The 113,404-nt window shown below is 68.6% G+C and carries 113 protein-coding genes, 1 tRNA gene, 1 other RNA gene and 1 pseudogene (2 of these 116 cut by a window edge); 67 read left to right on the top strand and 49 right to left on the bottom strand.

From position 1 onward, the window contains the following. Together AU196_RS21385 and ssrA are read left to right on the top strand one after the other, a co-directional pair. Positions 1-548: the 3' end of a putative bifunctional diguanylate cyclase/phosphodiesterase gene (locus tag AU196_RS21385; protein WP_197415862.1), read on the top strand. It extends 1,747 nt beyond the left edge of the window; the window shows 548 of its 2,295 coding nt (coding positions 1,748-2,295); the start codon falls outside the window, past its left edge; the stop codon is at positions 546-548. Positions 549-631: 83 nt separating this feature from the next. Further along, positions 632-999, top strand: a transfer-messenger RNA (tmRNA) gene (gene ssrA, locus AU196_RS25330). A gap of 327 nt (positions 1,000-1,326) precedes the next feature. Here ssrA and AU196_RS25680 read toward each other — a convergent pair. Further along, the gene (locus AU196_RS25680) at positions 1,327-2,073 is read right to left on the bottom strand and encodes a hypothetical protein (protein ID WP_157546576.1); all 747 of its coding nucleotides are present in this window, start codon (positions 2,071-2,073) and stop codon (positions 1,327-1,329) included. A gap of 429 nt (positions 2,074-2,502) precedes the next feature. Between AU196_RS25680 and AU196_RS25325 the strand changes: the two genes are divergently transcribed. The 3 genes from AU196_RS25325 (at position 2,503) to AU196_RS25675 (ending at position 3,751) form a co-directional block, all read left to right on the top strand. Then, complete coding sequence (locus AU196_RS25325; RefSeq protein ID WP_197415861.1) at positions 2,503-2,868, top strand: LppP/LprE family lipoprotein; 366 nt, start codon at positions 2,503-2,505, stop codon at positions 2,866-2,868. Positions 2,869-2,882: 14 nt separating this feature from the next. Continuing rightward, entirely contained in the window at positions 2,883-3,236 is a 354-nt protein-coding gene (locus AU196_RS21375) for a hypothetical protein (protein ID WP_059097071.1), read from the top strand. Positions 3,237-3,307: 71 nt separating this feature from the next. Then, on the top strand, positions 3,308-3,751 hold the full coding sequence (locus AU196_RS25675; RefSeq protein WP_157546574.1) for a hypothetical protein: 444 nt from the start codon (positions 3,308-3,310) through the stop codon (positions 3,749-3,751). 119 nt (positions 3,752-3,870) lie between these two features. On the opposite strand, the gene AU196_RS21365 is transcribed toward AU196_RS25675, so the two are convergent. The 5 genes from AU196_RS21365 to AU196_RS21345 all read right to left on the bottom strand — a co-directional run bounded on the left by AU196_RS21365 (position 3,871) and on the right by AU196_RS21345 (position 7,549). After that, entirely contained in the window at positions 3,871-4,437 is a 567-nt protein-coding gene (locus tag AU196_RS21365) for a dihydrofolate reductase family protein (RefSeq protein ID WP_059097167.1), read from the bottom strand. A gap of 84 nt (positions 4,438-4,521) precedes the next feature. After that, positions 4,522-5,103 carry a hypothetical protein gene (locus tag AU196_RS21360; protein ID WP_059097069.1) on the bottom strand — a complete coding sequence of 194 codons (582 nt, stop codon included), beginning with the start codon at positions 5,101-5,103 and terminating at the stop codon, positions 4,522-4,524. Between the two features lie 113 nt (positions 5,104-5,216). After that, positions 5,217-5,972: an acyl-[acyl-carrier-protein] thioesterase gene (locus tag AU196_RS21355; RefSeq protein ID WP_059097068.1), complete on the bottom strand. Its 756-nt coding sequence runs from the start codon at positions 5,970-5,972 to the stop codon at positions 5,217-5,219. Between the two features lie 4 nt (positions 5,973-5,976). Further along, entirely contained in the window at positions 5,977-7,020 is a 1,044-nt protein-coding gene (locus AU196_RS21350; protein WP_059097067.1) for a zinc-binding dehydrogenase, read from the bottom strand. Positions 7,021-7,045: 25 nt separating this feature from the next. Continuing rightward, on the bottom strand, positions 7,046-7,549 hold the full coding sequence (locus AU196_RS21345; RefSeq protein WP_231737671.1) for a hypothetical protein: 504 nt from the start codon (positions 7,547-7,549) through the stop codon (positions 7,046-7,048). 90 nt (positions 7,550-7,639) lie between these two features. Between AU196_RS21345 and lnt the strand changes: the two genes are divergently transcribed. The 4 genes and pseudogenes from lnt (at position 7,640) to AU196_RS21330 (ending at position 12,485) form a co-directional block, all read left to right on the top strand. Then, the gene (lnt, locus tag AU196_RS21340) at positions 7,640-9,130 is read left to right on the top strand and encodes an apolipoprotein N-acyltransferase (protein WP_059097166.1); all 1,491 of its coding nucleotides are present in this window, start codon (positions 7,640-7,642) and stop codon (positions 9,128-9,130) included. Between the two features lie 38 nt (positions 9,131-9,168). Beyond that, a pseudogene (locus tag AU196_RS26405) lies at positions 9,169-9,504 on the top strand (transposase); the annotation flags it as partial. Positions 9,505-9,702: 198 nt separating this feature from the next. Next, on the top strand, positions 9,703-10,803 hold the full coding sequence (locus AU196_RS21335; RefSeq protein WP_059097165.1) for a resuscitation-promoting factor: 1,101 nt from the start codon (positions 9,703-9,705) through the stop codon (positions 10,801-10,803). Positions 10,804-10,961: 158 nt separating this feature from the next. Continuing rightward, a complete protein-coding gene (locus tag AU196_RS21330; RefSeq protein WP_502687278.1) occupies positions 10,962-12,485 on the top strand; it encodes a serine hydrolase domain-containing protein in 1,524 nt (507 codons plus the stop codon). A 6-nt stretch (positions 12,486-12,491) separates the two neighbouring features. Here AU196_RS21330 and AU196_RS21325 read toward each other — a convergent pair whose 3' ends face one another. Continuing rightward, positions 12,492-13,304, bottom strand: a complete 813-nt coding sequence (locus tag AU196_RS21325) for a DUF1906 domain-containing protein (RefSeq protein ID WP_059097065.1) — start codon at positions 13,302-13,304, stop codon at positions 12,492-12,494. A gap of 102 nt (positions 13,305-13,406) precedes the next feature. Between AU196_RS21325 and AU196_RS21320 the strand changes: the two genes are divergently transcribed. From AU196_RS21320 to AU196_RS21295, 7 genes are all read left to right on the top strand, one after another. Then, on the top strand, positions 13,407-14,456 hold the full coding sequence (locus tag AU196_RS21320) for an ABC transporter permease (RefSeq protein ID WP_059097064.1): 1,050 nt from the start codon (positions 13,407-13,409) through the stop codon (positions 14,454-14,456). Positions 14,457-14,459: 3 nt separating this feature from the next. Continuing rightward, the gene (locus AU196_RS21315) at positions 14,460-15,458 is read left to right on the top strand and encodes an ABC transporter ATP-binding protein (protein ID WP_059097063.1); all 999 of its coding nucleotides are present in this window, start codon (positions 14,460-14,462) and stop codon (positions 15,456-15,458) included. A gap of 192 nt (positions 15,459-15,650) precedes the next feature. Continuing rightward, on the top strand, positions 15,651-15,977 hold the full coding sequence (locus AU196_RS21310) for a heme-binding protein (protein WP_231737669.1): 327 nt from the start codon (positions 15,651-15,653) through the stop codon (positions 15,975-15,977). 48 nt (positions 15,978-16,025) lie between these two features. Further along, positions 16,026-16,316: a hypothetical protein gene (locus AU196_RS25320; RefSeq protein WP_082695821.1), complete on the top strand. Its 291-nt coding sequence runs from the start codon at positions 16,026-16,028 to the stop codon at positions 16,314-16,316. A gap of 35 nt (positions 16,317-16,351) precedes the next feature. Beyond that, on the top strand, positions 16,352-17,110 hold the full coding sequence (locus AU196_RS21305) for a YwaF family protein (protein ID WP_502687277.1): 759 nt from the start codon (positions 16,352-16,354) through the stop codon (positions 17,108-17,110). A gap of 109 nt (positions 17,111-17,219) precedes the next feature. Continuing rightward, positions 17,220-18,581: a cytochrome P450 gene (locus AU196_RS21300; protein WP_059097061.1), complete on the top strand. Its 1,362-nt coding sequence runs from the start codon at positions 17,220-17,222 to the stop codon at positions 18,579-18,581. A gap of 12 nt (positions 18,582-18,593) precedes the next feature. Further along, a complete protein-coding gene (locus AU196_RS21295) occupies positions 18,594-19,292 on the top strand; it encodes an Ntn hydrolase family protein (RefSeq protein WP_059097060.1) in 699 nt (232 codons plus the stop codon). Here the strand turns inward: AU196_RS21295 and AU196_RS21290 are convergent. Together AU196_RS21290 and AU196_RS21285 are read right to left on the bottom strand one after the other, a co-directional pair. Then, entirely contained in the window at positions 19,289-19,804 is a 516-nt protein-coding gene (locus AU196_RS21290) for a YbaK/EbsC family protein (RefSeq protein ID WP_231737668.1), read from the bottom strand. The genes AU196_RS21295 and AU196_RS21290 overlap by 4 nt on opposite strands. A gap of 14 nt (positions 19,805-19,818) precedes the next feature. Further along, positions 19,819-20,028 carry a hypothetical protein gene (locus tag AU196_RS21285; RefSeq protein WP_059097058.1) on the bottom strand — a complete coding sequence of 70 codons (210 nt, stop codon included), beginning with the start codon at positions 20,026-20,028 and terminating at the stop codon, positions 19,819-19,821. Between the two features lie 92 nt (positions 20,029-20,120). Here AU196_RS21285 and AU196_RS21280 point away from each other — a divergent pair, with 92 nt between their 5' ends. Both AU196_RS21280 and AU196_RS21275 read left to right on the top strand, forming a co-directional pair. Then, entirely contained in the window at positions 20,121-20,495 is a 375-nt protein-coding gene (locus AU196_RS21280) for a hypothetical protein (RefSeq protein WP_502687281.1), read from the top strand. 46 nt (positions 20,496-20,541) lie between these two features. Next, a complete protein-coding gene (locus AU196_RS21275) occupies positions 20,542-21,177 on the top strand; it encodes a GNAT family N-acetyltransferase (RefSeq protein ID WP_059097056.1) in 636 nt (211 codons plus the stop codon). A 13-nt stretch (positions 21,178-21,190) separates the two neighbouring features. Here AU196_RS21275 and AU196_RS21270 read toward each other — a convergent pair whose 3' ends face one another. Genes AU196_RS21270 through crcB (AU196_RS21260) form a run of 3 tightly spaced genes read right to left on the bottom strand, consistent with a single transcriptional unit; the run spans position 21,191 to position 22,964 of the window. Beyond that, positions 21,191-22,213, bottom strand: a complete 1,023-nt coding sequence (locus tag AU196_RS21270) for a DUF190 domain-containing protein (RefSeq protein ID WP_059097055.1) — start codon at positions 22,211-22,213, stop codon at positions 21,191-21,193. Then, positions 22,210-22,569: a fluoride efflux transporter CrcB gene (gene crcB, locus AU196_RS21265; RefSeq protein ID WP_059097054.1), complete on the bottom strand. Its 360-nt coding sequence runs from the start codon at positions 22,567-22,569 to the stop codon at positions 22,210-22,212. The genes AU196_RS21270 and crcB (AU196_RS21265) overlap by 4 nt, the downstream gene beginning before the upstream one ends. Continuing rightward, the gene (gene crcB / locus AU196_RS21260) at positions 22,566-22,964 is read right to left on the bottom strand and encodes a fluoride efflux transporter CrcB (RefSeq protein WP_059097053.1); all 399 of its coding nucleotides are present in this window, start codon (positions 22,962-22,964) and stop codon (positions 22,566-22,568) included. The genes crcB (AU196_RS21265) and crcB (AU196_RS21260) overlap by 4 nt, the downstream gene beginning before the upstream one ends. Positions 22,965-23,035: 71 nt before the next feature. Between crcB (AU196_RS21260) and pgm the strand changes: the two genes are divergently transcribed. The 3 genes from pgm (at position 23,036) to AU196_RS21245 (ending at position 26,064) form a co-directional block, all read left to right on the top strand. Further along, positions 23,036-24,670 (top strand): phosphoglucomutase (alpha-D-glucose-1,6-bisphosphate-dependent), encoded by a 1,635-nt coding sequence (pgm, locus tag AU196_RS21255; protein WP_059097052.1) that lies wholly within the window; start codon positions 23,036-23,038, stop codon positions 24,668-24,670. Continuing rightward, positions 24,667-25,935, top strand: coding sequence for an MFS transporter (locus AU196_RS21250; RefSeq protein WP_059097051.1), 1,269 nt, complete (start codon positions 24,667-24,669; stop codon positions 25,933-25,935). Before pgm ends, AU196_RS21250 begins: the two co-directional genes overlap by 4 nt. 56 nt (positions 25,936-25,991) lie before the next feature. After that, positions 25,992-26,064, top strand: a tRNA-Ala gene (locus tag AU196_RS21245). 36 nt (positions 26,065-26,100) lie between these two features. Here the strand turns inward: AU196_RS21245 and AU196_RS21240 are convergent. Further along, complete coding sequence (locus AU196_RS21240; RefSeq protein ID WP_059097050.1) at positions 26,101-26,682, bottom strand: TetR/AcrR family transcriptional regulator; 582 nt, start codon at positions 26,680-26,682, stop codon at positions 26,101-26,103. 122 nt (positions 26,683-26,804) lie between these two features. Between AU196_RS21240 and AU196_RS21235 the strand changes: the two genes are divergently transcribed. The 5 genes from AU196_RS21235 (at position 26,805) to AU196_RS21215 (ending at position 30,802) form a co-directional block, all read left to right on the top strand. Next, positions 26,805-27,734: a metal-dependent hydrolase gene (locus tag AU196_RS21235; protein WP_059097049.1), complete on the top strand. Its 930-nt coding sequence runs from the start codon at positions 26,805-26,807 to the stop codon at positions 27,732-27,734. Between the two features lie 24 nt (positions 27,735-27,758). Next, complete coding sequence (locus tag AU196_RS21230) at positions 27,759-27,947, top strand: ferredoxin (protein ID WP_059097162.1); 189 nt, start codon at positions 27,759-27,761, stop codon at positions 27,945-27,947. Positions 27,948-27,950: 3 nt separating this feature from the next. Further along, on the top strand, positions 27,951-29,168 hold the full coding sequence (locus tag AU196_RS21225; RefSeq protein ID WP_059097048.1) for an NAD(P)/FAD-dependent oxidoreductase: 1,218 nt from the start codon (positions 27,951-27,953) through the stop codon (positions 29,166-29,168). 731 nt (positions 29,169-29,899) lie between these two features. Continuing rightward, entirely contained in the window at positions 29,900-30,268 is a 369-nt protein-coding gene (locus AU196_RS21220; RefSeq protein WP_059097047.1) for a heme-binding protein, read from the top strand. Between the two features lie 60 nt (positions 30,269-30,328). After that, complete coding sequence (locus tag AU196_RS21215; protein ID WP_059097161.1) at positions 30,329-30,802, top strand: hypothetical protein; 474 nt, start codon at positions 30,329-30,331, stop codon at positions 30,800-30,802. 22 nt (positions 30,803-30,824) lie between these two features. On the opposite strand, the gene AU196_RS21210 is transcribed toward AU196_RS21215, so the two are convergent. The 4 genes from AU196_RS21210 to AU196_RS25670 form a co-directional block, all read right to left on the bottom strand. After that, positions 30,825-31,838, bottom strand: a complete 1,014-nt coding sequence (locus AU196_RS21210; RefSeq protein WP_059097046.1) for a hypothetical protein — start codon at positions 31,836-31,838, stop codon at positions 30,825-30,827. 9 nt (positions 31,839-31,847) lie between these two features. Next, positions 31,848-33,167, bottom strand: coding sequence for a Dyp-type peroxidase (locus tag AU196_RS21205; protein ID WP_059097045.1), 1,320 nt, complete (start codon positions 33,165-33,167; stop codon positions 31,848-31,850). A 19-nt stretch (positions 33,168-33,186) separates the two neighbouring features. Further along, the gene (locus AU196_RS21200) at positions 33,187-33,747 is read right to left on the bottom strand and encodes a hypothetical protein (RefSeq protein ID WP_059097160.1); all 561 of its coding nucleotides are present in this window, start codon (positions 33,745-33,747) and stop codon (positions 33,187-33,189) included. A 230-nt stretch (positions 33,748-33,977) separates the two neighbouring features. Next, positions 33,978-34,136: a hypothetical protein gene (locus AU196_RS25670; protein WP_157546570.1), complete on the bottom strand. Its 159-nt coding sequence runs from the start codon at positions 34,134-34,136 to the stop codon at positions 33,978-33,980. 320 nt (positions 34,137-34,456) lie between these two features. On the opposite strand from AU196_RS25670, the gene AU196_RS21195 reads away from it, so the two are divergent. Next, the gene (locus tag AU196_RS21195; RefSeq protein WP_059097044.1) at positions 34,457-34,672 is read left to right on the top strand and encodes a hypothetical protein; all 216 of its coding nucleotides are present in this window, start codon (positions 34,457-34,459) and stop codon (positions 34,670-34,672) included. 1 nt (position 34,673) lies between these two features. On the opposite strand, the gene AU196_RS21190 is transcribed toward AU196_RS21195, so the two are convergent. Then, complete coding sequence (locus tag AU196_RS21190) at positions 34,674-34,847, bottom strand: helix-turn-helix transcriptional regulator (RefSeq protein WP_231737667.1); 174 nt, start codon at positions 34,845-34,847, stop codon at positions 34,674-34,676. Between the two features lie 145 nt (positions 34,848-34,992). Here AU196_RS21190 and AU196_RS21185 point away from each other — a divergent pair, with 145 nt between their 5' ends. Genes AU196_RS21185 through AU196_RS21170 form a run of 4 tightly spaced genes read left to right on the top strand, consistent with a single transcriptional unit; the run spans position 34,993 to position 39,191 of the window. Further along, entirely contained in the window at positions 34,993-35,961 is a 969-nt protein-coding gene (locus tag AU196_RS21185; RefSeq protein ID WP_082695818.1) for a PE-PPE domain-containing protein, read from the top strand. 49 nt (positions 35,962-36,010) lie between these two features. After that, on the top strand, positions 36,011-36,391 hold the full coding sequence (locus tag AU196_RS21180) for a helix-turn-helix transcriptional regulator (RefSeq protein WP_231737676.1): 381 nt from the start codon (positions 36,011-36,013) through the stop codon (positions 36,389-36,391). 4 nt (positions 36,392-36,395) lie between these two features. Beyond that, the gene (locus AU196_RS21175; RefSeq protein WP_059097042.1) at positions 36,396-36,806 is read left to right on the top strand and encodes a VOC family protein; all 411 of its coding nucleotides are present in this window, start codon (positions 36,396-36,398) and stop codon (positions 36,804-36,806) included. 3 nt (positions 36,807-36,809) lie between these two features. Continuing rightward, on the top strand, positions 36,810-39,191 hold the full coding sequence (locus tag AU196_RS21170) for an excinuclease ABC subunit UvrA (RefSeq protein WP_059097041.1): 2,382 nt from the start codon (positions 36,810-36,812) through the stop codon (positions 39,189-39,191). Between the two features lies 1 nt (position 39,192). On the opposite strand, the gene AU196_RS21165 is transcribed toward AU196_RS21170, so the two are convergent. Continuing rightward, positions 39,193-39,741 (bottom strand): hypothetical protein, encoded by a 549-nt coding sequence (locus AU196_RS21165; RefSeq protein WP_231737666.1) that lies wholly within the window; start codon positions 39,739-39,741, stop codon positions 39,193-39,195. A gap of 260 nt (positions 39,742-40,001) precedes the next feature. On the opposite strand from AU196_RS21165, the gene AU196_RS21160 reads away from it, so the two are divergent. Continuing rightward, positions 40,002-40,991, top strand: a complete 990-nt coding sequence (locus tag AU196_RS21160) for a mechanosensitive ion channel family protein (RefSeq protein ID WP_059097039.1) — start codon at positions 40,002-40,004, stop codon at positions 40,989-40,991. Positions 40,992-41,025: 34 nt separating this feature from the next. Next, a complete protein-coding gene (locus AU196_RS21155; RefSeq protein ID WP_059097038.1) occupies positions 41,026-41,724 on the top strand; it encodes a nucleoside/nucleotide kinase family protein in 699 nt (232 codons plus the stop codon). A 35-nt stretch (positions 41,725-41,759) separates the two neighbouring features. Here AU196_RS21155 and AU196_RS21150 read toward each other — a convergent pair whose 3' ends face one another. Together AU196_RS21150 and AU196_RS21145 are read right to left on the bottom strand one after the other, a co-directional pair. Next, positions 41,760-42,902 carry an acyl-CoA dehydrogenase family protein gene (locus AU196_RS21150; RefSeq protein ID WP_059097037.1) on the bottom strand — a complete coding sequence of 381 codons (1,143 nt, stop codon included), beginning with the start codon at positions 42,900-42,902 and terminating at the stop codon, positions 41,760-41,762. After that, on the bottom strand, positions 42,903-44,135 hold the full coding sequence (locus AU196_RS21145; protein WP_059097036.1) for an acyl-CoA dehydrogenase family protein: 1,233 nt from the start codon (positions 44,133-44,135) through the stop codon (positions 42,903-42,905). Positions 44,136-44,285: 150 nt separating this feature from the next. Between AU196_RS21145 and AU196_RS21140 the strand changes: the two genes are divergently transcribed. Beyond that, positions 44,286-44,648: a PAS domain S-box protein gene (locus tag AU196_RS21140; RefSeq protein WP_197415867.1), complete on the top strand. Its 363-nt coding sequence runs from the start codon at positions 44,286-44,288 to the stop codon at positions 44,646-44,648. Between the two features lie 6 nt (positions 44,649-44,654). Here the strand turns inward: AU196_RS21140 and AU196_RS21135 are convergent, their stop codons facing one another. Together AU196_RS21135 and AU196_RS21130 are read right to left on the bottom strand one after the other, a co-directional pair. Next, positions 44,655-45,305, bottom strand: coding sequence for a ScbR family autoregulator-binding transcription factor (locus AU196_RS21135; protein ID WP_059097034.1), 651 nt, complete (start codon positions 45,303-45,305; stop codon positions 44,655-44,657). Between the two features lie 54 nt (positions 45,306-45,359). Next, positions 45,360-46,037: a TetR family transcriptional regulator gene (locus AU196_RS21130; RefSeq protein ID WP_059097033.1), complete on the bottom strand. Its 678-nt coding sequence runs from the start codon at positions 46,035-46,037 to the stop codon at positions 45,360-45,362. A gap of 395 nt (positions 46,038-46,432) precedes the next feature. Between AU196_RS21130 and AU196_RS21125 the strand changes: the two genes are divergently transcribed. Next, entirely contained in the window at positions 46,433-47,302 is an 870-nt protein-coding gene (locus AU196_RS21125; RefSeq protein WP_059097032.1) for an FAD-dependent oxidoreductase, read from the top strand. Here AU196_RS21125 and AU196_RS21120 read toward each other — a convergent pair. Genes AU196_RS21120 through AU196_RS21110 form a run of 3 tightly spaced genes read right to left on the bottom strand, consistent with a single transcriptional unit; the run spans position 47,264 to position 51,965 of the window. Next, the gene (locus AU196_RS21120; RefSeq protein ID WP_059097031.1) at positions 47,264-49,093 is read right to left on the bottom strand and encodes a putative bifunctional diguanylate cyclase/phosphodiesterase; all 1,830 of its coding nucleotides are present in this window, start codon (positions 49,091-49,093) and stop codon (positions 47,264-47,266) included. The two genes, AU196_RS21125 and AU196_RS21120, sit on opposite strands and share 39 nt — an antisense overlap. After that, a complete protein-coding gene (locus tag AU196_RS21115; RefSeq protein ID WP_059097030.1) occupies positions 49,090-51,216 on the bottom strand; it encodes an Rv1355c family protein in 2,127 nt (708 codons plus the stop codon). The genes AU196_RS21120 and AU196_RS21115 overlap by 4 nt, the downstream gene beginning before the upstream one ends. Further along, complete coding sequence (locus AU196_RS21110; protein WP_059097029.1) at positions 51,216-51,965, bottom strand: hypothetical protein; 750 nt, start codon at positions 51,963-51,965, stop codon at positions 51,216-51,218. The genes AU196_RS21115 and AU196_RS21110 overlap by 1 nt, the downstream gene beginning before the upstream one ends. A 1,180-nt stretch (positions 51,966-53,145) precedes the next feature. Here AU196_RS21110 and AU196_RS21105 point away from each other — a divergent pair. The 4 genes from AU196_RS21105 to AU196_RS21090 all read left to right on the top strand — a co-directional run bounded on the left by AU196_RS21105 (position 53,146) and on the right by AU196_RS21090 (position 56,605). After that, a complete protein-coding gene (locus AU196_RS21105) occupies positions 53,146-53,598 on the top strand; it encodes a MaoC family dehydratase (protein WP_059097028.1) in 453 nt (150 codons plus the stop codon). A gap of 84 nt (positions 53,599-53,682) precedes the next feature. Next, a complete protein-coding gene (locus tag AU196_RS21100) occupies positions 53,683-55,035 on the top strand; it encodes a flavin-containing monooxygenase (protein WP_059097027.1) in 1,353 nt (450 codons plus the stop codon). A gap of 2 nt (positions 55,036-55,037) precedes the next feature. Next, the gene (locus tag AU196_RS21095; protein ID WP_059097026.1) at positions 55,038-55,670 is read left to right on the top strand and encodes a TetR/AcrR family transcriptional regulator; all 633 of its coding nucleotides are present in this window, start codon (positions 55,038-55,040) and stop codon (positions 55,668-55,670) included. Next, the gene (locus tag AU196_RS21090) at positions 55,667-56,605 is read left to right on the top strand and encodes an alpha/beta hydrolase (RefSeq protein WP_059097025.1); all 939 of its coding nucleotides are present in this window, start codon (positions 55,667-55,669) and stop codon (positions 56,603-56,605) included. The genes AU196_RS21095 and AU196_RS21090 overlap by 4 nt, the downstream gene beginning before the upstream one ends. Here the strand turns inward: AU196_RS21090 and AU196_RS21085 are convergent. Then, a complete protein-coding gene (locus tag AU196_RS21085; protein ID WP_059097024.1) occupies positions 56,592-57,410 on the bottom strand; it encodes a mycofactocin-coupled SDR family oxidoreductase in 819 nt (272 codons plus the stop codon). The genes AU196_RS21090 and AU196_RS21085 overlap by 14 nt on opposite strands. Beyond that, positions 57,407-58,576: an acyl-CoA dehydrogenase family protein gene (locus tag AU196_RS21080; protein ID WP_059097023.1), complete on the bottom strand. Its 1,170-nt coding sequence runs from the start codon at positions 58,574-58,576 to the stop codon at positions 57,407-57,409. The genes AU196_RS21085 and AU196_RS21080 overlap by 4 nt, the downstream gene beginning before the upstream one ends. A gap of 120 nt (positions 58,577-58,696) precedes the next feature. Between AU196_RS21080 and fabG the strand changes: the two genes are divergently transcribed. The 4 genes from fabG to AU196_RS21060 are packed head-to-tail and all read left to right on the top strand — an operon-like array spanning position 58,697 to position 62,508. After that, positions 58,697-59,437, top strand: coding sequence for a 3-oxoacyl-ACP reductase FabG (gene fabG, locus AU196_RS21075; protein WP_059097022.1), 741 nt, complete (start codon positions 58,697-58,699; stop codon positions 59,435-59,437). Further along, positions 59,437-60,651 carry an acetyl-CoA C-acetyltransferase gene (locus tag AU196_RS21070; protein WP_059097021.1) on the top strand — a complete coding sequence of 405 codons (1,215 nt, stop codon included), beginning with the start codon at positions 59,437-59,439 and terminating at the stop codon, positions 60,649-60,651. Before fabG ends, AU196_RS21070 begins: the two co-directional genes overlap by 1 nt. Continuing rightward, positions 60,648-61,838 carry an acyl-CoA dehydrogenase family protein gene (locus AU196_RS21065; RefSeq protein ID WP_059097020.1) on the top strand — a complete coding sequence of 397 codons (1,191 nt, stop codon included), beginning with the start codon at positions 60,648-60,650 and terminating at the stop codon, positions 61,836-61,838. Before AU196_RS21070 ends, AU196_RS21065 begins: the two co-directional genes overlap by 4 nt. Before the next feature lies 1 nt (position 61,839). Next, positions 61,840-62,508, top strand: a complete 669-nt coding sequence (locus tag AU196_RS21060; protein WP_059097019.1) for a GntR family transcriptional regulator — start codon at positions 61,840-61,842, stop codon at positions 62,506-62,508. Here the strand turns inward: AU196_RS21060 and AU196_RS21055 are convergent. The 6 genes from AU196_RS21055 to AU196_RS21030 are packed head-to-tail and all read right to left on the bottom strand — an operon-like array spanning position 62,483 to position 69,530. Continuing rightward, on the bottom strand, positions 62,483-64,060 hold the full coding sequence (locus tag AU196_RS21055) for a class I adenylate-forming enzyme family protein (RefSeq protein ID WP_059097018.1): 1,578 nt from the start codon (positions 64,058-64,060) through the stop codon (positions 62,483-62,485). The two genes, AU196_RS21060 and AU196_RS21055, sit on opposite strands and share 26 nt — an antisense overlap. Then, positions 64,047-65,606: a class I adenylate-forming enzyme family protein gene (locus AU196_RS21050; RefSeq protein ID WP_197415866.1), complete on the bottom strand. Its 1,560-nt coding sequence runs from the start codon at positions 65,604-65,606 to the stop codon at positions 64,047-64,049. Before AU196_RS21050 ends, AU196_RS21055 begins: the two co-directional genes overlap by 14 nt. After that, entirely contained in the window at positions 65,596-67,092 is a 1,497-nt protein-coding gene (locus AU196_RS21045) for a class I adenylate-forming enzyme family protein (protein ID WP_059097016.1), read from the bottom strand. Before AU196_RS21045 ends, AU196_RS21050 begins: the two co-directional genes overlap by 11 nt. Next, positions 67,092-67,874 (bottom strand): enoyl-CoA hydratase/isomerase family protein, encoded by a 783-nt coding sequence (locus AU196_RS21040; protein ID WP_059097159.1) that lies wholly within the window; start codon positions 67,872-67,874, stop codon positions 67,092-67,094. The genes AU196_RS21045 and AU196_RS21040 overlap by 1 nt, the downstream gene beginning before the upstream one ends. Then, positions 67,871-68,683, bottom strand: coding sequence for an enoyl-CoA hydratase/isomerase family protein (locus tag AU196_RS21035; protein ID WP_059097015.1), 813 nt, complete (start codon positions 68,681-68,683; stop codon positions 67,871-67,873). Before AU196_RS21035 ends, AU196_RS21040 begins: the two co-directional genes overlap by 4 nt. 28 nt (positions 68,684-68,711) lie before the next feature. Continuing rightward, a complete protein-coding gene (locus AU196_RS21030; RefSeq protein ID WP_059097014.1) occupies positions 68,712-69,530 on the bottom strand; it encodes an enoyl-CoA hydratase/isomerase family protein in 819 nt (272 codons plus the stop codon). A gap of 115 nt (positions 69,531-69,645) precedes the next feature. On the opposite strand from AU196_RS21030, the gene AU196_RS21025 reads away from it, so the two are divergent. The 3 genes from AU196_RS21025 to AU196_RS21015 all read left to right on the top strand — a co-directional run bounded on the left by AU196_RS21025 (position 69,646) and on the right by AU196_RS21015 (position 72,485). Beyond that, the gene (locus AU196_RS21025) at positions 69,646-70,293 is read left to right on the top strand and encodes a hotdog family protein (protein WP_059097013.1); all 648 of its coding nucleotides are present in this window, start codon (positions 69,646-69,648) and stop codon (positions 70,291-70,293) included. A 34-nt stretch (positions 70,294-70,327) separates the two neighbouring features. Next, on the top strand, positions 70,328-71,206 hold the full coding sequence (locus AU196_RS21020) for an enoyl-CoA hydratase/isomerase family protein (RefSeq protein WP_059097012.1): 879 nt from the start codon (positions 70,328-70,330) through the stop codon (positions 71,204-71,206). A 103-nt stretch (positions 71,207-71,309) separates the two neighbouring features. Then, a complete protein-coding gene (locus tag AU196_RS21015; protein WP_059097011.1) occupies positions 71,310-72,485 on the top strand; it encodes a thiolase family protein in 1,176 nt (391 codons plus the stop codon). 12 nt (positions 72,486-72,497) lie between these two features. Here AU196_RS21015 and AU196_RS21010 read toward each other — a convergent pair whose 3' ends face one another. Continuing rightward, a complete protein-coding gene (locus AU196_RS21010) occupies positions 72,498-73,250 on the bottom strand; it encodes a TetR/AcrR family transcriptional regulator (protein ID WP_059097010.1) in 753 nt (250 codons plus the stop codon). A 226-nt stretch (positions 73,251-73,476) separates the two neighbouring features. Here AU196_RS21010 and AU196_RS21005 point away from each other — a divergent pair, with 226 nt between their 5' ends. The 8 genes from AU196_RS21005 to AU196_RS20970 all read left to right on the top strand — a co-directional run bounded on the left by AU196_RS21005 (position 73,477) and on the right by AU196_RS20970 (position 81,882). Further along, positions 73,477-74,238, top strand: coding sequence for a crotonase/enoyl-CoA hydratase family protein (locus AU196_RS21005; protein ID WP_157546566.1), 762 nt, complete (start codon positions 73,477-73,479; stop codon positions 74,236-74,238). A gap of 4 nt (positions 74,239-74,242) precedes the next feature. Further along, positions 74,243-75,040: an SDR family NAD(P)-dependent oxidoreductase gene (locus AU196_RS21000; RefSeq protein ID WP_059097009.1), complete on the top strand. Its 798-nt coding sequence runs from the start codon at positions 74,243-74,245 to the stop codon at positions 75,038-75,040. 119 nt (positions 75,041-75,159) lie between these two features. Then, positions 75,160-75,990 carry an enoyl-CoA hydratase gene (locus AU196_RS20995; protein WP_059097008.1) on the top strand — a complete coding sequence of 277 codons (831 nt, stop codon included), beginning with the start codon at positions 75,160-75,162 and terminating at the stop codon, positions 75,988-75,990. After that, positions 75,987-77,192, top strand: a complete 1,206-nt coding sequence (locus tag AU196_RS20990) for an amidohydrolase family protein (RefSeq protein WP_059097007.1) — start codon at positions 75,987-75,989, stop codon at positions 77,190-77,192. The genes AU196_RS20995 and AU196_RS20990 overlap by 4 nt, the downstream gene beginning before the upstream one ends. A 3-nt stretch (positions 77,193-77,195) precedes the next feature. Further along, positions 77,196-78,821: an acyl-CoA synthetase gene (locus tag AU196_RS20985; RefSeq protein ID WP_059097006.1), complete on the top strand. Its 1,626-nt coding sequence runs from the start codon at positions 77,196-77,198 to the stop codon at positions 78,819-78,821. After that, positions 78,818-79,651 carry an amidohydrolase family protein gene (locus AU196_RS20980; protein ID WP_059097005.1) on the top strand — a complete coding sequence of 278 codons (834 nt, stop codon included), beginning with the start codon at positions 78,818-78,820 and terminating at the stop codon, positions 79,649-79,651. The genes AU196_RS20985 and AU196_RS20980 overlap by 4 nt, the downstream gene beginning before the upstream one ends. Then, positions 79,651-80,703, top strand: a complete 1,053-nt coding sequence (locus AU196_RS20975) for an acyl-CoA dehydrogenase family protein (RefSeq protein WP_059097004.1) — start codon at positions 79,651-79,653, stop codon at positions 80,701-80,703. The genes AU196_RS20980 and AU196_RS20975 overlap by 1 nt, the downstream gene beginning before the upstream one ends. Beyond that, positions 80,704-81,882: an acyl-CoA dehydrogenase family protein gene (locus tag AU196_RS20970; protein ID WP_059097003.1), complete on the top strand. Its 1,179-nt coding sequence runs from the start codon at positions 80,704-80,706 to the stop codon at positions 81,880-81,882. Between the two features lie 12 nt (positions 81,883-81,894). On the opposite strand, the gene AU196_RS20965 is transcribed toward AU196_RS20970, so the two are convergent. From AU196_RS20965 to AU196_RS20955, 3 genes are read right to left on the bottom strand one after another with little or no spacing between them, the layout of a single operon-like run. After that, on the bottom strand, positions 81,895-83,052 hold the full coding sequence (locus AU196_RS20965; protein ID WP_197415865.1) for an amidohydrolase family protein: 1,158 nt from the start codon (positions 83,050-83,052) through the stop codon (positions 81,895-81,897). Between the two features lie 44 nt (positions 83,053-83,096). Continuing rightward, positions 83,097-84,242: a thiolase family protein gene (locus AU196_RS20960; RefSeq protein ID WP_059097001.1), complete on the bottom strand. Its 1,146-nt coding sequence runs from the start codon at positions 84,240-84,242 to the stop codon at positions 83,097-83,099. A gap of 54 nt (positions 84,243-84,296) precedes the next feature. Further along, entirely contained in the window at positions 84,297-85,511 is a 1,215-nt protein-coding gene (locus AU196_RS20955; RefSeq protein ID WP_059097157.1) for a CaiB/BaiF CoA transferase family protein, read from the bottom strand. Positions 85,512-85,626: 115 nt separating this feature from the next. Between AU196_RS20955 and AU196_RS20950 the strand changes: the two genes are divergently transcribed. Continuing rightward, positions 85,627-87,171 (top strand): aldehyde dehydrogenase family protein, encoded by a 1,545-nt coding sequence (locus AU196_RS20950; protein WP_059097000.1) that lies wholly within the window; start codon positions 85,627-85,629, stop codon positions 87,169-87,171. Here AU196_RS20950 and AU196_RS20945 read toward each other — a convergent pair. Then, positions 87,168-88,382: a cytochrome P450 gene (locus AU196_RS20945; protein ID WP_059096999.1), complete on the bottom strand. Its 1,215-nt coding sequence runs from the start codon at positions 88,380-88,382 to the stop codon at positions 87,168-87,170. The genes AU196_RS20950 and AU196_RS20945 overlap by 4 nt on opposite strands. Before the next feature lie 88 nt (positions 88,383-88,470). Between AU196_RS20945 and AU196_RS20940 the strand changes: the two genes are divergently transcribed. Then, positions 88,471-89,961, top strand: coding sequence for an aldehyde dehydrogenase family protein (locus tag AU196_RS20940; protein WP_059096998.1), 1,491 nt, complete (start codon positions 88,471-88,473; stop codon positions 89,959-89,961). A 9-nt stretch (positions 89,962-89,970) separates the two neighbouring features. Further along, entirely contained in the window at positions 89,971-91,179 is a 1,209-nt protein-coding gene (locus AU196_RS20935; RefSeq protein WP_059096997.1) for a cytochrome P450, read from the top strand. Between the two features lie 2 nt (positions 91,180-91,181). On the opposite strand, the gene AU196_RS20930 is transcribed toward AU196_RS20935, so the two are convergent. The 3 genes from AU196_RS20930 to AU196_RS20920 are packed head-to-tail and all read right to left on the bottom strand — an operon-like array spanning position 91,182 to position 94,449. Next, the gene (locus tag AU196_RS20930; protein WP_059096996.1) at positions 91,182-92,831 is read right to left on the bottom strand and encodes an acyl-CoA synthetase; all 1,650 of its coding nucleotides are present in this window, start codon (positions 92,829-92,831) and stop codon (positions 91,182-91,184) included. Beyond that, a complete protein-coding gene (locus AU196_RS20925) occupies positions 92,831-93,454 on the bottom strand; it encodes a cysteine hydrolase family protein (protein WP_059096995.1) in 624 nt (207 codons plus the stop codon). The genes AU196_RS20930 and AU196_RS20925 overlap by 1 nt, the downstream gene beginning before the upstream one ends. After that, positions 93,451-94,449 carry an aromatic ring-hydroxylating oxygenase subunit alpha gene (locus AU196_RS20920; protein ID WP_059096994.1) on the bottom strand — a complete coding sequence of 333 codons (999 nt, stop codon included), beginning with the start codon at positions 94,447-94,449 and terminating at the stop codon, positions 93,451-93,453. Before AU196_RS20920 ends, AU196_RS20925 begins: the two co-directional genes overlap by 4 nt. Before the next feature lie 94 nt (positions 94,450-94,543). On the opposite strand from AU196_RS20920, the gene AU196_RS20915 reads away from it, so the two are divergent. The 5 genes from AU196_RS20915 to AU196_RS20895 are packed head-to-tail and all read left to right on the top strand — an operon-like array spanning position 94,544 to position 99,753. Continuing rightward, positions 94,544-95,584 (top strand): NAD-dependent epimerase/dehydratase family protein, encoded by a 1,041-nt coding sequence (locus tag AU196_RS20915; protein WP_059096993.1) that lies wholly within the window; start codon positions 94,544-94,546, stop codon positions 95,582-95,584. Continuing rightward, complete coding sequence (locus AU196_RS20910) at positions 95,581-97,200, top strand: flavin-containing monooxygenase (RefSeq protein ID WP_059096992.1); 1,620 nt, start codon at positions 95,581-95,583, stop codon at positions 97,198-97,200. Before AU196_RS20915 ends, AU196_RS20910 begins: the two co-directional genes overlap by 4 nt. Next, positions 97,197-98,342 carry an alpha/beta fold hydrolase gene (locus AU196_RS20905; protein ID WP_059096991.1) on the top strand — a complete coding sequence of 382 codons (1,146 nt, stop codon included), beginning with the start codon at positions 97,197-97,199 and terminating at the stop codon, positions 98,340-98,342. Before AU196_RS20910 ends, AU196_RS20905 begins: the two co-directional genes overlap by 4 nt. Further along, a complete protein-coding gene (locus AU196_RS20900) occupies positions 98,339-98,713 on the top strand; it encodes a nuclear transport factor 2 family protein (RefSeq protein ID WP_059096990.1) in 375 nt (124 codons plus the stop codon). Before AU196_RS20905 ends, AU196_RS20900 begins: the two co-directional genes overlap by 4 nt. Then, positions 98,677-99,753 (top strand): TIGR03857 family LLM class F420-dependent oxidoreductase, encoded by a 1,077-nt coding sequence (locus tag AU196_RS20895; RefSeq protein ID WP_059096989.1) that lies wholly within the window; start codon positions 98,677-98,679, stop codon positions 99,751-99,753. Before AU196_RS20900 ends, AU196_RS20895 begins: the two co-directional genes overlap by 37 nt. Before the next feature lie 52 nt (positions 99,754-99,805). Here the strand turns inward: AU196_RS20895 and AU196_RS20890 are convergent, their stop codons facing one another. Continuing rightward, positions 99,806-101,302, bottom strand: a complete 1,497-nt coding sequence (locus tag AU196_RS20890) for an acyl-CoA carboxylase subunit beta (protein WP_059096988.1) — start codon at positions 101,300-101,302, stop codon at positions 99,806-99,808. Positions 101,303-101,363: 61 nt separating this feature from the next. Here AU196_RS20890 and AU196_RS20885 point away from each other — a divergent pair, with 61 nt between their 5' ends. Together AU196_RS20885 and AU196_RS20880 are read left to right on the top strand one after the other, a co-directional pair. Continuing rightward, entirely contained in the window at positions 101,364-102,425 is a 1,062-nt protein-coding gene (locus AU196_RS20885) for an LLM class F420-dependent oxidoreductase (protein WP_059096987.1), read from the top strand. Then, positions 102,422-103,657: a cytochrome P450 gene (locus AU196_RS20880; RefSeq protein ID WP_059096986.1), complete on the top strand. Its 1,236-nt coding sequence runs from the start codon at positions 102,422-102,424 to the stop codon at positions 103,655-103,657. The genes AU196_RS20885 and AU196_RS20880 overlap by 4 nt, the downstream gene beginning before the upstream one ends. A 1-nt stretch (position 103,658) precedes the next feature. Here AU196_RS20880 and AU196_RS25310 read toward each other — a convergent pair whose 3' ends face one another. From AU196_RS25310 to AU196_RS20865, 4 genes are all read right to left on the bottom strand, one after another. Next, positions 103,659-103,796 carry a YbdD/YjiX family protein gene (locus tag AU196_RS25310; RefSeq protein ID WP_502687276.1) on the bottom strand — a complete coding sequence of 46 codons (138 nt, stop codon included), beginning with the start codon at positions 103,794-103,796 and terminating at the stop codon, positions 103,659-103,661. Further along, on the bottom strand, positions 103,796-106,090 hold the full coding sequence (locus tag AU196_RS20875) for a carbon starvation CstA family protein (RefSeq protein WP_059096985.1): 2,295 nt from the start codon (positions 106,088-106,090) through the stop codon (positions 103,796-103,798). Before AU196_RS20875 ends, AU196_RS25310 begins: the two co-directional genes overlap by 1 nt. Positions 106,091-106,177: 87 nt before the next feature. Beyond that, positions 106,178-107,710: an ATP-dependent DNA ligase gene (locus AU196_RS20870; protein WP_059096984.1), complete on the bottom strand. Its 1,533-nt coding sequence runs from the start codon at positions 107,708-107,710 to the stop codon at positions 106,178-106,180. A gap of 56 nt (positions 107,711-107,766) precedes the next feature. Further along, the gene (locus AU196_RS20865) at positions 107,767-109,305 is read right to left on the bottom strand and encodes a molybdopterin-dependent oxidoreductase (RefSeq protein WP_059096983.1); all 1,539 of its coding nucleotides are present in this window, start codon (positions 109,303-109,305) and stop codon (positions 107,767-107,769) included. A gap of 100 nt (positions 109,306-109,405) precedes the next feature. On the opposite strand from AU196_RS20865, the gene AU196_RS20860 reads away from it, so the two are divergent. After that, positions 109,406-110,164, top strand: coding sequence for an SDR family NAD(P)-dependent oxidoreductase (locus tag AU196_RS20860; protein ID WP_059096982.1), 759 nt, complete (start codon positions 109,406-109,408; stop codon positions 110,162-110,164). A 56-nt stretch (positions 110,165-110,220) separates the two neighbouring features. Here AU196_RS20860 and AU196_RS20855 read toward each other — a convergent pair whose 3' ends face one another. Beyond that, positions 110,221-110,892 (bottom strand): winged helix-turn-helix transcriptional regulator, encoded by a 672-nt coding sequence (locus tag AU196_RS20855; RefSeq protein WP_059096981.1) that lies wholly within the window; start codon positions 110,890-110,892, stop codon positions 110,221-110,223. Between the two features lie 126 nt (positions 110,893-111,018). On the opposite strand from AU196_RS20855, the gene AU196_RS20850 reads away from it, so the two are divergent. Both AU196_RS20850 and AU196_RS20845 read left to right on the top strand, forming a co-directional pair. Continuing rightward, complete coding sequence (locus AU196_RS20850) at positions 111,019-111,846, top strand: class I SAM-dependent methyltransferase (protein ID WP_059097156.1); 828 nt, start codon at positions 111,019-111,021, stop codon at positions 111,844-111,846. 12 nt (positions 111,847-111,858) lie between these two features. Beyond that, a complete protein-coding gene (locus AU196_RS20845; RefSeq protein ID WP_059096980.1) occupies positions 111,859-112,923 on the top strand; it encodes a phosphotransferase family protein in 1,065 nt (354 codons plus the stop codon). Positions 112,924-112,928: 5 nt separating this feature from the next. Here AU196_RS20845 and AU196_RS20840 read toward each other — a convergent pair whose 3' ends face one another. Then, positions 112,929-113,404, bottom strand: the 3' portion of a protein-coding gene (locus AU196_RS20840; RefSeq protein ID WP_059096979.1) for a sulfite exporter TauE/SafE family protein. 274 nt of this gene lie beyond the right edge of the window; only the last 476 of its 750 coding nucleotides appear in the window; its start codon lies off the right edge, out of view — the gene reads right to left on this strand; the stop codon is at positions 112,929-112,931.

The following is a 113,404-nucleotide window of genomic DNA, read 5'->3' as shown; positions in this document are numbered from 1 at the left end:
GCCGCGAGGTGGAGGCGGCCGGGCTCGACATCGCCCTTCACGTCAACATCGGCGCAGCACGGTTGGGCAACCGCGATTTCGAGCAGCGGGTGGTGCGGTCACTCGAGCGGTACGGGATCGAGCCGGAGCGACTCGTGCTCGAGATCACCGAAACCGTTCCGATCGTCGACCTGTCGAAGGGGGCGGCTGCCATCAGGCGGATGCGCTCGGTCGGCGTCCAGGTCGCCCTGGATGACTTCGGTGCCGGTTTCAACTCGCTCAACTATCTGCACGCGTTGCCGATCGACGTGGTCAAACTCGACCGCAGCCTCGTCGTCGGCGGAGAACCCGAGCGCGACGTGGCGCTCTACCGCTCGGTGATCGGACTGTGCGATGCGCTGGGTCTCGACGTGATCGCCGAGGGGATCGAGTACCCCGAGCAGGCCGACACGGTGTTCGCCGCGGGATGCCGGATGGCCCAGGGGCATCTGTTCGGGCGGGCGGTGCCGATGAGCGGTCTGAGTGACGTGCTGTCCGCGACACGTCAGGAGGCGATTCTGCGGGGGTGACGCGCCGCGGAACAAAGGGGTGGAGGGCGACGTTGTCGCTCGCGTACCATGGATTTTCCTGCCGAAGGTCGGCGGGGATGCGAGGGGCTGAACGGTTTCGACTTCGCGCATCGAATCAAGGGAAGCGTGCCGGTGCAGGCAAGAGACCACCGTAAGCGTCGTTGCAACCAATTAAGCGCCGATACCAATCAGCGCGACTACGCTCTCGCTGCCTAAGCGAAGCTAGTCCGTCAGACCGGGAGCGCCCTCGGCCCGGACCCTGGCGTCAGCTAGAGGGACCCACCTTCAGGTCCGGTCGCGGGACCTGAAGGGACATCAAACAGCGACTGGGATCGTCATCCTGACTTGTTCGCGTGATCAGGAGATCCGAGTAGAGACATAGCGAACTGCGCACGGAGAAGCCTCGAGGACATGCCGTAGGACCCGGGTTCGATTCCCGGCAGCTCCACAAGACAACCGGCCAGGGTCACAAGCCCTGGCCGGTTTTCTTTTGCGTCAAGATTCCCCGTCAGGATCTTCGGTGTTGTCTCCCGTCGTATGGTGGGCTGCGAGTCGGTCAGCGAAGGACCGGAACTGTCTACGCGTCAGTTCTCTTCGTCGATCAGGGCAAGCAGACAGCCGCACCTCGGTGACCACACCGAGGCGCTGCAGTTCCAGGATGTATGTAATCGGCTGGGGCCGGCGGAAGCCCTCCAGCTTGGCCGTCTCGAGGGTTACAACCTATGCCGCTGGACAGCGCCTGCAGTCGACTGTTCAGTCGCCGCAGCTTCTCGATTTCCTAGCGGTAGCTCCCAGGCGATCGACCTAGTCGCCAGGTATTCGGCTTGTAGGAACGCATTCTTTCTCGCGCAGCGTCATCAGAGGCTTTCTCGGCGGCGCTCTTCGACGATTTTCGCTCGGGCGTACGCAGCTTCTGGAGTGTCTTGGGGTCGGGTTCGAAGCCGAGAAGCGGCTTCGAGCTCTTGGCCTTTTTCTCGGCCTCAAGTTGTGCCCTACTCACCGATGGGATTCCGAGCTGCCTCGCAAAAGGCGACACTAGTTGCCTTGGCGGCTGCCTTTTCTTGTCTTCTCGGGTGGGCTTGTTTCTCGAACTTTTCGCGGGCGCCGACTTCTTCTGACCTGGGCGCTGAATTACATGGGAGTTGGGATCGTGCCCGCCCCGATTCAGGTCTTGCATCTTCTTTTGCAGGACCGAGAGGTGTATCCGCTGGTTGTTCGAATGCTCCTCAAGCTTGTTGTACTTTGCGCGCAACTCTTCGAGCTCCGAGTAGGCGGTCCGGGCTCGCTCGGACCACCACACTGCGTGGTATTGGGGTAAGCGCGCTTGGCAGGCCCTACACACCGCTTTGGGGCGTGGTACCTCGCCGAGCGTGATGGGATCGCAGTACCCGTGACCGCACAGCGCCTCGTCGGCTCGGTCATTGAGGTAGTCCCAGTGATGAGCCGCGGCTGATGCCTTCTCGCGCACGTAGAAGTAAGGCGGCTCCTGCATTGAAACCACCGACGGGATATCTTCGTCGCTCACTTTATGCAACCCAGGGATTTGGCGTTGAACGCACTGTCTTATGGCCGCTGATGATAGGACTCGTACTCCATGATCGCTGCGAGATCAGCACCATCTGACGCCTTAGTAGCGAGTTCAACGTCGGAGGTTGGTGGCCAGCACTCAGACCGCCGCAGTGCTACCAGTACACGCTGTACGCGCCGAGCGTTTATGTGGCGGTTTTGCTGGCAATAGGCCTAGGGACGCCTTGCGGCGCTGCTAACTAGCAGCCCGCCCGAGCTGCAGCGGCGGACATGGGGGTTTAGGGGCATGAGTCGAGTCAGCACATTGCTAGTTGCCGCTGGCGTCGCGGCGTCACTCGCGGCGGGAGGTGTGCCTCGGGCTGAGGCCGCCCCAGCATCAGGATGCGGCCCGGACCGGGCAACGGCCGTGCGATCTGCGCTTTCTCAAATGCCACCTCCCCAGATCGCCTCAAAGACCGATGCTCGTTGGAGTCCCTACGTTTTCGAACCCGCCAGCAACTACGACCCATGCGCTGATCTGTCCACCGTCCTCATCACCATTGAAGGAGCGACAGGAAGCTCGCCAATGCAGGCGCTCATGTTCAATCGCGGGACCTTTCTCGGTACCGGCACATCCCGGGATTACGCCTTTATAAGTCTGAACCGTGCGGCCTCGACGGACGACACCGTGGTGTTGAACTATCGGGTCGGCAAGTCCTGCACGGCATGTGATGACGGCACCACCTTCAGCGTTCGATACCACTGGGACGGGTCTCGGGTGCAGATGCTCGATCCGCCACCACCCATCTCGTAGAGAGCGCAAAACCGATGATAAAGATCATCGCCATCATTGCGGCGCTCGCAGGTCAAGTTCTCCTTGCCAGCCCGGCCCATGCCGACTACTACTCCTATATGGATGCGCTTGAGAACTCTGGGTTACTGGTGTACGAGCGTCCGCCGAGGTGCATCGACAGGACGCAGATGGACCCGTTATGCCCGGTGCGCGACAAGTTCTACAGCGAGGATGAGGCAGCGGACATCGCGATATGGATCTGCGGCCACGTCTATAGGGGTGCTCTCCGACGGAACACCATCGAAAGCATCTCCTTCGGAGAAGGTCCGAAATACACCGTTGCCGCCGCCGAAGCGATCTACGACATCGCAACCACGTATTACTGCTAGCGGCGGCAGAATCCAACCGTCATTAGAAGAGAGGCATTATGGCGCACCGAATACCCGTACTCGTGGGGGCGGTGGCACTTGCCGTCGCCAGCGGAACCGTCGCATTGCCCAGTGCCAATGCAGGGACCTACGTCCAAACCCAATCCGGCAAGATGCGCTGTACTGTCACTGCGAACGGCGAGGGTACTGGGAATGACAGCCCTACAGTAATCTGCGAGGCGTCGGGCCGGCCGCCGTCTCTGGGCGGCGACAATATCGGTTTCCTGCAGGCGCCCATGACCGACTACGGCACTCACTATCACGCGGCGATTGTCGATTCCGCCGGAAATTTTCACTTCGGAGACGGTGGCAATATCGGTGGGGCGGGCACGGGACAAGACCTGGTGATGACTTACGGTCAGACCTACCGTCTGCACGGTTGGACTATTGAGTCGAGCACCGACGGTACACGGTTCACAAACGACCGGACGGGTCACGGAATGTTCGTAAGCATCCAGGACACGTACGGATTCTGAGGACACTCACGGCCAGCGGTTCGTCGAACAGGACAACGGCGTACTGGGGGCCGGGGACGCAGCAGTGCGGCCAGCACCCAACGGTTCACACGACGTGGCCATTATTCGTGCCCGTCCGATCAGTCGCGTTTCGCCTCGTAGCGCAGCAGCACCGTGCCACCCGGGAAGGTGCGGTTCTCCACCAGTCGCAGCGAGATCCACGACGGCAGCGTCGGGAAGAACGGGGTGCCGCCGCCGACAAGGGTGGGCGCGACCACCATCCGGTATTCGTCCACCAGTCCGGCCTGCACGATCGGCGCGGCCAGCGTCGCGCCGGCCACCTCGATCTGGCCGTCGGTTTCGGCTTTCAGCTTTCCCACCACCTCGACCGGGTCGCCGCGTTCCAGACGGGAGTTCCAGTCGACGGACTCCAGCGTGTGCGAGAACACGACTTTGGGCATGTCGCGCCAGACGCGGGCGTAGTCGATGATCAACGGAGTGGCATCCGGGGCCTCGTCGGCGGTCGGCCAGTACGCGGACATCAGTTCGTAGAGCCGCCGCCCGTACAACGACAGGGCGGTCTCCCGTTCGAAGTCGTTCCAGTACTGGTGCAGTTCATCGCTCGGATCGGACCAGTCGATGCTGCCTCGTGCGTCGGCGATGTATCCGTCCACCGACACGTTGAAGCCATAGATGAGTTTGCCCACGAAGAGCAGACTGCAGGAGAGGGCGGAATTCATCGCGGCTATCCGGAGATCAGGCTCCCGGCGCCGCGTCCGCGCAAGACACCCCTACGCCACGCGAATCCTCGGAAACAATTGACGCGCCTCGGATGTCGCGATCCACGACTTGCCTTCGCATGTCGCCAAGCCGAGCTTCTTCAGCTCCTGCAGTCGCTCGCCCGCCGCCTCGGGAATGATCTGCAACCGGTCGGCGATGACATCGCGCTTCATCGGGTCACGGTGCTGGATGAGGATGTTCAGCGCGTTGTACAGCGGGCGCTCGATGACCGGCTTCGCGTGGTCTTTCATTCCCGACGCCCAGGTAGTCGCCTTGGGGGTGACTTTGCGAGGGCTGCGACTGCGCCGGTCGCGACGAGGCGAGGCCGCCTTCGGCGGGGCATCCGGGTCCGGTACGTGCTCCCCGCAGCGCAGGCACACGTCGTTGACGTCCGTCGTGGGATGGATGCAGTCAGCCTCTTCCAGCCTGGCGCCCCGCTTGCCCAGTGGATTCGGACGCGCGCGGCGCCGGCGGCGCGGCTTCGGTTGCTCGGGCTCCGTGTTCGGGTGGGTTTTGAGCGCGGCGACGAACTCGGCCAGCTCCTGGGGCGACAGTTCCACAACCTGTCCGTCGGCCAGCGTGATCTTCGCCATCGTGCACTCCTTTCGCCTCTGCGACCTACCGTGGCCGGTAACCCCACCTGCGGTAGTTCTACTGCAGGTTGGCGGGGAAGTCCGTCTTTCCCAGCGTTCAGGTCGCGCAGGCGTCAGCCGAGTCTGCGCAGCAGCGCTGCGGCGCGGACCTCGTCGCCGACGGTGATGGCGATGTGCACCTCGCCGTCGCGGCGCACCCACCTCAGCGTGACGTCTTCGCCGTATCGGATCGGCCGCCGGTACTCGACGACAGCGCGATAGGGGGCCCGGCACACCTCGGGCGCCTCGGCCATGACCTCGTGGATCGCATGCCAATACGCGGTGTTGGTGACGTGTTCGAACACGTCGATGTCGGTCCGGCGCAGCGCGAAGGGTGCGGCGACGTCGGTGTCCGCCGGGTTGGTCAGCCACGGTCGCCACTTGAGGCGGTGCTCCTCGGTGGTGCTCGCGAACTTCTCGATCAGGCTGTCGGAGACCCGTTGTGGTGTCAGGGTCCGTTCGTTGATCGCGATCCAGAAACCCTCGGTCTCGATCCGGCCGCCCTCGCTGCCGACCAGGTCGACACGCATGGTGCACCACCGGGTCGACAGCGCCGAGCACCACCGGCTGAACGACACCTCGTTGGGCCATTCGACCGGTTCGATCACGTCGATCACCGTGCGTTGGACCAGCCAGTGCGGATGCGCTTCGGCCTCGCCTGCATCGAGGAGGTTCTCGGCGCCGACTTCCTGGATATAGCGGGCCACTCCGTCGAGGCGCAGTTGCAGCTGCTCGCCGATGTCGCCGGTCGGGACGGGCCACGAGGTCTCGTAGATGTAGCCCGCCGACGGCTTGGGGCTCAGGCGACCGGTCACGGCATCGTTGGGCATCTGGTTACTCCCGTCGCGGATCGATGAGGGTGACGCCGACGGGTGCGGCGGTGCCGACCAGCGGCAGAAGGTGCGCACCTTCGGCCAGTCCGACGACGCGCTCGACCATCGCCTGCGGGCGCAACCTGCCCGCCTCGATCAGCTGCAACATGGCGGGGTAGTCCACCGCGGCCATACCGTGGCTGCCCAGCACGTCGAGCTCCCACGCGATCACCCGGTCCATCGGGACCGCCGGGTGTCCTGTCACGTTCGGCAGGAGACCGATCTGCACATGGCGTCCGCGCCGTCGGAGGCTGTGGATTGCGTCGGCCAACGCCGTGGGGGATCCCACCGCGTCGACGGAGACGTGACTGCCCCCGCCCGTGAGGTCGTGCACGCGTGCCGCCGTATCGGATCCGTCGGCGAGCAGTGTGTGTTCCGCGCCCAGGGTGCGCGCCATCTCGAGTGCGCCCGGCTCCCGATCCACCGCGATCACCCGCGCGCCGAACGCGGCGGCGATGTGCACCGCACTGAGCCCGACACCGCCGACCCCGATGACCGTCACCCACTCGCCGGCCCGTACCCGCGCCCGGGCGCTCAGCGCGCGGTAGGCGGTGGCGAACCGGCAGCCCAGCCCCGCGGCTGCGGCGTCGTCGACCGACTCCGGGACGGCGACGAGGTTGGTGTCCGCCGCATGCAGCGCGACGTACTCGGCGAACGACCCCCAGTGTGTGAAGCCCGGTTGTGTCTGGTCCGGGCACACCTGTGCCTGGCCGTCGCGGCACCACGGGCACCGACCGCATCCGCAGACGAACGGTGTGGTGACGCGCTCGCCGACCGTCCATGTCTCGACGCCGTCGGCCACCGCCACGATCACGCCCACCAGCTCGTGACCCGGAACATGAGGCAGCGCAATCCCGTCGTCGTGACCCGCCCACCCGTGCCAGTCGCTGCGGCACAGGCCGGTCGCGTGCACCTCGACGACCACTCCGCCCGGCGGCGGGACCGGATCCGCGACGGCACGCACCGCCACGGCGCCGCCGAACTGTTCGAAGACGACAGCGCGCATCACGCCCGCAACAGGGCATCGGAACTCACCTCGACACGGTCCCACACCGCCTCGGCGCCACGGCGCGGACGGCCCACACCGCCGCGATGGCCGAAAGCACGTGCCACGCGCCGTGGAACTGCCAGAGGCTGTCGGGCCGGCACAGCGGCGATCCCGAGCGTCCCGCGGCGTACGCCGCGAGTCCCAGCGCCAAGATTCCCGCCGCCGGCGCCCATACCAACCGCAATCGCCGACGGCTGCGGGCGAGGATGACGACATACACCAGCCCGACGGCGATGATCGGCAGGTCGTGCACCGGTTTCGACCACGACGGCTGCGGACCGTGGAATGCGACGCTGCCGATCCCGACCGCGACGAGCGCCACTCCGGCGAGCCACGCCAGGGGCGCCCTCCACCGGGCGGCCGAGCACAGGACGACCAGTCCGGCGGCGACAAAAGCCAGGCTGGTGACGGCGAGGACCGGCTGTGCCAGCGCGCCGTCGACAATGCGCTCGCAGTCAGACTGACCGAAGCGTGGGGGAGCGGTCATGAGCCGCATGGTCGATCACCGTAGCGTGCCGGTATCGCAGGAAGGCCGGCGTGATCGGCAACGGCGGGTGACCCTTGGACGGTGGGCGGTGTGAGGACGTGGCCGGGCCTCGCGGGGGCATTCGTCGCCGGCGGACTGCCCGCACTGGCGTTTCCCGCACCGTCGTGGTGGTGGCTGGCGTGGGTCGGCGTCGTCCCGCTGCTTCTCGTGGTGCGGGCGGCGGCGACGGTCCGGGCAGCGGCACTCCGGGCGTGGTGCGGGATGGCCGCGTACGTCCTGGCCACCCAGTACTGGCTGCTGCCCAGCGCCGGGCCGCTGTTGCTCGTGCTGGCCCTCGGGCTCGGCGCGTTGTGGGTGCCGTGGGGGGCGGCCACGTATCTGCTGTTCGGTGAGCAGGTCACGGCGGGACGGACATACGCGGCGCTGGTGGTGCTGCCCAGCGCCTGGATCGTGGCCGAGATGGTGCGGTCGCTGCCCGGTCTGGGTGGTCCGTGGGCCCCGCTGGGCGCCTCGCAGTGGAATCAGCCGGCCACGCTCGCGTCGGCGTCGCTCGGCGGCGTAGGGCTCACCGGTTTTCTCATCGTGGCGGCGAACACCGCGATCGTCGGGACGATCCTTCATCGGCGGTCCGCCGTCCGCATCGTCGCGGCAGCGGTGGCGGTGGTGTGCGTGGCGCTCGGCCCGGCCTGGTTCCGGCTGGGTCCGGCACCGGCGGTCGGGCCGACCGTCCGGGTGGCGCTCGTGCAACCGGGCGACATCGAGGACTCCGCGGCCCGCCAGGCCGCCGGCGAAGCCCTGACCGGACAACTGCGCGGCCGGGAGCTCGACCTGATCGTCTGGGGTGAGAGCAGCGTCGGGGTCGATCTCGCCGGCCGACCGGAGGACATGGGACGCCTGGCCGATCTGTCCCGGCGGGTTGGCGCGGACCTGCTCGTCAACGTCGACGCCCGCGATCGCTCGGGCGCAATCCGCAAGTCGTCGATGCTGATCGGACCGGACGGGCCGCGCGGCTCCTACTCGAAGATGCGTCTCGTACCGTTCGGTGAGTACGTGCCGCTGCGGCCGCTGTTCGGGTGGGCGACACGGCACACCAAGGCCGCGGCGGAGGACCGGCAGCGCGGCAGTGAACCGGTCGTGTTGCACACCGGCCGTGGCCTCGCCGTCGGGCCGCTGATCAGTTTCGAGGCGACGTTCTCCGATCTTCCCCGCCACCTGGTCGAGCGCGGCGCGCAGCTGCTGGTGTATCAGAGTTCCACCTCGACATACCAAGGGAGTTGGGCGCAGCCGCAGTTGGCCAGCAAAGTCGCGGTCCACGCCGTGGAGGTGGGTCACCCGGCGGTGCACGCCGGATTGTCCGGTGTCAGCTCCGCTTTCGACGCGCGGGGTCGTCGACTCGCCTGGTATCCCGACACCATGACCGGCGTGATCGTGGTGGACGTTCCGCTCGCCGCGCAGCCCACAGCATTCCAGCGGTTCGGCAATTGGGTACTGCCGACGGCGGTTTCACTCCTGGCCGGCGCTGCCCTCGTCGCCCTCATGCGGTACCGGTCGGCTCGTCACACAACACGCCGGGCCGGGTGATCGGCGGAATCGCCAGTCGGGGGCATGATGGTTCGCTGATGACGACGCTGGAGGACAGGGCGTTTCGCCGAGCGGCCGACGACGAGAGGTCGCCGCTGTCGCCGTCCCTGGCGGGTGGGTTGTCGGCCGAGTACCTGTCCCGGGTGATCGCCGTATTGGTCGACGAATACGTCGATCTCGGCCGCCTCCGCGATGACCGTGCCGACGGGCGCGGCACGGCGTCGGGGAATCCGCGGTCGATGGCCGCGATCCTGTTGTACGGCTGCGCGACCGGAGTCACCTCATCGCGGATGATCGCGCGAAAGTGCGTCGAGGACGCCTGTTTTCGGTGGCTGGCCGGGGGCCGAGCTCCGGACCATCGATCGATCGCGCAATTCCGCAGGCGACATGTCGCCGCGCTGACACCGCTGTTCGTCGAGGTGTTGGTGTGGTGTCAGGCCTCCGGGGTCGAGCGGCTGGGCGGAATCACGCTGCGCGGGACGGCCAGAGGCGCACTGGCGGAGGACGTGTTGGCCATGTTGGCCGACGCCGAACGAACCGACACCGTCGAGGACGCGACGCGCCCGGTCGCGGTGCGCGCGACCACGAACAGGCACCGTGCGGTGGTGGGAACGCTGCTGGTCGCGTTGATGTGCGCCGGCGGGTACGCCGCCGTCGCGGCCAAGCGCGTCACGCTGTCCGTCGACGGCGTCTCGACGACGGTGTCGACGATGCAGTCGCGTGTGGCCGACGTGTTGCGGGACAACGGCTATGCCGTCGGTGAGCACGACGAGGTCACCCCGAGGGCGGATCAGTCGGTAGGCGCGTCCGACACCATCGTGCTGAAACGCGGTCGCCCGCTGCAGGTGTCGGTCGACGGCCGGCCGGCCGAACACGTCTGGACGACGGCGATGACCGTCGGTGACGCCCTGAAGCGGCTGTCGATGCACGAGGTGGCGCCCGTCGGCGCATCGCGTGCCACTCCCGTACCGGTGGCCGGTATGGCGCTGGCGGTGGTCAGTCCGAAGCGGGTGTACATCAACGACGGCGGCCTCAAGAGTGAGCGACGGTTGGCGGCGGCCACTGTCGGCCAGTTGCTCGATGCCGCGGGCGCGCCGCTCCAGCAGAGCGACAGGGTGGTGCCGCGGGCGTCCGATCCGGTCCGCGAGGGCATGCAGATCGTGGTCACCCGCGTCAGGGTGCACAAGGTCTCCGAGCGGTTGCCGCTACCCGCGCCGCTGCGGCGGATCCATGACCCGACGATCAACATCAGCCGAAGCGTGGTCGCCGACCCCGGCAGCCCGGGCACCCAGGACGTCACCTTCGCCGTCTCCACGGTCAACGGCCGGCCCGTGGCGCGACAGGTGGTGGCGCGCAGCGTGGTGTCACCCGCCCGGCCTCAGGTCCAACGGGTCGGCGCCAAACCGGGAACGCAGGTGCCGCCGGTGGTCACCACGGCGTGGGATGCGCTCGCCACCTGCGAATCGAGCGGCAACTGGGCGATCAACACCGGCAACGGCTTCTACGGTGGCGTGCAGTTCAAACAGAGCACCTGGGAGGCGTACGGCGGACTGCGCTACGCGCCGCGCGCCGACCTGGCCACCCGTGAGGAGCAGATCGCGATCGCGGAGGTCACCCGGGCGAAGCAGGGCTGGGGCGCCTGGCCGGTGTGCAGCGCGAGGGTGCGACGCTGACGATACGACGCGATTCGGGACCGGCGATGGCATCGCCGCCTATGCTGATGGCCGACCTAGCCCCGAATCCGACGGCGTTCCCTGTGGCCACTGACACGTCAGCCGATGTCCCCGCCGTCAGACGCGTTGTCCGCAAAGCCGTTGCATCGGCAACTATCTTGGTGGTCCTCGCCGTCGTGTCGGCGTGCGGGCACGTCGCCCAGTCGGCGCGGGTCGGGGACACGCCTGTGGCGCCGCCACCGGCCGCGGTCGCCGCACCGCCTCCGACATCCGCCGCGCCTCCCCGCCCGTCGCCGCCTCGGCAAGCGGTCACCGCCGACTTCTCGGCGATCGACAAGGTGGTGAACGACGCGATCGCGGCGCGGCGGCTGCCCGGTGCGGTGGTGCTGGTCGGGCACCGCGGAGAGGTCGTGTTCCACCATGCGTACGGGGACCGGAAACTGGCCGGTGAACCCGGGCTGGACGGGGTGGCGGCCCCCGCGGAGCCGATGACCGAGGACACGATCTTCGACCTGGCGTCGCTGACCAAGTGCCTCGCCACGGCGATGGCCGTCATGCAACTCCACGAACAGGGCAGGGTCGCACTCGACGATCCCGTGCAGAAGTACCTGCCCGGCTTCAACACCTCGCAGGACCCCGTGCGTGCCAAGGTGTCGGTTCGCATGCTGCTCACCCACTTCTCGGGTGAGGCGCCGGACGTGAACCTCGACGATCCGTGGGGACTGAACCGCGCCGACAGGAAGGAGGGCCTCCATCGCGCGCTCACCACGCCGCTGCTGTCCGCGCCCGGAGAGGTCTACCGGTATTCCGACATCAACTTCATCCTGCTCGGCGCGTTGATCGAGCGGGTCACCGGTGAGCCCGAAGACGTCTATGTCGAGCGGAACATCTTTGCGCCGCTTGACATGTCGGACACGGGTTACCTGCCGCCGGCCAAGGCATGCGGTCCGCACACGGTAAAGGGAGTCGCGGTGCGGTGGGCGCCCACGGCGCGCGCCGCCGTCAAGGCGCGTTGTCCAGAAGGATCGTGGAGCACCGATCTGCTCTCGCGCATCGCGCCCACGGCCCATGACGACGAAGGCCGCCGCGATCCGCGCACGAATCCCGACTTCGACCATCTGCTGCGGGGATCCGTGCACGACACGACGACCCGGCGGATGGGTGGGGTGGCCGGGCACGCCGGTGTGTTCTCCACGGCGCACGACGTCGGCGTCTTCGCCCAGGCCCTGCTGGATCGACTTGCCGGCCGCCCGAGCGCCTTCCCGCTCGCGAAGGCGACCCTCGAGACGATGACGGCCCCTCAGCAGCCCGGAAGCACGGCTCGACAAATCGAGACAGCGCAGCAGGCCACCGCGGAAGCCATGACGAACACGCCGAACGTACGGCATCCGCTGCTGGCGCCGGACTATCCCGCGGTCAGGGGACAGAATCTGCGCGGCCTCGGGTGGGACATCGACACCGCCCATTCACAGCCGCGCGGCACGGTCTTTCCCGTCGGCAGCTTCGGCCACACCGGCTTCACCGGAACCTCGGTGTGGATCGATCCGGGTTCGGACACCTACGTCGTCCTCCTCGCGAACGCGATTCACCCGCGGGGCAATTGGCCGATCTCGACGCTGCGCGGTGAAGTGGCCACGCTGACCGCCCGGGCCCTCGGCCTGTACGGCGCCGCGCCGCGCTGAGCCCCGTCACGCGCGGTCGAGATCCCACTGCCCGAAATCGGCCGCCAGGACCTCGTTCACATCCACGTTGGTGCCGCCCAGGCGGAAACCCGGGTCCGACGCGGTGACGATCACGTACTGGTAGAGGACAGCCCTGGGCTCGCGCACCCCATCAGACCAGGCCCTGGTCTGCCACGCCCACCAGTGTCCCGGCGCCGTCGAGCGCCCTATCACGCCGTCGTCGATCGCCCACGCACACACCCGGGCGTGTCCGTAGACGCCGGTGCGGTCCACGCCCAGCACCGAATTGATCCCGCGCAACCACTCGACCGCAACGCTTCCCCACGTGTCGGCGTCGATGTCCTCGTCGATGCTGAAGAAGATCGGCGCGGACGCCGGCCCACCGGCCGCGGAGTGCAGCCGCATGGCGGTCCGGGCGTCCGCGACGCCACCGTCGTACCCGCGGGTGAAGTCCGACGGTGTTGGCCACCCGGGTTTGCCGTACTGATAGCAGCTGGCGACGCGAAGACCCGCAGCGCGGAGCGCATCCGCGTAGCCGCGGGTGACCGGCTTGAAATCGAAGTCCGCCCCCGGCCGGAGCTCGGACACATAGACGAGCGCCCCGTCGAAGCCCGCCGCCTTGATCTGGTCGGGCGGGACCTGCCGATGCGTGAAGTCGATCATCCTCAAATCGGCGGCCGAAGCCCTCTGGGCGGAAACCGTCGCCATCGCGGAACCGGAGGCCAGGAGAGCCGGCGCGCAGAGCCCGTAGATCAGTGCTCTGCGCCGGGAGACGGAGCGCGGGTCGCCGCGACCGGACGGCCTCGGCGGATCATGCACGGCGCGATGGTAACAACGGCGCCGCCATCCCCGGGGTCAGTTCCGCGGAGAATCCCGCCAAAGTCCTCGGCAGGACAGGGCGGTCTCGGTACCGTCGACCCCATGTTGTTCGCGGCGATCCGCGACATGCAGTGGCGACGGCGACGCTTCTTCATCGCGATCGTCAGCACCGGCCTGGTTTTCGCGATGACATTGGTGTTGACCGGACTCGCGAACGGCTTTCGCGTCGAAGCCGAACGCACCGTTGATTCGATGGGCGTCGACGCGTTCGTGATTCGGGCGGGCGCGAACGGGCCGTTCCTCGGTGCGACGCCGTTCATCCCCGCCAACCTCTCGCAGGTGGCCGAGACACCGGGCGTCACAGCCGCGGCCCCGCTCGCCACGGCCGCGACGACGGTCCGCGAAGGCACGGCGACCCGGAACGCCAACGCGTTCGGAGCCCCGGAGCGCGGTCCCGGGATGCCGTCGGTCACGGAGGGCCGCGCTCCGTCGGCACCGAACGAGGTCGCGGCCTCGAGCACCCTCGGTCGACGCGTGGGAGAGGAGGTGCAGGCCGGCGCGCGCACGCTGCAGATCGTCGGCATCGTGCCCGATTCCACCGCACTGGCGAAGATGCCCAATCTCTTTCTGACGACCGAGGGCCTGCAGCAGTTGGCGTACAACGGTCAGCCGCTGGTCACGTCGATCGGGGTGGTCGGCCTTCCACAGCAGGCTCCCGAAGGCTTCGACGTCGTCGATCGAGCAACAGGTGTCGACGACCTGCTGCGGCCGCTGAAGGCCGGGGTGGACGGAATCACGATCGTGGCAGCATTGCTGTGGGTCGTGGCCGCGTTGATTGTCGGGTCGGTCGTGTATGTCTCTGCCCTGGAACGCATGCGCGACTTCGCGGTCTTCAAGGCGATCGGCGCGCGGACGGTCTCGATCTTGGCGGGGCTGGCCCTTCAGGCGGTCGTAGTCGCTCTTCTCGCGGCGGCGCTGGGCATGGTGCTCTCGCAGCTGCTGGCGCCGCTTTTCCCTATGTATGTCGTCGTGCCGGTGCGCGCCTTCGTCGCGCTGCCGGTGATCGCCGTCGGCATCGGGCTGCTGGCGAGCGTCGCCGGAGTCAGGCGGATCGTGGCGGTCGACCCGGCGCTGGCCTTCGGAGGGCCGTGAGCGGTGAGCGCCTTGACCATTCGCGATCTGGTCGTCGAGTACTCCAGCGGGGGGTACGCCGTCCGGCCGATCAACGGCTTGAGCCTCGACGTGTCGGCGGGGTCGCTCCTGATTCTGTTGGGGCCCAGCGGTTGTGGGAAGACGACCCTGTTGTCCTGCCTCGGCGGCATCCTGCGGCCGCAGTCCGGCAGCATCAGGTTCAACGGCGTTGACATCACCGCACTCGACGGCGGCGAGTTGGCGAGGCACCGACGCGACACGGTGGGCATCGTGTTCCAGGCGTTCAACCTCGTCCCTAGCCTCACCGCCATCGAGAACGTCATGGTTCCTCTGCGCATGGCGGGGGCGTCGCGCGCCCGTGCGCGTCAGCGCGCCGAAGACCTCTTGAGCCGGGTCGGACTCGCGGAGCGGATGAAACACCGTCCAGGTGACTTGAGCGGCGGTCAGCAGCAGCGCGTCGCAGTCGCTCGTGCGCTCGCGGTCGACCCGCCGCTGATCCTCGCCGACGAACCGACCGCCCACCTGGATTTCATCCAGGTAGAAGGAGTGCTTCGGCTGATTCGCTCGCTCGCGCAGGGCGAACGCGTCGTGGTGGTCGCGACGCACGACAGCCGCATGCTGCCGATGGCTGACCGCGTCGTCGAACTGCTGCCCGCGCTCCCGTCGAGCAACCAGCCGCTCGACACCGTGGACCTGGGGGCCGGCGAAGTGCTGTTCCGACAGGGCACCATGGGGCATCTGATCTATGTCGTCACTCGGGGCGAGCTTGAGATCGTGCATGAACTGTCCGGTGGCGGAGAGGAATTGGTGAAAGTCGCCCAGCCCGGGGATTACTTCGGCGAACTCGGCGTCTTGTTCAACCTGCCGCGCTCGGCGACTGTGCGCGCCCGAACCGACGCGACCGTCGTCGGCTATACGGTGCAGGAGTTTCGGCAACGGTCCGGCGTGATGGGCGTGAGCGATCTGATCGCGCACCGAGAGTGTGAGCGCGACCAAAGGTAGCTGAGATGCTCAGATCCGTTGCCATCACAAATGTTTGCGTCGAATCCACAAGACCGATTCGCGTAATCGCGCCGTCTCGGCGCGCACTGTGGTTACGGTGTCATCAGTTTCGGACGCGCAATGAGGGAGTCGGCGATGTTGCGGTCGAGCTGTGGCATACGAAATGGCCTGGGCGTTCTGGGTGTGAGTGCGATGATCCTCGGAGGCGCCGGGCTGGCGTCCGCTCAGCCGGCACCTCCGCCTCCACCACCGCAGCCGGGATGCACGGCGGCCGATCTGGCCCAGGTGTCGGGTGTGGTCGGGACCGCGATGGGCAATTATCTGTTCACCCATCCGGACGTCAACAACTTCTTCACCAGCCTTCGGGGTCTGCCCAACGAGGAGCTCCGCGGGAGGGTGCAGGATTACATGACCGCCAACCGCCAGGTGGAGATGGAGATCAACGGAATCCGCCAGCCCCTGACCGACCTGCGGGCTCGCTGTGACGCACCCGCGGCGGGGCCTCTGGGTCCGCCGTGACGTGTTACACCGATTTGAGGCACGGCGGGCGCATCGAGGAGTGAAGCGATGACTCTTTGGACACGGACATTCACCGCCGCGGCCGCAGTCGCGGCGTTCGGGACCATCCCCGGCGCAATAGTGGTGTACGCGCCCGGCGTCGCCGACGCGGACGTGTGCGCCAGCGTCGGCCGCCGAGTCTCTGTGAGCGGGTGTGCCAATATCGCCGACGCGGTCGCCCCCTATGTTCCGCCGCCGGCCTACTACGCGCCCATGCCGTACGACCCACCGCCGCCGCCGAACGTCACGGGGTGCGTCAGCTACAACGGCAGGTGGGTCAATGCGGGCGGGTGCAATTAGGGCGCACCTCTCGGGGAACCGCGGCACGCCCTGCGATGATCGACACCGTGGTGGAGCTGATCGCAGCGCAACGTGAGTTCTCGGCCTACGGCCCTTCGCATCTGACCGTGCTGATCGTGTTCGTTGTCGGGGCCGCGCTGCTGGTGTGGCACGGGCGGCGACAGACCGAGGCGCAGGCGCGTCTGGTCGGGCGGGTGCTGGCCGTCCTGATCCTGGGCGCCTTCCTCACGGCGCTCGTCTACAAGCTCATCCGGTCGGACCTGGCCACCTCCGTGCCGCTGCAGTTGTGCGACATCGCCGAACTGACGGCGGCCTACGCCCTGTGGTCCCAGCGGCATCGGGCGTTCGTGCTCACCTACTTCTGGGGGCTGGTGCTCAGTTCACAGGCCCTGCTCACCCCGGACATCGGCACCCCCGAGGAAGGCGCTCCCGACTTCCCCCACCACCTGTTCGTCACGTTCTTCACCCTGCACGTGCTCGTCGTCTGGGCGGCGGTCTACCTCACCTGGGGGCGCGGGATGCGACCGCGCTGGGCCGACTACCGGTTCGCGGTCGTCGTGACGCTGGGGTGGGTTGCTTTCACGCTCGCGTTCAACGCGATCGCGGGAACCAACTACGGCTATCTCAACGCCAAGCCGCCGACCGCGTCGGTGCTCGACGTCCTGGGCCCGTGGCCGGTGTACCTGGTCGCCGAGATCGCGGTCGTCATGGTGGTGTGGGCGTTGATGACCTGGCCGTGGGAGCGCAAGACGTTGCGCGCGAACGCCGACGGAGCGACGGCCTCGGTGAACTGACGTCGCGCCGTCTGAGCTGCGATGATGACGCGACATGAGGGTCGAGACGCGCCGTGCGCGCTCACCCGGGTCGCGCACGGACGGGTGTGCACGCAATGATGGACGGGTTGTGACTGACGTTGACCTCGACCTCGACGCGCTGCCCCTGGCGCCGAAGAACCCGCTGCCGTACCGGCAGTTGCTGCCCCTGGTGCGCAACTTCCACACCGGCCAGGAGGTGCTGCGCCAGGCTGCGGGGCCGGTGATCCGGCTCAAACTCGGGCCGAAGTGGATGATCCCGCAGATCGTCGTGGTTACCTCACCGGCCGGAATCCGCGACGTCCTCGGTCGCAATCACGAGTCGGCCGAACGATGCCGCGTTCACGACGAGGTCCGCGACCTCGGCGGTGAGAGCCTGTTCGTCCTCCCCAACGATCCGTGGGTGCCGCGTCGCCGCGCGCTGCAGCCCGTGTTCACCAAGCCCAGCGTGCGCGGATTCGGCGGGCACATGTCGCGGGCGGCGCAGATGGTCGGAAAGGGCTGGGGCGAGACCGCTCAGGTGAACCTCGACGACGAGTGCCGCAGACTGACGATGCGCTCACTGGGCCGGTCCATCCTCGGGCTGGACCTCGACGCGAAGGCCGACGTGATCGCCGGTCCGTTGCCCGTCGCCGCGGGCTACGCCGCCGACCGTGCGCTGAAACCCGTACGGGCGCCTCGTTGGCTGCCCACGCCGCAGCGCCGCCGCGCCAACGCCGCGGTGGCCACCATGAAGACCGTGACCCGCGACATCCTGCAGGCCTGCCGTGCGGACCCGACCCGGGATGCGCCACTGGTCCATGCGCTGATCCACGCCTCGGATCCGGAGACCGGTCGCGCGCTGTCCGACGACGACATCTGCAACGAACTGCTGGTCTTCATGCTGGCCGGTCACGACACCACCGCCACGCTGCTGACCTACGCGCTCTGGGCGCTGGGCCACCACCCGGACATGCAGGACCGGGTGGCCGCCGAGGCCCGCGCGGTCGGTGACCGGCTCCTCACCCCGGACGACGTCGGCCGGCTCGGGTACACCGTGCAGGTGCTCAACGAGTCGCTTCGGCTGTGCCCGCCGGCCGCCGGCGTCGGCCGGCTGGCGCTGCGCGATGTCGCGGTAGACGGATACCGCGTCGAGGCGGGCAGCCTGGTCGGCATCGGGATCTATGCCGTCCATCGGGACCCCGCGCTGTGGGACCGCCCCCTGGAATTCGACCCGGAGCGGTTCAGCCCGCAGAACGCCAAGGACCGCGACCGCTGGCAGTTCATCCCGTTCGCCGGCGGACCACGCGCCTGCATCGGTCAGCACTTCGCGATGCTGGAGGCCACGCTCGCGCTGGCCACGCTGATCGGCTCGCACGAAATCCGCTCGGTGGACGATGATTTCCCGCTCGAAACCCCGTACACCACCGTCGCCGCCGGGCCCATATGGGCCCGCGTGCACCGCCGCACCTGAGAACATCACCTCATGACGGTCGTCATCGCACTGCGCTGTGCCGACGGAGTGGTGCTCGGCGCCGACTCCCAGATCACCGAACCCGCCCGCGGCCTGACCTACCCGGCCCAGAAGCTGCACGGCCTCGGGAAGCGCGCCGCGTGGGGCGGTAGCGGATCCCGTGCGGTGCTCTTCGATCTGGAGCGGCTGTTCGACGCGCAGCCCGAGACGATCGTCGAGGCCCAGGACGTAGGGCGGGCGCTGCAGGCGCGGGTGGTGCCCGTCCTCCAGCACCACTACGAGAACTTCATCGAGAAGGTGCCCGGCGAATCGGACAGCGGCGCCACACCCGCGACGTACGTGTTGGCCGCCGGGTACTCCAACGGCGAACCGTTCATCGTCGACATCGATCCGCACGGCCTCATCGGCCACTACGAGGAGACCGGCTTCCACGCGGTGGGCAGTGGTGCGCCGATGGCCCAGCAGGCGCGCGCGCTGCTGGCCAACTTCCGGATGTCCGAGCGGCCCGTCCAGTACGGCGTGGTCGCGGCGCTGCGGGTCCTGGACGCCCTCGACGAGAGTTCGCCCACGGTCGGTGGGCCGATGGACCTCTGCCGCATCACCGCCGACGGTGCCGAGCATCTGTCGGACGACGAAGTGGCCGAGGTCCGCGACCGCGTACGGCGCTGGGAGGATCTCGAACGCCGCACCCTCGACAGGTTGTTCGACTAGGCCTTGACGATGGGCAGCACCTCGGCACCCGGCACCGCCGCGAGTCTGCCGGGTTCGGCCAGGATCTTCGACGCCCGCACCCCGCTGCCGATCACCACGCGGGGCTGGGTGAGAACCTGTTCGTCGATCAGGATCGGCCACCCGTCCGGCAGGCCCACCGGGGTGATGCCGCCGTACTCCATCCCGCTGAGCGACACCGCGACCTCCATGGGGGCGAACGAGATCTTGCGGGCGTCGAGCCACTTGCGCACGACGCCGTTGACGTCCGCTCGCGTGGTCGCCAACACCAGGCAGGCGGCGTGCCAGATCCGTTCGGCGCGTTTGGCTTCCACCACGACGCAGTTGGCCGATTGCTCCAGCGCGATCCCGTAGTGCTCGCAGAACTCGGCCGTATCCGCGAACCCGGGGTCGATGGCGCTCACCCACAATCCCTGTGCGCCGCGGTGCCGCACCTCCTGCCGCACCGGCTCGGCGACCAGGTCGAGCGCGTCGCCGATCGGGCTGAAATCCAAAGCACCCAAACGCATCACAGCGGGCCTGTCTCGAGGCTGTCGCTGCGGTCACCGACGAAACGCAACAGATCCGGGTCCGCGGAGACGAACCTGTCGACCTCCTCGCCGCCGTCGCACCGCAGCAGCGCGATGGTCACCCGACCGGGTGTTCGCGACACCACGGTCCACACCGCACCGCTGTCCTCCCACCGCTGGAGCTCCTCGACACGGTCCCGCTCGGTCATGTCTCAACCATCCCATGTCGGCCCTGGCATAGGCTCGCGACGTGGACGCAGCCCGGGCGGTGGCGGTCGCCGCGATCTTCGTGTGGTTGGGGATGGTGCTCGCCATCTCGTTTCTCGAGGCGCCGCTGAAATTCCGGGCGCCGGGGGTCACCCTCGCGCTCGGGCTGGGTATCGGCCGACTGGTGTTCCGTGCGCTCAACCTCAGCGAGGTCCTGCTCGCCGTCGCCGTGGTCGCGGCGTTCGTCGCGCACCGGCCCCCGGTGGGGGCGGCCGTCGGCGCCGCCGGCGCCCTCGGCTGCCTCCTGGCTCAGGTGATTCTGGTCCGCCCGCGCCTGAGCCGGCGGTCGGACGCGGTGCTCGCCGGAGCGGAGGGGCCGCGCTCGCACGCGCACCTGGTCTATGTCGGGTTCGAGGTCGTCAAGGTGGTCGCGCTGCTCACCTCCGGAGTGCTGCTGCTCGCGGCCTGAGGTAGGTAAACCTACCCTCATTCTCTCGGGTAGGCTCGTCGCTCAAATGACCGAGATCGACGAGGCGCTCACACCGGTTCTGCCACGGGAGTTGGCCGCCGTCTCCGACGAGGTGCGCGCCGTGCCCGCGCCGCCGTTGCCCGCATTGTCCGCGCCCTACGCGCTGCGCCACGCCGACCCGGCCGGCGACGCGGCGCTGATCTCGCAGTGGATGAACCGGCCCCACCTCGTCGAGGCCTGGGAGTACCCATGGCCGCCGGAGCGCTGGCGCCGCCACTTGAAGGCCCAGCTCGACGGCGAGTATTCGCGTCCGGTGATCGGCAGCGTCGACGGCGCCGACATGGCCTACCTCGAGCTGTACCGCGCGGCCAAGGATTCGATCGCGTCCCGGTACGACGCCGATCCGTACGACATCGGCATCCACGTGGCGATCGCCGACCTCGACTTCGTGAACCGCGGTCTGGCGCCGTCGTTGCTGCCGAGGGTGGTGGGAAGCCTGTTCGAGGCCGAACCGCGGTGTCGCCGCATCATGTTCGATCCCGACCATCGCAACACCGCCGCTCGGCGCGTGTGTGAGGCCGGCGGGTGCACGTTCCTCGGAGAACACGATATGGAGAACCGCCGGATGGCGCTGTACGCGTTGCCGCGCACACCGCAGGACGCGCCCGCGGTCGACTCCTAGCCACTGCCCGCGGTCACAGCGCACCCCGGCGGACGCCGTCGTCGATCCACACCGCGCCGGGCACCGACTCGACGGTGACCACACCGCGGCGGGCGGTGATCTCGTCGACCACCGCGGCGCAGGCCGCGATGCGCTCCGGGGTGTCGACGACGACCGTGGTGACGGGAACGTGTCGTTCGATCCGCAGCAGGCTGTCGGTCAGCGGTGCCTCGCCACCCTGGAAGCCCCAGACACCCCGGAACACGGTGGCCCCGGCGCTCGAATGCAGCGCGCGCAGGCGGGTGATCAGGGCGCGGTGCACCGGCACGCCGTCGTGCATCGCCGACCCACGGGTCTGCAGGGTCAGCTTCCGGTGCGCGTGGGGATGCGTGCCGTCCGACGGCGGCGCCATCAGCGCGCCGTCGAGCGCGGAGGTGTTCACCGCCTCGACGGTCACCATCTGCAGGCCCGGCGTCGCGCGCAGGACGTCGATCGCCGCCACCGCCCGCGCGGTCGGCCCCATCCCGACGACCATCGCCGGCACGTCGAGGTTGCGGCTGAAGAACCTGGCGCGGTGCCGCTGACCGTGCGCGGTGCCGTCCACCCCGAGGTACGCCGTCGCGGAGTGAAAACCGTGACCGCGCAGCGTGTCGCACACCGCGGCGTAGGCGAGTACGCCCGAGATCCGCTGCCCCCGGCGCACATAGACCGTCAGCCGAGTCAGCGGTCCGCTCGGCACCGGCCCGTCCGCGGAGCGCACCGATTCCACGGTGACCAGGCCGCGGGAAACCAGACCTACCGCCTGTGCGGCCAGTTCCCGCATCTGCGCGGAGCGGTCGACCGCGACGATCGCGATGGGCGGATCCTCGGAGCCCGTCAGCGTGACATCGCTGCGCAGGTCATGCCGCGGCCCGAACCCCGCGATACCGCGGATCACGATGCTGGTGGCCACCGACGCGGCGCCGTACAGGTCGAGCAGCGCGTCGGCCGTGAACCGGTCCGCGCTGCGCTGCCGCTCGCCGAAGTAGGCCGTCACCTTCGCCAGGTCGCCGTTCACAGCAGGCCCCCGAGCCACAGGCCCGCCGCGGCGGCCGACACGCCCAGGACGACGCTGCCGACCACGTTGGCGGCGGCCGGCCAGCCGCGGCGCTCCTCGGCGAGGCGGTGGGTTTCCAGCATCCACGTCGAGAAGGTGGTGTAGGAGCCGATGAACGCCGTGCCCACCAGCAGTGCCAGATGCGGGCTCAGCGCGAGCCCGCCGAGCAAGCCGAGGATGAACGCCCCGCTGACGTTGACCGCCGCGGTGCCGAACGGAAACGGGCGTCCCACCGCCGACGTGACCGCACGGTCGAGCAGGAAGCGGCACACCGCACCTGCCCCGCCGAGCAGCAACACCCCCGCCCATACGATCATCGGCGTATGCGCGCCCGTCTCACCAGCGCGGTGGCGACCGCGACCGCGACCAGACCGGCAGCCAGGCTGGCGGCGGTGTAGCCGGCCGCCAGCCCGTGGTGGCCGTGTTCGAGCATGCGCACCGTCTCGACCTGCATCGTCGAGAACGTCGTCAGACCGCCGCACAGGCCGGTGCCCAACAACGGGCGGCGGTAGCTGGACACCGGCAGTCGTTCGAGCAACCGGGTGGTGACATAGCCGAGCAGGAAGGCGCCCACGATGTTGACCGTGAACGTCGGCCACGGCCACCGGCCTGGGTCGGGCGCGGCGAGTTCCTCGAACCCCGCCCGCGCCAGCGTGCCCAGCGCTCCGCCGACGAAAACCGCGGCCAGTTCCCGGCCATCGAAACGGGGCATGACCGAGAGTATGGCGGGAATACCTCCAGCCGTCGGACAGCGCCACGTCGCAAGGGAGCAGAATCGAGATCATGGCGGCCAACCCCCGCGCCGGGCAGCCGGCGCAACCCGAAGACCTCATCGACGTCGCGCAGGTCGTGACGGCGTACTACGCCGTGCGTCCCGACCCCGAGGACGTGGCCCAGCAGGTGGCGTTCGGCACCTCCGGACACCGCGGTTCGAGCCTGGACGCGGCGTTCAACGAGGCGCACATCCTCGCGACCACCCAGGCGATCGTCGAATACCGCGCCGCCCAGGGCACGACGGGCCCGCTGTTCATCGGCCGCGACACCCACGCGCTCTCGGAGCCGGCGTGGACGTCGGCGCTCGAGGTGCTCGCCGCCAACGATGTTGTGGCGATGGTCGATTCGGCGGGCCGCTACACGCCCACCCCGGCGGTCAGTCACGCCATCCTGAGCTTCAACCGCGGGCGGGAGTCCGGCCTGGCCGACGGGATCGTGGTCACGCCGTCGCACAATCCGCCGCGTGACGGCGGGTTCAAGTACAACCCGCCCAACGGCGGGCCCGCGGACACCGACGCCACCGGGGCGATCGCGAAACGGGCGAACGAGATCCTGCGCGACGGTCTGCGTGATGTGAAACGCGTCCCGCTGGCCCGGGCGTTGCCGACCGCGCAGCGCCACGACTACCTCGACGCCTACGTCGCGGACCTGCCGAACGTCGTCGATCTGCACGCGATCCGCGCCGAAGGGGTGCGCATCGGCGCCGACCCGCTCGGCGGCGCCAGCGTCGACTACTGGGGTGCGATCGCCGAACGGCACGACCTCAACCTCACCGTGGTCAATCCGCTGGTGGACGCGACGTGGCGGTTCATGACCCTCGACGGGGACGGCAAGATCCGCATGGACTGCAGTTCGCCGAACGCCATGGCCAGCTTGATCGGGAAGATCGGCGACTACCAGGTCGCCACCGGTAACGACGCCGACTCCGACCGCCACGGCATCGTCACCCCCGACGGCGGGTTGTTGAACCCCAACCATTACCTTGCGGTGGCGATCGACTACCTGTTCACCCACCGGCCCGACTGGTCGTCGTCGACGGCGGTGGGCAAGACCGCGGTGAGCTCCTCGATCATCGACCGCGTGGTCGCCGGGCTGGGGCGCACCTTGCAGGAGGTGCCGGTCGGGTTCAAATGGTTCGTCGACGGATTGATCGGCGGCACAATCGGGTTCGGTGGCGAGGAGAGCGCCGGGGCATCGTTCCTGCGCACCGACGGCACCGTGTGGACCACCGACAAGGACGGGATCATTCTGGCGCTGCTGGCCTCGGAGATCCTCGCGGTGACCGGGTCGACGCCGTCGCAGCGGTATGCCGAACTCGCCGAGAAGTACGGCGCCCCGACGTATGCGCGCATCGATGCGCCGGCCGACCGTGAGCAGAAGGCGCGGCTGGCCAAGCTGTCTCCCGAGCAGGTGACGGCCACCGAACTGGCCGGCGAGCCGATCACGGCGAAGCTGACCGCGGCGCCGGGCAACAACGCACCGCTGGGCGGGCTGAAGGTGACCACCGAGAACGCCTGGTTCGCCGCGCGTCCGTCGGGCACAGAGGACGTCTACAAGATCTACGCGGAATCCTTCAAGGGGCCCGAGCACCTCGCCGAGGTGCAGAAGGCGGCGCGTGAAGTGGTGGCGGCGGTCATTTCGTGAGTTCGCGGACGGAGGACGAGTGTCCGCAGACGACCAAACAGCGGCTGCCCCGTGAGGTCTGGGTCCTGGTCGTCGCCAATGTCGTCGTAGCGCTCGGCTACGGGGTGGTGGCCCCGGTGCTGCCGCAGTACGCCCGGCACTTCGGCGTCAGCATCAGCGCCGCGACATTCGTCATCACCGCCTTCGCGGTGATGCGTCTGGTCGGGGCGCCGGCGGCGGGGCTGTTCGTGCAGCGACTGGGGGAGCGGCGGGTCTACGTCAGCGGCCTGATCATCGTGGCGCTGTCGACCGCGGCGTGCGCGTTCGCCGAAACCTATTGGCAACTGCTGCTGTTCCGGTCGCTGGGCGGAATCGGCTCCGCGATGTTCACGGTGTCGTCGCTGGGGCTGATGATCCGGATATCGCCCGCCGACGCACGGGGACGCGTCGCCGGGTTGTTCTCGTCGGGGTTCATGATCGGATCGGTGGGCGGCCCGATCCTCGGGAGTCTGACCGCGGGGCTGGGATTGTCGGCGCCGTTCGTCATCTACGGTGCGGCGCTGCTGGTCGCCGCGGCGGTCGTGTTCATCAGCCTGCGCAAGTCCGTCGTGGTCGGGCAGGCGGACGACGTGGCAGGAACGCCGGTGCCGTTTCGGGCCGTCATCCGCCACCGCGCATACCAGGCGGCGCTGTTCTCCAACTTCGCGACGGGGTGGGCCTCGTTCGGTCTGCGCATCGCGCTGGTGCCGCTGTTCGTCGTGGAGGTGCTGGGCCGTAGCCCGGGAGCGGCCGGGCTGGCGCTCACCGCATTCGCGGTGGGCAACATCTCCGTCGTCATCCCCAGCGGGTATCTCTCCGACCGGCTCGGGCGCCGCAAGCTGCTGATCTTCGGGCTGGCGTTGGCGGCCCTGTCCACCGCGCTGGTGGGGTTCACCGAATCGATGCCGGTGTTCCTGGCGGCCGCCTACGTCGCGGGTGCGGCCACGGGGGTGTTCGTCTCACCGCAGCAGGCCGCGGTCGCCGACGTGGTGGGCAACAAGTCGCGCGGCGGGACGGCGGTCGCGACGTTTCAGATGATGGCCGATCTCGGCTCGATCGGCGGCTCGCTGCTGGTCGGCCTGATCGCCCAGTACACCTCGTTCGCCTGGGCCTTCCTGATCAGCGGCGTCATCCTGGGCGTGGCCGCGGTGGGCTGGATCTTCGCGCCGGAGACCCGGCCGCGCTCGTCGACCGAGCACACCGAGGCCCGGCCGCTCGGACCGGAGGCCGGCGGCGAAGTGCCGTGACCAGCGATTTTGAGCGGCCACCCTCCGTGGTGTAACTTCGGTGAGCATCACATCACGGGGCTATGGCGCAGTTGGTAGCGCACCACACTGGCAGTGTGGGGGTCAGGGGTTCGAATCCCCTTAGCTCCACCCACCGGACACCCGAGGCCGAGGCCTCGGGTGTTCTCATTTTCCGGGGGTGTGCTGCTCGAGCAGCCACGCGGCCACGGACTTCGCGCGCCGGGCGGAATCCACATCGCCCTCGGCGGCGCAGACGATGGTCCCCTTCACCAGGATGTTGAGGCTCCACGCCAGTTCCTTGGCGTCGCGCAGGCCCGCCCGCTCGGCGCGGTCTCGCAGGATGTCCCGGATTCTGTCGAGGTGGCCGATGCAGGCGGTCCCGATGCGGCCTTCGGAACCGACCTCGAACAGGACCTTGACGAACGAGCACGCCTCGTAATCCGAGCGGCGGTGAAACCATTCGTCGAGAACGTCGAACAGCGCAAGGAGCTGCTCCTTCGGATCTTCCGCGCGCTCGCGCGGCTGCCTGTCGATGACTTCGTCAGTCCACAACTCGGCGCGGCGGTCCATGAACGCCAGCACGAGGTCTTCCTTCGACGGGAAATGCCGGTAGAGCGTGGCTTTCGCGACGCCGGCCCGCGCCACGACTTCGTCGATGCCGACGTCGCAGATCCCGCGACGGGTGAAGAGCTCATAGGTGGTGTCGAGGATCCGTTGGCGGGCAGGTGGCGCGGTTTCGGTCGTCATCGTGTACTTCCCTCGGTCAGCAGCCGTCGATTCTCAGTTTAGAGACAGACAGGTCTGTCTACTTCATTGGTCATGGGGCGTGCCGGCGGCAGTTCGCTCCCGTTGGACTTAAGGAGTGGTCGATGCCTGAAGTGGAACTGCATCACGACGGACATCCGGCGTTTCGCCGTCAGGTCCGGTTCGACTGGGCCGATCTGCCGCGGCACTGGGTACCGGGTGACCCGTTCACGACGCACATGATCAACGTGCTGCACCTGCTGCTACCCGAAGGGGAGCGACATTTCATCAAAGCCGTCCTCGAGGCGTCGTCGCTGGTCGACGACCCGGAACTGGAGGCGGCCATCAAACCGTTCATCCAGCAGGAATCCTGGCATGCCTGGGCGCATCAGGTCGTCCTGGACAGGTTGGCCGACCAAGGCATCGACACCGCTGCCTACACCGATCGCCTCGGCCGGACGCTGTCGGTGACATTAGGGGATCCGCCGGCGTTCTTCCCGCCGCCGTTGAAGAGGTGGTGGCTGTATCGGCGTCTGGCCGACGTCGCCTCCCTCGAACACTTCACCGCCGTGCTGGGACAGTGGGTGCTGCGAAACAAGGGGCTGGAGCAGGCGGGCGCCGATCCGGTCATGCTCGACCTGCTGCGCTGGCACGGGGCCGAGGAGGTCGAGCACAGGTCGCTGGTGTTCGACGTCTACCAGAACGTGTGTGGAAGCTATGCGATCAGAGCGTTCTCGATGTTGATGACCGCACCGCTGTTCATCGGCTGGTGGATCGCGGGAGCCCGCCATCTGATGAGGAACGACGAATCCATCGACTTGAAGTGGCGCTGGCGCGACTGGCGCCGCGCCGCACGCAAGGATCTGCTGCCTGACCCCTGGAATTTCCTTGTCGCGGTGCCCCTTCGGTATATGCGCCGGGACCATCATCCCGGCCCGGAGGCCGACACCCAGATGGCACTCGACTACCTGGCGTACTCTCCGGCGGCCCGAGACGCTCGGGAGCGCGCCGAAGCCCACGAACGGTCTTCGGCGGCGAAGGCCGCCCACAGTTAGATCCGCGAGCAACGAGGAGTGTCGATGAAGATCGTGGTGGATTTCGACACCTGCGATGGCAACGGCGTGTGCATGAGCATCTGCCACGAGGTGTTCGACGTGCGGGAGGACGGTCTTCACGTCTCGCCCGAACAGCCCGGAGAAGAGTTGCGCCAGAAGCTGATCGGGGCGCAGGTATCGTGTCCCACCGGCGCGATCACGGTGGAGGACTGACCGATGGCGACGGAGAACGAGCTACGGCGGGTCGTCGTTGTGGGTGGCGGAGTGGCGGGCGCCATGGCGGCGCAGACGCTGAGGAGCGAAGGTTTCGACGGAGAGCTGACACTGGTGGGCTCCGAACGGCACGCCCCCTACCACCGGCCGGCCCTGTCCAAGAAGCTCCTGACCGGCGAAGTGCACCGGGCGGGCATCGACATGGCGCCGCAGCATGCGTTCCAGGCGCGGGTGCTGCGGGGTGCCGACGCTCTCGGGTTGGACATGGCGTCGCGCTCCGTGCTTGTGCGCGACGGGGATTCGCATCTGACCGTGCCCTTCGACGGACTCGTGATCGCCAATGGTGCCGACGTCCGCCGTTGGCCCGGCGGGCCGGTGCCGGGCGGCGTCGTCACCCTGCGCACGGTCGACGATTGCCTGGCCATTCGCTCGTCGTTACACAGGCGCACCCGTGTCGTCGTGGTCGGCGGCGGGTTCATCGGGACCGAAGTCGCGGCCAGCCTCTGCTCGACGGGCCACGACGTGACTCTTCTGTCGCGTGCCGGGGCGCTGTTGCACTCCGCCCTGGGCGAGAAAATGGGGAGCTGCTGGACCGATTTGCACCGTCAGCACGGGGTCGATGTGCGGGTGGGCGTGGAAGTCGAGGGTTTCGTCGGAAAGCGCCGTGTGAAGGCCGTTCGACTCAGCGACGGGTCGAAGGTGAAGGCGGATCTCGTCATCCTCGGTTTGGGGGTGGAGCCGGCCACCGATTGGCTTCAAGGCTCCGGTATCCGCGTGGACAGGGGCGTGGTGTGCGATGCCACCGGTGCCGCCGAAGGGGCGACCGGTGTCGTGGCGGCGGGTGATGTCGCGCGCTGGTGGCACCCGATCTATGGGCAGCATTTACGGATCGAGCACTGGGACCAGGCGTCACGCCAGGGCGTCACGGCGGCGCGGAATCTGCTGGCAGGACCGGACCGCGCGCAGGAGTACGACGCGGTGCCGTACTTCTGGTCCGACCAGTTCGACGTCAAGCTCCAATTGATTGGCATACCAAGCGGATACGACAGCGTCGAGATCGTCGAGGGAAGTGGCCGCGGCCGCGCGTTCACCGCTGCGTACGCGAAGGACGGGCAGACGATCGCCGTGTTGAGCACCATCCCCGGCCGCGTGGGCGACTATCGCGGCGCCGTCTCGCAGCGGGCGAGCTTCCCTCCGTGCCTGAGCCCAGAGCCGGTCTGATCGGTCCGGTTCCGGAGCAGCGACCTAGCGCCGCCGACCACCGCCGCCGCGCGGCCGTGGCATGGGCGGCCGAGGAGGTCTGGGTCCAGCGCCAGGACGCCCGATGTCCGGTCGCCCCGGCGCCCCGATGCCCGGTGGGCCGGGTACCGGGATGTCGACATCCAGGTCGACGTCGACGATGTCCGGGACGTAGACCGGAAGCCACGGATCGACGTACACGGCGGGAGCGGGCCATTCGCACCTGACCGTCGTGAAGTTCCAGAACATGCCCGGCGGACAGGGCGGTGGCGGCGGTTGGGCGCGGCCGAGCGGTGATGAGGCGACTTCGACCAGTGACAGACTCGTCAGAACGACGGCAGAAACGGCGATGCGTTGTACCCAAGGATTCATGGACGTCTTCTCTCGGTCGCCTCTCCAGGAAGTCTAGGAGCGTACGAACGATCAATCCTGCGATTGCCGAATATGCTCACGTGCCCCGGTTGCCGGACCTATCGTGAGCTTCAGGGTGTGTGGCGCCTCACCACCTCTGAATCGCGGAAGTAGCCGTGCGATGACGTCAGTGCTGCACGAGCCCGGGATCAGCCCAGACTGCGGCGATCCCGGCAGGTCCATGCCGGGTCTCCCTCGCGCCGCGCTCCTGTGTCACGAGCGACCGGTCGGCCGTGATGGTCAGGTTGATTCGACCGACAACGCGTTGGAGATGCCCATCACTCACTGAAGGAGAAGCAGCAATGACGTTGCCGTTACGACGTTTTCGAAGCCGCGCAGTAGTGGGAGCCGTCGGCGCTTTGATGATGGCCGGTGCAGTGGTTCTCGGTGGGGGAGCGGCTGCTGCCCAGCCGCCGGCGCCCCCCCCACCCGCCCCGCCGAATTGTTCACCCGCGGATTGGGCAGGTGTCAGGGCGGGAGTTGCCGCGGCCGTCTCGGCATATCTGTACACACATCCCCCCGTGAATGACTTCTTCGCGACCCTGAAGGGCCAATCCAGGGAAGAGATGCGGCCCCAGGTCCAGCAGTACATGGACGCCAACCCGCAGGTTCGATCCGAACTCGAGGCGATCAGGAAACCCGCAACGGACTTCCTCGACCGTTGTAGGTGAACTCGGATCCGGTCGGACAGGTGGTTGAGGACCTTCGCCTGCTGACCGAAGGGAGGGGTGGTGGATCTGGCGAGTTGGGTCGTGGGTCTGTCGCTCATCGTGCTCACCATCGCGATCCACACGACCGGAGTAGTGGTCATGGCATTTCGCATGGAGGCCCGGATTCGAAAGCGAGTCGGGAAGGACGAGCTCGGTCCGCGGCGGGCCATTCCCATCGTCAGCGGCAGCATCGCGTTCGTCGCGCTGGCGCTCGCGGTTCTTCACGGGCTGGAGGGGGTGCTGTGGGCGTCGGCGTACCGATGGCTCGGCGCGTTCGACTCGTTCACGGACGCGTCGGTCTATTCCCTGGGCACCATGGTTTCGCTCGACGTGCGCGGACTGGTGCTGCCCGACCGGTTCCGTTTGATCAGCGCGCTGGAGGCGGTGAACGGCGTCTTGCTGTTCGGCATCAGCACGGCATTCATCTTCGCGGTGATGCAGGCGTACTTCTTGACATTCGTCCGCCGGCGCCGCAGCGACCCTGCCGAGGGGTGACCGGACTCGGAGGTATCCGGTGTCACGCCATCGTCGCGAGGTTGTGCCACAGGTTGCGCAGGCTGTCGGTGCCGCCGAAAAGGGTGGTGAAGTGGGTGGAGTCGATGAGCACGATGTCGCCTGCGCGTCGACCTGACGGCGGCATCCAGATCAACGCGTTGAACTCGGTGTTCCCCTCGGCGGTGAAGGGGTGCGGGCGGTTGGGGTCGACGCGCTGACGGGCCAGGACGCGCAGGTCGTCGCTCTCGGGCGCCGTCAACTCGTAATGCGGCAGATGGGGGTGGAAGCTGAATGTGGTCACGTCGTCGAGCAGGTGCGACGCGTCGAGATCACGAAAGCCGCTGACGGGTGCGATGTCTCCGGTGCCGTCTACAACGGCCGGCCGCAAACCCCAGGTGTTTCGGACCGGCACGTCCAGGCCCCGCATCAGTGATCGGGTGTACTGGCCGAACCGTTGCTGGCGCGGTACCAACGGATCACCATGGTGTTCGTACTCGACCTGTCGTTGGGCGAGATCCTCGGTGAATCCGACGTCATGGTGGGGGGCGAGCAGCAGGCACGTGCCTTCCCGCGTCAACCACTCCCGGATCGCGGCGATCTCCTCGGCCCCGGCTTCCTGTTCGGAGAGGAGGTGGTCCAGTCCGAACACCATGAGGGTGTCGGTGTCGGCCAGGATCCGCTCGTCGATGGGCAACCGGTAGCCCGCCTGATCGATGCGTTGGAATACCGCGACCTGGTGGCCGGTCGCCTCCTCGGCGAGGTGCTGGAAGGTCAACGTCGAGCGGTGGAAGAGTTCCAGCGTTCCCGCGATGCCCTGGAGGAAGTGCGCCTCGTCGTATTCCGGTGTCTCATATGCGGGCCATGCGACGTTGCGCACTTCGGTGATCGTCGAGAATCGGTTGTACATCTCGGAGGGGTCGCGTTGGGCCTCCCACGGATAGCTCCACGTCCAGTAGATGCTGATGCGCCGTTTGCCGTCGTGACGGCGTGCGATGTGGCTCTGGTTGTAGGTGCGTGCCGGCACAGGGGCGCTCATGAGGATGCCTCAGCTGTCGAGTGACGCGAGGTACCGCAGGGCGCGAATCCCCGGCAGGAAGAAATACGCGCCGCCGGTGAGCGTGGTGAACGCGGGAAGGCCCTTGAGCACCTTGCGGATCGGCCGTTTCGGGATTGTGTACTCCAGCGTGCCGTCCTGAGTGCCGCAGATCGGGTCGTGCTCGTTGCCGAGTTCATGGAATGCCTTGTCGTTGATCCAGACGTTCTGCGCGAATTCGAACTGCCGGATCAGGCTGGCGCCGATGATGAACGCGGCGATACCGCGGTCCACACCGTCATCCGGTGCGTCGTCCGGCAGGGCAGGCCCGTACGTGGCGCCGCGGCGGATCATCCGGTGCCGGTTCATGTTGTGGGCGGTGTCGCGGGGATTGAGGCGCCGGGCGTGGGAACCCAACGGACAGGCGTACCCGTGGGGGTCCATGGTCTTGTAGTCGAAGTCGTTGTTGCGCAACGGGTCGGCGCCGAGTTCGGGATCGTCGCGATCCGGCGCCAGCACCAGTGGCGCGCCGCTGCGCCATCGGCCCATGAACTTCGCGGCGAGCAACTCCTGGCCGTCGGCGGTGTCCGCGTTCTCTCGGAGGTATTCGCGAAACAACCCGACGTGCTCCTGCAGCCGCCGGTAGGCCATGTAACTGCCGTTGCGTGACAACACCTCGGGCTGCGGAAGGTTCGCCGAGATACCGTTCTCGTCCGGGTATCCCAGTATGAACTCACCAGGCTTCAGGGCGGCGCCCGAGCCTGGCGTCGGTTCCTCGCCCGACCCTTCGATCACCGGCTGCGACAGTCGATCCCGGAATCCGAAGTGGTCGTGGGCGTAGTTGAACGGAGGTGTCGCGTTCAGGTCGAGATACGACAACGACTTCACGCCCGCGCACCGGTCCAGGAGCTTGTTGTGTTCGCCGACGCAACGCCGGTGCTCGGCCTCGGTGCGGGCGAACAAGATGGCGATGGCGTGCAGCTTGTCGTCGGCCAGACCGCCGATCCAGTGTTCGGGGGCATTGCGTCCGGTGTCGCCCAGGATGTCGGCGCGCGCCGCCATACCTTCGCGGAATTCGTCGGGGAAGGTGGCGAGTGAATGCTCGGGAACCCCCATCGCCTGTAGGCCGTTCCACGTGAAGGCCAACGTGATCCATCGCTCGGAACTGTCCATGGAGGCCATGGCCGCCGAGGCGGAATCCACCCGGTCGATCAACTCGGCCAGCCACGAACGAGCGCCCGCCGGGTCGTCGAACGAGAGGAACTCGTAGCGGCCCGTCATGGCCGGCGTACGGGTCAACAGGATGTGCTGGATGTCATCGAGTTCGAGCATGGTGTGACGCCCTGCGCGATCACTGCATCTGGTCGAGCATGGCGGAGAAGGCGTCCTTCAGGCGCAGTGCCTTCTTGATCTCGTCGGCCGTCACGTACGGGTACTCGCCGTATTCCAGGAAACTCGGGAAGTGATGCTCGCGCACGAACTTCACGAACCCTTCCGGATTTTCCTTCCAATCCTCAGGGAAGCCCTCGAGATTGGTGAACACCGTGCTGATGCCACTCTGGCTGAACAGCTGGACGGCATCCTCGGTGTACTTGTCGAAATCGGTGTCGAAGATGCCCTGATATTGGAAGTGGAGCCCGCCTCCCACGTCGAACAGCAGCCACCGGAGGTAATGCAGACGCAGAGGGGCGAGGAACTCGGGCGACTCCGCGATCGCCGCCTCGATGACCTTGCCGTGGTCGCGGATGGCGCCCTCGCGACCGTCCTTGACCTTGGCGATGATCGAGAACCCGTAGCACGCCGGGGTTCTCGGGAAGACGGGTCCGTACCGTCCCCGTTCGAGTTCGAAGTATCCCTCCGCGGGGATCGCCACCGCTGCGGGCCTTCTCCAGTCATGATCGGTTATCGGCATCGGCACTCCAACCCTCGCCTGGTGAGCCGGACACTACTCCGCGGCCGCGTCGCGGGAGCCCGTTTCCTCAGAACCGCGGCCATGCGCGCGGCGTACGCCTCGCCGTCGGCGTCACCACCGACTCTTGTCGAGTGAAGGCGTTCCGACACTTGTTGATCGGGCAACTGTCTCACCTGTGACGTGACGGCATGCCGCGCGGGCGGAGACCAGACCGGACACGGGCGCGAAGATCACCTGGCGCATGTCCGCCGAGCGAATTGCCGCAGCCTGGCGACGATCTGTTCCGGGGTTCCCCATACCAGGGGTCCCTCGGCGATGAGCCCGTCAGGCACGGCGGCGATCTCCTCGTCGGGCGTGGCACGGTTGTAGTCGCCCGGTATGTGATCCATCAGCGCATCGACAGTGCTCCTCGAATGGGTGCACGGCCCCAGCTCGGCGCCACAGCTCGGCGGGCCCCATGAGACCGAGCGCCCGGATGGCCTTCGGGGCGAGCATGGCGCGGGCCTCGTCCTCCGTGCGGGCCACCACCATGAGACGGTGGAGTGCGGGCGTGATGGATTCAGGGTCGCGCCCCGCACCGCTCGCCGCGGCTCGCACGGTCCCCAGTTGGAGTCCGACCGAGACAAACCGGACCACAGGGCGTCGCGCTGGTGCCCAAGGTCCCGGACAGGAGGCGATGCGGTACCGGCCGATCCCGGATACTGGTCACATGACAGCGAAATGGGATGTCGTGGTCGTGGCCCCCTTCGAGGAGGGCATCGAACGCCCCTCGGACGAGGATCTGCAATCCACCACGACCGACGGAGCCGACGAGGCCGACGCCCGGCGGATGTACGCCGAGAAGCTGCAGGCCCTGGGCGGTCAGCGCCACACCGCTGTGCAACTCCGTTGCGACGGCCGCATCATCGAACAGTGGCCGAGCTAGGTCACTTCGCCCGGCGCCGGGAGGCCACCCACCTGTCGACGGTCTCCCTGGCCCACCCCTGATTGCGCCCGACGGTCACGTCGGGTTCCGGGAAGTCGACGTAGCCCTTCACCGTCGCGAGACTGACGCCGAGATACTCGGCGATCTCGCCCCGCGACATGAAATGCAGCACCACGAGTCGTGAGCCTACCCGACCTCGTAGGATCGTCCTTAAAGACGAAACCAGTTCTTTTTACTGGTGCAAATAGATTGTTTGAACTGTATTTTTCTCCGCAAGCTTAGGTTGCTGGCGCCACCCTTAAAGGGGTTACAGTGCCGCCATGAAAGGCGCCCTTAAGGTTGCTACCGCCTCGGCCTCGATCGCCATCGCGGCCGCCGCCCCCGCGTCCGCGGACACCGCCCTCTACGTCGGCGGCACCGGTTGGCCCGGCACGCCCACCCAGTCTCAGATGACCTGGCTACAGAACGGCGTCTACGCCGGCCGTGAGGATACGCTCGTGGGCGTCGGCTACCCGGCGTCACCGATCCTGATGAACGAATCGATCGCCATGGGCGCAAGGGAACTCGGAGGTGCGGTCACCTCCACGAAGGGGCGTAAGTCGCTCGTCGGCGTCTCCCAGGGCAGTCTCGTCGTCCACGAGGAGGAGCGGCGCATCATGGCGCTTCCCGAGAACCAGCGCCCGGCCAAGGACGACGTGCGGTTCGTCTACATCGGTGATCCGGCGCGGCCCTCCGGCGGCATCGCCAACTGGGTCCCCGAAGGCGTCCGCATCCCCGGCATCGGCATCAGCCGCCCGGCGCCGCTGGTCGAAACCCCCTACGAGACCGTCTATGTCACCCGCGAGTACGACGGAATCGCCGACTTCCCGGACCGTCCCCTCAACGTGGTCTCGACCGCGAACGCCGTCATGGGCGTGGTCTACCTGCACCCGAACTACGGGGTGGACCTGACCGCTGTGCCGAAGGACGACATCACCGAGACGACCAACTCGAAGGGCGGCAGGACCACCTCGTACCTCGTCCCGACGAAGGAACTGCCGCTGACCAAGCCGCTGCGTCAGCTCGGCGTCGACCGCCGGATCGTCGACGAGGTCGACAAGCGCCTGCGCCCGCTCGTCGATTCCGGCTACAAACGCAACGACACCCGACGCAATACCGTCTCCGAACCCGACGAACCATCGGGCTCGCAGCGGGCCGGGGCCCGCCCGGATGACGCCGTCGACGATCACGACGCCGCCGACGGATCCACGGATGGGTCCGCGGTCGTAAGATCCGCGGGTGGCTCCTGATGAGCGTCGACTCGACGACCTGAAGCGCCTGCGCAAGGTCCGCGACCGGATGGATCGCGACTACGCCCAACCCCTCGACGTCGAAGCCCTCGCCCGCGGCGTGGACATGTCCGCCGGCCATCTGAGCCGCCAGTTCAAGCTCGCCTACGGCGAGTCGCCGTACAGCTATCTGATGACCCGTCGCATCGAGCGGGCGATGGCGCTGCTACGCCGCGGCGACCTCAGCGTCACCGAAGTCTGCTTCGCCGTGGGGTGTTCGTCGCTGGGCACCTTCAGCACCCGGTTCGCCGAGCTCGTCGGAGTCCCGCCCAGTGTCTACCGTCGGCAGCTGGCCGACACCACGGACGAGCCGCCGACGTGCGTGACCAAGGTGGTGACCAGACCGGTCAGGAATCGAGAAGCACCCGCGCCCGCGCCGCACTTACGGTGAGTCCATGAACATCACGATTCACAGCACCTTCCTCCCACACGAGGACCCCGAGCAGTCGTTGGCGTTCTACCGCGACGTCCTCGGCTTCGAGGTCCGCCTCGACGTCGGCGCCGGCACGATGCGCTGGATCACGGTGGGCCCGCCCGGCCAGCCCGGTACGTCCGTCGTCCTGCACCCGCCGGCAGCCGATCCCGGGATCACCGACGAGGAGCGCCGCACCATCGCCGAGATGATGGCCAAGGGCACCTACGCGATCATCGTGCTGGCCACCCCGGACCTCGACGCCACATTCGAACGGTTGCAGGCGTGTGATGCCGACATCGTTCAGGAACCCACCGATCAGCCGTACGGTGTCCGTGACTGTGCGGTCCGCGACCCCGCGGGCACCATGATCCGTATCCAGGAGCGGCCCTGAACCATGGCGGGAAAGACGAACAAGCACGTCGCCGACGCCCATGACGTCATCCGCGTCGTGGGTGCGCGCGAGAACAACCTCAAGAACATCGACGTCGAGCTGCCGAAACGTCGGCTGACCGTGTTCACCGGGGTGTCCGGGTCGGGTAAGAGCTCGCTGGTGTTCGGCACCGTCGCCGCGGAGTCCCAGCGCCTCATCAACGAGACCTACAGCGCGTTCCTGCAAGGGTTCATGCCGTCGATGTCCCGACCCGACGTGGACGTGCTCGAAGGGCTCACCACCGCGATCATCGTCGACCAGGAACGGATGGGGGCCAATCCGCGCTCGACGGTCGGCACGGCGACCGACGCCTACGCCATGCTGCGGATCCTGTTCAGCCGCCTCGGTGACCCGCACATCGGTTCGCCGCAGGCGTTCTCGTTCAACGTCGCCTCGATGAGCGGGGCGGGGGCTGTGACGCTCGACAAGGGCGGCAGGACCGTCAAGGAGCGGCGCGAGTTCTCGATCACCGGCGGGATGTGTCCTCGGTGCGAGGGCCGAGGGGCCGTTTACGACTTCGACCTGACCGCGCTCTACGACGACACCAAATCGCTCAACGAGGGTGCGTTGACCATCCCCGGTTACAGCATGGAGGGGTGGTACGGCCGCATCTTCCGCGGCTGCGGGTACTTCGACCCCGACAAGCCGATCCGCAAGTACACCAAGAAGGAAGTCAACGATCTCCTGTATCGGGAGGCGACGAAGATCAAGGTCGACGGGGTCAACCTCACCTACGCCGGGTTGATTCCCACGATCCAGAAGTCCTTCCTGTCCAAGGACGTCGACGCGATGCAGCCCCACATCCGCGCATTCGTCGAGCGGGCGGTGACGTTCGCGACCTGCCCCGACTGCGAGGGCACGCGCCTCACCGCGGAGGCGCGGTCCTCGAAGATCAAGGGCTGCAGCATCGCCGACGTGTGCGCGATGCAGATCAGCGACCTCGCCGAGTGGGTCCGCGGCCTGGACGAACCGTCCGTCGGCCCGCTGCTCGACGGTTTGCGGCACCTGCTGGACTCGTTCGACGAGATCGGCCTCGGGTACCTGTCGCTGGACCGGCCCGCGGGCACGCTGTCCGGGGGAGAGGCCCAGCGCACGAAGATGATCCGCCACCTGGGGTCGTCGCTGACGGACGTCACCTACGTCTTCGACGAACCGACCATCGGCCTGCACCCCCATGACATCGAGCGGATGAACGACCTGCTGCTGCGCCTGCGGGACAAGGGCAACACCGTGCTCGTCGTCGAACACAAGCCCGAGTCGATCGCCATCGCCGACCACGTCGTGGACCTCGGCCCGGGCGCGGGTAGCGGTGGCGGGGAGGTGGTCTTCGAGGGCACCGTCGACGGTCTCCGCCGAAGCGGCACGCTCACCGGGCGCCACCTCGACGACCGCGCGTCGCTGAAAGAGGCTGTGCGACAGGCCAAGGGCGCACTCGAGATCCGCGGTGCCACGACGAACAACCTGCACGACGTCGACGTCGACATCCCGCTCGGTGTCCTCGTCGTGCTGACCGGCGTCGCGGGGTCGGGGAAGAGTTCGCTCATCGACGGGTCGGTGGCGGGCCGTGACGAGGTGGTGTCGATCGATCAGGGCGCGATCCGCGGTTCGCGCCGGAGCAACCCCGCCACCTACACCGGACTGCTCGATCCCATCCGTAAGGCGTTCGCCAAGGCCAACGGTGTGAAGCCGGCACTGTTCAGCGCCAACTCCGAAGGCGCCTGCCCCGCCTGCAAGGGTGCCGGCGTCATCTACACCGAACTCGGCGTCATGGCCACCGTCGAGTCGCCGTGCGAGGAGTGTGAGGGCAGGCGGTTCCAGGCCTCGGTTCTCGAGTACACCCTCGGCGACCGCAACATCGCCGACGTACTCGAGATGTCGGTGGCCGACGCACTCGAGTTCTTCGCAGACGGCGATGCCCACACCCCCGCCGCGCACAAGGTGCTCGACCGGCTCGCCGATGTCGGGCTCGGATACCTCGGTCTGGGGCAACCGCTCACCACACTCTCCGGCGGCGAGCGGCAGCGGCTCAAACTGGCCACCCGGCTGGGGGACACCGGCGCCGACAAGAAGGACGTGTACGTGCTCGACGAGCCGACGTCCGGACTGCACCTCGCCGACGTCGAACAGCTGCTCGCGCTGCTCGACCGGCTGGTCGACGCCGGGAAGTCAGTGATCGTCATCGAGCACCACCAGGCGGTGATGGCCCACGCCGACTGGATCATCGACCTGGGTCCCGGGGCGGGCCACGACGGCGGGCGGATCGTCTACGAGGGCACCCCGGCCGACCTGGTCGCGGGGCGCACGACGCTGACCGGCAAGCACCTCGCCGATTACGTCGGCGGGTAACTCACCGGCCCGCCCGCTGCATGATCGTCGCGTCCCGGTCGACGATCCGCACCATCGCGTCGAGGTCGGAGGCCACGCGACCGAACGCGGCGTGCAGGGCGTCGAGCGAACCCTGATCCGGCGGTTCGGCAAGGGCCGCGCAGCGCGACTCCACGTCGCGAGCGCTGTCGACGACGCGCTGCATCGCCCGGGTCAGGTCGGGATCGGGGGTGTCGACGATCCCGGACATCTCGACGGTGATCGGCGCGACCATCTGGCTGCAGTAGAACCTGATGTCTTCGACGTCACGGGCCGCCAGGGCGTCCTGCACCTGCGGCCGCACCTGGTGGGTCACCGTCGTGACGGTGTCGAGGGTTCCGGAGGAGGCCGTGACCCATTCCCACATCGCCTCGATCGCTGCGCGGGTCGGCGCCCGGACGCCCCATCCCTCCTGGAGCACGGTGGGCGTCGCGATGACCGATCCGCGCTCCGGCGCCGAACGCGGGGTGTCCTGCGGACCGACGGCATCGCGCAGTGCGGTCACCCCGGTGAGCATCGCGACGGACAGCACGAGTACACCGGCGACTGCCGGCGCTTTCCACCTTGCGCCGGTCCGAGGCGGACTCGGTGCATGCGGGTCCGGATCCCATCCCGGCGGTGCAGAAGGTGCCCCCATGACTCACGAGAGTAGTTGTAGACGCAAGGGGTCGCGTCCTCTCCCGGGCGGCCTGACGCCGCCCAATTGACGCGTCGGTTTATTCGGAGCGAACCCGGGTACCGACGGTGTACACCATCAACGGCCGCGGGGAGCCACGAACAACGGAGTTAGCGATGGAAGACGCCCTACGAGATATGTGGAGATCGGTGGCGAACTTCGCGCCGAAGCTGGTGGCGTTCCTCGTCATCCTGATCATCGGGTGGATTTTGGCGAAGCTGATCGCCAAGGCCATCGACAAGATCCTCGAGAAAGTCGGTTTCGACCGGGCCGTCGAGCGCGGCGGGGTCAAGAAGGCACTGGCGCAGAGCAACTACGACGCGTCGACCATCGTCAGCAAGATCGTCTACTACGCGCTCCTGCTGGTCGTTCTGCAACTGGCGTTCGGCGTCTTCGGCCCCAACCCGATCAGCGCGCTGATCGCCGGGGTGATCTCCTTCCTGCCGAAACTGCTCGTCGCACTGATCATCGTGGTGGTCGCGGCGGCGATTGCGGCGGCGGTCCGCGACATCGTGTCCAACGCGCTGAGCGGCCTGTCCTACGGGCGGCTCCTCGCGAACATCGCGAGCATCGCCATCCTGGCGCTCGGTGTCATCGCCGCGCTCAACCAGGTCGGTATCGCGTTGACCGTCACCTTGCCCGTGCTGATCGCCGTCCTCGGCACTGTCGGCGGCATCCTCGTCGTCGGTGTCGGCGGCGGCCTGATCAAGCCGATGCAGCAGCGCTGGGAGAACTACCTGTCGCGGGCCGAGGACGAGGGCCGCACCATGCGCGAACACCTCAGCAGCCGCGACCGGGAGACGACGATGATCCCGGCCGCCGGCTCGTCGCAGCAACCGGGCTACTCCCAGGGCAGTGGCCAGCAGGGCGCCGGCCAGCCCGGCTACTCGCAGGGCGCACCGCAGTACGGGACCGACCCGCAATACGGAAGCGACCCGCGCTACCCGGGCGGGTCCCAGTATCCGCAACCGGGTGGGCAGCAGTCGGGTCCGCCGACCGCTCCCTACCAGCCCGGCCAGCAACCGGGTTACGACGATCCGCTCGGCGGTCGGCACACCGGTATGCCCGGCGGACAGCAGTACCCGTACGGCGGTGGTCAGCAGTAACGCCGGTACGGGCTGCGCGCTTATAGTCGCGTGGGTGGACTCCGACGAGCACGGCCGGGTTCACCCACGCGGCACAGCGCCGGAGGCGGTGACCACCGACGAGGCGGTCCGCGTGGTCCTCGCGGACGCACAGGCCCTCCTCGACGCCGGAGCGGGGCGGGTGATCATCGGAATCACCGGACCACCGGGGACCGGTAAATCCACGTTCGCCAGGCGGGTCGCCGAGCATGCCGGTGCGATGGCGAGCTACCTGCCGATGGACGGGTTCCACCTGTCGAGCGCGCAACTGGACCGCCTGGGCCGGCGCTTGCGCAAGGGCGCACCGGACACCTTCGACGTGGACGGCTACCGCGCGACGCTCATCCGCGTCGCCGCGGCCCACGGGGTCCGGGATGTCTACGTCCCGGACTTCGACCGGGCGCTCGAGGAGCCGGTGGCGGCGGGTGGGGTGGTGCCCGCCGAGGCCCGGCTGGTGGTCACCGAGGGGAATTACCTCGGCCTGTGGGATGGTGTCGCGGCGTTGCTCGACCGGCTCTACTACCTCGACAGCGACCCGGGTGTCCGCCGCGCGCGGCTCGTCGCCCGCCACCTCGCCGGCGGGCGCAGTGGTCCCGAGGCAGCGCACTGGGTCGACACGGTCGACGACCCGAACGCCGACCTCATCGCCGGCACTCGTGACCGGTGTGACCGCATCTTCGACGTGGATGTGCGCGAGTCACCGCGGGGTCGGTAGAGCTCCGCGAGCACGGCGTCGACAGACGGGACGGGTCAGGGTCGCGTCAGCTGCGCGTAGCGGCTGATGTGGTGGTCGGTGGAGCCGAACTCGTACTGCAGCGCGGTCAGCCGTTTGAAGTAGTGACCGATCGCGAGTTCCTCGGTCATGCCCATGCCGCCGTGGAGCTGGACCGCGTTCTGCCCGACGAAGCGGGCCGCGCGCCCGATGGTGGCTTTGGCGGCCGATACCGCACGGGCACGCACCTCGTCGGCGGAGTCGAGGTTGAGCACGGCCAGAAACGTCGCCGCGACCGACTGCTCGACCTCCATGTGCATGTCGACCATCCGGTGCTGGAGCACCTGGAAGCTGCCGATGGGCGTGCCGAACTGATGGCGCTGTGTGCAGTACTCGACGGTGTCGGCGAGCACTCTGCGCATCGCCCCGACGGCCTCGGCGCAGACGGCCGCCGCCCCTTCGTCTCGGGCCCGCGCGATCGACGGCCAGGCCCCACCCTCGTCGCCGAGCAGCGCCGCACCGGGAACCCGCACACCGTCGAACGAGATGTCGGCGGCGCGACGGTCGTCGATCGTGCGATAGGCGTGCGTGGTCAGGCCGCCCTGCACCGCGGAGAGGTCGACGAGGAAAAGGGAGATCCCCTGCTCGTCGTCGCGGCCACCCGACGTGCGCGCGGTGACCAGCAGGTGGCCCGCCAGGGGCGCGCCGGTGACCACGACCTTCTCCCCGCGCAGCACCCAGTCCGCCCCGTCCTTCTCCGCGGTGGTGGACACGTCGCGCCAGTTGTCCCCCGAGGCGGCCTCGGTCGCGGCGAGCGCGACCAGCGCGGTGCCCTCCACGATCTTCTCGAGCACGGCGGCGGCGGTGTCGCCGCCGGCGCGCTGCAGCAGGCCCCCGGCCACCACCACGGTGTCGACGAACGGCTCGACCACCAGCGCGTGGCCGAGCGCCTCGGCGATCACCATCGCCTCGACGGCTCCGCCGCCGAGGCCGCCGGCGTCCTCGGGCAGCGTGGCGCCGAGGATGCCCAGCTCCTCGGCGAACCCGCGCCAGATGTCCGGCTGCCAACCCGCGCCGGTCTTGGCTGCGGCACGGCTCTTTTCGAGCTCGTAGCGGGTCGACAGGAACTTCGTCAGCCCGTCGCGCAGCAGTTCTTGTTCCTTGGTGAGCGAGAAGTCCATCTAGAGCCCCAATGCTGCCTTGGCCAGGATGTTGCGTTGAATTTCGTTGCTGCCGGCGTAGATCGAGCCGGCACGGTCGTTGAAGTAGCGCAGGGGAGCGACCGCCTGCCACGGTTCGCCGCTGAGGTAGCCGTCCGCGGGTGGTTCGTACTCGGCGACCGGTCCGCCCGGGCACGTCGCATGCGGCTGATACACCCGGGCGCGGGGCCCTGCGGCGGCCATGGCCAGTTCGGTCAGATCCTGGCTCAGTTCGGTGCCGAGGACTTTGAGCATCGACGACGCCGACCCGGGGTTGCCGCCGGCCGCGACAGTGGCCAGCACCCGGTACTCGAGGATCTCGAGGACGTCGGTGCGGATCCGCGCATCGGCCAGTCGCTGGGCGAATCGCGCGTCATCGATGAGCCGGCCGCCGTCGGGGCCGGGTTGTTCGGCGGCGACCGTGGCGATCTCCTCGGCGAGCACCTGCAGGGCCGGCGCGGACGAGCCGCCCCCTCGCTCGAATTCGAGGAGATACTTGGCGACGGTCCAACCGTCGTCGATCGCCCCGATGACGTTGCTCTTGGGCACGCGGACCTCGTCGAAGAAGACCTGGTTCTGCACCTCCTCACCCGAGGTCATCACCAGCGGCCGGATCTCGATGCCCGGGGTCGTCATGTCGATGAGGACGAACGTGATGCCCTGTTGCTTCTTCGGCGACCGGGTGGTCCGCACCAGCGCGAACATCCAATTCGCCTCTGCCGCATGGGTGGTCCAGATCTTACTGCCCGTGCAGACCAGGTCGTCGCCGTCGTCGACGGCGGCCATGGTCAGCGCGGCGAGGTCGGAACCGGCCTCCGGTTCGGAGTAGCCCTGGCAGAAGAACACCTCACCGGTGAGGATGCGTGGGAGGAAGTAGTCCTTCTGTTCGGGCGTGCCGAATTTGATGATGGCGTGCGCCACCATCCGGATTCCCATCGGGGACAGAGACGGCGCCCCCGCGAGAGTGGACTCCCGGCTGAAGATGTAGTGCTGGGTGAGGCTCCAGTCGCAGCCGCCGTACTCGACCGGCCATGCCGGTGCCGCCCAACCGCGCTCGTGCAGGATCGCCTGCCAGGCCATGCTGGCGTCGTGGTCGGCGTAGACGCTGGTCATCAGCCGCCCCGCCCGTTGGATCTCCGGGGTCAGTTTGGCGGCGAGGAACGCGCGCACTTCGTCGCGAAACGCCAGATCGCGATCCGACCAGGTCAAGTCCATGGGTCACCCCCGTCTGCAGTGTGCGTTCCCACAGAGTAAACCTAGTTAGTCAAGTCGTTGTCACGTGGCCCTCACAATGTCGCCCCTCGGTGCGAGGGCGATACTGCTCGGATGGAGCGGCGACGAGACGGCCAGGACGATCGATCCCCGATGTCGTTGCTGCGGGACATGCCCGCGCTGGTGTTGCTCGAGCGGTTCCCGGTTCCGGTTCTCGCGATCGCCGAGGACGGCGCCATCCTGTTTGCGAACGGGGCGTTCGCCGACATGGTGGGCTACCGGACCGAGGACGTCACCGCGGCGCACTTCACGGAGATCTTCCATCGCCTCCCCGCCGAGGACTCCGCAGTGATGGTGGTTCGCGCGCACGCCGACCTTGTCGTGGAGTTGGTGCACCGCGACGGGTCCATCGTCCGGGCCCGGATGAGCAAATCCGCGCTGGTGCGCGGTGACGATCCCGTGGCGCTGGCGACGTTCACCGACCTCACCGAACGGTTGTGGGCAGAGGAGGTGTGAGGCTCGTCAGTCAGCGGTGGGCCGCCGGCGTGTCTCCCGGGCCAGGAACTCGGCGAAGTACTCGCGGGATTCGTCGGTGACGATGGCGGGCAGCACGAGCCCGAAGAGGCGCGTAACGCGCTCGCGCAGATCGCTTCCGCCCGAAGCGGCGTCGGAGAGCAGGCTTCCCCCGATGAAGGCGCCGACGAACGTCTCGGCCACCGCGACGATGTCGACGTCCTCGCGAACGTCCCCCTCGTCGCGGGCCCTCGCCACATCCTCGGCCATCGCCGAGAGCCACCCGCCGTAGGTGCCTCCCGCGGATTCGCTGAACCCGGCGAACACGCGCATGAGCACGATCCCGACGCGTGCCACCTTGTCGGTGCAGAGCTGATCCACGACGAGGAACGTCCCGTGGATGATGCTCTCCAGCGCCGGGGACGACGATTCACTGATGGCGTCGAAGGTGGCCAGCAGCCGGGCGCTGCCCTCGGCCACGATCTGCGCGGCGAGCGCTTCCTTCGAGTCGAAGTGGTAGTAGAGCGCACCCTTGGTCATCTGGGCGCGCTCGATGATGTCACCGAGTCCGGTTCCGGGATAACCACGTTCGCTGAACAGGTCGACCGCCGCTTCGATGATCCTGCGCCTGGTCGCCTCAGAACGTGCTTGGCGAATCATGTGCTGTTGCCCACCTCCGGACGAAGTCCGTCGCCACGCCGCGCCGGCCCGCCGTCATAGCGTATCGGTGGACAACGGCCGGGCCCGCTTGATCGCCAAGGCGCTGCGTCGGCGCACGAATGTCGTGAGGTACCCGAGTCGTTCGGTCGCCGCGAGCCCGGGCAGCATCAGCGTCCACGCCCGCTGCAGGTCACCCAGGAACGAGGCGGGGTCGTCGAGGTGGTTGGCCTGACGGACGCCCAGGTACAGGAAGATCAGCAGGCGGGCGACGTCGTCGGGCGCCACGGTCGCGGCGACGTCACCTTCGTCGACGGCGCGGCGCGCGAGCGGCGTCAGCGCGGTGTGGGACGCGTCGAAAGCCCGCCGACGCAGGCCGTCGGTCCGGCCGACGGACTCCAGGAGATTGAGTCCCGCCCGCGCGACGTGCCGGCCGATGTCCTCGAGCGCGGTCCCGAACGTGACGTCGACCAGCGTCTCCATCCCGGACCGCCGCAGGGCCACCGTCTCGTCGATGATGCGGAGATTCGATTCGAGCCACTGGTCGACGAGCGCCGACGCGAGGGCGTACTTGGACCGGAAGTGGTGGTACATGGCGCCTTTGGTGACCGCGGCATCGGAGAGGATGTCGTCGAGATTCACCAGACCGTAGGGCTTGAGCGCGAACTGTCTGGCGGCAGCGGCAAGAATCTGCTGACGCGTCGCGTCGGTTCTCCGGTCGACCTGCTCGGCCACTCACGCCCTCGGAATTCATCAAGCCGCACGTCGGCGGGTGGTCGGGCCGCCGCGTCCTGTCCGCGGCGGATGTCATACTTTAGGTTATCTGTCCGGGTGCAAAACAGCCAAAAGGTATGTAACGTTCAAGTCGTGATGACTGCAAGTATCTCGCCCCTCGCGCTCGTGCCCGGCACGTGCGCTGGTGAGGGCGCTGGAGACGATGTGGCGTCCGCGTTTTCCCTCCACGGATGGCGATGGTACCTTCATCCGGTTGCCACGGCCTGTTCTGGCAAACCCCCTCGAATCCCTGCACAGGCCGTGGCGACCCACCTTCCAGCCGTGCGAGGTGACTTGACCTGCCGCCATACCGATAGGCGGACCATTTGCGAGCAACGGCGAGGTGTTTAACGCATATGTGGGACCACGAAGTCGACGTGCTGTGTGTGGGCGGTGTCGTCGGTGCGCTCGCCAGCGCTGTGGTGGCGGCCGACGCCGGGGTCGACGTGCTCGTCGCCGCATCCGCGGCAGGCGATCGGGGATGGCCGGCTGATCAGGTGGAGGACGAGCAGACCCTTGCGTACTTCGCCGCGCTGACCGACGGTCTCGCGACCGTTCCGCGGCCGACGGCCGAGGTGCCCGTGCGTCCGGTCCGGCCGCTGACAGCGGCCGAGCGGCGCAGGGCCGCACCGTTCTACGGGGCCCGGCTCAGGAAGTGGACCGAGCAGTGCCTGCTCTCGCCGTACGCGCTGCTGCACACCAGGGTCACCGACTGGCGAACCACCACCATGCGGACGCTCGACAACCGTCCGGTGCAGGTCAAACCGGTCGGCAGGATCGCGCTGCCGGCTCAGGGCGGTCCGGTGCCGATCGCGACGTGGCTCGAGGGTGAGGCGCGGATCCGCGACATCGACGTCGCCTCCGGCGCCCGCCTGCAGCGGATCGTCTTCGAGGAAGGTGTTGTCGTCGGTGCGGTGCTCGAGACCGGGGAGGGGCCCTACGCCGTGCGGTCCCGGCACGGGGTCACCCTCGCGCCGCGGGTCATCCACCGTGAGGCTGATTACGAGCGCGGTGACGACGAGGCCGAGGTGGCCCTCGTCAGTGAGATCGGCAGCCGGTTCGCCCGCGTCGAACTGCTCGCGGCCGCCCCGCCCGCGACCCCCCCCTCGGCGACCTGCTCGAGCAGCAACCGGCAGCTCCCGAAGGCGATGCGCGAATCCCGGAGGAACCGCGCCGAACCCCGGCGCTCACGAGAAATGAACGGCCACCCGCCCTTCGGCCAGTAGCCGCTCCATCTGCTCGCCGGGCACCGGACGCGACAGCAGGAAACCCTGGGCGCGATGGCACCCGTGGTGCAGCAGAGTCCGTGCGCCGACCTCGGTTTCGACTCCCTCGGCCACCAGTTCGAGACCGAACGCATCCGCGAGCGCGACGATGGCACGGACGATCGCCAGGTCGCCCGCGTTGGAGCCGAGGTCCTGCACGAAACCCTTGTCGATCTTCAGGGTGTCCACGGGCAGGGATTTGAGCAGCGACAACACGCTGTAACCCGTCCCGAAGTCGTCGATCGCGACCTGGACCCCGGCGTCCTTGAGCCCCGCGAGGGTGACCCGCGTGGTGTCGATGTCCTGCACGACCACGCTCTCGGTGATCTCGAGGCAGACCGACCCGCGTTCCAGGCCGAAATCCGCCATCACCTCCGCGACGGATTCGACGAAGCCCTCCGTGACAAGCTGAACCGGAGACACGTTGACCCGCAGCACTATTCCGCTGCCCACACCGGCCGCGCGCCAGCGTGCGAACTCGGCGCAGGCGTTGCGCAGCACCCACCGTCCGAGTTCGCCCGCGAGGTTGATGGACTCGGCCACCCCGATGAACCGGTCGGGGGACAGCAGTCCGCGTGTCGGATGCTGCCAGCGGACGAGGGCCTCGGTCGCGAGGATCTCACCGGTCCGGATGTCGACCTCGGGCAGGTAGTGCAGGACCAGGGCGCCGCTGTCGATGACGTTCTGAAGGTGTAACTCGATGTCGTTGCGCAGGGCGATCTCCTGCGACATCTCTTCGCTGAAGACCGAGATGCAGTTGCCGCCGGCCCCTTTGGCGCTCAACACCGCCTGGTCCGCCCGGCTGAGCAGATCCGAGGTGGTGTCGCAGCCGGGCATACCGACGGCCACACCGATGCTGATCGTCCGGGTCAGCATCTCACCGTCTATCGAAACCCGTTCCCGCAGAACGGCCTGTAATCGGTGGGCGAGGGACTCCGCGGCATCGGCTGTCATCGGCGCAGCAGGCACCACGACGAACTCGTCCCCGCCCAGGCGGGCGATGAACTTCGCCTCCTCGCCCTGTTGCAGGCGTTCGGCGAGGATCCGGATGAACCAGTCACCGGCGATGTGGCCGAGGTAGTCGTTGACCGCCTTGAGCCGGTCGAGATCGAAGAAGAGCAGGGCAACGGGACCCGGGCGCCCCGCCGCGAGCCGCTCGTCGAGGTGCCCCAGCAGGGAACGCCGGTTGTGCAGACCGGTCAGGTCGTCGTGGTCGGCGAGGTACCGCAGGCGCTCCTCGGCGGCGATCCTGGCCTGCACCTGGGCGAACAGCGACGCGATCGCGGTGAGCGCGTTGAGTTCGTCTCGCTGCCAGGCGCGGTCGCCGAACTTGACGAAGCCCAGGACCCCGGTCGTCACGTCACCGGACCGCAACGGCACCTCGGCGACCGTGGCCGCCCCGCGCAGACCGCTCGGGTCCGCGGGATCGGGTCGCAGGATGACGGGTTCGCAGAGATGTTCGGTCTGCGCGAACACCGGATCCGCGTCGGAGAAGTACACGACCTCGAGCGGGTCGAGGTCGCCGGCGCCCGAGCGCGGCGGCCATTCGGCGACGAGTTCGGAGGCGTGGACGCGGTGGTCGTTGTGGCGCAGGAAACTCACATCGACGTCGAAGTAGGAGACGAGGTCGCCGAGTACGCGTTCGCTCACCTCGACCGACGTCGCCGCCGTGACCGCCATCAGGTCCGTCGCGACCGATGTCACGAGGACCTCGTGGTTTCTCGGCACGGTCGTCTCCGTTCCCGGCGTCATGCCGGTGCCGGTGTGGTCAGGCTGCGGCGTCTGCTGCGCCGAGACGCTCGGGGTGCGATGGAGAAGCGGAGGACCAACGCCTCGGACTCGTCCGCGCCGGTGCCGGTCAGCGCGCGGAACCGACGTCGCAACTCGCCGAGTTCACCGGCGAACCCCGGTGAGAGTTCGGCGAGCTCGTGGTCGTCATGCGCGTAGAGGAACACCGGCGACACGGGATGGGTCGCGACGCCGTGTTGTTCGGCGGCGATCCACACGGCCTCGGTGGCCGCGCCGCCGCGCAGGTAGTCCGGCAGGGTGTGACCGGTGATGGTGACGACACCCAGCCCGGCGCTGGACGTCAGGCGGTCGTAGGTGTCGTCGCCGAGCGCCGACCCCGCCTCCCACCGGGCCAGGTTGGCCATGACCTCGCCCCGGCGCAGGATGTCGAGTTTGACCAGGTCCGTCGCTCCCAATTCCAGGGTGCGCACGTCGATGCCGGAGTCGGGCGCCGGATCGCCTGGCCACCGCAGTTCCGAGAACATCTCCGAGTGCAGGCGTGGGGTGAGATACCGGATCCGGTCGGTCGCCGCGAGGATCTCGGCGGCCTCGGCGATGTCGCAGGCGTCGGTGAGCAACGTCAGGCGGGCGCCCTGCGCCCGCGCCGCGGCGCTCAGCGCCTGGACCTCGGCGTTCCCGAGCGGTGTACCCGATCCGTGGTGCCGGTTGGTCTCCCGGCGCAACATCGCAGGGTAGAGGCGCGCGAGGTCGGCGTCCTCGGCTCGTCCGAGCTTGACGACGGCCCGCAGGGGGGTGCGCTCATCGCCGCGCTCGAGGTCGACCTCGGCAGCGCGGTGATGGGCCGCCGCGGCGATCCGCGCGTTGAGGACCGCCGCACCCAGCGCCACGGCGCTACCCCGGTACGCGACGTCCATGGCCGTGGTGGCCTCGGGGGCCACCCACAGGTGGACGGCGTCGGGCTGCAGTGCGATCTGCCACGGCTGCGCATTGCCGCCCGACGGCGCCCGGACCGCTGCGGCGGCGACCTTCTCGACGATGGAGTCCGCGCCCGCATCGGGGCCCGGATCGTCGTCGGTGTCGTCGGTCGGTGCGCCGCCGAGCGGGTCCTCGACGCGGTCGAGGAGCGCGGCGGCATCGATGCGGATCCGGCCCGAGGACAGCGGCTCGCCCAGACCGATGCGGCGCACCGCCTCGGCGACGGCGGTGGCGCCCAGCGCGACCTCGCCGGCGAGCTGCGGCCACGTCGTCAGGCTCGTGCCGACCTCAACCAGCGACGCGGCCATCCGTGGCGAGAGCGCCTGCGCATCGAGGATGCGCAGCACGTACGGCACCTTGTCCTTGCTCGTCAACCCGGACAGCGCCGCCGAGTCGATGTCGCCGAGCAGTCCGTGCAGCAGCGGCCGTGCCGGGTCCAGGTCGAAGCGTTCGATGTCGAGCAGACCGCGGTCACTGGTGGCCATCAGGACCGGGATGCGTCGGGCCCGCGCATGCTCACGAACCAGCACCTTCACGTCGAGCGAATCGCACTCCTCGATCACCACGTCGAGCCCGTCGAGGAACTGCTCGACGGTGGCCGACGTGACGCCTTCGGTGGTCACCTGCACTGGGAGGTAGGGGTCGAGCTCGGCGACCCGCCGGGCGGCGACGACCGCCTTGTTCACCCCGACGTCGACGAGGCTCGCGGGTACGCGGTTGAGGTTCGACACCTCGAGCCCGTCGAAGTCGGCGAGTCGCAGTTCCCCGCAGACCCCCTGTGCGGCGAGCGTGTGGGCCACGGTGTGGCCGACGCTGAGGCCGACGACGCCGACCCGCAACCGTCCGAGCCGCTGCTGCTCTGCCGCGGTGATCAGATTCCGGTTGCGGTCGAGCCGGAGCCGCCGGTGCGCGCGGGGACCGAGGACGCGCACGACCGTGCGCCGCCACGGGAAGTACGCCCACCCGGTGGGCTCACCGGTCAGATCCGCGTCGGGGGGCGGACGCAGCTCGGACAGCGCCGAGCGCAGTTCCGCGGCGCGGTCGACGAATTCGACCCCGGGAATCGACCGTAGCGTCGCGAAGGCGTCGTGGTCGTCGTCGGTCAGGACGGTGGCGGTGAAGGAAGTCGGATCGGTGGTGAACCCCGTCATCAGCTGGACGAAGCCGCCGCCGCGAGTTCGCCGACCCCGTCGAGTTGCGCCGTCACCTGCCGCGTTTCGGCGAAGAACGTCGAAACCTGCTTGGGATCGGCGTGATTGGCGTATGTGCGCCTGTCCCACCACATCATCTTGGTCTGATATCGGGCGTCCGGATATGGAGTCGCGGGAATCTTGGCGGCGAGCACACCGCCCGAGGATAACCAGCGATTCAAGACATATGCCGCCGCCGTGGCGACTGCGAATTGGGCGTCGAGCAACATCATCGAATGCAGAGGCACACGAGCCAGGACGTCGGTGAGCGCTCGGCTCTGTTCGGGGTCGTCGCTCACCCATGCCGATTTGATTTCCACCACGCCGAACGGAAGGCGATCACCGACCATTTTGCGCACCGCGGCCAGACCGGGCTGGCCGTCCCACTCGACCACCGCGTGGCACTCGTCGACCGCGCTGTACGGTCCCTTGGCGCGGACGCCGCCGACCACCTGTCCGGCCTTGTTGATGCCCGCGCAGAACAAAGCGGTGTCGTCCCCGCGCTCGAGAGCGCCGGTGTCGAGCGCTCGCTCGACACCGTGCTTGTGATAGCTGAGCCGCGCCCCGCGAACATACTCGGCCCACAGCTCGGGCTCGGTGGCGGGCTGCGCCAGGACGATGGTGCACTGGCTTGCGTCGTCGAACCAGGTCGGGTTCCGGTCCAGTTCCAGAAGCCCGGGGGTGGGGGTGTCTAGCTGGGCAACAGGCATGGGTGTCCGTCCTTCGGGCTGCCGCCCCGGGGGGAGGCGGCGGCTGGTCATGGTGCGCGTCACGCGGTGTTGCGAATACGCGAACTTGAGTATCCCGCTCATAGTGGGTTCCATTCCAGCTAGCGAGTGAAACTTGTCCAGTATTGCGTTATCCGTACTGCGGCCCGGTCGCAGTTTGTGCACGCAACTTCAGTTATGGCAATCGGCTATTCGCGGGTCTTCGCTGGTCGTTTGTCCGTCGATCGGATCCGGCGAACTTTGCGATTGCACTGACCGCCATACCCCCGTGTTTGCGCGTTGAACAGAGGTTTCTTGCTGTTTGCCGGCCGAGCCAGGTTGTGAGACTCGTCACGCCCACACGACGGTCGGCCGCCCGCCGGCCCCGGGGCGCGGCGCCGGCCCACCACGAACGGACCTTCCGCGGCGGGCGCCCGGCACGCCGGCGCCATGGCGGTCCGAGCGCCGCCGGCGCGAGTCCGACCGTCGTGTGCGGGGCGTCCGCGCAGGCGGGCACCCAGCGGTCCCGGCGGCGGGAGATCCACCCGTCGCCGTGGTGTTGCAGGTTTGCCAGGAGGCCCCTCGGCGCCACGGTTATCGCCGCTCCCATGAGGCTCCGAGGTGCGCTCGGAGGTGTGCGCCCGCCGCGGGTCACGGGGTCGGAGCGAGCGGCCGGGTCGACTCCGTCCGACGGGTCCAGAGTGCTCGCCGCCGCGGCAGGACGCGGACGGTCCTCGACGGCTCGGGCAGCGAATCGCCGGCGAATACCGCCACCTCGCCATGTCGCGGTCGCTGTCGCGGTCAGGGCCGAATCCCCGCGATAGTTGCGCAGGGCAATACCTCACGATTGCTCCCGGCATTCGGCACGTCGATGCCGGATACCTGCGCCGTCTGTGTTTGTGTCCGCGCGTGCCACCGGGAACGGGCATCGGTTGCCGTCGGCCATCGGATCCGAATGGGTAAAGTGCGGCCGCGGTTCTTCGTTTCCATTCCGCATATCGCTCCGCGCGACAATGGACACGCCTTCCCGGAAACGCGCGAATGCGCGCAATTCTGGCAAATTCGAATTGCGGTTTCTCGCGGCCGACGGCGACCCAGCGGCGCTCCCGGCGTCGATCGGCGCGGCGGTGGACCGTAGGGTGCGAAGCGGCAGTGGCGCGTCGGCGCCGGAGAGGAGACACCCGTGAAGACCTTCGATGGACTGGACGAGCTCGCGGCGGCTGAGGGCACCTCACTCGGCCCCACCGAATGGCTCGAGATCACCCAGGACCGGGTGAACCTCTTCGCCGACGCCACCGACGACCACCAGTGGATCCACGTCGATCCCGAGAAGGCGGCCCAGGGTCCCTTCGGCGGCACCATCGCGCACGGACTGTTGACCCTGTCGCTGCTGCCGCACTTCAGTCATCAGCTGTACACGGTCGGCAACATCGCGATGGCGATCAACTACGGCTACAACAAGGTTCGCTTCATCAACCCGGTGAAAGTGGGCGCGCGGCTGCGGGCCCGCGGGGAGATCAGCAAGGTGGACCGCCTCGACGGCGCCGTTCAGGCGATGACCACCATCACCGTGGAGATCGAGGGGGCGGAGAAGCCGGCCGCCGTCGCCGAGTCGATCGTGCGTTTCATCGGTTGAGGCCGTCTGACATCTGTCAGATTTGATTGACGCATGTCACATCGCGTGGTTAGTGTGCTCCTCACCACTCGGTGAGGAGTCCACGTGGGTCAGTCGTCGCCACGCACAGCGATCATCGGCGCGGGCATCAGCGGCCTGACCGCCGCCAAGATGCTCAAGGACTACGGAGTCCCTCACACCACCTTCGAGAGTTCCGACCGCATCGGCGGCAATTGGGCATTCGGTAACCCCAACGGTCACAGCTCGGCATACCGCTCACTGCACATCGACACGTCGAAGCACCGGTTGTCGTTCAAGGACTTCCCGATGCCCGAGCACTTCCCGTCCTTCCCGCACCACACTCAGATCAAGGCGTACCTGGACGACTACGCGGAGGCGTTCGGACTGCTCGACGGCATCGAGTTCAACAACGGTGTGGTGCGCGCCGAACGCAGACCCACCGGCGGCTGGGACATCGAGGACCAGTCGGGGGAGCGGCGCCGATTCGATCTGCTGGTGGTCGCGAACGGGCACCACTGGGATCCGCGCTGGCCGGACTTCCCCGGTGAATTCGCAGGCGAGTCCATTCATTCGCACCACTACATCGACCCACACACCCCGCTGGAGCTGACGGGGAAACGCATCCTGGTGGTGGGTCTGGGCAACAGCGCCGCCGACATCACGGTGGAGCTGTCGGCCAGGTCGCTGCAGAACACGGTGACGCTGTCGACGCGGTCGAGCGCCTGGATCGTGCCGAAGTTCATCGCGGGGCGCCCCGGGGATCAGTTCTTCCGCACGTCGCCGCACCTGCCGCTGTCCTGGCAGCGCAAGGCGTTACAGCTCATCGCGCCGATGCTGGGCACCGACCCCACGAGCTACGGCTTGCCGCCGGCCAACCACAAACTCTTCGAGGCCCACCCGACGCAGTCGGTGGAACTGCCGCTGCGACTGGGCTCCGGCGACGTCACCCCCAAGCCCAACGTCGCCCGGTTGGACGGCCACACAGTGCATTTCGAAGACGGCACCAGCGACGACTACGACGCCATCGTCTACTCCACCGGTTACAACATCACCTTCCCGTTCTTCGACCCGGCGTTCATCAGCGCGCCCGACAACCAGATCCGGCTCTACAAGCGCATGTTCCTGCCGGGCGTCGACGATGTGGTGTTCATCGGGTTCGCCCAGTCCGTGCCCACGTTGTTCCCGTTCGTGGAATGCCAGTCGCGGCTGCTCGCCGCGTACGCGGTGGGTCGCTACGCCCTGCCCGGCCGTTCGGAGATGGAGCGGGTGATCGACGCCGACCAGCGGTTGCACGCCGGCCACTGCACCGACCGGCCGCGACACACCCAGCAGGTCGACTATTTCGTCTACGAACACGACATCCGCACCCGCGAAATGGCCGCCGGGGCCGAGCGGGCGCGGCGACAGCGGCCGGCGTTCGCGGAAGCGGCGCGCTGACAGTGCGTTCGGCGACGGATCGGCGGCCCGCGCAGCGCAGCGATCTGCGCCGCGACGCCATCCTGGATGCGCTCGACCGTTGGTTGCAGCAGTCGAGCGTCGAGACGGTGAACATCGCCGAGGTGGCACAGCAAGCCGGTCTGACGCGGTCGGCGTTCTACTTCTACTTCGAGAACAAGGCGGCCGCCGTGGCGGCGCTGACCGAGCGCATCCTCGACGAGACCCTCGCGGTCAACAAGGCGCTCACCGTCGGACCGGGTTCGCCGCGAGTCCGCGTGCACGCGATGCTCACCGGCCTCTTCGACCTGTGCGAGCGTCATCGACATCTGTTCCAGGCGATGCTCGAGGTGCGTGGGTCGAGCCCGGCCGTGCGATCGATCTGGGACGACGCGCGTGAGTCGTTCGTCGACTCCATCGCCGAGATGATCCGCGCCGAGCGTGCCGCGGGAGTCGCACCGGACGGCGTCGACGCCCGCGTGCTGGCCACCGTACTGATCGAGTTCAACGACCGCATGCTGGAGCGTCTCGCCCTCGGCGGCCCCCTGCCTGCCGACCGGTTACGCCAAGGGGCGGCGGCGGTCTGGCTGAGTTCGGTCTACGGCATCACCGACCCAGAGGAGCACCCCGAGACATGACCGCCCCCGAGCAGATCACCTTCTCCTCCATGGACACCCGCTGCGCGGCATGGCATTTCCGCAGCGAATCCGATCGGCTGTGCGGTCCGTACGGGCGGCCGATCGTGGTGATGGCGCACGGTTTCGGGGGCACGATGGACTCGGGCCTGAAGCCGTTCGCCGACCGGTTGTGCACCGCCGGCGCCGACGTGGTGACGTTCGACTACCGCGGATTCGGTGCTTCGGACGGCCGACCGCGTCAGAGTGTGTCGGTCATCCGCCAGTTGGAGGACTTCCATGCGGCGGTGGTGGCGGCGCAGCGCCTACCCGGTGTGGATCCCGGCCGGGTGGTGCTGTGGGGCTCGTCGTTCTCCGGCAGCCACGTGATCCGGGTGGCGGCGGGACGGTCCGACGTCGCGGCGGTCATCGCGATGACACCGCTCACCAGCGGGCTGGCCGCGAGCCGGGCGGCCGTCGCGCACCGCGACCTCGGTGCTGCGCTGCGCTGGTCACTAATGGGCGTCAAGAGCCGTGTCGCGGTCGCGTGTGGCCGGGCACCCTCGCTCATGCCGTTGGCGGCGCGCCCGGGACAGCCCGGTGCGCTCGCGCTCGACGGCGCCTACGACAGCTACCTGTCGATCGCCGGTCCGACGTGGCGCAACGAGATCGACGCCGCGATCGGAATCGAATTGGTGAAGGTCCGAACGGCCCGTGACGCCAAGCGCATTCGGGTGCCGGTGCTCGTCCAGATCGCCGACTACGACCGGTTCGTGCCCGCCGAGTCGGTCGCCAGGACCGCTGTACACGCCGGGGCGCAGGTGCACCACTACCCGTGCGACCACTTCGACGTGTGGCCCGGCCACGAATGGCACGACAGGGCCGCGACGGATCAGGCGGCGTTCCTCGACCGGGTCTTCGCGCGGCAGTCGTCGACCGAGACGCTCAGAACTGGGTAGACCCGCAGTCGACGGCGATGGCCGCGGCCGTGACGAACCGGGATTCGTCGCTGGCCAGCCACGCCACCGCGTCGGAGATGTCCTCCGGTTGCGCGATGTCCGGGATGAACGGGGTCACCATGTTCATCAACCCGGGGTTGGTGGCGTCGGCGCGCATCAAGCCGTCCACCATGTCACCGGTCCCCATCGGCGTCGCGACCGCGCCGGGATGCAGGCTGTTGACCCGGATTCGGTGCCTGCCGAGTTCGGCGGCGAACGCTCGCGCCATGCCGGTGACCGCGTGCTTGCTGGCGGTGTAGTGCACCATGAACGGCTGCATCTTCAGGCCGGCGGCCGAGCTGATCAGGATGATCGACCCGCCTCCGCCGCCGTCGACGATGTGCTGCGCGCCGGCCATCACGGTGTTCCAGGTGCCGGTGATGTTGACGTCGGTGACGTCGCGGAAGTCCGCCGGGGTGATGGTGTTCCACGGCTGCGGCGCCGTGATGCCGGCATTGGCGACGATGACGTCGAGTCGGCCCAGTTCGGCGACCCCGTCGTCGACCGTCTGGCGCAGGGCGTCGTGGTCGCGGGTGTCGACCACCGCGGACACGACGCGGCGGCCGGACGCCTCGACCAGCGAGACGGTCTCGGCGAGGTCCTCCGGTGTCGCATGGTCGTAGGGCACACAGTCCGGCAACGTGCCCGCGATGTCCACGGCGATGATGTCGGCGCCCTCGGAGGCCAGGCGAACCGCGTGGGCGCGCCCCTGGCCGCGGGCGGCTCCGGTGATGAACGCGACCCTGCCTGCCAGGCGGCCGGTCACGAGTTCGCCGCCCGCTGAGCGGATTTGACCAGACCGCCGCCGATGATCAGGCGCTGTATCTCGCTGGTGCCCTCGTACAGTCGCAGCAACCGGACGTCACGGTAGATCCGCTCGACGGGCACCTCCCGCATGTAGCCGCTGCCACCGTGGATCTGCACCGCGAGATCGGCGACCTGACCGGCCATCTCGGTGCAGAAGAGTTTCGCGGCCGACGGCGCGATCCGGCGATCCTCCTCGGTCACCCACTTGAGGGCGGCGTCCCGGACGAGCGCGCGCCCGGCCATCACCCCGGTCTGCTGGTCGGCCAGCATCGCCTGCACCAGTTGGAACTCGCCGATCGGGGTGCCGCCCTGGGTGGCGGTCGCGGCGTAGGCCACCGATTCGTCGAGCGCGCGCTGCGCGGCGCCCACGGCCAGCGCGGCGATGTGGACGCGCCCGCGGGCCAGGGTGATCAGCGCCGCGCGGTAGCCGATGTCCTCACTGCCGCCGACGAGTGCCGCTGCCGGGACGCGGACGTCGGTGAAGTTCACGTCGGCGGTCCAGGCGCCCTCCTGGCCCATCTTGGCGTCCTTGACACCGACCTCGACGCCCTCGGCGTCGGCGGGCACCAGGAAGACCGCGATACCGGCGCCCTGGGCGTCGGCCGGGCGGGTGCGTGCGAACACGACGAACAGGTCCGCCGTCGGAGCGTTGGTGATGAAGCGTTTCTGGCCGGTGATGACCCAGTCGGATCCGTCGCGCACGGCTTTCGTGCGCAGCCCGGCCGGGTTCGAGCCCGCACCGGGTTCGGTCAGCGCGAACGAGGCGACGACGTCACCGGAGGCGATGCCCTCGAGCCACTGCTTCTTCTGCTCGTCGGTGCCGAAGCCGACGAGCACCTGTCCGGCGATGCCGTTGTTCGTGCCGAACATCGAGCGCAGCGCGAGCGAGGTGTAGCCGAACTCCATGGCCAGTTCGACGTCCTGCGTAAGGTCCAACCCGAGCCCGCCCCATTCCTGCGGAATGGCGTAACCGAACAGACCCATCTTCGTCGCCTGTTCGCGCAGATCGTCGGGGACCTTGTCCGCGGCGAGGATCTCGGTTTCGCGCGGGACCACGGCAGTCCGGACGAAATGCCTTGTCTGCGCGAGGATCTCGCGAAAATCCTCGTCACTGACTTCGCTCATCGACGACCTCCAGTCGCAGTCGGCGGCCCCTGGGGTGGCCGGCGGCCAATATCGTATATGAAATATGATGTTCGCCGACCGGGCCCCTCGGAGGCCCCGACAAGTCAGGCAGGTGATCGAGTGTCGTTGCTGACCGGACAGACCGCGGTCGTCACAGGCGGTGCGCAGGGACTGGGCTTCGCGATCGCGGAGCGCTTCGTGTCGGAGGGGGCGCGGGTGGTGCTCGGCGACCTCGACCTCGACGCCACCGAGGCCGCCGCCACACGCCTGGGCGGGGCCGAGGTGGCCACCGCCGTGCGTTGCGACGTCACCCGCGCCGACGAGGTGGACGCGCTCGTCGGCGTGGCGGTGGAACGCTTCGGCGGCCTCGACGTCATGGTGAACAACGCCGGGATCACCCGCGACGCGACTCTGCGCAAGATGACCGAGGAACAGTTCGACCAGGTGATCGCCGTACACCTCAAGGGCACATGGAACGGGCTGAAGGCCGCGGCGGCGATCATGCGCGAGAACAAGCGCGGCGCGATCGTCAACATGTCGTCGATCTCGGGCAAGGTCGGCCTGATCGGGCAGACCAACTACTCCGCGGCGAAGGCGGGGATCGTCGGGATGACGAAGGCCGCCGCGAAGGAACTCGCGCACCTCGGCGTGCGGGTCAACGCGATCCAGCCCGGTCTCATCCGGTCGGCGATGACCGAGGCCATGCCGCAACACATCTGGGATCAGAAACTCGCCGAGGTGCCGATGGGCCGGGCCGGCGAACCGGCCGAGGTGGCCAAGGTCGCCCTCTTCCTCGCCTCGGACCTGTCGTCGTACATGACCGGAACCGTGCTCGAAGTCACCGGCGGAAGGCACGTCTGATGCGCGACACCGTCATCTGCGAACCCGTTCGCACCCCCATCGGGCGGTACGGCGGCATGTTCAAGGACCTCACCGCCGTCGAACTCGCGGTGGCCGCCCTCACGGGTCTACTCGACCGCACCGGAATCGATCCCGCGGTGGTCGACGACGTCGTCCTCGGGCACTGCTATCCGAGCAGCGAGGCGCCCGCCATCGGACGGGTGGTGGCCCTGGACTCCGGTCTTCCGGTCACCGTGCCCGGTATGCAGGTGGACCGTCGCTGCGGATCGGGGCTGCAGTCGGTGGTGCAGGCCTGCCTGCAGGTCGGCAGCGGCAACAACGACGTGGTGGTCGCGGGCGGCGCGGAGAGCATGAGCAACGTGGTGTTCTATTCGACCGACATGCGCTGGGGAGGCGCCCGCGGCGGGGTGGCCGTGCACGATGCCCTGGCCCGCGGACGGACCACGGCGGGAGGCAGGAACCACCCGGTCCCGGGCGGCATGCTCGAGACCGCGGAGAACCTGCGCCGCGAATACGGCATCTCCAGGGCCGAACAGGACGAACTGGCGGTCGCCTCGCATCAGCGGGCGGTCGCCGCCCAGAAGAACGGCGTCTTCGCCGAGGAGATCATCCCGGTGACCGTGCGCACCCGACGTGGCGAGGACGTCGTCGACACCGACGAGCATCCCCGCGCGGATACGACGCTGGAGACCCTCGGACGGCTCAAACCCGTTTTGGGGAAACAGGATCCGGAGGCGACGGTGACCGCCGGCAATGCCAGCGGCCAGAACGACGCGGCGTCGATGTGCGTGGTCACCACGCCGGAGAAGGCGGCCGGACTCGGGCTGACCCCGCTGGTGCGGCTGGTGTCGTGGGGCGTGGCCGGGGTGGCGCCGAACGTGATGGGCATCGGGCCGGTGCCCGCGACCGAGGCCGCGTTGGCCAGGGCGGGCCTGGACCTGGCCGACGTCGACCTGATCGAACTGAACGAGGCGTTCGCCGCACAGGCGCTCGCCGTCATGCGGGAGTGGAAGTTCACCGCCGCCGACATGGAGCGCACCAACGTGCACGGGTCGGGGATCTCGCTCGGACACCCGGTGGGGGCGACCGGCGGACGGATGCTCGCCACGCTGGCCCGCGAACTGACCCGCAGGCAGGGCCGCTACGGGCTGATGACGATGTGTATCGGCGGAGGGCAGGGCCTGGCCGCGGTCTTCGAGCGAGTGGCGTCATGACCAGACTCGCCCAGACCCTGGGGCTGACCGAGTTCCAGACCGAGATCGTCTCCACCGTGCGCCAGTTCGTCGACAAGGAGATCATCCCGAACGCCCAGGAACTCGAGCACTCCGACACCTATCCGCAGGAGATCGTCGACGCGATGCGCGAGATGGGCCTGTTCGGCCTGATGATCCCCGAGGAATACGGCGGCCTCGGGGAATCGCTGCTGACCTATGCGCTGTGCGTCGAAGAACTCGCCCGCGGGTGGATGAGCGTCTCGGGCGTCATCAACACCCACTTCATCGTCGCCTACATGATCCGTCAGCACGGCACCGACGAGCAGAAGCAGCGGTTCCTGGCGCGCATGGCCACCGGTGAGACCAGGGGCGCGTTCTCCATGTCGGAACCCGAACTGGGCTCCGACGTCGCCGCGATCCGTACCCGCGCCCGCCGTGACGGCGAGGACTACGTGATCGACGGCCAGAAGATGTGGCTGACCAACGGTGGCAGTTCCACTCTGGTCGCCGCGTTGGTGCGCACCGACGAGGGCGCTGACAAACCGCACCGCAACCTCACCGCATTCCTGGTCGAGAAGCCGACGGGGTTCGGTGAGGTGGTGCCGGGCCTGACGATCCCCGGCAAGCTCGACAAGCTGGGATACAAGGGCATCGACACCACCGAACTCATCTTCGACGGCTACCGCGCGAAGGCCGCCGACATCCTCGGCGAGCAGCCCGGGCAGGGCTTCTTCCAGATGATGGACGGCGTCGAGGTCGGGCGGGTCAACGTGTCGGCCAGGGCCTGCGGCGTCGGGTTGCGCGCATTCGAACTCGCGGTGCGCTACGCCCAGCAGCGCCAGACGTTCGGCAAGCCGATCGCCGACCATCAGGCCATCGCCTTCCAGCTGGCCGAGATGGCGACGAAAGTCGAAGCGGCGCATCTGATGATGGTCAACGCCGCCCGCCTCAAGGACTCCGGTGAGCGCAACGACGTCGCCGCCGGGATGGCGAAGTACCTCGCCAGCGAGTTCTGCGCGGAGGTGACCCAGCAGAGTTTCCGCATCCACGGCGGCTACGGCTACTCCAAGGAGTACGAGATCGAGCGGCTGATGCGCGACGCGCCGTTCCTGCTCATCGGAGAGGGCACCAGCGAGATCCAGAAGAACATCATCAGCAAGCGTCTGCTCGCCGACTACCGGATCTGACATGTCCGCACCCGATTTTGCGGCCCGCCCCCAGCTGTCGGAGGACGTCGCGCGGTTCGTCCGTCGGCGGATCTTCGACGGCACCTACCCGGCGGGCGGCTACATCCGGCTCGAGCAACTGGCCTCCGAACTGGGGGTGAGTGTGACGCCGGTGCGTGAGGCGCTGTTCGAGTTGCGCGCCGAAGGGCTTCTCGCCCAACAGCCTCGGCGCGGCTTCGTCGTGCTGCCGGTCACGGGCCGCGACATCACCGACGTGTCGAACGTGCAAGCATATGTCGGCGGTGAACTGGCCGCCCGTGCGGCGCACAACATCACCGAGGAGCAACTGCGTGCTCTCACCGCGATCCAGGATGCGCTCGAAGACGCCTACCGGCGCGACGACGGCGAAGGTGCGGTGCGGCTCAACCACGAGTTCCACCGGGCGATCAACGTCGCGGCGGACTCACCCAAGCTCGCGCAGATGATGTCGCTCATCACCCGTTACGCCCCGGAGTCGGTGTTCCCCACGATCGAGAGCTGGCCCGCCGAGTCGATGCGGCACCACCGGCAGCTGTTGTCCGCGCTGGCCGAGCGCGACGACACCTCGGCGCGGACCGCGATGTCGGAACATCTGGCGTCCGGCGCCGAACCGCTCATCGAGCACCTCAAGACCCGCGGCGTGGTGCAGTGATCGCGCCGGCAAGCAGATCGCGCAGGGCCCGCACGTCGACCTTCCCGGTCGCCTTGCGCGGGACGGCGTCGTCGTCCTCGAGCAGCAGCCATACCGTCGGCACCTTGAAGGCGCTCAGGACCTTTCCGGCGTCGGCCCGCAGAGCGTCGACCGTCGTCGGGCGGTCGCAGACCACCGCGGCGCCCACCCGGTCGGCGCCCGCGGCAGGCACATCGGTGACGTAGGCGGCGGCGACGCCGTCGAGCGTGCGCAGCGCCGCCTCGACCTCGCTGGGGTAGACGGTGGCGCCGCTGACCTTGAACATGTCGTCGGAGCGCCCGTGGTAGAACATGAACCCGTCGTCGTCGAGACGGCCGAGGTCGCCGGTGGGGTAGAACCCGTCGGCGGTGAACACCTCTTCCCGGCTGCGCCCGCAGATGCCGCGCATGACATGCGGTCCGCGGATCTGGATCTCACCGATCTCGCCGATCTCCACCGGGTCACCGGAATCGGGGTCGACGATGCGCAGATCCATGCCGGCGAACGGCAGGCCGCAGCTGCCCCATGCGGTCTCGGGCATGTCCGTGTCGGCGCGGTAGCCGCAGTAGGGGCCGAACGCCTCGGTCATCCCGAACAGCTTCGCCCGCGCACCCGGTCGGCTTCGCTGGTCGGGCGGCAGCAGCGCCTCGAGACTGCCCGGCCGCAGCGCCGACAGGTCTGCGCCCACCGAATGTCGTTGCCGCGCCAGCGCTTCGGCCTGATCCGGCCAACCGCGGAACAGTGTGACGCGTTCGGCCTCGAGTAACCGCAGCGTCGACTCCGGTTGCGGGATGAGTTCGGTGACCAGCGTCGCCCCGGCCACCAGCGCCGAGAGCACCCCGCTGCCGAACCCGCCGACCCAGAAGAACGGCATCGGCAGGTACAGCCGGGTGTCCGCGTCGATGCAGCGGGCGTGCAGGCCCGCGGCGACGGCGCCGAGCGCGTTGCCGTGTGAGTGCACCACACCCTTGGGGGGCCCGCTGCTCCCGGAGGTGAACATCACGGCGAGGGTGTCGCTGGGTGTCACCGCGTCGGCGAGCGCATCGACGAACTCCTCGGTGACGGCCCCGCCGGCGGTCAGCCGCTCAGGGGTCCGGATTCGGCGCAATGCCGGGAGGTCGCGATGGTGGAGCGGTTCGTCGAGTCGGGGCACCGCCAGCTCGGCGCACAGGTCGTCGAGGTAGCGGTGGCCACGGAACTCCTCGACGGTGATCAGTGTCTGCACCGCCGCGGTGCGCAGCTGGGCGACCAGTTCGCGCGGCGCCAGCAGCGTGCTCAGCGGTACCAGGACCGCACCGATCCGGGTCAGCGCCAACGCGATCCGGACCCACTGCGCGCTGTTGGGCATGATGAGCCCGACACGTGTTCCCTTACCGACGCCCGCGCCGGCGAGGCTCGCGGCCAGCGCGTGCGTGGTGCGCTCGAGCTCGGCGTGCGTCACCCGCGACGCCGGGTCGATGACGGCGAGCTTGTCCGGATGTGCGGCGGCGTTGCGGCGCAGCAACCGGTCGACCGTGAAGTCACCGTTGGACACCGAACACCTCCGTCAGCCGGGGGAGGTCGACCTTGCCGCTCGACATCACGGGCAGTTCGTCGCGGGTGAGGGCGGTGATGCGGCGGGGGATCTTGTATGCGGAGAGCTCCTCCCGCAGCGCCGCACGCAGTGCCCCGGGGTCGAAGTCGGCGGGGTCGTCGACGACCACCGCCGCGGCGACCACCTGCCCGCGGTCACGGTCGGGGAGACCGACGACGTAGGCCTGTGCGCCGGTGACCCGGCCGATCGCGCGCTCCACCTCGACCGGTGTGACATTGGCGCCCGCGGTCTTGATCATCGCCCCGCGCCGGCCCAGGAAGTAGTGAAGGCCGTCGTCGTCTGTGCGCACCAGATCGCCGGTGTGGAACCAGCCGTCGGGATCGAAGCACTCCTCCCGGCTGCGTTTGTAATACCGTTGCATCACATACGGTCCGCGCACGCACAGCTCGCCGACCTCGCCGGGCTCGACCGGTGCGCCGGTGTCCGGGTGAACGATCCTGGTGTCGAATCCGGGCGCGGGTACGCCGAACGATCCGCGCCGGTGCTCGGGTTGGTCGCCGTCGTCGGGGTGCAGCAGGACGACGCTGCCGGTCTCGGTCATGCCCAGCATGTGGTGGCGCAGGTCCGGGTCGGCGGGACGGGCCTCGGGCGCCATGATGGGGTAGAGGTTGCCGCGCCGCATCGACGACAGGTCGCGTCGAGGCAGGCTGGGATCCGCTGCCAGCGCGGCGATCCCGGCGACGTAGCCGTTGGTGACCGTGGGCCGGGTGGCCTCCAGCAGGTCGAGGGTGCTCGACGGGTTCTCGGCGTTCGAGCACACCAGCGTCGCGCCGGCCACCAGCGTCGCCAGCACCGAGAACGCGATCCCGCCGATCCAGCAGAACGGCGAGTTGCAGAACAGCCGGTCGTCGGCGGTCAGACCGCGGATCGCGTTGAGGTTGCGCTGATGTTCGATCAGCGCGGCCTGGGTGTGCACGACGCCTTTGGGCGCACTGGTGGACCCGGAGGTGTACACGATGGTCAACGGGTCGCTGCCGTCGACATCGTCCTCGACCGCGGTCAGCAGCCCGGGGTCGACGGTGCCGCCGGGGGCCCGGTCGACGAAGACGTGTCGCAGATGCGGGACGGTGAGGCAGCGCAGGCGCTCGCCGGTCGGCACCTCACCGCCGAGCACCTCGCGCAGCCGCGCGGCGTAGTCGTGTGCGCGAAAGGCGCCTGCCGCCAACAGGATCTCGGTGTCGCTGTGGCGCAGCTGCTCGGTCAACTCGCGAGCGGTGGCGAAGGTGCTGTACGGAACCACCACGGCCCCGATGCGGGCGGCGGCGAGCATGCCGACGAGGAACGCCGCCCCGTTCGGGTACAGCAACCCGATGTGCGTGCCCTTACCCGCGCCGAGGGCCAGCAGGCCGTGGGCCAGTTGCGCCGAGCGGCGTTCGGCGTCCCCGTAGTCGAGTCGCTCGTCGTCGCAGATCAGCAGCGGGTGCTGCGGGCGGTCGACCGCCCAGTGCCGCAGCACCGCAGCGACGGTGCGCGGCTCACCCATGATCGGCGGTGGCCGCGGTGCTCATCCGCGGCTCCGCCGCGGTGCCGAAGTACCGGCGCACGGCGCCCAAATCGGCTTTGCCCGAGGGGGTCCGCGGGATCGCATCGACGACCACGATCTCGGCCGGCACCTCGTACTGCGCGAGCCGGCCACGCAGATGAGCGGTCAACTCGTCGCCGGTCACCGTCACACCGTCGCGCAATTCGACCATCGCGACCGGGATCTCGCCGAGCCGGACGTCGGGCCGGCCGACTACGGTGGCCCCCCGCACCGCCGGGTGCGCCTCGAGCGCGGCGCGGACGTCGTCGGGCATCACCTTGAACCCGCCCCGGATGATGGCCTGGTCCGCGCGGCCCAGGATCCACAGGAAGCCGTCGGCGTCGATCCGGGCCAGATCGGTGGTGCGCATCCAGGCGGTGCCCGGCCCGAGCTGACCGGGCCTGACCTCGAGGAGGCCCGGCTGGTCGGGGCCCAGCGGCGTACCGTCCTCGGTGACCACCCGCAGGTGCGCGCCGCCGCTGGCGCGTCCCACGCTCCCGCGTTTGCTGCGCCAGTGGCGTTGATGGTCGGCCAGCGTCCAGCCGGCAACGCCTCCACCGAATTCCGTTGCGGCATAGGACGTCAGCACGGGGATGCCGAACTTCTCGGTGAACGCGTCGGCGTCGTCGGCCGACAGCGGGGCGGTTCCCGAGGTGACGGCGCGAATGCTCGACAGGTCGTCACGGGTGAGGTCGGAGTGCAGCACCATCCGTAGCGCGGCGGGGACCAGCGACACCGTTCGCGGCCGGTGCCTGCGCACCGCGTCGGCCCACCGCTGTAGTTCGAACCGCTCGAGCAGGGCGAACCGCCTGGCCTCGCTCACACACTGCAGCACCCGGAACACCCCGCCGATGTGCACGAGCGGGGCGTTGACGATCGCGATGCCCCGAGGCGGTTCGTCGGGTTCGGGCCCGAGCACGCTGTGCGCCAGCATGTCGTAGGTGAGGTCGATGCGCTTGGGCGGCCCGGTGGTGCCGCTGGTCAACATCCGGACCGCCACACCCGGCTGCGCGGCGTTCTCCACCGCGGGGTGTGCGGCGACGTCGACGGCGGGTTCGCGCGACAGCGCCGCGAGCGACATCACTGTGGTGGTGGGGGACGGGGTCACCAGTGCGGCGAGGTCGTCGGGACCGCCGATGAGCACCGGCAGGGCGAGATCGGCGATGTCGGCCCGCGTGCGGTCGTCGCCCCTGGCCGGGTTGATCACCACCACCGTGCCGCCGGCGAGCAGCACCCCCAGCACTGCGGCCAGGTGTGGCGGGCGGTTGCGGAGCAGGATCCCCACCTGCGGTGCGTCACCGCCGTGGCGGATGGTGAGTTCCCGGATGCGCCGTGCCGCTTCGCCGATCTGCGCCCAGGACGACCACTGGCCGTCGTATTCGACGGCGTCGACCTCGGGCCGCAGGTCGAGGACGTGGGCGATGCGCCGGCTCAGGCGGTGGACGGCCATCACCGCACCTTCGGCTCGCGGCGGGCCTGCGCGGGCCGCGATGCGAGGTCGGCCTGCCCGATCGGGTTGCCCAACCGGGTGTAGATCAGCCCCTGCTCCATCGCCGCCCGATACGGTCTGTCCAGTGACTCCCAGATGGCCTTCACGGTGCCCTGCGTGGCCGACGGCGGTTTGGCGGCGATGGTCGCGGCGATCTCGTGAGCCCGTGACCAGAGATGTTCGCGGGCAACGACTTCGGTGACCAGGCCGATGCGCAGCGCGGTCTCGGCGCCGACCCGTTCGTCGTTGCCCATCAGCGCGATGCGCAGCGTCTCACCCAGCCCGACCTTGCGCATCAGGCCGATCGGTTCCAGTGCGCACACCAATCCTGCGCTGACGTGGGAGTCGAAGAACGTCGCATCCGCCGAACAGATCACCACGTCGGCCTCGTTGAGGAAGTAGAACGCTCCCGCGGTGCACATACCCTGAACCGCGCACACCACCGGTTTCCACATCTTCTGCCACTTCGGGCTGAGCAGCTCGCCGGGGTCCTCGTGATTCCAGACGTTGTCGGGTTGACCGTAGGGCGAGGTGATGTCCAGCCCCGCGCTGAACGCGCGGTCCCCGGCGGCGCGCAGCACCACCGCGTGCACGGTGTCGTCGGCCTTGACGGTGCGCCACGCCTCGGCCATGTCCTCGCACATGGTGCGGTTGAACGCGTTGAGCCGCTCCGGACGGTCGAGTGTGATGGTGGCGACGTGATCGGCGGCGTCGACGTCGAGCGTGATGGTCTCGAAGGTCATCGGCACTTCCACTCCGGGGTGCGCTTCTCCACGAACGCCGCGGGTCCCTCCAGGGAGTCCTCGGTGTGCAGGTTCCGTTCGCGGAAGGCCTCGCCGAGCATCTCGGCCTCGTGCAACGGCAGATCGAGACCCTTGAGGATGGCCAGCCGGGTGCCGCGCACCGCGAGCGGTGCGTTGCGGGTGACCAGGTCGGCGATCTCGTGGGCACGTTCGAGAAGCCGGTCGTGTTCGACGACCTCGCTGATCATGCCGAGCTCATAGGCCCGCTGGGCGCTCATCCGTTCGTGCTTGCCGACGATCGCCATGCGCAGCGCCACCGAGCGGGGCAGCACGCGGGCCAACCGCACGACCTCGCGCCCGGAGACCAGCCCGATGCTGACGTGCGGATCGAAGAACGTCGCCTGCTCGGAGGCGATCACGATGTCGCCGGTGGTCACCCAGTCCAGTCCGGCGCCGCAGCAGATCCCGTTGATCGCCGCGAGCACCGGTTTGGCCATTCGTCGGAACGGCGGGGTGCCCTCCTGCGGGGCCTCCCACTGCTCATAGGTGGACAGGAACGGGCGCTCGTTGAGGACCTTGCCGTCCTCGGGGATCTCCTTGACGTCGGCGCCGGTGCAGAAGGCACGGCCGGTGGCGGTCACGATCAGCAGCCAGACGTCGTCGTCGTTCTCCGCCGCGTCGTAGGCCGCGCGCAGTTCGGTGATCATGTGGGGGCTGAGCGCGTTGAGGGCGTCGGGCCGGTTCAGCGTGATGGTCGCGGTGTGTCCGTCGACCTCGTACTTGATCGTGTCGTACGAACCGTTCGTCATCGAGGCTCCTCCGGTGGTGTGGTCGGGGTCATCGGCCCTGGAAGTCCGGATCGCGCTTGTCCCGGAAGGCCGCCAGACCCTCCTTGAAATCGGCTGTGCGACTGGACAACTCGACGGTGAAGAGTTCGTGTGTCATGGCCTGGTCCAGCGGCGTGTGCAACGCCTGGTGGACGGCTTGTTTGGCCAGGCCGATCGCGACGGTGGGCCCGGCGGCGAGGCGGCGTACCAGTGCGGCGGCGGCGTCGTCGACCTCCTCGCGCGGTACGGCGAGGTGGATCAGGCCCCATTCGGCGGCGTCGGCGCCGCCGACCTTCTCTCCCAGCAGCAACATCCGTTTGGCCCGGGCCAGCCCGACCATTCGGGGCAACAGCCAGGTCGCCCCCGAGTCGGGCGCGAATCCGCGCTGCACGAAGGGTTCCCAGAAGACCGCGTCGGCGGCGGCGACGGTGAAGTCGGCGGCCAGGGCCAGATTGCACCCGAGCCCGACCGCCCAGCCCTGCACGCCGCACACCACGGGCAGATGCAGCGTGTGGACGAGCTCGATCACCCGGTTCGCGCCCTGCGGTACCCGTCGTACCACGTCGCCGGTGCGCGGCCGCCGCTCCGCGGAGTTGGTCGCCACCCAGTCGGCGCCGGTGCAGAAGTCCCCACCGGCGCCGCGGATGTGCACGACGCGCAGTGAGTCATCGGTCGCCGCAGCCGTCAGTGCGGCAACGAGATCGTCGATCATGCTGTGGCTGAGCGAGTTCCGGCGATGCGGGCGGTTCAGCTTCAGCACGAGCGCGGCACCGTCGCGGTGCGCCGAGACCGACCCGTCCGGCGCGGCCGTGCCGTCCTGTTGACCCACCGGCCTGCCCGCCCTTCCGCTGTCGTTATGGTTAGCCCTACAGTAGGCGATACGATTTCCGTCCCGTACAACATAGCGAAATCAACCTCGACGAAACAGGGGAGCGCCACCGACGATGTCCGCGAACGTCGATCGCCGGTACGGGGAGGACCCGTTGCCGCAGACCGTGGCGGCGGCCGCGGCGATGCGCAGGCTGACCGACCTGCTGCTGGTGCAGGAGGCGCCGCACCCCGCGGTGGACGAGATGCTGGCCCGGTTCGCGGAGTGGGAGGGGCGGTTGTCGGCGGCCGCCCCGCCGGACCGCACGCCCCGCCTCGCCGACGGCGGCGAACACCGACGCGTGTATCTGCAGCACGCCTTCGACGTCGGCGCGTACAACCCCTGCTTCCCGGAATACGGTTTCGACCGCATCGACGCCGAGACCGCCGAGGGGACAGTGACATTCGCGCTGGCCTTCGAGGGGCCACCGGGGCTTGTGCACGGCGGCTTCCTCGGCGTCTTCTTCGACTGCGTCACCCAGCACCAGAGCTGTGCGGCCGGGGTGGCGGGCAAGACCCGGTCGCTGACCGTGCGCTACCGGCGCCCCACCCCGGTGCTGACCGAACTGTCCTTCGACGTGACACGCGCCGAGACGGAGCGGGGCCTGACCTCCACCGCCCGGCTGCTGCTCGCCGGCGAGGTGCTGTGCACGGGCGAGGTCGACACCGTGGCCCTGCCGCAGGACCGGCTCGCCGGCTCGCGCTTCGGGCGGCGGCGGACGTGACCTGCACGGTGGTGAACACGGAAAGGCGACGACGATGACGGACCCCGACGACCGGGTGTTGTTCGAGGCGGACCACGAGTCCCGCATCGCGACGATCACGCTCAACAATCCCGCCCGGCGCAACTCCTACGACGCCGCGATGCGGGACGCGCTGGCGCGCCACCTGGACCGGGTCGCCGAGGACGATGACCTCACCGTGGTGCTGCTGCGCGGCGCCGACGGGGTGTTCAGCACCGGCGCCGACATGAACAACGCATACGGGTGGTACGGCCCGGGCCAGGACTCGCGGGCGAAGAGTCGGCCGAGCCAGCGCCGCCGGCTCACCGTCGACCGCAAGTCGTTCGGCTTCTACCACAACTTCATGGGGTTCCCGAAGGTCACGGTGGGCGAGATCGGCGGGTATGCGCTCGGCGGCGGCTTCGAGATGGCGTTGATGTGCGACATCGCGGTGATCGGGCGCAGCACCGAGATCGGGATGCCGGCCACCCGATTCCTCGGGCCTGCGCTCGGCAGCCTGCACATGTTCTTCCACCGGCTCGGTCCGGTGCTGGCCCGCCGCATGTTGTTGACCGGTGACATCGTCGACGCCGGAAGTGTCGAGCACCTCGGGATCTTCACCGAGACGTGCGACGACGCGATGGTGCCCGCAAGGGCGCGCTACTGGGCGCAGAAGGCCGCCAAGATGCCGGCCGACGGGGTCGTGATCGCCAAGGAGGCCTTCCGGCTCGTCGAGCAGAGTCAGGCCTACCAGGGCGAGGAGGTGGCCAGCTACCTGTTTCACGCCTACGGCACCAACCTGCAGTTCGCCCCGGGGGAGTTCAACTTCGTCAAGACCCGCGCCCAGCACGGCACCAAGGAGGCGTTCCGGCTGCGTGACGAGCATTTCCACGTCCCGGAGCCCGACGCGGAGTGACCCCTGCCGGTGGTCGCGCCGCCTTACAACTGATACCGTTTCTGTAAACGTCGTCATAACTGCATGCGCCGCCGCGGCGGCCTGACACACCGAGGTCGAGAACATGTCCACACCCGTCATCGTCGGCGCCGTCCGCACGGCGATCGGGCGCTCCTTCAAGGGCACCCTGGTCAACACCCCGCCGGAGACACTGATCACCACGGTGCTCCCCGAGGCCATCCGGCGCTCCGGGGTCGACCCGAACGCCATCGATGACCTCATCTTCGCCGAATCCCATTACGGCGGCGGTGATCTCGCCCGCTACGCTGCCGACGCGACCGGGCTGCAGCACGTGCCGGGCCAGTCGGTCAACCGGCACTGCGCGGGCAGCCTGACCGCGATCGGCAACGCCGCGGCGCAGATCGGGTCCGGGATGGAGCGGGTGCTCGTCGCGGGCGGTGTGCAGTCCCTGTCGATGACGCCACTGGTCAACTGGCGCATCCCCGGTCCGGAACTCAAGTTCGAGGAACGCTGGATGCCGCCGACCCACGTCGAGACGCCGGACGCGCCGACGCGGGACATGTCCATCACCGTCGGGTGGAACACCGCGCAGGCCGCGGGCATCACGCGCGAGGAGATGGACGCGTGGGCGGCGCGCTCGCACCAGCGGGCCATCGCGGCGATGGATGCCGGCAAGTTCGCCGAGGAGATCGTCTCGCTGAAGGTCGAGCAGCCGGACGGCTCGGTGGTCGACTTCAGTGTCGACGAGCATCCGCGGCGCGACACCACCGTCGAGAAACTGGCGGGCCTCAAGGTGCTGCACCCCGAGATCGAGGGTTTCTCGATCACCGCCGGTAACAGCAGCGGCACCAACGACGCCGCCGCGGCGACCGTGCTCGTCGAGCGTGGCTACGCCGAGTCCGAGGGGCTGACGGTGATGGCGAAGGTGCGCGCCTGGGCCTCGGTCGGTGTGGCGCCGCGCGACACCGGGCTCGGCGGGGTCAAGGTCATCGGCAAGGTGCTCGACCGGGCCGGGCTCACCCCCGCCGACGTCGCGCTGTGGGAGATCAACGAGGCGTTCGCCTCGGTGCCCATCGCCGCCTGCCGGGAGTACGGCCTGGACGAGGAGAAGGTCAACTTCTCCGGAAGCGGTTGCAGCCTCGGCCATCCGATCGCGGCCTCGGGCGCACGCATGGTCACCACCCTGGTCTACGAATTGCAGCGTCGCGGTGGCGGTATCGGCGTCGCGGCGATGTGCGCCGGCGGCGGCCAGGGCGGCGCGGTCGTCATCGAGGTCTGAGGCGCGCGGCGGCTAGCGCGATGCGGTGCTCCGGCGCCGCGCGGCCGCCTTCTTCGCCGGCTTCCCGTTCTCGTCGATGAGCCGGGCGGCGTGGTCGAGGATGCAGTTGAGCCCGTATTCGAAGTTCACGTCGTTCGGGACGCCGACGTGGTGGCCCTTCCCGCTGAGTTCCGCCATCAGCGGGGTCGTCTCGGGGTCGATCGTCGAGGAGTCGTCGAGCCGGAACTCGGAGCTCTCCAGCGACCGGGTCTTCTCGTAGAGGCGGGCGAGCACGACCGAACCGCGGACGTGGACCGACACCGCCGAATACGTGTCGAACGCATCCTCGGGTGACAGGCCGGCACCCACCAGCCCGGACACGGCGGCCTCGATCTGTTCGAGGCCGAGGCGCAGCGCCTTGGCCGACAGTGCGCCGCGGATCAGCACGAGGTCGCACAGGATCGGACTCGCGAGGAAGGTCTTGCGCATGTTGTGCGCATGGCTGTGCAGCGACTCGCGCCAGTTCGCCGCGTCGACGTAGGGCACCTCGAAGGCGATCTGGCGCAGTGCCCGGTCGGCCATCGCGTTGAGCAGGTCGTCCTTCTTGCGGAAATACCAGTAGATGCTCGTGACACCGACCCCGAGGTGCTTACCCAGCAACGGCATGCTCAGGTTGTCGACGGACACGTCCTCGGCGAGTTCGAATGCGCCCTTGATGATGTCCTCGGGGTTGATCGACCCGCGTTCGCGGCGTTGCCGCTTCTCGGCTGTCGCTTGTCTGGCCACCGCGGTACCTCCGTCAGGAATTCGATGATGCGCTGGGGGAAACTCGGCCGAGGCGGTGTGATCTGCGGCGACACCTCCGCGCCACAGCCCGGCCGGTGCCGTCGACCATACCGGTCGGGTCGTGATCGAGCGTTCGGGGGAAGACCATCGGAGACACGCCGCCCTTCAACAGTAAGGCATATAGTACGCTTTTCTGGCAGTTGCCGGGTGAGCGAGAGGCGAAGTGGTGTCGGACGAGGTCCTGTTGGAGCGCCAGGGGCGCACACTCATCATCACCATCAACAGGCCGGAGGCCCGCAACGCCGTGAATTTCGCGGTGAGCCAGGGCCTGGCCGATGCGGTCGACGAACTCGACAGCGACACAGGTCTTTCCGTGGCGATCCTCACGGGTGCCGGTGGCAACTTCTGTTCGGGGATGGACCTGAAGGCGTTCGCGGCGGGTGAGCGGGTCGACATCCCCGGACGCGGCATCGGCTTCACCGAACGGCCACCTCGCAAGCCGTTGATCTCCGCCGTCGAGGGGTACGCCCTCGCCGGCGGCACCGAGGTGGTGCTCGCCACCGATCTCGTCGTGGCGTCCGCCACCGCGAAGTTCGGTATCCCGGAGGTCAAACGCGGCCTCGTCGCCGCCGGTGGGGGACTGCTGAGACTGCCGCGCCGCATCCCCTACCAGAAAGCCCTCGAGCTGGCGTTGACCGGTGAGAGCTTCACCGCGGAACAGGGTGCGGCGTGGGGTCTGGTCAACAAGGTGACCGAACCGGGGCAGGCGCTCGCGGGCGCCGTCGAACTGGCCGAGCGCATCACAGCCAACGGTCCGCTCGCCGTGGCGGTCACCAAGGAGATCCTGGTCCGCTCCGCAGAGTGGAGCGAGTCCGAGATGTGGTCCAAGCAAATGGAACTCATCATCCCGGTGTTCTCGTCCAACGACGCCAAGGAGGGTGCGATCGCGTTCGCCGAGAAGCGGGCGCCGAACTGGAGCGGTACCTGAGCCGATGGACCTCGGACTGACCGACGCCACCGCGGTGGTGGTGGGCGGCGGTCGCGGGATGGGGCTGGCCACCGCCCGGTGCCTCGCGGAGGACGGCGCGAAGATCGCGCTCGTCGGCCGGTCGAAGGACGTACTGGATCGTGCCACGGCCGAACTGGCCGACCACGGCAGCCCCGACGCGGTCGGCATCTTCGCCGACATCGGTGAGGCCGATCAGGTCGAGCACGCGTTCGCCGAAGTGTCCGGCCGGTGGGGCGGCGCGCTCAACATCCTCGTCAACACCGTCGGTCCGGACGTGCGCGGGGATTTCGAATCGCTGTCCGACGACCAGTGGCGCGCCGCCGTCGAGAGCGGGGTGCTCGGGATGGTGCGGTGCGTACGCGCCGCGCTTCCGCTGCTACGCAGGGCGTCATGGGCCCGCATCGTGAACTTCTCGGCGCAGTCGACGCAGCGGCAGAGCGTCATCCTGCCCGCGTACACCGCCGCGAAAGCGATGGTGACCAGCGTGTCGAAGAACCTGTCGCTCACGCTCGCCCGCGACGAGATCCTGGTCAACGTCGTCTCGCCGGGCAGCATCGCCTCCGAGGCGCTCACCGGGTGGGCGGAGTCGGTCGGGGTCGACGGCGGTGACCCGTACCGGTTGATGGACGCGATCACCGAACACTTCGGCCATCCGGCGCATCTGCCGAGGGCCGGCCTGCCCTCGGAGATCGGGCCCGTCGCGGCGTTCCTCGCGTCCCGGCGCAATTCGTACATGACCGGGGCGAACGTCAACGTCGACGGCGGCAGCGACTTCACCTGAGGGACAACGCCCTTGACCTGCCCCGACGTGGGGCACGCCGTTCTTGTGGAATGCGCTACCGATAGGTATACAGTATGAGTACCTAAAGCGAGGTGCGCCGATCACGAGGAGCCGATGCGGTGACTGCTGGGGATGCCGACCCGGATGCCGTCCTCTACGACGTCAGGTCCAGCGGCGTCGCCGTCGTCACGCTGAATCGCCCCGAACGCCTCAACACCTGGGGTAGCGACATCTCGGCCGGGTTCTATGCCGCGATGGATCGTGCCGAGGCAGACCCGCAGGTGCGGGCGATCGTGCTCACCGGCAACGGTCGCGCCTTCTGCGCCGGAGCGCATCTGGGGTCGATGGCCACCATCGGCGACTCACTGGGCAACGGTGAGAACCACGACGTCAGCAAGATCGTCGGGGAGCGCCACCCGCACTTCCTCACCGCACTGCCCAAGCCGGTCATCGCGGCGGTCAACGGATCCTGCGTCGGCATCGGGCTGACCCACGCGCTGATGTGCGACGTCCGATTCGCCGCCGACGGTGCGAAGTTCGCGACGTCGTTCGCCCGCCGCGGTCTGATCGCCGAGTACGGCATCTCGTGGATCCTGCCGCGCCTCGTGGGTTTCGGCGCCGCGATGGATCTTCTGCTCAGCGGACGGACCTTCTACGCCGACGAAGCGGCCCACCTCGGTCTGGTCAAGGAGGTCGTCGCGCCCGGCGATCTCCTGGCGCGCGCGGTGGCGTACGCCGAGGACATCGCCGCGAATTGTTCGCCGGCGTCGCTGGCGGTCATCAAGGAACAGACCTACGGGGATGCCGAGCGTGACGTCGTCGACGCCAGTGCCAGGGCGGAGAAGTTGATGGGTGAATCGCTGCTGCGCCCCGACGTCATCGAGGGGATCGTGAGCTTCCTCGAGAAGCGGGCGCCGAGTTTTCCGATGTTGCAGGAGGGACCGCAATGACACTCGACTACAGGGCGATCGACGTCGACAACCACTACTACGAACCGCTCGACGCGTTCACCCGCCACCTGCCGAAGGAGTTCAAGCGCCGCGGCGTGCAGATGCTGACCGAGGGCAAGCGCACGTTCGCCGTCATGGGGGGTGTGGTCAACCATTTCATCCCCAACCCGACGTTCGACCCGATCATCGAGCCCGGCTGTCTCGATCTGCTCTTCCGCGGAGAGATCCCCGAGGGCGTGGACCCGGCATCACTGATGAAGGTGGATCGGTTGGCCGACCACCCCGAGTACCAGAACCGTGACGCGCGCCTGAAGATCCTCGACAAGCAGAACCTCGAGACGGCGTTCATGCTGCCGACCTTCGCCTGCGGTGTGGAGGAGGCGCTCAAACACGACATCGAGGCGACCATGGCGTCGGTCCACGCGTTCAACCTGTGGCTCGACGAGGACTGGGGGTTCGACCGTCCCGACCACCGGTTCCTGTCCGCGCCCATCATCTCGCTCGCCGATCCCGAAAAAGCGGTCGAGGAGGTGGAATTCGTCCTGAGTCGCGGCGCGAAGATCGTGTGCGTGCGGCCTGCGCCGGTGCCGGGGCTGGTCAAGCCTCGCTCACTGGGCGACCCGGTCCACGATCCGGTGTGGGCACGGCTCGCCGAAGCCGGCGTCCCGGTCATCTTCCACCTCTCCGACAGCGGGTACCTCGCGATCGCGGCGCTGTGGGGCGGCCAGGCCACGTTCGAGGGCTTCGGCAAGAAGGACCCACTGGACCAGGTGCTGCTCGACGACCGCGCCATCCACGACTCGATGGCGTCGATGATCGTGCACCAGGTGTTCACCCGGCATCCGACGCTGAAGGTGGCGAGCATCGAGAACGGCTCCTACTTCGTGTACCGCCTGATCAAGCGGCTGAAGAAATCCGCCAACACCGCGCCGTACCACTACAGGGAAGACCCGGTCGAGCAGCTCAAGAACAACGTCTGGATCGCGCCGTATTACGAGGACGATGTGAAGCTGCTGGCCGAGACCATCGGCGTCGACAAGATCCTCTTCGGGTCCGACTGGCCGCACGGTGAGGGCCTGGCCGATCCGATGACGTTCACCGCCGACATCCCGCAATTCCCGGAGTTCAGCGCCGAGGATACGCGGAAAGTGATGCGGGACAACGCGCTCGAACTTCTCCGCGGCGTCACGGCGAACGTCTGAAACATGGGGGAGTGGACCATCGGCGGTGTCGTCGACGCGATCGCCGAAGCGATACCGGACCGGTTGATGACGGTCTGCGGCGACCGCAGGAGCACCTATGCGCAGACCGCCGAACGGACCCGCCGACTCGCGAACTTCCTGCTCGCCAACGGGATCGGCGCCCATCGGGAGCGCGACGCGCTCGACGGGTGGGAGTGCGGACAGGACCGGGTCGCCCTGATCATGCACAACGACCTGTACCCGGACGTGGTGGTCGGCGCGCTCAAGGCGCGTGCCGTGCCGGTCAACGTGAATTTCAACTACACCCCGCGCGAGGTCGACGAACTGCTGAGCTATCTGCGTCCGCGCGCGGTCGTCTTCCACCGCTCGCTCGGCGCCAAGTTCGCCGACGTCCTGCCCCGGGACGGGGTCGACGTGATGATCTCGATCGACGACGGCAGCGGGGCGCCCGAATTGACCGGCTCGGTCCCCCTCGAGGATGCGCTCGCCGGCGGCGAAGCGGACCAGCCGGTCACGCCGTCGCCGGACGACGTGATGATGATCTGCACCGGCGGGACGACGGGACGCCCCAAGGGGGTGATGTGGCGACAGTCCGACACCTACGTGGTGTCGATGAACGGAGCCGACCACGAGTCGGTGGCCGAGATCCACGACAAGGTGCAGCACGCGGGCCCGCCGTGGTTCGCGGTGTCCCCGCTGATGCACGCCGCAGGCATGTGGACCGCGTTCGCCGCGTTGCTGAACGGCCAGACGGTGATTCTCTACGACAAACCCACCCTCGACCCGGCCGCGGTGCTGGCCACCGCCGAGCGGGAGAAGGTCGGTCTGATGACCATGGTCGGGGATGCGTACGCGGGGCCGCTGATCGCCGAACTGCGTCGCCGCCCCTACGATCTGTCGTCGCTGTTCGCGATCGGCACCGGCGGTGCGGCGACCAATCAGCGCCATCAGGACGCACTGCTCGAACTCCTCCCACAGATCACGCTCATCAACGGATACGGGTCCTCGGAGACCGGAAACATGGCGTTCGGGCGCAGTCTGCTCGACGACCGGAAGGACACGTTCGAGCGACGCGACGGCGTCGTGGTGCTGTCGGAGGACCGTAGCCGGTTCCTGCTACCCGGTGAGGACGAGATCGGCTGGGTGGCAAGGGAAGGCCGGATTCCGCTGGGATACTTCGACGACGCCGCGGCCACGCGACGAACCTTCCCCGAGGTCGACGGGCGCCGCGTCGTCATCTCGGGGGACCGCGCGGCCCTGGAGGCCGACGGCACCCTGCGCCTGTTCGGGCGTGACGCACTGGTCGTCAACACCGGTGGCGAGAAGGTGTTCGTCGAGGAGGTCGAAGAGGTGCTGCGCGCCCAGAGCGGGGTGGCCGACGCCCTGGTGGTGGGTCGGGACAGCGAGCGCTGGGGGCAGGAGATCGTCGCGCTGATCGAGAAGAAGCCCGGTGCCGACCTCGTGACCGAGACGCTGCGGGAGGCGTGCACATCGGCCCTGGCCCGGTTCAAAGCCCCGAAGGAGTTCATCTTCGTCGACCGGGTGCGCCGGCTGGGCAACGGGAAAGCCGACTACCGGTGGGCCAAGAGCCAGGTGACTCAGCCCGATTCGCTGGCGGGCCGACTGTGAGCCCGAGAGTCCTGGACTGCCTCGTCAACGTGCATTTCGGGGAGACGGCCAACCAACCCGAGTTCATGCTCAAGGTGCGCGACGACTACTTCAAGGGCCCGCGGTCGCTCTACGACCAGGTCGAACTGCCCGCGCTGCTCGACGAGATGGCCGAGCACGGTGTCGAGAAGGCCGTCCTGATGGACAATCTGGCCAAACCCTCGGTCACCGCGCGCAAGTTCGTCGCGGAACGGCCCGACAAGTTCGCCCTCGCGGTCGGTGGTCTCAACCTGCTCCGGCCGATGCCGTCGCTAAGTGAACTGCAGGCTGTGGCCACCGACCTGCCTGTCGCGTATGCCGTTGTCGGGCCCAGCTTCTGGGGCGATGGCATGTACCCGCCCAGCGACGCCGTCTACTATCCGCTCTACACGAAATGCGCCGAACTCGGTCTGCCGTTGTGCGTCAACACCGGACTGCCCGGCCCGCCGATCCCGGGCGAGGTGCAGAACCCCATCCACCTCGACCGGGTGTGCGTCCGCTTCCCGGAGTTGAAGCTGTGCATGATCCACGGCGCCGACCCGTGGTGGGACGTGGCGATCCGGCTGATGATCAAGTACCGCAACCTGCGATTGATGACCTCGGCGTGGTCGCCGAAGCGCTTGCCCGACAGCCTGTTGCACTTCATGCGCACCCGCGGGAAGGACAAGGTGATCTTCGCCTCCGACTGGCCCGTGCTCCGGCAGAGTCGGGTGGTGCCCGAGGCGCTGGCGCTGGACCTGCCCCCCGACGTGCTCGAGAACTACCTGTACAACAACGCCCAGGAGTTCTTCTTCTGCGGACAGGAGCTGTGATGGACCGCTACGAACTGCGCAGACTCGACTACCGCCTCTCCGAGGACCACGTCGATCTGCAGTCCGCCTACCGGCAGTTCTTCAAGACGCACTGTCCGATCGAGACCGTGCGGGCCGCGGAGGCGTCCGGTTTCGACAAGAGCCTGTGGGAACGGTTGTGCGCCATGGGCGCGACCACGATGGCACTGCCCGAGTCGGCGGGCGGGGACGGTGCGACGCTGGTCGACCTGACGCTGGTGGCCGAGGAGATCGGCCGCAGCCTGGCGCCGGTGCCGTGGATCGAGCACGTGGTGGCCGCCCGCCTGCTCGCCGCGCTGGACGGGCTGGAGTCCGGCGTCGTCGCCGGGGACGAACTCGCCGCCCTCGACCTGCGCCTCGACGCCGCGCCGGGGCTGCGGCTGATCACCGGCGGATCCATCGCCGACCACATCGTCGTGCGGGACGGCGACGAGGTGGTGCGGCTGGGCTTCGGCACCCGCCCGGGGCGCGTGGACAACATCGGCAAGCTCCCGATGGCGTGGGTGGATCCGGCCGCGGCCGACACCCGCACGGTCCTCGCCGCAGGCTCGGACGCGGTCGCGGCGCACGACCGCGCCCTGATGGAATGGCGGTTGCTCACCGCGGCCGCGCTCGTCGGGCTCGTCGAAGAGACGATGACCATCGCCGCGGAGTTCGCCAAGAACCGGTACACGCTCGGCGTGCCCATCTCGACGCTGCAGGGCATCTCGCACCCCCTGGCCAACATCGCGATCGTCGTGCAGGGCGGGCGCAACCTGGTGCGGCGCGCGGCATGGTTCCTCGACAATGAACCCGACGAACGTCCGGAACTCGCGCCGTCGGCGTTCGTGTTCATGGCCGAGGAGGCCGCCAAGGCCGCCACCATGGCCGTGCACGTCCAGGGTGGCCTCGGGGTATCCGCGGAGGCGGCGGCCACGGCGTACCTCGTCCGTGCCCGCGGATGGCCGCTGGCCGGAGGCGATCCCGGGCTGACCGCCCAACGCATCGCGGCGATCGTCGCCGACCGTGAGAGCCGCGCAGGACGGAGCGAGTAGATGGATTTCTCCCGGGTCGAACTGTCCGACGAGGATGCGCAATTCCGCGACGAGGTGCGCGCCTTCCTGCGCGAGCACGTGACCGAGGAGGTCAAACGGCGCGACCGCGAGACCGGCGACAACTTCGACGAAGGCGTGCATCTGGCCCTCGGCGCGGCCGGATACCTGGAGCGCGAGTGGAAGCCGGAGGCCGACGGCGGCTTCAGTCGGGTCCGCAGGCGCATCTGGGAACAGGAGAAGCGCCGCTTCCACGTGCCGTGGGTGACCTGGGGGACGACGTCGATGGTGGCGCGTTCGGTGGCCAGGTTCGCCACTCCCGAGGTCCGTGACGACGTGCTGCCGCGGGTGTTCAGCGGCCATGTGCGGTTGTGCCTGGGTTACACCGAACCCGAGGGCGGGTCGGACATCGCGACCTGCAAGACCCGCGCGGTGCGCGACGGCGACCACTGGATTGTGAACGGCTCCAAGATGTTCACCACAGGGGCGCACAACTGCCAGTACGTCTTCCTCATCACCAACACCGATCCGACGGCGCCCAAACACCAGAGCCTGACGATGTTCCTGGTGCCGCTCGACTCGCCGGGTATCGAGATCCAGGGCATCCGCACCGTCGACGGCGACCGCACCAACATCGTCTACTACAGCGACGTACGGGTCGACGACCGCTTCCGTCTCGGCGAGGTCAACGGAGGGTGGACCGTGTTGCGGGAACCGCTCAACGCCGAACACGGGGCGGTCGCCGCCGCGGAGGACGGTCTGGCCGACGTGTCGATCATGATGCACCAGGCCGGGTTCATGGCCGACGCCCTCGACCGGATCGCCGGGAAGGTCTGCCTCCCCGATCCCGGTGGGCGCCGCCTCATCGACGACCAGTCGGTGGCCTACCGACTGGGGCGCAGCGCCGCACGGGTCGAGGCCGCCCTGAGTGCCCCGAGCATTTTCGGCCGGGTCGCCATCGCGCAGACCATGCGCGACGTCTCACCGGACCTGATGGACATCCTGGGCGTCGCGTCGTCGCTGCCCATCGGCACCGACGGTGCGGCCGACGACGGCGGCGCCGAGTACGTGTACCGGTTCGCCCCGTTGGTGGGGATCTACGGTGGCACACTCGAGGTGTTCCGGAACATGATCGCGCAGTACGCGCTCGGTCTCGGCAAGCCCAGTTACGCGTCGTCGTAGTACGCGGCGGTTTCAGGCAGCGAGCGCGGGATTCTGGACGGGCAGCCCCATGAACCGGCGGGCGTTGTCGCCCATGAAGTCGTAGGTACGGCGCTGGTCCATGGACTCGGCGTAGCGCCAGAAGCCCCTCGGTTCGGTCAGCCCTTCCGGATGCGGGTAGTCCGAACCGAAGAGCACGCGGTCCCATCCGACCGTCTCGACGACGTCGGCGACGCAGCCCTCCCAGAACGGGCTGACCCAGATGTTGCGCCGGAACACCTCATGCGGGTGTTCGGGGAAATTCTGCGGCATCTTCTTGTACAGGTCGGCGAAGTCGTCGAAGAGCGGGTGGATCCAGGAACTGCCGTTCTCCACGCTGGCGATCCGCAGGCGCGGGAAGCGGGTCAGCGTACCGTGGCAGATCAGGCTGGTGATCATGTCGGCGATCTCTCGGTGGCCCAGCACCATCCAGCGGAATGCGCTCTGCGCCATGAAGTTCTGGGTGTGTGGTGGCTCCCACTTGGAGACGTAGTCGTCGAGCGGGGGATAGCTGGCGTGCAACACGATCGGCAGGCCCGCGGCCTCGACGTCACGCCAGAACGGGTCGAATTCCGGCAACGCCGGTGACCGCCAGCCCCGAATGCCCTTGACGGGTCCGGGTTTGATCAGCGCCACCTTCGCGCCACCCGCGAGGATGTACTCCAGTTCCCGCTGCGCGCCGTCGACCTCGGACAGGTTGATGATCGGGGTCGAGAACACCCGGTCCTCATAGGCGTAGGTCCAGTGCTCGAGCATCCACTCGTTGAGCGCATGGATGATGGCGAGCGTCAGCTCGGGGTCGTCGGCCGACGAGTGCTCGACCAGGCTGGCCAGTGTGGGATAGTTCAGCGCCTCGACGACGCCCTGGCGGTCCAGCTCTGCCACCCGGTCCTGCGGGTTGCGGGTCGCCGCCGGCGCCGGGATCGGCTTGCCCTGCATCTCGCGCAGCGTCAGGCCCTCGGTGTTCTCCCCGGCGAAGAACTTCTCGTGGGCCCCCGGTGCGGCGACGCGTTCGAACGTCGGGTTCGGGATGAAGTCGGTGACCCGGTTGTTGATCACGATGCGCGTCTGCCGACCGAACTGCGCGTATTGCACGGCGCGCGAGTACTTCTCGGGCAGGAATCTGGTCAGCGCGTCGGCCGTCTCGTACATGTGCTGGTCGGCATCGAAGATCGGCGCCTCGGTGAACTGCGTCGTCACCGCGTCACCACCGTCGCCGCCGCCGTACCGGGGGCTCCGTAGAGCTGGGCGAAACCTACCCGCGGCTCGCCGGGAACCTGACGGTCACCGGCTTCGCCGCGCAATTGCCGTACCAGCTCGTGGATCTGGCGCAGACCGGACGCGCCGATCGGTTCACCGTTGGCGATGAGACCACCGTCGGTGTTGACCGGCAGCCGGCCGCCGATCTCGGTGGCGCCGTCGGCCAGCAGCTTCTCCTGCTCACCGTCGTCGCAGAAACCACATTCGGCCATGTGGATGATCTCGGCTCCGGCGTCGGTGTCCTGCAACTGGACGACGTCGACGTCGTCCGGGGCGACACCGGCCTTCTCGAACGCCGACCTCGCCGCGTACACCGTCGGCGCGACGTCCTCCTCGACGGGCGCGAAGGTCGTGTTGACCTCGTAGGCACCGTAGCGCCGGGTGCGCACCTCGACGGCCCGCAGGTACACCGGTTTGGCGGTGTAGCGGTGGGCCAGGTCGGCGCGGCACATCACCACCGCGGCGGCGCCTTCGTCCGGCGCGCAGAACATGTACTGCGTCAGCGGATAGTTCAGCATCGCCGAGTTGAGGATCTGCTCCTCCGTCATCGGCTTGCGCCGGAACGCGTAGGGATTCAGCGCGCCGTTGCGGAAGTTCTTGGCGGCCACCTTCGCGAGCGTGGCGTGGGAGATCTGATGGTCGTGCAGGTAGCGGTTGGCCTTCATGCCGAAGAACTGCGTGGTGAGGTACTGGCCGTTCTCCGCGTACCAGGACGGCATGCCCACCAGTGCCGGATCCTCGGTGAACGCACCCCGCGGATGCTTGTCCAGGCCGATCGCGATGCCGATGTCGTAGTCGCCGACGCGGATTCCGTCTGCGCACGCCTTCAACGCGCTCGCCGCGGTGGCGCAGGCGTTGAACACGTTGGTGAACGGAATGCCGGAGAGCCCGACCATGCCGACGATGGCGTCGGGGTTGGCGACCGTCCAGCTGCCTCCGGTGGCGAACTGGACGTCCGACCACGCCACACCGGCGTCGTCCACCGCGTCGAAGATGGCGTCGACACCCATCTGCATCGCCGTCTTGCCTTCGAACCGGCCGAACGGGTGCAGGCCGACACCAATGATCGCGACGTCGTTCATGCCGCGATGGTATACCAACTGTAAGGCTTACGGTAAGTGCCTGGACCGGACTGGTCAGGCGATCGCGCCCGAGTCCTTGAGCGCCTCGATGCGGTCCCAGTTCAGACCCAACTCCATCAACACGATCTCGGTGTGTTCGGAGGCCTGCGGTGCGCGGGTCGTCACCAGCGGTTCGTGGTTGAACTGCACCGGTCCGCGCACCACCTTGAACGGGTCGCCGCCATCGGTTGCCTCGACCTCGACGATCATGTCGTTGGCGATGGCCTGCTCGTCGGTGCCGAGGTCGACCAGGCTCTGGAACGGCGCCCACTGGCCCTTCATCGTCTTGAGGTGTTCGCGCCAGTAGTCGAAAGGCTTGCTGCGGACGGACGCGGCGATGAGTTCGACTGCGGCGGGGGCGTTCTCGATGAGCGGCATGACGTCATTGAACCGTGGGTCGTCGGCCAGTTCGGGCAGCCCGAGATGTTCGAAGGCGTCCCGGATGTACCCGGTGGGACTGACGATGCACAGGTTGATGGTGCCGCCGTCGGAGGTGAGGTAGTTGCCGAGGAACGGGTTGACCGAGGGGCTCGCCGAGTCCGGCATCAGCGAGCGCATCGTCTCGCCGGTCTCCATACCCTGGGTCACGCTGGCCCCCGCCGCCCACCAGGCGGTGGACAGCAGCGACACGTCGAGTTCGACCGCCTCCCCGGTGCGTTCGCGATGGAACAGTGCCGCCGAGATCCCGCCGGCGATGTTCATCCCGCCGATCGAATCGCCGAAGGCCGGAATGCCCTGCGAGAGCGCGCCGCCGATCTCCTCCGGCGTCAGCGCGTGGCCCACGCCGCTGCGCGTCCAGAACGCGGTGCCGTCGAAACCGCCGACGTCGCGCTCGGGGCCCTTGTCGCCGTAGGCACTGCCGCGGGCGTAGATGAGGTTCGGGTTCACCGCACGGATGTGCTCGAGGTCGAACTTGTTCTTCTGCCGCTGCGCGGGCATGTAGTTGGTCAGGAAGACGTCGGCGGTCTTCGCGATCTCGTAGAGCACGTCCTGACCATCGGGTGTGGACACGTCGATGCCCACGCTCCGCTTACCGCGGTTCGGGTGCTCGATCAGGGGGTGACGGTTCGGATCGAGCTGGAAACCGCCCATGTTGATGAACCCGCGCTGGGTGTCACCGCGCACCGGGTGTTCGACCTTGATGACGTCGGCCCCCCAGTCGGCGAGGATGGCACCCGCCGCAGGCACGAACGTGAACTGTGCGACCTCGAGGACCCGGACGCCCTCCATCACCTTGATCACTGGCTCTCCTGACATCTCGGCGGGGCGGACAGGCACCGTGGTGCCGGGTTACCGTAATGGTTACAGTTATGCCACCAACAACTGTGATCCTATAGGAGGACCGGTGAACGACGCCGTCGAGGACCGTACCGAGACGAGCGTCGACGTCGGGGAACGGGCGGCCCGCCGGGCGGAACCGCGGATGATGATCGACGGCGAACTCACCGAGTCGTCCTCCGGCGAGCGGTTCGACAACCACAGCCCCGCCACAGGGCGGGTGCTGGGGGACACCGCGGCAGGCACGGCCGAGGACATGGACCGGGCGATCGCCGCCGCGCGGCGCGCCTTCGACGAATCCGACTGGTCGACCGACCGTGCCCTGCGCGTGCGCTGCCTGCATCAGCTGCAGGAGGCGATCGAATCCGAACGCGAGGAACTGCGCGAGGAACTCATCGCCGAGGTCGGATGCCCCGTGATGTCTACCAGGGACGCCCAACTCGACTGGCCGCTGGCCGAATCCCTGCGCTATCCCGCCGCGCTCGTGGACGACTTCGACTGGGCGCGAACGTTGCCGGGAGGTGGTCTGTTCGGCGAGCGCAACGTGCGCACGGTCGTCAAGGAACCCGTCGGCGTGGTCGCCGCGATCACCCCGTCGAACTATCCCATCGAGGTGATCCTCAACAAACTGGGCCCCGCGCTGGCCACCGGCAACACCGTTGTCCTGAAACCGGATCCGCACACGCCGTGGAACGCCACACGCCTCGGACGGCTGATCGCCTCGTGCACCGACATCCCGCCGGGGGTGGTCAACGTCGTACCGACACCGTCCAATGAGGTGGCCGCCGTCCTCGGCGCGGACCCGCGCGTCGACATGGTGTCCTTCACCGGATCCACGGCCGTGGGCAGGCAGTTGATGCGTCAGGGCGCGGACACCCTGAAGCGGACGTTTCTCGAACTGGGCGGAAAGTCGGCGCTGATCGTGCTCGACGACGCGAACCCTGCGCGGATCCTGCCAGGCGCCATCGGCGTGCTCGCGCACGCGGGTCAGGCGTGTGCGATGACGACGCGGCTGATCATCCACGAATCACTGCTCGAGAAGGCGGTCGGCGAGATCGCCGCCGCGTTCGAGGCGGTACCGGTCGGTGACCCGGCATCCCCGTCGACCTTCGTCGGCCCGCTCATCAGCGCCCGCCAGCAGCGCAAGGTGCTCGACGCGGGCGCCCGGGCGCGCGCCGACGGCGCGCGGATCGTCACCGGTGGGGGTCTCGTCGACAACCTGCCCGACCACCTCGCCGGCGGCCACTTCGTCGCACCGACGCTGATCACCGGCGTGGACAACGGTGCGCCGATCGCCCGGGAGGAGATCTTCGGTCCGGTGCTGGTGGTCATCCCGTTCGGCGACGACGACGAGGCGGTCCGGATCGCCAACGACAGCCCCTACGGCCTGGCCGGCGCGGTGGTGTCGTCCTCGGTGGAGCGGGGTATGGGCATCGCTCACCGGGTCCGGACCGGATCCATCGGGGTCAACGGCGGCATGTTCTACGGCGCCGACGCGCCGTTCGGCGGCTACAAGAGCAGTGGCGTCGGAAGGCAGTGCGGGATCGAGGGTTTCGAGCAGTATCTGGAGACGAAGACCATCGCCCACCGGATACCGCGGACGAAGGGTTAGCGTTCGGCGGGCCGGAACGTCACCGGTATCGCGGTCGGTGAGCGGAACGGCTGGCCGAAGATGTGCGGATCGTCGTCGGTGATCAGGCGCAGATCCGTCACCCGCTCGAGCAGGCACTCCAGGGCGACCCGGGTCTCCATGCGTGCCAGGTGAAGTCCGAGACAGGTGTGCGCGCCGGCGGCGAACGAGATGTGCGGAGTGCGGTCGCGGAAGATGTCGAACTGCTCGGCGCGGTCCCAGCGCGTCTCGTCGCGGTTCGCCGACCCGATGCAGGCGTCGACCACGGCGTGCTTCGGGATGGCCACGCCGGCGAGTTCGGTGTCTACGGTGGTGAACCGCTGCACCGTGGTCAGCGGTGTCTCGTACCGCAGCCCCTCCTCGATGGCCTGGGGGATCAGCCCGCGGTCGGCCTGCACCGCGGCGAACTGGTCGGGATGGCTGAGCAGGAGGAACAGCAGGTTGCCCGAGGAGCGGAACGTCGTCTCCAGCCCCGCGGGCAGCAGCAGGCGCAGGAACGAGTAGATCGCCTCGTCGCTGAGTCTCTCGCCGTCGATCTCGGCGGTGACGAGCGCGCCGATGATGTCGTCGGTCGGCTGCGACCGTCGCATGTCCATCTGTTCGACGAAGTAGGTCTCGAGCGCCGCCGAGGCGTCGAACGCCCGCTGGTAGTCCACCGTGTAGCTGATCAACTCGACGGCGCGCCGCCGGAACATCGGCAGATCCTCCTCGGGCAACCCGAGCAGCCGCGCGATGACGCGGGTCGGGAATTCGAGGGTGAACTGGCGGGCCAGGTCGGCGGTGCCGGCTTCGACGAACTCGTCGATGAGCGCGTCGACCACGGGCCGGACGATCGTCGGCTCCCACTGCGCCAGCGATTTCGGTCGGAACGCCGCCGAGATGAGGTCGCGGTGGCTGCGGTGCCGACGGCCCTCCATCGCGAGGATGGTGGGACCGGTGAACAGCCCGATCGTCGTGTCGTACAGGGCGGAGCTGAACACCCGGCCGTCCCGGAAAACCCGGTTGACCGCGTCGAACGACATGGCGGCGTACCCGTCGGCGGGGCGCAGCGACTCCGGCGTCTTCGAGTAGTCGATCACCGTGCCATGAAAGACACCGGCACAGCGCTTCTCGGCGAAGTGGGGATAGGGGTCACGCAGATAGCCGTCCGGCTTGACCGCGGTGATGCCATCGTCCCGTATCGGAGGTTTCACGACGCCGACTTTACTGTAACCATTACAGTAGTGGTGCGTTTACCGTTACCCTTACCGCACGGTCAACGAGAATCGACTGGAGCACGGGATGACCACAGTCGCCGAACGGGTCGACAACGCCGGGGATCACGAACGGCTGCTGACCGCACTGCACCGGCAGCGCAGCGCTTTCGTCGCGGAGGGGCCGCCGACGGTCGCCGTGCGGCGTGACCGCATCGACCGGTTGACCGCGCTGATGCTCGACAACGCCGACGCCATCGTCGAGGCGATGTCGGCCGACTACGGCACGCGACCGAGACCGGGTGCCCTGTTCACCGAAATCATGGGGGCGCTGCCGGTCATCGAGCACACGAGATCCCATGTGGCGGCGTGGACGCGCAGCACCACTTTGTTGCGTTCCGCGCGGTGGGCGGGGCTGAGGGCCGAGGTCGAACCCGTCCCGGTCGGGGTGGTCGGGATCGTCGGGCCGTGGAACTTCCCCGTCAACCTCGTGATCCTGCCCGCCGCCGCGGCGTTCGCGGCGGGCAACCGGGTGATGATCAAGATGTCCGAGATCACCGCGCACACCGCCGAACTGCTCAGCGACCGAGCGCCGGAATACTTCGACGACACGGAACTGACCGTGGTCACGGGCGGACCGGACACCGCCGCCGCGTTCACCGCGCTGCCCTTCGACCACCTGTTCTTCACCGGCTCACCGACCGTCGGCGCATCCGTACAGCGAGCCGCCGCGGCGAACCTCGTCCCGGTCACCCTCGAACTCGGGGGCAAGAACCCGGTCGTGGTCGGACCGCGGGCCGACCTCCGGCGCGCCGCCGTGCGAATCGCCCAGGGCCGCATGGTCAACGGCGGACAGGTGTGTGTCTGCCCCGACTACGTGCTGGTGGCCGATCACCTGGTGGATGCGTTCAGCGAGCTGGTCCTGGACACGTGGCGGCGGATGTTCCCGTCGATCGTCACCAACGACGACTACTGTTCGTCGGTCAACGACGCCAATTTCGACCGTGTCGTCGGGCTGATCGACGATGCGCGCAGCGGTGGTGCGCGCGTGGACAGCGTTGTGCCACCCGGTGAATTACTGCCGGACCGCGTGTCCCGCAAGATCGCGCCCACGGTGATCCGGGACGTGGCGCCGACCATGCGCATCGCCTCCGAGGAGGTGTTCGGCCCGGTGCTGTCGGTGCTCGGATACTCCACGACCGACGAGGCCGTCGACCACGTCAACAGCCGCCCCGCGCCACTGGTGGCGTACTGGTTCGGGCCCGACGACCGCGATTTCCGCACCTTCGTGCGCCGGACCCGCAGCGGCGGTGTCGCCCGCAACGACTTCGCCGCACAGATGATCCCGTCGGCTGCGCCGTTCGGCGGCGTGGGGCGCAGCGGTATGGGCGCCTATCACGGTAAGGCCGGGTTCGACACGTTCAGCCACCACCGGTCCGTCGTGGGTAGCGATCTGCCGTTCTCCATCACCGGCAGTGCCGCACCGCCGTTCGGGGCAGTCATGCGGCGCAGCACCGAGTTCCGGCTGCGGATGGCCCGCAACCGCACCCGTCGCCGGCTCCGGCGCAGCCAGGGTTAGAGGGAGACGATGACCCAGACCACGCTCGTATTCGACCCGTTCTCCGAGGATTTCTTCAACGGTCCGTACGAGACGTATCGCCGGATGCGGCAGGAAGCGCCGGTGTACTACAGCGACCGGTACGACTTCTACGCCCTGAGCAGGCATGCGGATGTCGCCGCGGCATTCAAGAACTTCGCGACGTATTCGTCGGCGCGCGGGGTGGACCTGGCCATGGTGCGCAACGAGGATCCGCCGCCGCACAAGTCGATCATCATGATGGACCCGCCCGAACACCGCCACATGCGCAGCCTGCTCAACAAGGTGTTCACGCCCAGGGCGATCCAATCGCTGCGGCCGATGGTCGAGGAGGTGATCGACGACTGTCTGCGCACCGTCGAATCCGACGGCACCTTCGACATGGTGCAGGACTTCTCGGCGCTGTTCCCGATCGAGATCATCAGCCGGATGATCGGTGTGCCCGCCGAGCACCGCCAGCAGATGCGGCTGTGGGTCGACGACTTCCTCCATCGCGAACCCGGGGAGGTCGAGATGGGCGAGCGCGGAATCCAGGCCGGCACCGAGATGGCCGTCTACCTCTACCGGCTGACCAAGGACCGCCGCCACAACCTCGGCGACGACCTGCTGAGCAGGCTGATCACCGCCGAGATCGAGCGCGAGGGCGGCGACCACGGACCCCTCGACAACATCGAGATCACCCAGTTCGCCATGCTTCTCGCCGGTGCGGGCGCCGAGACCGTCACCAAGCTGATCGGGAACGCCGCCGTGGTCTTCGCGCGCAACCCGGGCCAGTGGCGCAGGCTGCTCGACGACCGCGACAAGGTCCCCGCCGCCGTCGAGGAGCTGCTGCGCTACGAAGCGCCCGCCCAGTACAACGTGCGCTGCTCACTGGCCGACGTGGAGTTGCACGGGGTGACGATCCCGGCGGGAAAACCGGTGTTCCTCATCGGTGGCTCGGCCAACCGCGACCCCGACGCGTGGACCGACCCGGACACCTTCGACATCGACCGCGACCGCACCGAGGCGCAGAACCTCGGGTTCGGCTACGGCATCCACAGTTGCCTCGGCGCGGCGCTCGCCCGGATGGAGAGCACGATCGCGCTCGAGCGGATGCTCGACTTCATGCCCGACTACGAGGTGGGCTGGGAAGGCTGCCGACGGGTGAACATGCAGAACGTGGCGGGCTGGCAGAACGTGCCGGTCCGGGTGCTGCGCTGAGTTCAGCCGTTCTGCACCTGCTCGCGGGCCCAGCGGTAGTCGGCCTTGCCCGCCGGGCTGCGCTGGATCGCCGGCCGGAACAGCACCGCCTTGGGCAGCTTGTAGCGTGCGATGTGGTTGGCGGCGTGGCTGATCAGTTCGTCGGCATCGGCCGTGGCACCCTCGGCGAGCGCGACCACCGCGACCACCTCCTGACCCCACCTCTCGCTCGGCCGTCCCGCCACCAGCACGTCCTCCACCGCGGGATGTGAGGCCAGGGCGGCCTCGACCTCCTCGGCGAAGATCTTCTCGCCGCCGGAGTTGATGGTCACCGAATCACGGCCCAGCAGTTCGATCACGCCGCCGTCGAGCAGGCGGGCCCGGTCGCCGGGGACCGCGTACCGCACACCGTCGACGACCGGGAACGTCTTGGCGGTCTTGGCCGCATCCCCCTTGTAGCCCAGCGGCACGTAGCCGCGCTGCGCAAGCCAGCCCAGGCCGTCGTGCCCGGGCGGCAGCACCGAGCCGAGATCCTCGGCGATCACACAGGTGTCCGGACCGGCGTTGAACCTGCCGGTGGCGACGGCGCCGTTCATCGACAGATGGGTCATCTGGGCGCCGGTCTCCGAGGAGCCGACTCCGTCGACCACCATCGCATTGGGCAGCAGGTCGATCAGTCGTTGTTTGGTGGTCGGGGTCAGGAACGCGCCGCCGTTCGCGATGACCGCCAACGTCGAGATGTCGGGTTCCCCTGTCTGCCGTGCTCTTTCGATGGCGTCGGCGAGCGGGCGGGCCATCGCGTCGCCGACGACCGTCACGACCGAGGCCTTCTCGCGGGCGATCGTGCGCAGCGCGTCCTGCGCGTCGAGCCGGTCGACGACCGAGGTGAACGCCACCGTCTGACCGGTCGTGAGCGCGGTCATCACCGCCCACTGCGCTGCGCCGTGCATCAGCGGGGGCAGGATCAGCAGCGTGGTCCCCGGGTTCGCCGCAGCCCGCTGCGCGACCTCCTCGAGAGAGGTCACCGAGTCGCCGCCGTACAGGGAGCGGCCGCCGAACGCGGTCATGAAGATGTCGTGCTGACGCCACAGCACGCCCTTGGGCATCCCGGTCGTGCCGCCGGTGTAGAGGACGTAGAGGTCGTCGGGGGAGGGCTGCACCGGTGGCGGGGCGGAGGGTCCGGAGCCGACGATCGACTCGTGATCGACGGCGCCGGGCAGTAATTCGTGGTTCGAGTCGTCGGCTATCTGGATCAGGGTGCGCAGTCGGGGCAGGTCCGGCAGCACCTCGGCGACCCGCGGCGCGAACGACGCGTGGTACAGCAGTGCGGTGGCGCCGCTGTCGTCGAGCAGGTAGCGCAGTTCGTCGCGGACGTAGCGGTAGTTGACGTTGAACGGCGCGACCCGCGACCGGAAGGCCCCGAGCAGACCCTCGACGTAGGCGCTGCCGTTGTGGGCGTAGATGCCGAGCAGATCCTGGCCCGTTTCGTGGCCGTGAAGGTCGCGGCGTTCGGTGTGGCAGCCCAGCCCTGCGTTGTGCAGATACGAGGCAAGCCGATTCGACCGCGTGACGATGTCGGCATAGGTGAAGCGTTGCTCGCCCTGCACCACGAGGGCGCGGTCGGGGAGGACCGCGGCGACCGCGTCGGCCACCTGCGGCATCGTGAACTGCATCAAACCTCCTGCGTCCAGGCCTGCAGCAGACCCTCGGTCGTGGTGATCGTCGCCAGCAGCGACAGCGTGTTGTCGATGACGGCCTCGCCGTATGCGGTGGGTATCCCGGCGACCGCGTCGCGGGGCAGCACGACACGGTAGGCCGCGTTGACCGCGTCCATCACCAGATTCGGGATCGCGACGTTGAGCGAGACGCCGACGGCGACGATCGTGGTGACACCGAGGTTGCGCAGGATCGCGTCGAGGTCGGTGCCGCCCATCGGGCCCAGCCCGTGCCACCGTGCCAGCACGAGATCGGACGGTTCGGGCCCGAACTCGGGCAGTAGTGCGGCGCCGGGGGAGTCGGGTTCGATGGCCACCCCGCTTCGGCCGAGCGCGAACAACTTGGCGTTGTGATTCGCGCCGCGACCGTCGGACCGCCGCCGGACCAGACAGTGCACCACCGTGACACCCGCCGCACGGGCCACCGGCAACAGGCGGGCGATGTTCGGCAGCGCGTCCCGGCGGGCCTCCTCGGCGAGTGCGGCCAGACCCGCGTCGGGGCCGACCACCGCGCCCTGCAGTTCCTGGGTGACCAGTGCGGTGTGCCCGGGCGCCACCAGTTCCGCCAGGCGTGGAGTCATACCGACGCGGGCACGTCGTAGAACTGCTTGGCCCACTCCCGCATCGCCATATAGGGTTTCGCGTCGATCTTGGCCAGCGGCGGCCGCTCGACGTAGCGCTGGTAGCGCCAGATGTCGAGGTCCTCCCAGACCGTGCGCAGGAACTGCTTCTCCACCCGGGCACGGACATCCTCCGGCGGGACGTCGGACGTCTCGCCGTCGACCTTGGGCCACCAGATCGAATAGAACATGTCGGAGAGCCCGTCGTCGACCGGGGTGCACGCGAAGATCAGCCGGTGGTTCGACGAGCCCTCGAAGGCGCTCACCGCGAATCCGAGCCCGGAGAAATGGCTGTGGATGAGCAGCGCCATCTTGTCCGGATCGTCGCTGTGCGCGTCCGGCCAGCCGGTGAGGAAACGCCACTCTTCCCCGACCATCTCCCAGTTCAGGCAGACCGGCGTCACCGAGGCGCCGTGGACATAACGGAAATGCGAACTGTCCGGGCCGTTCTCGGCGACGATCTGCGGGTGCACCGGTTCGTTCTCGGCGCGGCTGGAGAACTCGGGATACGGCCGGTAGTAGGCGTCCGGGTCGGTCGGGAACTGGGGGAACTTTTCGAACAGGTCGGGCAGCGGCCACTGCGGCGGCTGACCGTCGGGATGGTGCCAGACGAACACGCACCCGTACTGCTCGACGACCGGGTACACCCGCAGTTTCAGGGCCCGGTTCGGCCGGTCCGGCTGATAGGGGATGTAGGTGTTGTCACCCTGCGGACCCCAGCGCCACCCGTGGAACGGGCACTCCACGCAGTCGCCGACCACCTTTCCGCCGTGGCCGAGGTGGGCGCCGAGGTGTCTGCAGTGCGCCTCGAGGACGTGCAACGTGTGCGACTCGTCGCGATACGCGACCAGGTCGTCACCGAAGTAGTGCAGCGACCTGGTCTCGCCGGTGATGAACTCCGCGGACCACCCGACCATGAACCAGCCGGTGACCTTCCAGGTGAACGGAACCTTCATACCGCATCCATCAATCGGATCTTCCTCATTCCGGTCAACTACTGTAAGAGTTACAGTAACATCCTCGCGGATCAGGCAGAACGCCATTCGACGGATGGGATCGGCGATGGACGGCGCACCGGCGCGCAGGAGGGCACTGGTGCTCGGCGCCAGCGGAAACGTGGGAGCCGCGGTGGTCCGGCATCTGGTGGCCGACGGTGATGATGTGCGAGTCCTGTTGCGGCACAGCAGTTCCACGAAAGGAATCGACGGACTCGACGTCGACCGGCGGTACGGCGACATCTTCGACACCGAGGCGGTGACCGCCGCGATGGCCGACCGCGACGTCGTCTTCTACTGCGTGGTGGACACCAGGGCGCATCTGGCCGATCCCGCGCCGCTGTTCCGCACCAACGTGGAGGGGCTGCGCGGGGTGCTCGACATCGCGGCGCGGGCGGATCTGAAGCGGTTCGTGTTCCTCAGCACGATCGGGACCATCGCCGTCGGCGTCGACGGGGCGACGGTCGACGAGGACACGCCGTTCAACTGGAGCGGCAAGGGCGGACCGTACATCGAATCGCGCCGCCAGGCCGAGGACCTGGTGCTGCGCTATGCCCGTGACCGGGGCCTGCCCGCGGTGGCGATGTGCGTGTCCAATCCGTACGGCCCGCCGGACTGGCAGCCCAGACAGGGCGCACTGGTCGCGCTGGCCGCCTTCGGCAAGATGCCCTGCTATATCCGCGGGGTCGGAGCGGAGGTCGTCGACATCGACGACGCCGCACGGGCGTTGGTGTCGGCCGCCGAACACGGCCGGATCGGTGAGCGGTACATCGTCTCGGAGCGCTACATGTCCCAGCGCGAGATGCTCACCATCGCCGCGGAGGCGACCGGGGCGGTCCCGCCTCGGTTCGGTGTCCCGATGGCGATGGTCCACGTCGTCTCGGCCGTCGCCGGCATGTCGAACCGGTTCTTCGGCACCGACTTCCCCATCAATCCGGCCTCGGCGCGTCTGATCGCCCTCACCTCGCCCGCCGACCACGGGAAGGCGACGCGCGACCTCGGATGGTGCCCCGGCCCCACGGCCGACGCGATCCGCCGCGCGGCCCGGTTCTACGTCGAACGCCGGGACCGCGACGAGAAGGTGATTGCGCTGTGACGGGGCCCGGGCGCTACGAGGCACTCGTCATCGGCGCCGGGTTCTCCGGCCTGTACGCCCTGCATCGGCTCCGAGAACTCGGCGTCGACACACAGGTGGTGGAGAAGGCCGACAGCGTCGGCGGCACGTGGTTGTTCAACCGGTATCCCGGCGCGCGCTGCGACATCGAGAGCATCGAGTACTCCTACAGCTTCTCCGAGGAGATCCAGCAGGAGTGGGTGTGGACCGAGACCATGCCCGCCCAGCCGGAGATCGAGGCGTACCTCAACTTCGTCGCCGACCGACTGGACCTGCGCCGCAGCATCGACTTCGGCACCGAGATCGTGGCCATGACGTTCGACGAGGAGGCGGCCGAGTGGTCGCTGGAGACGGCGGACGGTGACCGGTACGTGGCGCCGTACGTCATCGCCGCCACCGGCATCCTGTCGGTCCCGCTCGAACCCGACATCCCCGGGATGGACAGCTTCACCGGCACGTCGCTGTACACCAGCCGCTGGCCCCGCGAGGGCGCCGACCTGGCGGGTGCGAGGGTCGGGGTGATCGGCACCGGTTCGACCGGTGTGCAGCTGATCCCGGTGGTCGCCCGCCAGGCCGAGCAGCTCGTGGTCTTCCAGCGCTCCCCGGCGTACACGCTGCCGTGGCGGGTGCGCCCGTTCGAACCGGGCGAGCTCGACGACCTCAAGGCCCGCTACGCCGAGATCCGCGCCGCCCAGCGCGAACACCCCGTGGGCGCCGCGCGGCTCAGCGCGTTCTCCGTACTGCTCGACATGCTGGTCCGGCCGCCGCTGAAGACGGCCGGACCCGAGGAACGCAGGCGTGCCGTCGACGAACACGGCATCATGGGTGCGCTCAACTGGGGCGACATCTTCTTCGACATCGAGGCCAACCGGATGGCGGCCGAACTCTACGGCGAGGCGGTGGCCCGGATCGTCCGCGACCCGCAGACGGCGGCCGCGCTGGTCCCCACACACCCGTTCGCCTGTAAACGGCCGATCATCGACCAGGGCTACTACGAGACGTTCAACCGCGACAACGTCACCCTGGTCGACCTGCGCCGCGGCGGAATTCGAGCCGTCACGCCGACGGGTATCGACACCGAGCAGGGCTCGTTCGACCTCGATGTGATCGTCTACGCCACCGGTTTCGACGCCATGACCGGAGCGTTGAGCCGTATCGACGTCCGGGGTCGCGACGGGGTGCTGCTGCGCGACGTGTGGGCCGCGGACGGGCCGGTGTCCTACCTCGGCCTGCAGGTGGCCGGGTTCCCCAACCTGTTCACCGTTCAGGGGCCCGGAAGCCCAAGTGCGGCAACCAATTTCGTGGCGGCTCTCGAACAGCACGTCGACTGGATCGCGGACTGCCTGCAGTATCTGCGTACGCGCGGCCACCGCACGATCGAGGCGCTGCCCGGCGCGCAGGCGGAGTGGATCGAACACACCACCGCGCTCGTGGCGCCGACGGTGCTCGTGCACCCGTCGTGCAACTCTTGGTACAACGGCGGCAACGTGCCCGGTAAGAAGCGGATGTACATGGGCTACACCGCGGGACTCCCGGAGTACCGCAGGCGCTGTGACGAGATCGCCGCCGCCGGCTACCGAGGGTTCACGGTGGCATGAACGCTCTGGAACACGCCCGGCGAGTGGCGGCCGACGTCACGGGTGTGTTGCCCAGAGCCCATGCGGCGCTTCGGGAATCGGGTGGCTGGTCGCCGCTGTCGGTCGGCGGGATGGGCCGGCTGGGCGAGGTGGTGCTCGACGAGGTGACGCTCATCGGCATGGCACTGGCCGGGCCGGGCCCGGCGCTGCCGCGCACCGCACGGTCGTGCGCGGCGGCGGCCGAGGAGCTGTCCGCGCTGGGCATGGACCGGGCGCACGCGGACCCCGCACCCCTGCGCGTCGAGGCGATGACGCGGCGGCGATTCGGCCCGATCCGGTACGAGCGGGTGACCTTCGAACACGATCCGTCGCTTCCCGATTCGTTGGCCGCCGAGGGATTCGGCGGGCCGGCGACGGCCGTCGCGCACCTGTGCCGCACCGGCGACGAGCGGCGTCCGTGGCTGGTGTGGGTGCACGGCGCCGGCCAGGGCCAGCCGCTCGACCTGGCGTTCTCCCGAGCCCGGCGACTGCAGGACGAACTCGGGATCAACGTCGCCCTCCCGGTGCAGCCCGGTCACGGGTCGCGCCGCACCGCGTGGCCGCCGTACCCGAACATGGACCCCCTGGCCAACGTCGCGGGCGTGATGCGGTCGGTGTCGGAGGTGCGCGCCCTGGTCCGGTGGTTGCTGCCGCAGTCGACCGCGCTTGTGGTGTCGGGTGTCTCGATGGGATCGCCGGTGGCCGCGCTGGTCTCGCACTTCGAGGAGTCGGTCGACGCCGTGGCGCTCTACACCCCGATCTTCGGCCTCAACGCGATGATCGCGCATCACCTCGACCGGTGGGGTCCGGCCGCGCGGGACACCGTCGATCTGCTGCGCGGCGACACCGTATCCGCGCTCACGTCGGTCGTGAACCTGCTGGCCACCGAACCGTCACCGCCGCCGGAGCATCGGCTCATCGTCGGCGCGTGGGACGACCGGATGGCGATGCGCGATCCGGCGATCGCCCTGCACGAGCGTTGGGGTGGTGAACTTTACTGGCACAGGGGAAGTCACGTCGGGCACATCTTCTCGCGGGGCGTCCAGAAGGCGTCCGAACGGTTCCTGCTGCGCGTCGTGCCTCCGGGTATCGACGACACCGACGCGCCGGCGGTGTCCGGATGAGCCGGACCGCCCGGGAGGTCGTCGAACTGTACAACCTCCAGGTGTGGAACGCGCGCGACTTCGCCCTGGCCGACGAGCTGATGGGCGACACCGTCATCCGCCACGACGTGGGGGAGTCCGTCACCCTCACCCGTGAGCAGGCCGTACGGCGCATCGTCGACCACTGGGCGATGTTCGACACCGTGCGCTTCGACCTCAACCTCGTGGTGGCCGGTGACGACGGCGAGCACGTGGCCATCGTCTACCAGTCCCCGATGACCCTCAGGGACGGCAGCGCGACCACCATCAGCAGTATGGAGGTGTTCCGGGTCGTGGATGGCAGGATCACCGAGGTCTGGAACTGCGGCTACAAACAAGGGGTCTGGCATTGAGCAGAGACGGCGTACTGGACGAACTCGGCTACTACCTGCTGGCCGGCGCCGGCGGGGAGGGCCCGGCCACGCTGATGGACGAGGCGCGCCGCGGCGAGGAACTCGGCTTCGGGACGGCGTTCATCTCCGAGCGGTGGAACGTCAAGGAGGCGTCGTCGCTGGTGGGTGCTGCGTGCGCGGTGACCAGCCGCATGCAGATCGCCACTGCGGCAACGAATCACAACACCCGTCACCCGCTGATCACCGGATCGTGGGCGACCACCATGCATCGGCTGTCCGGCGGCCGGTTCACCCTCGGCATCGGCCGCGGCATCGGCGCCATCTATGGCGCGTTCGGTATCCCGGCGGTCACCACCGCGCAGATGGAGGACTTCGCGCAGGTCATGCGGCGCCTCTGGCAGGGCGAGCTGATCTTCAATCACGACGGGCCGCTGGGCAAGTACCCGGTGCTGTTCCTCGACCCCGACTTCAAGGAGGATATCCGGCTGGCGATCGTCGCGTTCGGGCCGCAGACGCTGGCGCTGGGCGGTCGCGCGTTCGACGACGTCATCCTGCACACCTACTTCACGCCGGAGACCCTGCAGCGGTGCGTCAAGACCGTCAAGGAGGCCGCCGAGCAGGCCGGCCGTGACCCCGACAGCGTGCGGGTCTGGTCGTGTTTCGCCACCGTAGGCGACCACCTACCCGAGGAACTGCGCCTGAAGAAGACCGTCGCCCGGCTCGCCACCTACCTTCAGGGCTACGGTGATCTGCTCGTGAAGACCAACGAGTGGGATCCTGCTGTGCTGCAGCGATTCCGCGACGACGAGGTGGTGAAGTCGGTGCCCGGCGGGATCGACCACAAGGCGACACCCGAGCAGATCGAGCACATCGCGACGCTGATCCCCGACGAGTGGCTGGCGCCCGCCGCGACGGGTTCGGCTCGGCAGTGCGTGGACCGCATCCGCGAGGAATTCGACCACGGCGCCGACGCGCTGATCATGCACGGCGCCACCCCGGACGAACTCGCGCCGATCGTCGAGGAGTACCGCCGCACCTGAGTGATTTGGGCGTGCGGGGTCGCGCCCAGCGCGACCGAGCACGCCGAAATCGCTAGGGCATGATGACCGTGCGGCTCACCGGTTCGGCGACCTGCTGCCGGCTGAAGACACCGTGCTGCAGTGCGGTCAACAGCCGGTCACGGGTCTCGACCGGTGAGATCAGCTCGTCGAATCCGAGGTGGCCGGCCGAGCGGTAACTGGCTTCGAGTTCCATCCGCTTGAGCACCTCGGTGTAGTCCTCGCCGGCGTGCGTCGCCCGGCTCATCGCCGCGGCGCTCATCGCGCCCATGGTGGCGCCCGGGTACGCGAAGGTGGCCACCTGGTCGTCGAAGCCCAACAGCGACATGACCATCGAGCCGAACCCGAACGCCTTACGCAGCGTGACGTGCAGTTTGAGCGTCGTCGCGGCGGTCTGCGCGGCGAACATCCGTGCGCCGCTGCGCAATACGCCGCTGCGTTCGGAGCGGCTGCCCGGCAGCATCCCCGGGTTGTCGGCGAGGAACACGATCGGCAGGTGGAACGAATCGGCGACGGTGATGAAATGCGCGGCCTTGTCGGCGGCGTCGGCGTCGATGGATCCGGCCATCACCTCCGGCTGGTTGGCCACCACGGCGACGGGAAAGCCGCCCAGGTGCGCCAGCGCGCAGATCACCGCCCGCCCGAACCGCGGCTGGACCTCCAGCCAGTCGGGCCGGTCGAAGACCACGTCGAGCACGGTGCGCATGTCATAGATGTGGCGGTTGTCGCGGGAGACGATGTCGAGCAGTTCGGGAACCGGACGCGGGTCGGCGGTGTCGTCGGCGAGCCGGGTCGGTGGATAGGACCACGCGCTGGACGGGAAGTAGGACAGGTACCGACGGATGTCGTCGAGCACCGTCTCGTCGTCCTCGCCGTAGTTGTGGATGACCCCGCTGGTCAGCGCGACCTCCGGACCACCGAGGTCCTCCTTCGAGATGTCCTCTCCGGTGGACTCTTTGACCACCGGGGGCCCGGCGGTGAAGATCGCGCCGCTCGCGCTCATGATCGTGAAGTCGCACACCGGGGCGACGAGGGCCCCGTGGCCGGCGGACGGCCCCAGCACCGCCGCGACCGTCGGCACCTTGCCGGAGCACTGCGCCTGGATGATCAGGTCGGTCGGGGTCCGCCCGTAGTGCTCGCCGCTGGGGCGGAAACCCGCGCCTTCCAACAACATCACCAGCGGAATCTTGTTGCGCAGTGCCAACTCCGCGAGTCGGTACCGTTTGGCGTTGCCGCCCGGCCCGATGCTGCCTGCGAGTGTTGTGAAATCCTCGGCGCCCACCATGACCGGGACACCGCCCACCCGGCCGGAGCCGGCGACCAGACCGTCGGCGGCGATGTCGCCGCCGACGAGCGTGCCGAACTCGCAGAACGTATCCGGGTCCAGCAGACGGGCGATGCGCGCCCTCGCGTCGAGCTTGCCCTTGCCGTGGTGCTTGGCGACCCGCTCCGGTCCGCCCATCCCGTAGGTGTGCGCCCGGCGACGGTCGAGGTCCTCGAGCGTCTCCCGCCAATCCTGCGCGTCCGTCATCCGTCGGCCCTCACTCACGGTCGTTGACCTTACTGAATTGCTTACTGTAGCGTCATCGCCCATGGGTGACGGCGCAGTGCCCGGCCTCAAGGTGGACCGAGGCATCCCCAGTCGACTCGACCGCGTCCCCGAGGTGGCCACGGCGCTGGAGGACCAGGGCTACGACGGCTGCTGGACCGGTGAGATCAACCACGACCCGTTCCTCCCGCTGCTGCTCGCGGCCGAGCACACCACCCGGCTCGAGATCGGCACCAGCATCGCGGTCGCATTCGCCCGAAACCCGATGACCGTGGCCAACATCGGGTGGGACCTGCAGGCCTATTCCGGCGGACGCTTCATCCTCGGTCTGGGCACCCAGATCCAGCCGCACATCGAGAAGCGGTTCTCGATGCCGTGGAGCCGTCCGGTGCCCAGGATGCGCGAATTCGTTGCCGCGCTCCGCGAGATCTGGTCGTGTTGGCACGACGGCACGGCGTTGCGCTTCGACGGCGAGTTCTACACCCACAAGATCATGACGCCGATGTTCGTGCCCGAACCGCATCCACACGGCGTCCCGAAGATCTTCATCGCCGCCGTGGGTGAGGCGATGACCCGGATGTGCGGTGAAGTCGCCGACGGTCTGCTGGCGCACGCGTTCACCACCAAGCGCTACCTCGACGAGGTCACCGCCCCGGCGCTGCGGGAGGGGATGGCCCGAGCGGGCAGGCGCCGCAGCGACTTCGAGGTGTCGTGTCCGGTGTTCGTCGTGACGGGGGAGACCCCCGAGGACGTGCGCGCGGCGAGCGTCGGGACCCGCAAGCAGCTGGCGTTCTACGGGTCGACGCCCGCCTACCGCAGGGTGCTCGAGCTGCACGGGTGGGGCGATCTGCACACCGAACTGCACCGGCTGTCCCGGCAGGGCGAATGGGACGCGATGGGGGCGCTGATCGACGACGACGTGCTGAACGCGTTCGCCGTCGTCGCGCCGCTCGACACCGTTGCCGCCAGGCTGCATGACCGGTGCGACGGGGTCATCGACCGGGTGCTGCCCGCGTTTCCGGCCGGTGTGCCCGACGCCGCCGTCACCGCTGTACTGCACGAGTTGCGCGGCCTCACGGCCGCCGCTGGGAGGAGCGACGCATGAGTGCCCCGATCATCGACGAGGCCGCCAGGGTGTTCGCCACACCCAAGGCCTACACCGACGAACCGGCACTGCATGCGGCCCTGACCCACCTGCGGGCGCACGCGCCGGTGTCGTGGGTGGAGGTCGACGGCTACCGACCCTTCTGGGCGATCACCAGACACGCCGACATCATGGCGATCGAGCGGGCGAACACCCTGTTCACCAACTCGCCGCGTTCGGTGCTGATGACCGCGGCCGCCGACGAGCTGCAGGCGGGTGTGGGGATCCGCACGCTGATCCACCTCGACGACCCCGAACACCGCGACCTGCGGGCCATCGGCGCCGACTGGTTCCGGCCGAAGGCGATGCGGGCGTTGAAGGTTCGCGTCGACGAGCTGGCCAGAATCTACGTCGACAAGATGCTCGCGGCGGGCCCGGAGTGCGATTTCGTCCAGGAGGTCGCGGTCAACTACCCGTTGTACGTCATCATGTCGCTGCTCGGCGTGCCCGAAGCCGACTTCCCGCTGATGCTGCGGCTCACCCAGGAACTGTTCGGCAGCGACGACGAGGAGTTCCAGCGCGGCGACTCGTCCGAGGACCAGATGGCAGCCTTGCTCGAGATGTTCCAGTACTTCACCGCGTTGACCGCATCCCGACGGGAGCACCCCACCGACGACCTCGCCTCCGCGATCGCCAACGCCCGGTTGGGTGGCGAACCGCTGTCCGACATCGACACGGTGTCCTACTACGCGATCGTGGCGGCCGCAGGCCACGACACCACCAGCGCCACCATCTCCGGCGGCATGCTGGCGCTCATCGAGCACCCGGAGCAACTGCGCCGGTTGCAGTCCGACCCGGGCCTGATGGGACTCGCCGCCGAGGAGATGATCCGCTGGGTCACCCCGGTCAAGGCGTTCATGCGTACCGCGGCTCAGGACACCGAGGTGCGCGGCGTGCCGATCAGGGCCGGTGAATCGCTTCTGCTGTCGTACGTTTCGGGCAACCGCGACGAAGACGTGTTCGACGCGCCGTTCCGATTTGACGTCGGACGCGACCCCAACCGGCACGTGTCCTTCGGCTACGGCGTGCACTTCTGTCTCGGCGCGGCGCTGGCGCGGATGGAGGTCAGCAGCTTCTTCGCCGAGTTGCTGCCGAGACTGCGGTCGGTCGAACTCGCCGGCCGCCCCGAACATGTCGCGACCACGTTCGTCGGCGGGCTCAAACACCTGCCGATCCGATACGCCCTGACCTGAGTCAGCAGCACCGCGCCCCGGGTTCGGCTTCGGCGGCGGCATGCCGCAGGTGCCAGTACTCGCGCTCGGTGAGCACCGGCTCTCCCGGATGGGTGCGCCGCCGGTGCTCGAGGTAGCGGCGGTAATGGTTGTCGCCCATCAACGAAGCGATGTACCAACGGATTTTGCGGGCGATGCCGACAGCGCGTCCCATTGCTTCTGCACCTCCTTCTCCCTGGCGGTGGTGTGCAGGCCGGAGGGGCCGAAGATCCGCGACGGCAGCGCCTCCTCCTCGGTGGTGGGCGGCGCGGTGCCCCGTAGCGCGCGGACCGCCATGATGACGCCTGCGGCGAAGACGATCACGACGAGCACGGCGAACACGATAGACAGGGTGCCCTGGATGAAGGTGTTGCGGATGACGTCGTTCATCTGGTCGGTGTTCTTGGCCGCGCCGAAGGACTCCTTGCCCTGTGCCAGCGCCGACTTGTACTGGAAGTGCTGGGTCCAGTAGCCGACCTTGGGATCGCCGGAGAAGATCTTCTGCCACGACGCGGTCAGCGTGATGACCAGATCCCACAGCAGCGGGACGCCCGGCACCAGCGCCCACGCGCGGTGACCCTTCTTGAGGACGACGACGGTGACGACCGTGAGCGCGATCGCCGCGAGCAACTGGTTGGCGATACCGAACAGCGGGAACAGCGTGTTGATGCCACCGAGCGGATCGGTGACCCCCATCAGCAGGATGCTGCCCCACGCGGCCACCACGATCACACTGCAGATCCAGGCGCCGACGCGCCAGCTCGGATCCTTCAGTTTGCGCAGCGGCCCACCGAGATTCGACAGGCCGTCGGACAGCATGAACCGCGCCACCCGGGTGCCTGCGTCGACGGTCGTGAGGATGAACAGGGCCTCGAACATGATCGCGAAGTGATACCAGAAGGCCTTCAACGCGCTGCCGCCGAACACACTGCTCAGCACTTCGGACATGCCGAACGCCAGCGTGGGCGCACCGCCGGTGCGCGAGACGATCGAGGTCTCGCCCACGCTTGCGGCGGCCTCGTCGATCTGCTGCGCAGTGATCGGCGCGCCGGACAGTCCGAGGCCGTTGACGTACTCCGCCGCGGTCTCGGCCGTGCCGCCGGTCTGGGCGGCGGGTGCGTTGAGGGTGAAGTACAGGTGCTGGTTGAGGATCGCGGCGGTGATCAGGGCCATGATCGCGACGAACGATTCGGTCAGCATGCCGCCGTAGCCGATCAGCCGCATCTGGCTTTCCTTCTCGAGCAGCTTGGGAGTGGTGCCCGAGGAGATCAACGAATGAAAGCCCGACAGCGCACCGCAGGCGATCGTGATGAACAGGAACGGGAACAGGGATCCGGCGAAGACCGGACCGGTGCCGCTGGCGGCGAAGTTCGAGATCGCGGGCGCCTCCATGACGGGCCGGGCGATGAGGATGCCGACCGCGAGCAGCGCGATGGTGCCGACCTTCATGAACGTCGACAGATAGTCGCGCGGGGCGAGCAGCAACCAGACCGGCAACACCGACGCGGCCAGCCCGTAGAGGATGACGGCCCAGCTCAGCGCGACCGGCGACAGGTCGAACCAGGATGCGCCCCAGCTGGTTTCGGCCACCCACCGGCCGGAGGCGACGGCCAGCAGGAGCAGCACCACGCCGATGGCCGACACCTCGGACACCCGGCCGGGCCGCAGGAACCTCAGGTAGACGCCCATGAACAACGCGATCGGGATCGTCATGGCGATGGAGAACACACCCCACGGGCTCTGTGCCAGCGCCTGGACCACGACCAGCGCGAGCACCGCGAGCAGGATCACCATGATGACGAGCACACCGACGATCGCGGCCGCTCCGCCGACGGCTCCCAGTTCGTCGCGGGCCATCTGGCCCAGCGAGCGGCCCCGGCGCCGCGTCGAGATCGACAGCACCAGGTAGTCCTGCACACACCCGGCGAACACCGCGCCGATGATGATCCAGATGGTGCCCGGCAAGAAGCCCATCTGCATGGCCAGGACAGGCCCGACGAGCGGGCCCGCGCCGGCGATGGCGGCGAAGTGGTGACCGAACAGCACCCGGCGGTCGGTCGGCACGTAATCGGTGGCGTTCTCGAAAAGCTCGGCCGGCGTGGCGTTGTCGTCGCGGGGTTTGACGATGTTCATCTCGATCAGCCGCGCGTAGAAGCGGAACGCCACCACGTAGGTGCAGATGGCGGCGATCACGAACCAGACGGCGTTGACGGTCTCGCCGCGGAAGAACGCGATCACCGCCCACGCGATCGCGCCCGCGAGCGCGATGAGCCCAAACACGATCCGGTGTCGGGTGGTGATCGGGGACCGGTCGATGATCGCCACCGGCGGCAGGTCCCTGTCCGTGCGGATGTACGTGACGTCGCCGACGGTCTCCTCGAAGCGCTCCGACGGTGCGGCGGTGGGTGTGGCCACGATCCCTCCCTACGATGGCGCGACAGTGTCAGGTGCCTGTGGTCGATCCTCGCACCGACGAAATCGGCCGTGAGTCGATTCCGGCTTTCAGCCGCGCTCGTAGAACGCGCGGACGGTGTCGACGGTATCCGCCTCCGCCGGGGATTTGTCGTCCCGGTAGCGCAGGACGCGGGCGAACCGCAGCGCCATCCCGCCCGGGTAGCGCGTCGAACCCTGGACTCCGTCGAACGCGATCTCGACCACCTGTTCGGGGCGCACGCGAACGGTGTAACCGTCCGTCGGACCGTCGGCCAACTCGAGGAACCGGGTGGTCTGCCAGTCGAGCACCGCGTCGGTCATGCCCTTGAACGTCTTGCCCAGCATCACGAAACCCCCCGTCGCCGGATCGCGGGCGCCGAGGTGGATGTTGGACAGCTTGCCGGTGCGTCTGCCGCTGCCCCATTCCACGGCGAGGACCACCAGATCGAGGGTGTGGACGGGTTTGACCTTCAACCAGCCCGCTCCGCGGCGGCCGGCTTCGTACGGCGCCGCGGGAGCCTTGGCCATCACCCCCTCGTGCCCCGCGGCGAGCGTCGCCTCGAGGAAGCGCTGCGCGGCGGCGCCGTCGCCGGTGATGAGCCGGTCCACGCGGTGCGCCGCCGGTACCAGATCGTCGAGAACGCCCACGCGCTCGACGGTCGGCCGGTCGAGTAGGTCGGTGCCGTCGACGTGCAGCAGGTCGAAGACGAACACCGACAGCGGTTGGGTGGCGCGCGAGGCGGCCCGGCCGAACCGCGACGCGGTCACCTGGAACCGGTGCGGGCGGCCGTCGGGCCGGAGTGCGATCGCCTCGGCGTCGGCGATCAGATCGGTGACCGGCAGGGCGAGCGCCGTCTCGACGACCTCCGGCAGGCGGGCGGTGACGTCGTCGAGGGAGCGGGTGTAGACCGAGACATCCGGCCCGCGGCGGTGGATCTGCACGCGGGCGCCGTCGAGTTTCGCCTCGAACACCGCGGATCCGCCCAGCCGGTCCAGCGCGTCGGCGACACCCGTGGCGGTCTGCGCGAGCATCGGCCCGACCGGACGCCCGACCCGCAGGGTGAACGCCGCCAGTGCCGCATCGCCCCCGGTGAGCGCCGCGGCGGCCACCGCGGGCAGGTCTCCGGCGAGCATCGCCGCGCGCCGGACCTCCGCGGCGGGGATGGCCGCGGCTTTCGAGACGGCGTCGCTCATCACGCCGAGCAACGCGCCCTGCCGCAGTTCTCCGGTGAGCAGGCGGCGAAGGAAGGTCTGCTCGACCGGCGTGGCCGCTGCGAACAACTCGGCGATCAGGGCGGCGCGGCGGGCCTGCGAACCCTTTCCCGCGACGGCGCCGATCTCTGTGAACGCGCGGTCGACCGCCGGCACGGACAGCGTCGGTTCCGCAGCGGGCTCCGGAAGCGAACGCAACGCCGCCCACCCCACGCCGATCTGGCGCTGGGGCAGCTCACCGGACAGCCACGCCACCGTCACCGCGATGAGCCGGGCGTCCTGTTCGGCGCCGGCCCGGCTCAGCAGATCGGCGATCCTGGCGGTCTTGGCCAGCCGCGACGACATCGCGCCGACGTCGACCGAGGCGGTGGCGACATCGACGAGCAACACTCCTCGAGGATGGCATGCGGGTCCGACATCGGGCGCTGCCACGCGTTGTCCCTCGGTCAGGCGACGCGGAAGGCGACCGTGTGCCAGCCCGTCGCACCGTCGGGCACCGGGTCGGCCTGATCCTCGGTCTGCACCGCGCCGGTGCCGTCCGTGGCGCGGACGAGCATGGTGTGGAGGCCCGGCTCCTTCGCCTCCCACCGGTAGCTCCACAGCCGCCACGTCTCGTTGGAGTAGCTCTCGCCGAGCCGGGCCGGCCGCCATTCGCCCTGACCGCCGGGCGGATCGATGCGGACCTCGACGGCGCGCACCCCGCGGTTCTGTGCCCACGCCACGCCGCCGAACGTCACCGGGCCGGCCGCGACCTCGGTTCCACTGCGTGGCACGTCGATTCGGGACTGGGTCTTGATGGGCCCACGCTCCGACCATCCCAGTTTCGTCCAGTAGGCCTGTGCCCGGTCGAAGCGGGTGAGCTCCAGGTCGACGACCCACTTGGTGGCCGACACGTACCCGTACAGGCCGGGCACCACGAGACGGGCGGGGTACCCGTGCTCGGTCGGCAGCGGTTCGCCGTTCATGCCGATCGCCAGCAGCGCGTCGCGCGAGTCGGTGAGCGCCCCCACCGGTGTGCCCGCGGTGAAACCGTCCGTCGAGGTCGACAGGACCATGTCGGCGCCCGCGTGAATGCCCGCGTCCGCCAACAGGTCCCGCACACGGTATCCGGTCCAGGTGGCAGTCGAGACGAGGTCGCCGCCCACCAGGTTCGACACGCACGTCAACGTCACGACCTTCTCCACCACCTCGAACCGCTCGAGGTCGGAGAAGCGATAGGTGAGCTCGCGGTCGACCATCCCGTGCACGCGCAGTCGCCACTGGTCGCGACTGAGCTGCGGCACGCTGAGCGCGGTGTCGATGCGGTAGAAGTCGGCGGCGGGCGTGACGAACGGCGGCAGCGTCACACCGCGAGGCTGCACGGCCGCCGGGATGGACGGCGCGGGCACATCGGCGCGCGGCAGCGAGAAGGCGGCGCGGTCGCCGCTGACCGAGGCGGCGCGCCGGGAGAGGGCGGCGCCGGCGACACCCGCGACACCGCCGGCGGCGAGGAATCCGAGCGCCATCAGCGAGAGCCGGCGACCGCGGTCGACGGCGGCGGCCTCGCCGGCATCGGTGACGCGGCCGGACAGCAGCAGGTGCAGGACCGCCACCCCGCACACCGCCCCGGCCACCGTCGGGATCAGGTCCACCGCGCCGGCGCCGGGCCGGGACAGCACCGCCGCGCCCCCGAGCACGCCGCCGGCGACGATCACGGCGCTGCCCACCGGCACACGCCGCGTCTGCAGCGCGGCGCCGGCCGCGGCGACTAGCGCGATCACCGCCAGCACGAGAACCGACAGCACCAGTTTGTCGGCCATACCGAACGTGGAGATCGCCCACTCCTTGACGGGGCCGGGTGTCACATCGATGACCGTGGAACCGACCGCGGTGCGGGCGTCGGCCTGCGGACCGAACAGTGCGGCCGTCAACTCCGTGACACCCAGCGCGACGGCCGCGGCGGCGACCCCGCACCAGGCGCGCGTCGTGGGGGGAAGGCCGGCCATGCTCGCCAAGGTAGTCAGTGTGCGTACCCGAAGGGCTTAACGAACCGTGACGTCGGCTAGGTTCCTTTACAGTCCGACCTCAATGTGGAAAGGGAGCTAGATGGAGATCGAGGGCAAGAAGGCGATCGTCGTCGGGGGTGCGTCCGGCTTCGGCCGCGCCACCGCCGAGGCGCTCACCAAGCGTGGCGCGACCGTCGCGGTGCTGGACCGGCCGCAGTCGAAGGGCCAGGAGGTGGCCGATGAACTCGGTGCAACGTTCCATCCCGTCGACGTCATGGACTTCGCGGGCACCGAGCAGGTCCTCGCTTCGGCCGTCGAGGCCCTCAATGGTCTGCATATCGCCGTGACCACGGCCGGCGGTGGTTCGGCCATGCGCACCCTGTCGAAGAACGGCCCGCACGATCTCGACGTCTTCCGCCAGGTGCAGGACCTCAACACCGTCGGCACGTTCAACATCAGCAGGCTCGCCGCCGAACACATGAGCAAGAACGAACCCGAGGACGACGAGCGCGGGGTCATCATCAACACCTCGTCGATCGCCGCGTTCGAGGGGCAGATCGGGCAGGTCGCCTACACCGCGTCCAAGGCCGCCATCGCCGGTATGTGCCTGACGATGGCCCGTGACCTGGGCAGTCTGGGGATCCGGGTGCTCGCCATCGCCCCGAGCCTGTTCGCGACCGGACTGACCGAGGGGATCCCGGACGAGTTCGCCGCTCAGCTGACCAAGGACGCCGCATTCCCCAAGCGGCTCGGCCGTCCGGAGGAGTACGCCAAGCTGGCCGTCGCGATCGTCGAGAACGCGATGCTCAACGGGCAGTGCATCCGGCTCGACGCCGGACAGCGGTTCGCCCCCAAGTAAAGCGATTTCGGTGTGGTTGGTCGCGCTCGCCGCGACCAACTGCACCGAACTCCCCGTCAGGGCCGGGGTACCGCCGCCAGTGACCCCTGGCCGACCCAGGACGGCACCGCCCGGCGGGCGTCGGCCGGGCCGGACACCGCGACGTCGCCGTCGAGAAGTGCGTGCTGCCAACTGCGGTCGCCGCGCCAGATCCTGGTGAGCGCGCGCAGACTGGTCTGCACGGTGGCCGTGACCTCGTAGCCTGGGTCGACGTCGCACACGTCGGCCCGCCCGTCGGCGACCATCAGCCACCACCGCGAGGTCCGCGCACCGACGTCGTCGAAGCGGAACGCGAGTGTTGTACGGGCCGTGGGCCATTGCTCCACGGGGATGCTTCGGCGGATGTCCCACATGAGCAGATGAGGATCGAGATCCTCATCGCCGAGTTCCCCGATCCAGCGCGCACCCCAGGCGCCCAGCGCGTCGACCACCCCGGCCAACTCCTGACCGCAGCGGGTGAGCGAATAGCTGGTACGCCCGTCGATTTCGGTACGGTCGACGACCCCGGCGCGGGTCAGCGCCTTGAGCCGTTTCGACAGCAGCGCCGGCGACATCTTCGGGACACCCCGCCGCAGATCGTTGAAATGTGTACTACCGAGCAGCAATTCGCGCACGACGAGCAACGTCCACCGTTCGTCGAGCAGTTCCATGGCCTTGGCCACCGGACAGAACTGGCCGTAACCCGACATGGGCCCACCTCCTCGACGACCGCACAGACATCGTCGCGCACAACCCGCCGCCAGTACAGATCCAGAACTGGAATCGGGGCGAACGCGGGGTGACGATGTGTGCACCCGAACAAGGAGGACGCAGCCATGAGCAGTGACACCGCCACGGTCGACGACCGGCAGCTGGCCGCAAAACACCGGTCCATGTGGGCGTCCGGCGACTATCCGAAGCTGGCGGCCGAACTCGTCGCCCCGCTGGGGCCGATCCTCGTCGAGGCTGCCGGGATCGGCTCGGGCGACCGGGTCCTCGACGTCGCGGCGGGCACCGGCAACGCCGCCATCCCGGCCGCCGAGAAGGGCGCCTCGGTGACGGCCAGCGACCTGACCCCCGAACTGCTCGAGGCCGGCCGCGCGGTCGGCGAGCAGGCCGGCCTCGAACTCGAGTGGCAGGAGGCCGACGCACATGCTCTTCCGTTCGGGGACAACGACTTCGACGTCGTCATGTCCTGCATCGGGGTGATGTTCGCGCCCTACCACCAACGCGCCGCCGACGAGTTGCTGCGGGTGTGCAGGCCGGGCGGGACGATCGGGCTGATCAACTGGACGCCCGAGGGCCACATCGGTCGGTTGTTCGCCACCATGAAGCCCTACATGCCGACCCCGCCGCCGGGTGCGTCGCCGCCGCCGCTGTGGGGTCGCGAGGAGCACGTGCGGGAGCTCTTCGGGGACCGGGTCACCGACGTCGTCGCGCAGCGCCGAACCCTGCCGGTCACCCACTTCGCCGACGGCGCCGAGTTCCGGGACTACTTCAAGGCCGTCTACGGCCCCACCATCGCGGCGTACCGCAACATCGGCGACGACGCGGACCGGGCCGCGCAGCTGGACGCCGACATCGCGCGGCTGGGCGACGAGCTGATGGGCGGCTCGTCGCGCATGGAGTGGGAGTATCTGCTGCTGACCGCGCGGAAGGCCTGAGACGATGTCGGCATGCCCGACGCCGCGAAGCAACTACCCACCCTGACCGACGCCGACGTGACCGCCCTGACGCAGTGGGCCCGCAGGGAGGGCCTCGGCTCGACGGTCACCGACGTGACACCGCTGGCCGGTGGCAGCCAGAACGTCGTGGTCCGGTTGCGCCTCGACGGGCGGTCGATGGTGCTGCGCCGTCCACCGGTCCATCCGCGCCCGACGAGCGACAAGACGATGCAGCGCGAGATCGCCGTGCTGCGCACGCTGGCCGGAAGCCCGGTCCCGCACCCGGGTTTCATCGCCGGATGCGAGGACCTCGACGTCCTCGGCGTCGTGTTCTACCTCATGGAGGAGGTCGACGGGTTCAATCCGGGCAACGAGGTGGCCGAGGCCTACCGGCACGACCCCGACATGCGCCACCGGGTGGGGTTGTCCTACGCCGCCAGCCTGGCCCGGCTGGGCAACGTGCCCTGGGAGGGCAGCGAACTGGCCGCCATCAAACGGCCCGGTTCCTTTCTGGCGCGCCAGGTCCCGCAGTTCCTGCGCCTGCTCGAGAGCTATCGCCACGAGCGGTACTCCCCGGATGCCCTGCCCGCCGTGGGGGACCTGGCCGAGTGGCTGGAGACGAACCGGCCCGCCGACGGTCCACCGGGCATCATGCACGGCGACGCCCACCTCAACAACGTGTTGCTGCGCCGGGAGACGCCCGAGCTGGCGGCGTTCATCGACTGGGAGATGTGCACCGTCGGTGACCCGCTGCTCGACCTCGGCTGGATGCTGATCTGCTGGCCGCACGAACCGAATCCGATCAACGCCGGATCGGAACTCGCCGCCCTCGGCGGGCTGGCGAGCCGCAGTGACCTGTTGGACGCCTACCTCTCGGCGGGCGGCAGGCGGACCGACGCGCTGCCCTGGTATCTGGCGATGGCGTGCTTCAAACTCGCCGTCGTCATCGAGGGGACGTGGTCGAGGTTCCTGGCCGGCCGGGCGACGCGGGAGGCCGGGGAGCGGTTGCACACTTCGGCGACGAACCTGATCGATCTCGGGATGCGCGTCGCCAAGGGCGACGACCCGTTCATGTGAGCCGGTCAGTAGGCGTCGACGCCGAGCTTGACCGCCAGCGCGACGCCCGCCAGTCCGATCAGGAGCCGCATGGGGCCGGCCGGAGCGTGGCGCACCACGACCGGGCCCAGCCGAGAGCCCAGCAGACAGCCCGCGCCCAGCGGGAGGACCGCCACCCAGTGCACCGGCGCGAACACCGCGAAGACCACCGCCGCGGTCGTGTTGGCGACTCCGAGCACGACGTTCTTCCCCGCGTTCGCGTGGGCGAGCGTATCGCTGCCCGTAGTGAGCAGCAGCGCCAGCAGCAGCACTCCGGCCGCCGCACCGAAGTAGCCGCCATAGACGCAGATGGCGAAGATCGCGGCGGACTCGCCGAGCCCGGCGTGCGGGCGGCGCTCGGGATGTGCCGGAGTGGAGCGGCGGGGGAGCAGGATCACGATCGCCGAACCGCCCAGCAGGATCGGCACCACCTTCTCGAATCCCTCGGCCGGGGTGGACAGGA

The sequence above is a fragment of the Mycobacterium sp. IS-1742 genome (genome assembly GCF_001500125.1).
GTDB lineage: Bacteria > Actinomycetota > Actinomycetes > Mycobacteriales > Mycobacteriaceae > Mycobacterium.
The sequence above is the reverse complement of the archived record's forward strand: the minus strand, read 5'-3'. Positions and strand labels throughout refer to the sequence as shown.

Bases quoted from the DNA above. Each gene is read 5' to 3' on its own strand.
- AU196_RS25325 (WP_197415861.1), top strand. From the start codon at position 2,503: ATGCCACCTCCCCAGATCGCCTCAAAGACCGATGCTCGTTGGAGTCCC.
- AU196_RS21375 (WP_059097071.1), top strand. From the start codon at position 2,883: ATGATAAAGATCATCGCCATCATTGCGGCGCTCGCAGGTCAAGTTCTC.
- AU196_RS21360 (WP_059097069.1), bottom strand. From the start codon at position 5,103: ATGGCGAAGATCACGCTGGCCGACGGACAGGTTGTGGAACTGTCGCCC.
- AU196_RS21355 (WP_059097068.1), bottom strand. From the start codon at position 5,972: ATGCCCAACGATGCCGTGACCGGTCGCCTGAGCCCCAAGCCGTCGGCG.
- AU196_RS21350 (WP_059097067.1), bottom strand. From the start codon at position 7,020: ATGCGCGCTGTCGTCTTCGAACAGTTCGGCGGCGCCGTGGCGGTGCGT.
- AU196_RS21345 (WP_231737671.1), bottom strand. From the start codon at position 7,549: ATGACCGCTCCCCCACGCTTCGGTCAGTCTGACTGCGAGCGCATTGTC.
- AU196_RS21320 (WP_059097064.1), top strand. From the start codon at position 13,407: ATGTTGTTCGCGGCGATCCGCGACATGCAGTGGCGACGGCGACGCTTC.
- AU196_RS21310 (WP_231737669.1), top strand. From the start codon at position 15,651: ATGATCCTCGGAGGCGCCGGGCTGGCGTCCGCTCAGCCGGCACCTCCG.
- AU196_RS25320 (WP_082695821.1), top strand. From the start codon at position 16,026: ATGACTCTTTGGACACGGACATTCACCGCCGCGGCCGCAGTCGCGGCG.
- AU196_RS21305 (WP_502687277.1), top strand. From the start codon at position 16,352: ATGATCGACACCGTGGTGGAGCTGATCGCAGCGCAACGTGAGTTCTCG.
- AU196_RS21295 (WP_059097060.1), top strand. From the start codon at position 18,594: ATGACGGTCGTCATCGCACTGCGCTGTGCCGACGGAGTGGTGCTCGGC.
- AU196_RS21285 (WP_059097058.1), bottom strand. From the start codon at position 20,028: ATGACCGAGCGGGACCGTGTCGAGGAGCTCCAGCGGTGGGAGGACAGC.
- AU196_RS21280 (WP_502687281.1), top strand. From the start codon at position 20,121: ATGGTGCTCGCCATCTCGTTTCTCGAGGCGCCGCTGAAATTCCGGGCG.
- AU196_RS21275 (WP_059097056.1), top strand. From the start codon at position 20,542: ATGACCGAGATCGACGAGGCGCTCACACCGGTTCTGCCACGGGAGTTG.
- crcB (WP_059097054.1), bottom strand. From the start codon at position 22,569: ATGATCGTATGGGCGGGGGTGTTGCTGCTCGGCGGGGCAGGTGCGGTG.
- crcB (WP_059097053.1), bottom strand. From the start codon at position 22,964: ATGCCCCGTTTCGATGGCCGGGAACTGGCCGCGGTTTTCGTCGGCGGA.
- pgm (WP_059097052.1), top strand. From the start codon at position 23,036: ATGGCGGCCAACCCCCGCGCCGGGCAGCCGGCGCAACCCGAAGACCTC.
- AU196_RS21240 (WP_059097050.1), bottom strand. From the start codon at position 26,682: ATGACGACCGAAACCGCGCCACCTGCCCGCCAACGGATCCTCGACACC.
- AU196_RS21235 (WP_059097049.1), top strand. From the start codon at position 26,805: ATGCCTGAAGTGGAACTGCATCACGACGGACATCCGGCGTTTCGCCGT.
- AU196_RS21230 (WP_059097162.1), top strand. From the start codon at position 27,759: ATGAAGATCGTGGTGGATTTCGACACCTGCGATGGCAACGGCGTGTGC.
- AU196_RS21225 (WP_059097048.1), top strand. From the start codon at position 27,951: ATGGCGACGGAGAACGAGCTACGGCGGGTCGTCGTTGTGGGTGGCGGA.
- AU196_RS21220 (WP_059097047.1), top strand. From the start codon at position 29,900: ATGACGTTGCCGTTACGACGTTTTCGAAGCCGCGCAGTAGTGGGAGCC.
- AU196_RS21210 (WP_059097046.1), bottom strand. From the start codon at position 31,838: ATGAGCGCCCCTGTGCCGGCACGCACCTACAACCAGAGCCACATCGCA.
- AU196_RS21205 (WP_059097045.1), bottom strand. From the start codon at position 33,167: ATGCTCGAACTCGATGACATCCAGCACATCCTGTTGACCCGTACGCCG.
- AU196_RS21200 (WP_059097160.1), bottom strand. From the start codon at position 33,747: ATGCCGATAACCGATCATGACTGGAGAAGGCCCGCAGCGGTGGCGATC.
- AU196_RS25670 (WP_157546570.1), bottom strand. From the start codon at position 34,136: ATGGATCACATACCGGGCGACTACAACCGTGCCACGCCCGACGAGGAG.
- AU196_RS21195 (WP_059097044.1), top strand. From the start codon at position 34,457: ATGACAGCGAAATGGGATGTCGTGGTCGTGGCCCCCTTCGAGGAGGGC.
- AU196_RS21185 (WP_082695818.1), top strand. From the start codon at position 34,993: ATGAAAGGCGCCCTTAAGGTTGCTACCGCCTCGGCCTCGATCGCCATC.
- AU196_RS21180 (WP_231737676.1), top strand. From the start codon at position 36,011: ATGGATCGCGACTACGCCCAACCCCTCGACGTCGAAGCCCTCGCCCGC.
- AU196_RS21175 (WP_059097042.1), top strand. From the start codon at position 36,396: ATGAACATCACGATTCACAGCACCTTCCTCCCACACGAGGACCCCGAG.
- AU196_RS21170 (WP_059097041.1), top strand. From the start codon at position 36,810: ATGGCGGGAAAGACGAACAAGCACGTCGCCGACGCCCATGACGTCATC.
- AU196_RS21160 (WP_059097039.1), top strand. From the start codon at position 40,002: ATGGAAGACGCCCTACGAGATATGTGGAGATCGGTGGCGAACTTCGCG.
- AU196_RS21150 (WP_059097037.1), bottom strand. From the start codon at position 42,902: ATGGACTTCTCGCTCACCAAGGAACAAGAACTGCTGCGCGACGGGCTG.
- AU196_RS21145 (WP_059097036.1), bottom strand. From the start codon at position 44,135: ATGGACTTGACCTGGTCGGATCGCGATCTGGCGTTTCGCGACGAAGTG.
- AU196_RS21140 (WP_197415867.1), top strand. From the start codon at position 44,286: ATGTCGTTGCTGCGGGACATGCCCGCGCTGGTGTTGCTCGAGCGGTTC.
- AU196_RS21135 (WP_059097034.1), bottom strand. From the start codon at position 45,305: ATGATTCGCCAAGCACGTTCTGAGGCGACCAGGCGCAGGATCATCGAA.
- AU196_RS21125 (WP_059097032.1), top strand. From the start codon at position 46,433: ATGTGGGACCACGAAGTCGACGTGCTGTGTGTGGGCGGTGTCGTCGGT.
- AU196_RS21120 (WP_059097031.1), bottom strand. From the start codon at position 49,093: ATGACGCCGGGAACGGAGACGACCGTGCCGAGAAACCACGAGGTCCTC.
- AU196_RS21115 (WP_059097030.1), bottom strand. From the start codon at position 51,216: ATGACGGGGTTCACCACCGATCCGACTTCCTTCACCGCCACCGTCCTG.
- AU196_RS21110 (WP_059097029.1), bottom strand. From the start codon at position 51,965: ATGCCTGTTGCCCAGCTAGACACCCCCACCCCCGGGCTTCTGGAACTG.
- AU196_RS21090 (WP_059097025.1), top strand. From the start codon at position 55,667: ATGACCGCCCCCGAGCAGATCACCTTCTCCTCCATGGACACCCGCTGC.
- AU196_RS21080 (WP_059097023.1), bottom strand. From the start codon at position 58,576: ATGAGCGAAGTCAGTGACGAGGATTTTCGCGAGATCCTCGCGCAGACA.
- AU196_RS21070 (WP_059097021.1), top strand. From the start codon at position 59,437: ATGCGCGACACCGTCATCTGCGAACCCGTTCGCACCCCCATCGGGCGG.
- AU196_RS21065 (WP_059097020.1), top strand. From the start codon at position 60,648: ATGACCAGACTCGCCCAGACCCTGGGGCTGACCGAGTTCCAGACCGAG.
- AU196_RS21060 (WP_059097019.1), top strand. From the start codon at position 61,840: ATGTCCGCACCCGATTTTGCGGCCCGCCCCCAGCTGTCGGAGGACGTC.
- AU196_RS21045 (WP_059097016.1), bottom strand. From the start codon at position 67,092: ATGGCCGTCCACCGCCTGAGCCGGCGCATCGCCCACGTCCTCGACCTG.
- AU196_RS21040 (WP_059097159.1), bottom strand. From the start codon at position 67,874: ATGACCTTCGAGACCATCACGCTCGACGTCGACGCCGCCGATCACGTC.
- AU196_RS21035 (WP_059097015.1), bottom strand. From the start codon at position 68,683: ATGACGAACGGTTCGTACGACACGATCAAGTACGAGGTCGACGGACAC.
- AU196_RS21025 (WP_059097013.1), top strand. From the start codon at position 69,646: ATGTCCGCGAACGTCGATCGCCGGTACGGGGAGGACCCGTTGCCGCAG.
- AU196_RS21020 (WP_059097012.1), top strand. From the start codon at position 70,328: ATGACGGACCCCGACGACCGGGTGTTGTTCGAGGCGGACCACGAGTCC.
- AU196_RS21015 (WP_059097011.1), top strand. From the start codon at position 71,310: ATGTCCACACCCGTCATCGTCGGCGCCGTCCGCACGGCGATCGGGCGC.
- AU196_RS21000 (WP_059097009.1), top strand. From the start codon at position 74,243: ATGGACCTCGGACTGACCGACGCCACCGCGGTGGTGGTGGGCGGCGGT.
- AU196_RS20990 (WP_059097007.1), top strand. From the start codon at position 75,987: ATGACACTCGACTACAGGGCGATCGACGTCGACAACCACTACTACGAA.
- AU196_RS20985 (WP_059097006.1), top strand. From the start codon at position 77,196: ATGGGGGAGTGGACCATCGGCGGTGTCGTCGACGCGATCGCCGAAGCG.
- AU196_RS20975 (WP_059097004.1), top strand. From the start codon at position 79,651: ATGGACCGCTACGAACTGCGCAGACTCGACTACCGCCTCTCCGAGGAC.
- AU196_RS20970 (WP_059097003.1), top strand. From the start codon at position 80,704: ATGGATTTCTCCCGGGTCGAACTGTCCGACGAGGATGCGCAATTCCGC.
- AU196_RS20965 (WP_197415865.1), bottom strand. From the start codon at position 83,052: ATGTACGAGACGGCCGACGCGCTGACCAGATTCCTGCCCGAGAAGTAC.
- AU196_RS20960 (WP_059097001.1), bottom strand. From the start codon at position 84,242: ATGAACGACGTCGCGATCATTGGTGTCGGCCTGCACCCGTTCGGCCGG.
- AU196_RS20955 (WP_059097157.1), bottom strand. From the start codon at position 85,511: ATGGAGGGCGTCCGGGTCCTCGAGGTCGCACAGTTCACGTTCGTGCCT.
- AU196_RS20940 (WP_059096998.1), top strand. From the start codon at position 88,471: ATGACCACAGTCGCCGAACGGGTCGACAACGCCGGGGATCACGAACGG.
- AU196_RS20935 (WP_059096997.1), top strand. From the start codon at position 89,971: ATGACCCAGACCACGCTCGTATTCGACCCGTTCTCCGAGGATTTCTTC.
- AU196_RS20930 (WP_059096996.1), bottom strand. From the start codon at position 92,831: ATGCAGTTCACGATGCCGCAGGTGGCCGACGCGGTCGCCGCGGTCCTC.
- AU196_RS20925 (WP_059096995.1), bottom strand. From the start codon at position 93,454: ATGACTCCACGCCTGGCGGAACTGGTGGCGCCCGGGCACACCGCACTG.
- AU196_RS20920 (WP_059096994.1), bottom strand. From the start codon at position 94,449: ATGAAGGTTCCGTTCACCTGGAAGGTCACCGGCTGGTTCATGGTCGGG.
- AU196_RS20915 (WP_059096993.1), top strand. From the start codon at position 94,544: ATGGGATCGGCGATGGACGGCGCACCGGCGCGCAGGAGGGCACTGGTG.
- AU196_RS20905 (WP_059096991.1), top strand. From the start codon at position 97,197: ATGAACGCTCTGGAACACGCCCGGCGAGTGGCGGCCGACGTCACGGGT.
- AU196_RS20900 (WP_059096990.1), top strand. From the start codon at position 98,339: ATGAGCCGGACCGCCCGGGAGGTCGTCGAACTGTACAACCTCCAGGTG.
- AU196_RS20890 (WP_059096988.1), bottom strand. From the start codon at position 101,302: ATGACGGACGCGCAGGATTGGCGGGAGACGCTCGAGGACCTCGACCGT.
- AU196_RS20885 (WP_059096987.1), top strand. From the start codon at position 101,364: ATGGGTGACGGCGCAGTGCCCGGCCTCAAGGTGGACCGAGGCATCCCC.
- AU196_RS20880 (WP_059096986.1), top strand. From the start codon at position 102,422: ATGAGTGCCCCGATCATCGACGAGGCCGCCAGGGTGTTCGCCACACCC.
- AU196_RS25310 (WP_502687276.1), bottom strand. From the start codon at position 103,796: ATGGGCGACAACCATTACCGCCGCTACCTCGAGCACCGGCGGCGCACC.
- AU196_RS20865 (WP_059096983.1), bottom strand. From the start codon at position 109,305: ATGGCCGGCCTTCCCCCCACGACGCGCGCCTGGTGCGGGGTCGCCGCC.
- AU196_RS20860 (WP_059096982.1), top strand. From the start codon at position 109,406: ATGGAGATCGAGGGCAAGAAGGCGATCGTCGTCGGGGGTGCGTCCGGC.
- AU196_RS20855 (WP_059096981.1), bottom strand. From the start codon at position 110,892: ATGTCGGGTTACGGCCAGTTCTGTCCGGTGGCCAAGGCCATGGAACTG.
- AU196_RS20850 (WP_059097156.1), top strand. From the start codon at position 111,019: ATGAGCAGTGACACCGCCACGGTCGACGACCGGCAGCTGGCCGCAAAA.
- AU196_RS20845 (WP_059096980.1), top strand. From the start codon at position 111,859: ATGCCCGACGCCGCGAAGCAACTACCCACCCTGACCGACGCCGACGTG.